The sequence below is a fragment of the Zobellia uliginosa genome, from assembly GCF_900156625.1.
Classification (GTDB): domain Bacteria; phylum Bacteroidota; class Bacteroidia; order Flavobacteriales; family Flavobacteriaceae; genus Zobellia; species Zobellia uliginosa.
The window spans coordinates 1-115,343 of record NZ_FTOB01000005.1; the positions used below are offsets into that span (position 1 = coordinate 1).

Here is a 115,343-nt window from a genome sequence, read left to right on the forward strand (position 1 = left end):
CAATTCAGAGGTGTTAGAAACGTAGAGTTCTTCTTATTTAGGTTAACTAATATTTTTGCCTAAAGATAAAATCCCACAACTTTATGACTTGATCCCATTTTGTGTTTGGCTATAAGAAATACCTTTTATTTTTAACCTGACTAAGCTCATAGAATCATTAAATGGAAAAAGCTGTTTAAAGATGGGCGTACCATGCATTTAAACAGCCCTTTAATGAGCGCAAATTAACAAAAATTAAGCGTTTTGCGCCTTAAATTCCTTTAATTTTTCAATCAGTTTCGGTACTACTTCAAAGGCATCGCCTACGATTCCGTAATCTGCGGCTTTGAAAAATGGTGCCTCAGGGTCTGAGTTGATGACTACTTTGGTTTTGGAAGCACTCACTCCCGCCAAGTGTTGAATGGCGCCAGAGATGCCTATGGCGATGTATAGGTTCGAGGCTACGGGCTTACCGGTTTGGCCAACGTGCTCGCCATGGGGTCTCCATCCCATATCCGAAACAGGTTTCGAACATGCGGTAGCAGCGCCGAGTACTCCGGCAAGTTCTTCGATCATTCCCCAGTTTTCAGGACCTTTTAGGCCTCTTCCTCCGGAAACTACGATTTCTGCGTCGGCTATGGTCACTTGACCGGCAACCTTATCGATTTCTGTTGATTTAACGGCAAAGTCCCCATCGCCAAGATCGGCATTAAAAGCTTCGACCGATGCAGTGGTCTGGTTTTCCTTTAAGCCGAATGAGTTGTTCGATACCCCAATGATTTTTACTTCGGTGGCGATTTCGGTATGGGCAAAGCCTTTGTTACTGAAAACGGTACGTTTAACGATAAAGGGAGCTGTGCTATCTGGGGCGGCCACTACGTTGGGAACATAACCGGCCTTGAGTTTGGCCGTAAGGATTGGGGCCAAAAATTTACTGTTGGTACTTGAGCTTACTATAATTACTTGGGCACCCTCTTTGGTGGCGGCCTGTGCAATGCTATTGGCATAGGCTTGCGCGTTAAAGGTGGCCAGCTTGTCGTCCGATACGTTCAATACTTTGGAAACGCCAAATGCACCAAGACTTTCGTTGTCTTCGGTATTGAATGAAATTGCCGTTACCGACGAGCCTAATTGGTCTGCCACGGCCTTGGCGTAAGAGGCGACTTCAAAGGCGCTTTTTTTAAATTTTCCGTTTTCGGATTCTGTATATACTAATACTGACATGGTGTATATTTTTTAATTTTTTAGAGACAAAATTTTGAGATGGCTACCCCTTCAATCTGGTGTAAAATCCAAAGAAGGTTTCTTAGATTACCTTGGCTTCGTTGTGTAACAAATTTACAAGCTCGTCTACCGAGTCGACCAGTTTTACGGCGCCTTTTGCCGCAGGTTTGTCGAATTTGGTATCCTTGGTAGCTTTGACAGCCTCAATGGGCTCTACCACCGTAAGTGTCTTTTTTCTGGCCATCATGATACCTCTCATATTCGGTATTTTGAGGTCACTTTCCTCAACAAGTCCCTTTTGTCCGCCAATAATCAGGGGCAATGTAGTCTGTAGGGTTTCCTTTCCGCCATCGATTTCACGTACTGCGGTAGCTGTGTTTCCGTCCACTTCAAGGTTGATACACGAGTTTACGAAGTTCATTCCTAGAAGGGTGGCTAAAATTCCGGGTACCATACCGCCGTTGTAGTCGATAGATTCCCTACCTGCAATAACAAGGTCGTAGGCGCCATCCTTAATAATATGGGCCAGTTGTTCGGCTACAAAAAACCCGTCGGTAGGTAGGGCGTTGACGCGAATGGCCTCGTCGGCACCTATGGCTAGGGCCTTTCGCATGGTCGGCTCTACCGATGCTTCGCCAACTGTGGCTATATGTACGGTGGCACCTTGCTTCTCTTTGAACCACATGGCACGGGTCAAACCGAATTCGTCATTGGGGTTTATTACGAACTGTACACCGTTAGTATCGAATTTGGTATCGCCTTCGGTGAAGTTGATTTTAGACGTCGTGTCGGGAACATTACTTATGCAAACTAATATTTTCATGTCTATAAAGCTGTTTTTAATCTACACGAAGATATGTAATCTTTTTCGAAAATACTATGCATGCATAGTATTTTTTGTAACTTTTTTTGATTCTGAGAGCCTATGTTTTGATATATAATTTCCTATTTTTGCTTGCGTTTTTAACGTTCATAACAAAAAGATACTCCATATAATATGAAGACATTACAATTTAGGGAAGCCATTGTCGAGGCGATGTCGGAAGAAATGCGAAGAGATGAGTCCGTTTATCTGATGGGCGAAGAGGTTGCCGAATACAATGGTGCCTACAAGGCATCAAAGGGAATGCTCGATGAATTCGGACCCAAACGCGTGATAGATACGCCGATAGCCGAGTTAGGCTTTGCTGGTATAGGCGTCGGTTCAACCATGACGGGTTGTCGGCCTATAATCGAGTTTATGACTTTTAATTTTGCCTTGGTGGGTATCGACCAGATTATCAACAACGCTGCCAAGATTCGTCAAATGTCGGGTGGTCAGTTTCCTTGCCCCATCGTTTTTAGGGGGCCAACGGCTTCCGCAGGCCAATTGGCCGCAACGCACTCCCAGGCTTTTGAGAGTTGGTATGCCAATTGCCCAGGTCTAAAAGTGGTCGTGCCTTCAAACCCTGCCGATGCAAAAGGTTTGTTGAAATCGGCTATTCGCGATGATGATCCCGTAATTTTTATGGAGTCGGAACAGATGTACGGAGATAAAGGTGAGGTGCCCGAAGGTGACTACACCATTCCCTTGGGTGTTGCCGATATCAGAAGGGAAGGTAACGATGTTACCATTGTCTCTTTCGGAAAGATTATAAAAGAAGCCGATAAAGCGGCCGATGAACTTCAAAAGGAAGGTATCAGCTGTGAGATCATAGATTTGCGTACAGTGAAGCCTTTAGATTATGACGCGGTCTTGAAATCGGTGAAAAAAACCAATAGATTGGTGATTTTAGAAGAAGCTTGGCCCTTCGGTAACGTAGCTACTGAACTTACCTACCATATTCAGGCCAATGCATTCGATTACTTAGATGCACCTATTCAAAAAATTAATACAGCAGATACACCGGCCCCGTATTCACCGGTACTTTTGGCCGAATGGCTTCCGAACCATGAAGATGTGGTCAATTCTGTTAAGAAAGTGTTATACAAGTAAGTATAACAATTCAGTAAGGGTACTTTTGCTTCGCCGACATCGTGTTGGCGAAGTTTTTTTTTAAGGAGTTTTGTTGAAGATGCCCTTTGTTGTTCAATCGTCCCCCTAGGTCAGCTTTTTCACTGAAAAAAAATGGGTAAAACGAACGGGTTTTGCTAATATATTCTTTTCTGGTACGTTATTTGTCTATATAGTACCGAGAACAACATTGTAAATGAAAAACATTCTTTTAGCCATACTGTTGCTTGTTACTTCTGTTGCCAGTGCACAGACCAAGGTAGGAGGCATTGTTGTAGATGAAGATGATCGACCGGTCGCCTTTGCCAATCTTCTCTTTAAAGACTCTTACGAAGGAACGATTACTGATGATAACGGCCATTTCTATATGGAATCGGACGGTAGTCATAAGACCCTCGTGGTTTCCTTTATAGGTTATGAAAACGTGGAAATTCCCTTGACTTCGAAGGTGACCTATAACATGAAGGTCAAACTCAAGGAAGCTGCCCAACAGTTGAATGAAATCGTACTTGTTGGCGGAAAACAGCCGAAGAAAAACAATCCCGCGGTGGAAATTCTTAAGAAAATATGGGCTAAGAAACGTGAGAACGGACTTCGAAAGTTCAAACAGTACGCTTTTAAGAAATATGAGAAAGTAGAGTTCGACCTCAATACCATTGATAGTGCCTTGATGAAGAAAAAGATCTTTAAAGGACTTGAATTTGTGTTTGATGACCTCGATACTTCGCGTATAACGGGTAAAACTTATTTGCCGATCTTCTTGAACGAGACCTTTAGTAAGGTCTATGGCGATAATCTTCTAGATGAGGAAAAAGAGGATATTTTAGGAAACAAAAACTCCGGATTTGATAATAATCAAGCGATAATTGCCTTTGTGGCCGACCTCTATCAAGAATATGATATTTACGATAACTACCTGAAGTTTTTCGATAAGAGCTTTACCAGTCCGCTATCGAGAACCGGGATAGATACGTATAATTATGCCCTACGTGATAGTGCATTTATCGATAACAAATGGTGTTACAATATCGTGTATTATCCAAGGCGTAAGAACGAGCTTACCTTTAAGGGAGACTTTTGGGTGAACGATACTACCTATGCCATCAAAAACATCAATCTTGAGGTTACCAAAAGTGCCAATATCAACTGGGTGAAGGAGATATATATAGAGCAAGATTTTGAGGTGGTCAACGATTCCGTTTTTCTCTTGAAGCGCGATTATATGATGAGCGACTTCAGTTTTCAGAAAAAGGAAGAATCGCGGGGCATGTACGGAAAACGTACGACGGTCTTTGACGACTACGTCTTTGATCAAGAAAAGCCGAAGGAATTTTACAAGCAAGAGAGCAATCCGTACGATCCCGTGGTCTTGAATCGCGATTCTACCTTTTGGAAGAACAACCGCTTGGAGACCTTGAACAAAGATGAAAAAGGGATCTATCAATTGCTCGACACCCTAAAGACCGTACCTAAATTTAAGTCGTACTATAATTTGGTCAGTATTTTGGGCAGTGGCTATGTAGAGATCGATAAATGGAATATGGATATTGGCTCGGTCTACGATGTATTTGGGTACAACCAGGCCGAAGGACCCCGTTTGCGTATCGGTGCCCGTTCTTATTTTGGCGAGAACGATCTTTGGCGGGTAGAGGGCTATACGGCCTATGGTTTCACCGACCAAAAGTTTAAACACGGTGTTTCGGGGAAAATATTGCTCGATAGAAAGAACAGGCTTATCGTCTCGGGCGGTAATCGGCGCGACATTGAACAGCTAGGGGTGAGCTTGACCGCAACGAACGATGTACTCGGGCGTAGTATCGCCTCGTCCTCATTGGTGACCGTAGGGGCCAATAACCGCTTGACCAATATTAATTTGAGTAAGTTCAATATAGAGATGGAACCTATTACCAACGTAAGGTTTGGAATAGGGGGGACTTTTCGTACCCTAAGTTCGGCCCTGCCCGATGATTTTAGTCTAGACTATATAGATCCCGACTCATCGACCGGGGTGTCCTCAGAGATACGACAGTTCGATTTTAATGCATTGATGATCTATACACCTGGTAAACGAACTATTGGATATGGGGTGGAGCGGAAAGGTATGAACGATGATTACAGTACTTTGCTGTTGAGCTATACCAAGGGTGTAGATGTCGTTTTTGATAGTGATTTTAGCTATAGTAAATTGCAGTTCTCTTATAGCCAACCTTGGCAAATTGGAGGCTTTGGCCGCTTGTTCTCGACTTTGGAAATGGGTAAGACGTTCAATACGGTGCCTTTGGGACTGCTAAATGTGGTGCCTGGGAACCAGACTTTTTTCTCGAACTATGGTACCTTCCCTAACCTCGATTTTTACGAGTTCGTAACCGATACCTATGTGGCCTTGCATCTGCAGCACAATTTCAACGGGCGCCTCTTTTCAAGGGTGCCGCTATTGCGAAAATTGAATTTGCGCGAAATTATCGGTCTTAGGGGCGTTTGGGGCGATTTGTCAGATGAGAACATCGCCTTGAGTATGCCGGCTACGATAAATACCCCGCTGCGGGCACCGTCGGAGAAAATCTATTACGAGTATTCTTTTGGGATAGGAAACATATTCAAGATCCTAAGGATAGATTTTAATTTTAGGGGCAATTATCTAGACGCCCCCGATGCCCGTCCTTTTAGTATCACCGGAACGTTTGGCTTTGATTTCTAAGTAAGCTTCCCAATACGGTAGGTTTTCTGTAGTTTGTTCATTTCGAATTGCTTAGGGTTTGGTGTCTGTTGGTTCGTATTCGGGAAAGGAAGCGGCCTAGAATTTAAATATTCTAATATTTATAGGAAAACCCGATGTTTTTTCAATATTTCAAGGGTGGCACGTGAGCATTTTTGTACCTTCGTAGCTGTAAAATAAACCAAAAAAATGGGAAAAAAAGCTGATATAACTTTTGATGTTTTAATAGAGATTCCAAAAGGAAGTAGAAACAAATACGAGTACGATTTTGCATTGCATAAGATACGTTTTGACCGTATGCTTTTCTCATCTATGATGTATCCTGGAGATTATGGTTTCATCCCAGAGACTTTAGCATTGGATAAAGATCCACTAGATGTTTTGGTCATGGGTGCCGAACCTACCTATCCTATGGTGGTTATGGAGGTAAGGCCGATCGGTGTTTTTCATATGACCGATGAAAAGGGGCCGGATGAAAAAATTATCTGTGTACCTGTTTCTGACCCTATATGGAGTAATAATCATGATATCAGTGATTTGAACCCACACCGTTTAAAGGAAATCGAGCATTTCTTTAAGGTGTATAAAGATTTGGAAAAGAAGAAAGTCGATACCGGTGGATGGGGCGATGCCGAAGAGGCCGTCAAAATCTACCACGAATGTGTGCAGCGTTATGATGAGAGTGATTTAAAGAAGAAACGCACTTTTACGATATAAATAATTATCACGATTTAAAAAGCCTTTTTTAGCAATAAAAAAGGCTTTTTTTTATAAGATCAATTTCATTACTTTAGTAGACATTAGAAATTTTAAATAGCATCTCGAATGGATTTAGTAGTGAAATTTTTGCCTGTATTTGGAATACTGGCGCTAGTGTTCGTTTTTGTCAAGAATTTATGGGTAGGCAAACAAGACGTGGGTGACGCCAAGATGGCGCGCATTGCGAAGAATATTGCTGACGGAGCCATGTCTTTCTTGAAGGCCGAATACAAGATTCTAGCAATTTTTGTGTTGGCCGTAGCGGTACTCCTCTATTTTAAAGGGAGTAACGAAGAAGGTTCCAATGGTATGGTGGCCGTATCGTTTATTGTTGGGGCCATTTGTTCGGCCTTGGCTGGCTTTATAGGCATGAAAGTTGCTACTAAGGCCAATGTAAGAACTACACAGGCCGCACGTACATCTTTAGGTAAGGCGCTAGAGGTAGCCTTCGCCGGAGGGGCCGTAATGGGGCTTGGCGTTGTGGGTCTTGGGGTCTTGGGGCTCAGTGGTCTTTTTATGATATATCAAAGCATTTGGCCCGGGGCCGATAATTTGGGCTTGGTACTGAACGTGCTCTCCGGATTTTCCCTAGGGGCTTCTTCCATTGCCCTTTTTGCCCGTGTGGGCGGAGGTATTTATACCAAGGCTGCAGATGTTGGAGCCGATTTGGTAGGTAAGGTAGAGGCAGGTATTCCTGAAGATCACCCGTTGAATCCGGCGACCATTGCGGATAATGTCGGTGACAACGTTGGTGACGTCGCCGGTATGGGGGCCGATTTATTTGAATCTTATGTTGGGTCCATTATCGGAACCATGGTTTTGGGTGCCTTTATAATTACGCCCGATTTTATGGGCTTGGGTGCAGTATACTTGCCATTGGTTCTTGCGGCTGTCGGTATTATCATGTCTATTATCGGAACCTTTTTTGTAAGGGTGAAAGATGGTGGAAACCCACAGACCGCTTTAAATATAGGTGAATTTGGCTCTGCCGGTCTTATGGTGGTGGCCTCATATTTTATTATAAACACTTTGATTCCTGAGAGTGTAGAGGGACTTCCAAGTGGAGCCATGGGGATTTTCTGGGCCACTTTGGCCGGTCTTGTGGCCGGTTTGGGGGTTGGAAAGATCACGGAATACTATACGGGAACCGGAACAAAACCAGTGAATTCCATCGTTAGACAGTCGGAGACCGGGGCGGCAACGAACATTATTGCGGGTCTTGGTGTAGGAATGATGTCTACCATGATTCCTATTTTATTGATTGCTATAGCTATTATAGTATCCTTCCATTTTGCCGGATTATACGGTATTGCCATTGCGGCAGTAGGTATGTTGGCCAATACGGGTATTCAGTTGGCGGTCGATGCCTACGGACCTATTTCCGATAATGCCGGCGGTATTGCCGAGATGGCTGAATTGCCTTCGGAAGTTCGTGAGCGTACCGATAAATTAGATGCCGTTGGTAACACTACTGCGGCCATAGGTAAGGGCTTTGCCATTGCTTCTGCGGCCTTGACCGCCTTGGCTTTGTTTTCGGCCTTTATGAAGGTGGCCAATGTATCCGCTATCGACGTATCAAAACCGACCGTTATGGCCGGTCTATTGGTCGGGGGGATGCTACCCTTCGTTTTTTCGGCCTTGTCGATGAATGCGGTGGGGCGTGCGGCCATGGCCATGATCGAAGAGGTAAGACGTCAGTTTAGGGATATTCCACAGTTGAAGGCGGCCTTACAGGTCATGAGGGAAGTCGATTCCGATATGTCAAAGGCAACTCCTGAGCAAAGGGCCATATTTGATGCTGCAGATGGTTATGCGGAATATGATAAATGTGTGGATATTTCTACTAAGGCATCGATAAAGGAAATGGTACTGCCGGGCTTGTTGGCCATTGCGGTTCCTGTAGCCGTTGGTTTTATTGGTGGAGCGGAAATGCTAGGAGGTCTTTTGGCCGGTGTAACTACCTGTGGGGTGCTTATGGCCATCTTTCAGTCGAATGCCGGTGGTGCATGGGACAACGCCAAGAAAATGATAGAATCGGAAGGCCGCAAAGGTACCGATGCACATAAGGCAGCGGTTGTAGGTGATACTGTCGGTGATCCCTTTAAAGATACTTCGGGACCGTCGTTGAACATTCTCTTAAAGTTAATGTCGGTGGTGGCCTTGGTCATCGCTCCGAGTATTGCTATAAGTTCTACGGGAGTGGCCATGCTTGATCAAGAAAAGGAAATCAAGATCGAGATGAGTGCCCTTGATATGGATACGGCTGAAGCAACAATAGCTTATACTACGGTGGTAAACGGTGAAAAACTCTTGCAAGAGGAAGTTTTTACCGGTACTCAATCCGCTGTTAAAAATCAATTGATCGCTTTTGAAAAGAAGGTGGAATTGAGCAAGGGAAAAGAAAAGGAAATCACCATAGAAAAGGTCGATATCCGAAAGTAACCAAACCCATTTGAATGAAAAGGGACCTTTTTTATGGGTCCCTTTTTTTTGGTTTTTACTGTAGCTTGAAAACGATAGGGATACTGAAGGGTACCCTGACCGGTGTGCCACGTTGTTTTCCGGGCTCCATACGGGGTAGTTTGTCGATAATTCTCTTCGCTTCCTTTTCAAGGCTTTTGTCGGGTCCCCGCAACTGTATGTTGTCGATGCTGCCGTCTTTTTGAATTACGAACATAATATTTACCTTGCCTTGTATGCCCATTTCTTGGGCGGACTCCGGATACCTGAAATTCTTGGAGATATGCTTGTTCATCATGGTTTGAAAGCAGGCGCGTTTGTCTTTTTCTTTTTCGCATCCGGGAAAAACGGGAACGTCTTCGATGACCATAAATGAAAATTCCTCGGGCTCGTCCGTCTCCAGTACCTCTATATCCGATACTTCCAATATCTTTTCTTCTTGGTCCGTTTCGGTAGATTCGATTACGTCTTCTATGTCCTCCTCGTCATCATCGATTATCTCGATAATCGGCGGGGCTTGAATTTGCTTGGGAGGGGGCGGCGTTTTAAACTCGACCAAAATTGGCAGTTCTTCTGTGAGTTCGTCCTCAATATTCATCGAAGTGTCGTAGTCGTAGGTGCGGTCGTAGGTCTTCCATTCAAATGCGGCTAGGGTCAACATAAGTGCGAACAGTAGTCCGAACAAAAAGTAAATAGGTCGTTTTCCGTTAAGGTCCTTTTGTGGGTTTTTCTTGGGTTTCATAGGGTATGGGTTTTATGCCTTTCAACGAAGGGCAGGTTGAACATACCCAAACCTACATCGCGATACCTATAGTAAAAACCGAAAATGAGTGAAGTCCGTTTTCCAATGCGTGAACGCTACTTTTGGGTGCGGGGCGATTCGTTCGGAGGGCAGTTGAACTACTATATTTAAGTATATTTGACCCTATGGGTTTATTCGGGAAGAAAGACAAGTTACAGATCATCGCTTTTCAGGGTTATGGTGCCGATTCGCATTTTTATGCGCGTGGTCGGGCCTTGGAGGATGAAGAGATAGATTTGTCAAAAAAGGGCTTTTTCAATTTGATTTGGAACAGCTACAAGCGGTTTGAAACCGATGAAATCAAAAACACCACAGTGAGGGTGAAGCTTTCGGATGGTAGGGTGCTTGTTGGAAAAACCGATGCAAGGGGCTATTACCTCTTTGACGAGTCCATTGAAAATTTACGCCCACTTACCAATGGGGAAGGATGGTTGCAGTACGAGGTTTCGTATGATGACCGTGCCCTTCGAAGGGAAATCCTTCACCAAAACCGCTTTCCTGGTGAATTATTGATTCCTTCGGCCACCGCCGAGTTTGGGGTGATCAGTGATATTGACGATACCATTTTACATACGGGAGTGGTGTCTTCATTAAAGTGGAAGGTCGTGGTCAATACCCTTTTTAAACGCCCGGGTAAGCGTACACCCCTCAAGGGGGCTTCCGAATTGTATAATCTTTTGCATAGGGGAAGCTCGGGCACGGCGGCCAATCCTATTTTTTACGTGAGCCATAGTCCATGGAACCTGTATCGCTATCTTGAGCTTTTTCTTCAAAAGAACAATTTTCCCAAGGGGCCGATTCTCTTGCGAAACTTTCCGAAGTTGGAAAGTCTTCGGTCAGTGGGTGAAAAACCCCAAAAACAAAAGGAAATCCTCAATATCCTTAAGACTTATCCCAAACTCAAGTTTATCCTTATAGGCGATAGTGGTGAGCACGATGCCGATATCTATAAGGAAATTGCGGAGCTATATCCTGAACAGATAGGCGCAATCTACCTAAGGAGCGTAGCCCATAAGGGAAAAATGGAAAGGGTAAGGGGATTGTTCAAAGCCTATGAGACCACTCCCGTATTGCTGGTCGAAAACAGTGAAAGCGCCATTGCCCATGCCAGGGAAAACGGTTTTATAAAGTGATATTGCCCTAAAACAAGCCGTTGATCTCTGCGTCGATCATATTAAGGATCGTACCTAGATCTTCCGGTTGGTCTACAAAATCTAAATTGTCGACATCGACTATTAGCAGGTTGCCCTTTTTGTAGCCATGGATCCAAGCTTCGTACCGTTCGTTGAGGCGGCTTAGGTAGTCTATGGAAATACTGTTCTCGTATTCACGCCCTCTCTTATGGATCTGTTTTACCAAATTGGGAATAGAGCTTCTCAAATAGATAAGAAGGTCTGGAGGCTGAACCAAGCTTTCCATCAATTCAAAGAGACTTTGGTAATTTTCAAAATCCCTATTGGTCATAAGGCCCATAGCGTGCAAGTTAGGGGCAAAAATATAGGCATCTTCGTAAATGGTCCGATCTTGAATGATTTCTTTGCCACTTTCCCTGATTTGAAGAATTTGACGATATCTCGTGTTCAAAAAATAAATCTGAAGGTTAAAACTCCAACGCTCCATTTGATTGTAAAAATCGTCTAGATACGGGTTGTCTACAACATCTTCGAAATTGGCTTCCCAGTTGTAATGTTTTGCAAGTAACCTAGTTAGTGTCGTTTTTCCTGCACCGATGTTTCCGGCAACTGCTATGTGCATAGAGATAAATGAATTAATGGTTGTGTTGTCGTTTTTACTAAAATTAGAAGGTACAAGATACAAGATAAGTATATGAAGTAAAAACATATTTTGAAGTACAGTGGAAAAAAGTTGTATAACAAATCTCTTTTCTTTTGAAAGTCAGATTAAACCATATGTGCCAATAATAGTCTTAAAAGTGTTCTAACAAGTTATTATGATGAAATATACATGGTCAATAGCAATGTTTCTTGCCTTTTTTTGCGCAAGTGCATACGCACAGGATTTTCAGGGAAAAGCAACATATTTGAGCAAAACCCAGGTAAATATGGATTTCGGCAACCGAAAAATACCGGAAGACCGTAAGAAGGAAATCTTGGAGCGGATGAAAAGAGCCAATGAAAAAACATACGAGCTCAATTTCAATCAGACAGAATCTATTTATAAGGAAGAAGAGCAGCTAGAGCAACCTGGAGGTAGGGAAGGCGGAAGGGGGCCACGTTTTGGCGCTTTTTCCAGTTCTGGCGGTGACCTGTACAAAAATATAAAGGAAGAACGCTACCTGGTAAAAAACGATTTGTTCGGAAAGATATTCTTGATCGACGATACACTCGAGAAACTCGATTGGAAATTGGGAAGCGAAACCAAGCAAATAGGAAACTATACGGCATTTAAGGCAACAGCTTTAAAAACCATAAAACGCCCCAATATGAGGGCTGTTTTCCGCCGCCCGAACGATGGTAAGGAGGGAGACAAAAAAGATGGGGGCGAAAAGAATGAGGAGTTTGTAGAAAAGGAAGTCGAAATCGTAGCTTGGTATACCCCTGAAATACCGGTCAATCAAGGTCCTTCTTCGTATTGGGGGCTTCCGGGGCTTATCTTGGCCGTGAGCGATGACATTACCACTATAGTTTGTTCGCAGATTACCTTGAATCCTTCGGAGAAAGTCAATATAAAGGCCCCGACCAAAGGCAAAAAAGTAACCCAAGAGGAATACGACGAAATCTCAAGGAAGAAAATGAAAGAGATGCGTGAAAACTTCAGAAACAGAAGGGGTGGAGGACGAAACGGCCGGTCGTAATGGTGGCCTCCCTTTGTAATTTTAGAAATACTTGTTGCATCTAATTCAATGATAATGAAGAATGTATTGTTGTTTGTGGTATTCCTTAGCTTGGCAACCGCTAGCTGGGCCCAAGAAATTGCCCTTACCGGTATGGTTAAGGATAGTTTGGGTACTGGTGTCGATATGGCCAATGTTATTGCTATTAATACCGAAACCAAGGGCTTGGAGTCTTACGGTATTACCAATCATGCGGGACTGTATAAGTTGAAGTTGAAATCCGGACATCAATATACCGTAAAAGTTAGTTATTTAGGGTTTAAGACGGAGTCGTTTACGTTTACTGCCAGTGAGGTCGATGCGGTAAAAGACATTGTCATGTACGAACAGGCCAATCAATTGGATGAGGTTGAGGTAACCTATGAAATGCCGGTATCGGTCAAAGGCGATACTATTGTATATGATACCGATTCCTTTGTTTCGGGAACCGAGAAAAAGTTGAAAGATGTACTTGAAAACCTTCCGGGTATCGAGATTAACGATGATGGGCAGATAGAGGTAGAGGGGAAGACCGTAAGCAAGGTGATGGTAGAAGGGAAGGATTTTTTTGATGGAGACTCTAAATTGGCCGTTGAGAATATTCCGGCAAATGCCCTTAGCAAGGTTGAGGTACTGCGAAATTTCAACGAGGTGTCGCAAATGAAGGGGCTTACCAATGACGATGATAACGTGGCCTTGAACATAAGGTTGAAAGAGGGCAAAAAGAATTTTTGGTTTGGCGAACTAACCGCAGGCTATGGGCCTGATGATAGATATTTGGCCCACCCGAAGTTGTTCTATTATAGTCCTAAATACAGCATCAATATTATTACCGACTTGAATAACTTGGGGGAAGTTCCGTTTACACGAAACGACTATAGGAATTTTACCGGCGGCTTTAGGAACATAAATGCCAGGGGAGGCAGTTCGATTGCCACAGGCGCCGATGGGCTCGGTCTTTCTACGGCCCAAAACAATAGGGCCAACGATATAGATACCAAGTTTGCCGCGGCCAATTTTAGCTATTCCCCAACGGAGAGCTTAGATTTGAGCGGTTTCGGAATTTACTCGTATACCGGAACCTTGATGAAGTCGCAACGAAATACGGCCTATATAGCCAGTAACGATGTAGAAAATGCAAGCACCCATACGGATCAGACCGTACATCTAGGTTTGGCAAAATTCAGTGCCCGATATAAGCCCAATGCCGATTTTCAGTTCGATTACGATGTCCTTTTAAAACAATCGGATGATAATGAAAAGGTAGATGTGCTTTCGGTATCCGATATCACCGATGAGATTTCAGAGGTGAAAAAACAAAAGCCTTTAGCCGTAAACCAAAACCTCAATCTCTATTACACGCTGAACGAAAAGAATATTTTTGCCGTAGAGGCACAGCATATGTACCAAGACGAGGATCCCTTTTACGAGGCCATCCGAAATGAATTTGCCTACGTGGATATATTTCCGGTAGATGAGGGACAAGAGGGGTACAATATAAATCAGGCCAAAAATGTGGTGACGAATAAAGTAGATGCCAAGCTTGATTATTACTATGTACTCGGCACTAAAAGCAATCTGAATTTAACCATGGGAACTACGCAAAGCCATCAAAATTTTAACTCGGGAATCTTTCAGATTTTAGATAATGAGGAAAGCTTGGACATGAGCGGAGCGGAGTTTGGGAACGATGTTACCTTTAATGTTTCCGATCTGTACCTAGGGTTTCACTATAAGGTGATTTCTGGAATTTTCACCTTTAATCCAGGGGTGACCTTGCATCAGTTTAATGTGAAAAATGAGCAATTGAGCACCGTGGTGGAAGACAACCTTACGTCATTATTGCCCGATGTGTATATCAACGCCCAATTGAAGAAGTCTGAAAATATCCGGTTCAACTACCGGGTTACCCGATCTTTTACCGATGTGAGCAAATTTGCCCAAGGCTATGTGCTCAATAACTACAACTCGCTTTACAGTGGTAATAGGGATTTGGAGAGTGCCCTCAACCATAACCTTTCGCTAAATTTCTTTAGCTTCAATATGTTCAATTTTACCAATATTTTCGCGAACATAGCCTATACAAAACGAATAGATGCCCTAAAGAGTAGTGCCGATATTATCGGGATCAACAGGGTGAGTACTACGATCAATTCCAATTTTGAAGACGAGTCATTGTCCGCCAGCGGAAATTATGAGCGTACCTTCGGGAAGATAAAAGCTTCGGTAAGGGGTAATGTGGCGTGGTCGACTACCTATAACTTGGTGAGCAATGAGCAACGTATGTCCAACGCCTTCACCCAGAACTATAGGGGGGGCTTATCTACCAATTTTAAGAATGCCCCCAATTTGGAAGTAGGATACAGGTACACCGTAAACAATTATGAAAACGGTGATTTGGAGACAACCTATTTTACGAGCAGGCCCTATGCCCGTTTCGACGCCACTTTTTTAAAGAACTTTATCTTTAACGTAGACTATGATTACTACAATTACACGGATAAGGAAAATACCATTGAAAACCAATATAGTTTTTTGGAGGCCAACTTGACCTATCAGAAAAGGGATAGCCGATGGGAATATGGTATTAAAGGTACCAACCTGTTAAATACCACTACGCTGAACCGAGACAGTACCAATGATCTGTTCTTTACGACACAGGCCTATTTTGTACAACCGCGTTACTTGCTTTTCTCCATAAAATACGATCTGTAATTAGGTCGAATGGCATGTCGTGAAAACCTAAATATTCAATTTAGGGAAATAATTAACCTGATAATTATATTTTGAACTGAACATTTTTTATACTTTTGCGTCCTAATTAAATTAAAGAGGAGGGATTTGACTGATTGCAACCTCTGTTTTAAGCCCGAATAGGGTGATAAAACAAAAAAAATGCTAAAGCAGTTGATGTTGATTCGATTCGCATCATCTTCTTCCGGCATTCCTTTCAGATCCTTTTACGAAAAAATAAAAGTTTGTTATGCCGTATTTATTTACCTCCGAATCCGTTAGCGAAGGACACCCTGATAAAGTTGCCGATCAAATAAGCGATGCCTTGTTGGATCACTTTTTGGCGTTTGACCCAGAGAGCAAGGTGGCTTGTGAAACTTTGGTTACCACAGGTCAGGTCGTATTGGCCGGAGAGGTTAAGAGCGATACTTATCTCGATGTTCAGACCATTGCTAGGGATGTGATCAATTCCATAGGTTACACCAAGGGCGAATACCAGTTTAGTGGAGATTCTTGTGGGGTCATTTCCTTGATCCATGAGCAATCGCAAGACATTAGTCAGGGGGTAGACCGTGGTCAAAAAGAGCAACAAGGAGCAGGGGACCAAGGTATGATGTTCGGCTATGCGACTAAAGAAACCGAAAATTACATGCCGTTGGCTTTGGATATATCGCATAAGATTCTCCAAAACTTGGCAGAGTTGCGCAGGGAAGGTAAGATCATAGATTACCTTAGGCCCGATTCCAAGTCGCAGGTAACCATAGAGTATTCCGACGACAATGTACCCCAAAGGATCGATACCATTGTAATATCTACACAGCACGACGCTTTTGATATCGACGATGCCAAAATGTTGGCCAAGATCAAAAAAGACCTTGTAGAGATTTTGATACCTAGGGTCGTAGAGCAATTGCCCGAAGCGATTCAGAACTTGTTCGACGATAAGATCAAATACCATATCAACCCTACCGGGAAATTCGTTATCGGGGGGCCACATGGTGATACGGGACTTACGGGAAGGAAGATAATTGTTGATACCTACGGAGGTAAAGGTGCCCACGGTGGTGGGGCTTTTAGTGGAAAAGACCCAAGTAAGGTAGACCGAAGCGCCGCATATGCCGCACGACATATCGCCAAGAATTTAGTGGCGGCCGGAGTGGCCGATGAAATTTTGGTGCAGGTGAGTTATGCCATTGGGGTGGTTGAGCCTACTTCCATTTATATCGATACATACGGAACGTCTAATGTAGACCTTACCGATGGCGAGATTGCCAACAAGACAAAAGACTTGTTCGACATGCGTCCCTTTGCCATTGAAGAACGACTAAAGTTGCGTAACCCTATTTATTTGGAAACGGCAGCTTACGGACATATGGGCAAAACGCCTAAAATGATCAAAAAGGTTTTTGAATCGCCCTACAACGGTCGTATCGAAAAAGAAGTCGAATTGTTTACCTGGGAGAAATTAGATCGGGTAGATGAGGTAAAAAAGGCGTTTAATTTATAAATTTTTCAAAAATGTTGGTGAATTTAAATTCGCCGACCATATATTTGTATTTCCAAAAGTTCAAACACGTATTGATCAGTTATCAAGAAAGGTGGAGGGAATAGACCCTTTGAAACCTTAGCAACCCTTTGTTCCTTATGCAGAGAAGGTGCTACATTCTATCCTGAAATAATTATTAGGACAGATAACGAAATAGATTACTCATCCTAATCTTTTACTTTCTTATAACTTTTTTGATATTATACCTAACTACAAGACCGTAGTCTATGGTTGGGCTTTTAATTATTTTAAATAACAATTAAAAATCTAGAATTATGAGTGATCTTAAACTTGCTACCAATGCACTACATGCTGGACACGACCCGGCGCAAACCGCTGGAACACGTGCAGTCCCTATCTACCAGACTTCATCCTACGTTTTTAACGATACCGACCATGCGGCCAACCTTTTCTCTTTGGCCGAACTCGGATTTATCTATACCCGTCTGAACAACCCTACCAATCAAATTTTACAAGAGCGATTGGCGGCCGTTGAAGGAGGTATTGGCGCTGTAGTTTTTGCTTCAGGTGCTTCCGCGATTTCTACCGGATTAATGACGCTCCTAAAAGCAGGAGATCATATTGTAGCTTCTAGTAGCCTGTATGGGGGAACTTTCAATTTGTTGAACGTTACCTTGCCAAGAATGGGAATCACTACTACTTTCGTAGATGCCTCGGATCCTGAAAATTTTGGTAAGGCGGTGCAAGACAATACAAGGGCTTTCTTTGTAGAGTCTTTGGGCAACCCTAAACTAGACGTGCTTGACCTAAAAGCAATCTCAAAACAGGCCAAGGCGGCTCAGGTTCCTTTTATAGTTGATAATACGGTAGCTTCACCGGCCCTTTTGAACCCTATTGAGCATGGGGCCAACTTGGTGATTCATTCCTTAACTAAATATATCGGAGGTCAAGGTACTTCTTTAGGTGGTGCTATAATCGATGCGGGAACGTTCGATTGGACCAACGGAAAATTCCCTGAATTTACCGAGCCTTCTGCAGGCTACCATGGTTTAGTGTATAGCGAAGCCCTAGGTGCTGCGGCCTTTACCTTTAAATTGATTTTGGAAGGATTACGCGATTTTGGAGGGGCTTTGAGTCCGTTTAACGCATTCCAGATCATACAAGGCTTGGAAACTTTGAACGTTCGTATCAAACAACACAGTGCCAATGCTTTGGAATTGGCGACCTGGTTGGAAGGAAGGGACGAAGTGGCATGGGTAAATTACCCCGGTCTTAAGAGTAGTAAATACTACGATCTAGCCCAAGAATATTTGCCTAAAGGACAAAGTGGTTTGGTGACTTTTGGAATAAAGGGTGGTTTTGAGGCCGCTAAAAAAGTGACCGATGCTACCAAAATTTTCTCCCTATTGGCCAATATTGGCGATACAAAATCATTGATCATCCACCCTGCCAGTACTACGCACCAGCAGTTGAACGCCGAGCAGCAGGAAGCCGCCGGTGTGGGGCAAGATTTGATTCGTCTGTCAGTGGGGCTAGAGGATATTGAAGATCTGAAAGCCGATTTGGCAAACGCATTCGCAGCGCTTTAACCGATACTATTTTAGAAATTAATAAGACCTGGCCGGTACAACGCCGGTGAGGTCTAATATATGCCGTATGCTTCACCATTTAAAATTATCGAACTATACTACGATCAGTGGGGTAACTCAAGATATTGAGCTTTCCTATCAGTTGTTCGGGAAAGAATTGCACACTGCGCCCATAGTGCAGGTCAACCATGCCTTGACCGGTAACTCCAATGTTACGGGCGATGATGGTTGGTGGTCCGCCCTTATTGGCGAAGGCAAGTGTATCGATACCAATAAGTACACCATTCTATCCTTTAATATTCCCGGTAACGGATACGATAAATTCGTTATCGATAATTATAAGGATTTCGTGGCAGGCGATATCGCAAGAATCTTCTTGTTGGGCCTCCAAAAACTTGAGATCAATAAATTGTTCGCCCTTATCGGCGGCTCTTTGGGAGGGGGTATAGCCTGGGAAATGGCAGCGCTTAACCCGAAGATCATGGAGCATCTGATTCCCGTTGCATCGGACTGGAAATCTACGGATTGGTTGATCGGTAATTGCCAGATCCAGGAACAGTTTTTGGTCAATAGCAAAAAGCCCGTTCACGATGCGCGTATGCACGCCATGCTTTGTTATCGCACGCCCGAGTCTTTTAAAGAGCGTTTTAAGCGGAGTACCAATGAGGAACTTCAGGTTTTTAACGTAGAGAGTTGGTTGATGCATCACGGGGAAAAGTTACAGGAACGATTTCAACTTTCGGCCTATAAGCTTATGAACCAGTTGCTCAAGACCATAGATGTTATGAGGAACGGGGAGCAGAATTTTATCGACCTTCAGAACAGCGATGTGAATATCCATATCATCGGGGTTGATTCCGATTTGTTCTTTACGGCCAAGGAAAACAAGGAGACCTTTAAACGTTTGGCCCAGGCCAATGGTAATGTAACTTACGGTGAGGTACACTCCCTTCACGGCCACGATGCCTTTTTGATCGAATTTGAGCAGATGGAACAACTGCTGGAACCTGTGTTCAGTAGAAATGGAAAGTCAAAACATATCAAGGTCTTGAAATTTGGAGGAAAATCGCTGGCCAATGGCGAGGGATTGGAACGTGTTTTGGGTATTGTTTCAAAAAAGGTAGAAGAGGGCGAGAATATTGCCGTGGTACTTTCTGCCCGTGAAAAGGCTACCGACCAATTGGAAGCTATATTGGAAAAGGCGGCAAAGGGCGAAAACTACTATGAAGATTTTGAGGCTTTTGAAAAGTATCAGAAGAATGCCTTTAAGAATGTCAACCTTTCGGCGGAGTTCAAAGATTTGGCAAAATTACTCGAAGGGGTCTCGCTTTTGGGCGATTACAGCTTAAAGATAAAAGACCAGTTATTGGCCTTTGGGGAGCTTATTTCGGCAAAATTGGTCACCAAACTCCTTATAGGAAAAGGCATCAATGCGGTAATGCTCGATTCTAGGGAATTGATAAAGACCGATTCTAATTTTGGCGATGCCACGGTCAAAGAAGCGCTTTCAAAAGAAAACGTTTTACGCCGTTTTGCCAAGCTTGATGCCGATGCGGTACCGATTATTACAGGTTTTATCGCTTCTGATGAAAATGGGGAAACTACCACCTTGGGGCGTAATGGCAGTAATTATTCGGCGGCACTATTCGCTAATTTCTTGAATGCGGAAGAGCTTCAGAACTTTACGCATGTTGACGGTATATATACGGCTAATCCCGATTTGGTATCCGATGCCAAGCGCATTTCCCACCTTTCCTATGGGGAGGCGAACGAACTGGCAAATTTCGGGGCGACCATTTTGCACGCCAAGACCATTATTCCGTTAATAGAAAAAAACATACCCCTTCGTATTTTAAATACCTTCAATAACGATAATGAGGGAACCTTGATCAGCGCCAAGACCGAAGAAGGCGGTATTAAGTCTTTGTCGGTCATTGAAAACGTGTCCTTGATCAATGTAGAGGGTAGGGGACTCCTAGGAAAAGTTGGGGTCGATGCACGTATTTTTAGTGCGCTTCAAAAAAGCAATATTAGTGTAAGTATCATTTCCCAAGGCTCTTCGGAGCGGGGCATTGGTTTGGTCGTAAATGCCGACCGGGCCCTAGAGGCCAAGAGGGCTTTGGACAGGGAATTCGAAAGCGATTACCAGTCGAAGGATATTAATATGATTACCGTGCTTGATGAGGTCTCGGTCATTTCTATCGTAGGTCAAGATTTGAGTACCTTCCATAGACCGTACAATGCCTTGATCAAGAATCAGATCGCCCCCTTGCTCTTTAATAATACGGTATCGGGCAGAAATGTAAGTTTGGTACTTAGAAAATCGGACCTGAACAAGGCATTGAACGTAATGCACGGACAGATTTTCGGAATTAGTAAAAAGGTCAACTTGGTGATTTTTGGACATGGAAATGTTGGCGGAACGCTTATTGACCAAATCTTGAAATCTACCAAGACCATACAGAAACGAAAAGGGATAGACCTTAACGTCTTTGCCGTGGCCAATTCTAGGAAAATCCTATTGAATAAAAAGGGAATCCCTAAAAACTGGAAAACGGCCATAGAAGAAAAGGGTACGCCATATAAGGTAGGCGATGTTATCGCATATGCGAAGGAAAACCATCTAGAGAACCTCATTTTGGTCGATAATACCGCTAATAGCGATTTTGTGGCCCATTACTTTGAGTTTGTAGAGAACGGTTTCGATATCGTGTCGTCCAACAAAATAGCCAATACGCTCGGTTTCGATTACTACCAGTTGTTGCGCGATGAATTGGATAAGCACCAAAAGCAATATTTGTACGAAACCAATGTAGGGGCGGGACTTCCTTTGATAGATACCATACGTTTGTTACATCTTTCGGGTGAAAACATTACCGGTATCAAAGGGGTGTTCTCAGGTTCCTTGAGTTATATCTTCAATACCTTTTCAGAAAGCGATGAACCCTTTTCCAATATTTTAAGGGCGGCAATGAAAAGCGGATTTACCGAGCCGGATCCCCGCGAAGACCTATCGGGTAACGATGTGGGTCGAAAATTGTTGATTCTTGCCAGGGAACTCGACCTGCGAAACGAGTTTTCCGATGTGAACATTGAAAACTTGATACCCGAGGAGTTGAGGGATGGCGATGTAAAGCATTTCTTGGACCACCTGGACTTGGTAGATGCCAAGTTCAACGAAATTAAAAAGAACCAAAAGCCCGGCCATGTACTGCGGTATGTGGGCGATTTGCACGGTAACCTTCAGGAAGAGAAAGGTATTTTGGACGTAAAACTCATATCGGTGCCCAAAGAAAGTGCCTTGGGACAGGTAAAAGGGTCCGATTCCATCATAGAGATCTATACCGAGTCATATGGCGAAAATCCATTAGTGATTCAAGGGGCAGGTGCGGGCGCAGCCGTTACGGCAAGGGGTGTTTTTGGCGATATTTTACGAATAGCAGAAAAAGGATATAAATAATAGAGAAAGTCCGCTTTCAGCAAATTATATGCATATGGAAAATAAATTTGAAACGAACGCTATCAGAACGCAATTGGAACGCACTAAAAATTTAGAGCATTCAGTGCCGATGTACATGACTTCGAGTTTTGTATTTGAAGATGCGGAAGATATGCGCGCTTCGTTTGCCGAAGAAAAAGAACGGAATGTTTATTCGCGCTATTCCAATCCGAATACCTCTGAGTTTATAGAGAAGGTATGTCAGATGGAAGGTGCAGAAAGTGGTTTTGCTTTTGCTTCGGGTATGGCAGCGGTATTCTCTACTTTGGCAGCCCTTTTGGATAGCGGTGACCATGTATTGTCGGCGCGGAGTATTTTTGGGTCGACACATTCCTTGTTCACCAACTTTTTCCCCAAATGGAATATTGATCATAGCTATTTTAAGATTGATGATTTAGATGGGATGGAGGCTTTGATTACGCCAAAGACGAAAATTATCTATGCGGAATCCCCGACCAATCCAGGGGTAGACATCCTCGACTTGGAAGCTTTAGGGAAGATTGCCAAAAAGCATAATCTCATTTTGGTGATCGACAACTGTTTTGCTTCGCCCTATTTGCAACAGCCGATCAAGTTCGGTGCCGATTTGGTCATCCATTCCGGTACGAAATTAATGGACGGACAAGGTCGTGTATTGGCCGGCGTTACCGTAGGAAAGAAGGAGTTGGTCGATAAGGTCTACCGTTTTTCAAGAATTACAGGTCCGGCCCTATCTCCCTTCAATGCCTGGGTACTTTCCAAAAGCTTGGAAACCTTGGCCGTAAGGGTAGATCGCCATTGTGAAAATGCACTGAAGTTGGCCGAGTTTTTAGAAGGCAACGAAAAGGTCAACTGGGTGAAATATCCGTTTTTGAAGTCGCATCCCAAATATGAGATTGCCAAGAAGCAGATGAAGGCCGGTGGCTGTGTCGTTGCTTTTGAGGTAAAAGGTGGATTGGAAGCCGGCCAGAAGTTTTTCGACTCTATAAAAATGTTATCGCTTTCGGCCAACTTGGGTGATGCACGTAGTATCGTAACACATCCTGCTTCTACCACCCATAGTAAGCTTTCCGTAGAAGAGCGGGCGGAAACAGGTGTTACGGACGGAATGGTACGCGTTTCTGTAGGACTGGAGCATATAGATGATATCATCGCCGATATTTCGCAGGCACTGGCCTAAGGGCGAATGAGATTTCTGTAAATAAAAAAACCAAAGCTTTTGACTTTGGTTTTTTTATGCCTTGGATAGGGCTTATTGGGTTTTGAACTCAAAGACCGGCGATTGGGAACTGGAACCATTTTCGTCGGTAGTGACTACCCTCCAGTAGTAAACAGTGGCAGGATTCAGTGCAATGTCATCTATTTTTGAATCGGCGGTGCTTGCATGTAAGGTAGTCGGCGGATTGTCGGTACTTAGGTATATATCGTAGGAGGCGATATCATTGTCAACATCACTCCCTTTCCAACTTAGGCTTAGGGGTTGGCTCACACTGGCCCCCATCGTCGGGGCTACGGCCTCCGCCGGAAAAGGGGCATAATTTTCATTTCCTTCGCCGGCATTGTAAAACTTCCAGGTTTCGCTAGTAGCGGTCGTGGCCGTTTCGTCAGATTTTGAAATAATGTTCCAAGAATAGGGTGTATTTCTCAAAATGCTTAGGGCAAGCGAATTGGTCGAAGTATCGTTTTCGCTCGTTTCGTTGGTTTCTAGGTTTTTTAGCACCAAGGTATAGCTGTCCGTATGGTCGGAAGCCTTCCATTTAAACGTTACTTTGCTTTGGGTGGCGGAGATGATGTCGCCTTGGTTGCATTCTTCATCTTTCTTCGGAAAAACCAAAACCGAGGCTTCGGGCGGTAGGCTTTCTTCGGGCGTAGGGTCTTTGGCTCCGTCATCGCTACTGCTACAACTGCAAAAGGCGATAAGAAGAAGGAATAGGCTTGATCGGATATAGGTGTTGGATATCATTGTTTGATAATTTTGGCTTGGGATTTGATATTTGTAGCTGTGATGTTCAAGAAATAAATGCCCGAACTTAGATTAGAGGTATCTATGGTCGTAATCTGGTTCCCGACCGATTCGGTTTTGCTTAGAATGACCTTGCCCGTTGCCGAGATCAATTCAAGGGTGACCAAGGAATCAAGCTTGTGGGAGAAGGCAACGTTCAATTGGTCTTTTACCTTGTTCGGAAACACGGTGACGCCGTCAAAAACGCTGATGATTTCGCTATACTCGCCCTGGCAAAGCTTATCTGCCTTAACGGAAAGTTTGTTCTGGCCTTTCGATAGGTCAAGTGTAATTTCATCTTCGGTAGTATGGGTAACCACCCCGTTTAGGTCAATGCTATAGTTGGTGGCCCCTTTCAAGCTTAGGGTGAGCTGATTTGTGCTATTGTCGACCTTTGATGTTACGGATAGGTCTTCAGGCTCGTCTATCGATATAACAAAGCATTGTTCGAAGTTGGCATCGGAGGGCGTGGTAATGCACAGGGTGTAGTCACCAGCGCCCAATTGCTCGAACAAGGCATCTGAAGTAAAATCCTTTTCTGCCCCCGTTTCCTTTATTTTTCCCTTAAATTGAAGAGAGCTATCTTTTGAATGTATGGAAATCGTTCCATCATTACTACTGCTGCATGATTCATCGGTTCCCTTTACCTTAAAATTATCGGCGGCAAGACTGAATATTTTACAGCCCTTGGTGTTTACGGTACTTCCTAAGGGAGTTTCGGGGCATTCGTCATCGGCATTGGCAACACCGTCATTGTCGTCGTCATTAGGATCGAAGGCGATACAGTCTTCACCGGGTAATCCGTAACAGCCTAGGCCTGCAGCCCCATATAGCGGCTGCCAGGTAATGCCTGCGATCCATTGCTCACCTCCGTTTTCATAGGCCCCAACATCGGGGTGGTCGCCCGTAAAGCCGTCGGTTATGCCCGGAATATCCTTCCCTTGGTCAATGGGTGAAGCACCGCTCTTTAGGTTGAAATCGCCATTGGCTGCGTTTACGAACACTCCGGAAGTGACGGTTAAATTATTCTGTTTGTCCGACTGCGGCTCCCAATTGGTATCGCTTCCTAGATTGTTCCAAACCCGAACGTTTGAGAAGGCAGTTCCATCTTTATGCCATGCTCCCATTACTGCGGAACCGTTCCAAAGGGTATTGTTAAAAATATCGATATCCGTTCCGTTCCAATTGATCTGTACGCTGGTCCATTCGGTATTCCAGACTACGTTATGGTGGACGATAAAGCCCGCCGCATTGTTGTCTAGGTAAATTCCGGCGGCTTTGTATTTTGTGCCACCGGAAGCCGTATCGTGAAACCAGTTATGGTGGATTTCCGTTGTGTATTGTGCTCCTACCGTATAGAAAAGGGCGCAATCATCGGCGATCAAGTTGCTTCGGGAGATGTCGTTATAGGAAAACTCGTTGTCGGAGCCATTGTACTGTACGGCGTCCCGTCCTCCCCTGAATACCGTATTGTTCTTTACTAAAGTGTTCGTTATGCCCCTGATTACCAATGGGCCGTCGTAGGAACCTAGAAAATTACAGTCATGTATATAGTTGTCAATAATTTGTTGGTTGTTTCCCCTTACCACCAATCCGGCCCCTGCGTTAAATGCGATTTCGCATTTTTCAATTCTATTGTTCGAGCCTTGTACATGTACGTTGGCATTGTTGGTACGTGAGCTATCGGTAATTCCTTGGGTGTGGTTGCCGTAAAAGGAAGTTACACCGTAGAGGAGGTTGTTTGTAGTTTTGCTATTGGCGTTCGATGCCCACCAAGTGGAGCTGTCTTCCATATTGATGCTGCCGCCGAATACGGCCAAATTCCGTATTTCGATGTATTTTTTGTCCTTTAGGTTGATGGTTTCCAAACGGCGTCTCATCTTGACCTTGCCATCGACCGGGGCTTCGCCTCCAGGAAGCTGAACGTATAGGGTGCTTGTACTTTCATCGAAATACCACTCATTTTGATAGTCTAGGGCGTCTTTGGCTCCTTCGAGATAAAAATCGCCCAAATCGGCCGGGGCATGAAAGGTTCTTACCCAAGTTTCGTTGTTCGTTGTGGTATGATTAAAATTGACCCTTCCGGCAGAGCTGCCCGTAATTTTCCTTTTCCAGGCGAGCCAACCGCTCCCGCCCTTGTCCCCATAGAACCAAAGTGCGCCACCGGTCCAGTCAATACCTGGAATCGTGGGTTCTGTCAAATAGGCCCCGTTGATGACATCGCCACTGCTTCCTCCTGTATTTCGGATGGTTCCCAAGGCAAAGGGGTCGTCGTCCGTTTTATTTGGCCATCGGGCCAAGTCCAATGCGGTAGCGTCGTTCATGACAAAATTTTCTTGGCCTAGGGAAGGAAAGGGAATGGTGGTTTTGTAAATGGAACCACTGTCTTGCGTCCAACCGGATAAGGCATCCATGGCCGAAATAATGACTTTTTCCCCGGGATACGATTGAAAGACAATGGGCTGACCAGGGCTTCCGGAATTCGATGGGGCCAATGTCTCTTCGTAGGTGCCCGCCCTGATATATACGATGTCGCCTGCAACCGCTTCGCTCGCTGCTTTTGAAATGGTCAAGTACGGACTCTCCAAAGTGCCCGGGTTGGTGTCATCGCCGTTTTTGGCTACGTAGATGTCTCTGGCAAAAGAGTTTATACTTATTAGGAATAAGAATAAAAAGGAGAAAAGATAATTTTGTTTTGTAGACATGTCTAATAGATTTAGGTAGGTTCAACCAATTGGGTGTATTACCAAATCTAATTGAAAGATGGTTGGCTTCAGATAGTAAATGATCAAAACGACAGAACAAATGATTTTTTATGCAGGCGATAACGTATTTGTCAAGTATTTGATGAGTTGGTATTGTCAGGGTTTTTAGCCTTTCGGAGTCAAAAGCTTGAAAATCATGGTTCGTTACGTTTTATAATTTTCGGACGGGCCCATAGCACTGCTTACTCGTCCCAATTTTTGTTATATTTACCCCATGCTCTCAAAAAAGACAAAATATGGCTTAAAGGCCCTGACTTACTTGGCTTCAAAGAAAGACCAACAGCCGGTGCAGATCTCTGAAATTGCCCAGGCCGAGAATATTTCGCAAAAATTCTTGGAGAGCATTCTATTGTCTCTTCGCAAAAGTGGATTTTTGGGCTCGAAAAAGGGTAAGGGGGGAGGGTACTACCTGATCAAAGACCCCCGTGAGGTGTTGATGACCGATGTGATGCGTATTCTTGAGGGTCCCATAGCCATGGTACCTTGTGTAAGCCTTAATTTTTATGAAAAGTGTACCGATTGCCCAGATGAGGCCAGCTGTTCGGTAAATAAGTTGATGCTTATGGTGCGCGATGCCAATCTTGAGGTGTACCGCAGCCATACCTTGGCCGATTTAATAGCCTGATTTCCCGATCTTCTGGAAGAAGTGCTGAAAATTCTGCAATTTTATTTGCGGTTTATTATAAATCTACTAAATCTATAGGGTAAACGTAAATTCTTTTAATTTGTGGCGTCTAACACAATAAAAATATACTACATTTGTTTACTCTATTAGATTGATAGGGTAATTAGATTAACGAGAAAATGATTGTAGATCAATTGATTTTAGATAAAGCAGCTCCCAAAAAAAAGTTTTCAGAAGATCAAAAATCTGAAAGACCTATCCGTAGTATCGCCAAGGCGGTGAGTTGGCGGGTAATCGGTACTTTAGATACCTTATTGGTTTCGTATTTGTTAACTGGTGAGGTGGCCATAGCGGCCTCTATCGCATCCATTGACTTTGTGACCAAGATGTTCTTGTACTTCTTTCACGAGCGTTTGTGGAATAAAATTAACTGGGGTAAATAATTAAGTTATGGGTTTTTCAGAAGAACAGATAAAGAAACTTAATGAGCGGTTTAAGGATGCCGATCCGGCCGTAATTATAGATTGGGCCATCGAAAATGCCGAGAATGCCGTAGTCACTACGAATTTCAGGCCTTATGAAGTGGCTATTTTGCATGCGGTTTCAGATGTAAAGGGCGACATACCTGTAATATGGTGCGATACGGGTTACAATACCCCTAACACCTATAGGCACGCCGAGGACTTGATCGAGCGTTTGAATTTGAACATCGACTTATACGTGCCGAAGCAGACCAGTGCGCACCGCGATAGCGTAATGGGCATACCGCAAATTGATGACCCAAGGCATGCCGAGTTTACCAAGCAGGTGAAATTGGAGCCTTTTAAAAGGGCAATGGCAGCGCATAAACCCGATGTTTGGTTTACCAACCTAAGAAAAGGGCAGACCGCGTTAAGGGATTCTTTAGATATCCTCAGTTTGAGCAAGGACGGAGTACTTAAGGTGAGTCCGTTCTATTATTGGAGCGATGCCCAACTCGATGCCTATTTGGAAGAAAGACAATTGCCTAACGAACATAAATACTTTGATCCGACCAAGGTTCTTGAGAACCGTGAGTGTGGGTTGCATACCTAAACGACATTCCGCTTTAAGCGAAAAAATAATCGAAGCACAGTAGCGAAAAATATATTCAAGAAATTATGAGCCAAGATACATCACACATAAACGCCTTAGAAAACGAGGCCATCTATATTCTTAGGGAAGTAGCGGCACAATTTGAGCGACCCGTACTTTTGTTTTCAGGAGGAAAAGACTCCATTACATTGGTGCGTTTGGCGCAAAAGGCATTTTGGCCTGCCAAGATTCCCTTTCCTTTAATGCATATCGATACCGGACATAACTTTCCAGAAACTATCGAGTTTAGGGATAGGTTGGTCGAAGAGCTGGGTCTGGAACTTATCGTTAGAAATGTTCAAGATTCTATCGACCAGGGTAAGGTTAAGGAAGAGTCGGGGCGGTACTCGAGTCGAAACTCATTACAGACCACTACTTTGTTGGATGCTATTGAGGAATTCAAATTCGACGCCTGTATAGGTGGTGCCCGTAGGGACGAGGAAAAGGCAAGGGCCAAGGAACGAATCTTTTCGGTACGTGACGATTTTGGCCAGTGGGATGAGCGTAACCAGCGCCCTGAGCTTTTTGATATGTTGAACGGTCAGATAGAATTGGGACAAAACGTACGTGTTTTTCCAATCTCAAACTGGACAGAACTTGATGTTTGGTCTTATATCAAAGAGGAAGAAATTGAAATACCTTCCATTTACTTTGCGCACAAGCGTAAAGTATTTTTGCGAGACGGCTTGATCTGGTCACATTCCGATTATGTGTACCAAGAGGAAGATGAAGAGGTTTTAGAGCGTATGGTACGTTTCCGTACCGTAGGGGATATGAGCTGTACCGCGGCCGTTTTTTCCAATGCGACCGATATTGAGTCCGTCGTTGAGGAGATTCGCGATTCCAGTATTTCTGAAAGAGGGGCCCGTATAGACGATAAAAGGTCTGAAGCGGCAATGGAGAAGAGAAAACAACAGGGGTACTTTTAGGATTCTCGTTTAGGGAATTAGTTTAAAAATTTTGATTAAAAATTACAGCCAAAGAAGATGGACGTATTAAAGATAGCAACAGCAGGTAGTGTAGATGACGGAAAAAGTACCTTGATCGGTAGAATTCTGTACGATACAAAATCATTGACCAGCGATAAGTTGGAAGCCATAGAAAAGACCAGTAAGAGCAAGGGGTATGATTACCTCGATTTCTCATTGGCTACGGATGGTCTTGTGGCCGAGCGTGAGCAAGGTATCACTATAGATGTGGCGCATATCTATTTTTCAACAGCAAAGAAAAGTTACATTATAGCCGATACTCCCGGCCATGTAGAATACACGCGTAACATGGTTACGGGAGCTTCTACATCTCAAGCCGCGATTATTTTGATCGATGCGAGAAAAGGGGTTATCGAACAAACCAACCGTCACTTTTTTATCAATAACCTCTTGCGCATTAAAGATGTGGTGGTGGCTATTAATAAAATGGACTTGGTAGATTATTCCGAGGAAACTTATAATGCCATTAAGGCCGATTTCGAGGAATTGATGGCCAAAAGGGATTATCAAGACCAGAAGATCACCTTTATTCCCGTTAGTGCCTTGAAGGGTGATAACGTAGTGAATAAAACGGATAAGACGCCTTGGTATACGGGTCCTACTTTGTTAGAGCATTTTGAAGCCCTAGATCGCAAGGATATTTTCAATGTGGGTACACCGCGTTTTCCCGTGCAGTACGTAATCCGTCCAAAGACAGAGGAGCACCATGACTTTAGGGGCTTTGCCGGTAAGGTTTACGGCGGGGAGCTTAGCGTAGGTGACGAGGTTGTTGCCTTGCCATCGCAAACGCGATCTAAAATCAAGGATATCTATTTTTACGATAAAAAGTACCATACCGCTTCAAGAAGATCTTCGGTAACCATTACTTTGGAAGATGAGATCAATTTGAGTCGAGGTGATATGTTGGTCAGGGCCGAAGATTTGCCTACGATCGATAAGCAGTTTACGGCTACCATCTCTTGGATGGATTCCGATAACCTGACCGCCGGTAAAAAATATGTGGTGCAACACGGTGTGAACAAGGTGTTGGCCAAGGTCGATAACATCCATCACAAAATCAATCCTGACTATTCGGGAATCGATACCAATGTTGACGGTGGCTTGGGTATGAACGATATCGCCCAGGTAACCTTCAAATTGAACAAGCCTATTTTCTACGATAAATTCAAAGATCACCGTACCAACGGTTCGTTTATCTTGATCGATACACAGACCAATAACACGGTCGGCGCGGGTTTTATAAGCTAAGAAGTTCGTAAAAAAAGAACAAGGACCGGGATTTTATTTCAATTATCCCTATAAAACCTATAGGAAAAATATATAATTAACAATCTGCCGTCAAAACGGTGAGAAACTAGAATAGAGATAGCATGCAAAGTTTCAGAACAGAAATAGAAAACCCCGTAGTTGAGAAGGATATTTTGGCCTTAGAGGCTAAAATACGCCAGTTCAAGGAAGGTAATTTAGACGAGGAAAAGTTTCGTAGTTTGCGTTTGGCCAGGGGTATTTACGGTCAACGTCAACCTGGCGTGCAGATGATCCGTATTAAATTGCCCTACGGAAAAGTTACCTCACGGCAACTTAGGCGCATTAGCGACGTTTCCGATGAATATTCTAGAGGTAGATTGCATATTACTACACGTCAAGACATTCAAATCCACTATGTGGATATAGACCGTACGCCCGAACTTTGGTCGGAACTCGAAAAAGATGATGTTACCATTCGCGAAGCTTGTGGTAATACGGTCCGTAACGTAACCGCTAGTGAAACTGCCGGGATAGACGTAGACGAGCCATTTGATGTTTCGCCCTATGCGCACGCACTTTTTCAGTATTTCTTGCGTAACCCTATCAGTCAGGAAATGGGGCGTAAGTTCAAGGTTTCTTTTTCTGCCAGCGATGCCGATACCGGTCTTTCGTATATGCACGACCTTGGTTTTATAGCCAAGATACAAGATGGGGTAAGAGGATTTAAAGTGATGTTGGGCGGTGGTTTGGGTTCTCAGCCACGTCATGCCGATTTGCTTTTCGATTTTCTTGCCGCAGATAAGATCATTCCTTTGATGGATGGTGTGGTTCGTGTCTTTGACCGCTATGGGGAAAGAAAGAGTAGGGCCAAGGCAAGAATGAAATTCTTGTTGAAAGACTTGGGGCTTGACGGATTCAAAGCCTTGTTGGCCGAAGAGCAAAAGGCTGTTCCTTACGAAACCTATCCTATCGATGCCGAGGCATATCCTAAGGTTGAGGTAGCCAAAGTTGAGGCGCCGCAAGTAGAAATAGAGGATACCGAAGCTTTTGAAATCTGGAAATCTACCAACCTAATACCTCAAAAGCAGGAAGGCTATACCGCTATCGGTATTAAAGTACTCCTAGGGGATTTCTATACGGATAAGGCTAGGTTGTTGGCCGATTTAGTGGATCAATACGCCGCGGGTGAACTAAGGTTGAGCCTTCGTCAGAATATTTTGATTCCCTATGTGGCCAATGAACTGATTCCCTTCTTTTATACGGAACTGAAAAAACTTGGTTTTGTAGAGGCGGGTTATAACAGGGCGGTAGATATTACGGCTTGTCCGGGTACCGATACCTGTAATTTGGGTATTGCCAGTAGTACCGGTATTGCCGAAGAATTGGAACGCATTATAAAAACGGAGTACCCACAGTACATCAGCAATCCGGATGTGGCCATTAAGATCAGTGGGTGTATGAATGCCTGTGGTCAACACAACATGGCCAATATCGGTTTTCAGGGGATGAGTATCAGAACCAAGGATAAATTGGTGGCGCCAGCGCTTCAAGTTTTGTTGGGCGGTGGTACCGATGGTGATGGAAACGGAAGATTTGCCGATAAAGTAGTGAAGGTTCCTTCCAAGAGAGGTCCTCAGGCCTTACGGTTGATTTTAGACGATTACGATAAAAACGGCAATGGAAAGTCGTATGCCGATTATTACGAAGAAAAGGGGCAAATGTATTTCTACGATTTTCTAACTCCTTTATCCGATATAGAAAACCTTACGCCGGACGATTTTATCGACTGGGGAAATACGGAGCGCTATGAGAAGGCTATCGGTGTCGGTGAATGTGCCGGTGTAGTGATAGACCTTATTGCCACCTTGCTCTTTGAAAGCGAAGAAAAAATACAGAACGCACAAGAGTCTTTCGATGAAAAGAAATGGGCGGCCAGTATCTATCACTCCTATTCTTCCATGGTAAATTCGGCCAAGGCCTTATTGACCTCGGAAAAAGCGAAAGTGAACACCCATGCTACCATTATCAAGGATTTTGATCAAAAATTCGTAGCCTCGGGCAGGATAGATTTCGGAAGGGGTTTTGAAGAACTCGTACTACAATTGAACAAAAACGAGCCAACGGAAGCTTTTGCAAAAAGCTATTTGGAAGATGCCAAGGCATTTTTGAAAGCGGTGGAAACATTTAGAAAACAAGAATTGGCAGAGGTTTAACCATGGAATACTCCAACGAAGGACATAACAATTTATCCCATTCGGGTGGTCGACTTACGGTTGTAGGCGCCGGTCCCGGTGATGTAGAACTCATCACCCTCAAGGCCATAAAGACACTTGCTGACGCCGATGTGGTGTTGTACGATGCGTTGGTGTCCGTTGAATTGTTAGACTATGCGCCCACGGCCGAACATATATTTGTAGGCAAGCGAAAAGGTTGTTATGCCTATCAGCAGGAACAGATCAATGAATTGATCGTAAGCCGGGCCAAGGCCAATGCCCATGTGGTACGTTTGAAAGGCGGGGATCCCTTTGTGTTCGGCCGTGGTGCCGAAGAAATGGAGTACGCTGCGTCTCACGGGGTGCAAGTAGCTATGGTGCCGGGTATATCGTCTTGTTTGTCGGTACCGGCCTCTCAGAACATTCCGGTGACCAAAAGGGGGGCTACCGAAAGTTTTTGGGTGATTACCGGAACAACCAAGGCACACAAGCTGTCAAGTGATGTGGCTTTGGCCGCAAAGAGTAATGCTACGGTGGTTATTTTGATGGGAATGTCGAAACTGGCGCAAATAGCGGAACTGTTCAAGGCAGAGGGTAAATCTGAAACCCCGGTGGCCATTGTGCAAAACGGGACGAGAACGGATGAAAAAGTTGCCATTGGCACTATCGCTTCCATAGAAGGGGAAGTAGAAAAACAAGAGTTGGCCAATCCGGCAATAATTATAATAGGTGAAGTAGTAAAACACAGGGCGAGCATTCTATCCATTGCCCAGAATCAAGAATTACAGTTAAGTAAATAGTTATGATAAAAACAGATATTCTCATCATTGGCGCAGGCCCAACAGGTCTTTTTACGGTATTTGAAGCAGGTTTGCTGAAGTTGAAATGCCATTTGATAGATGCCTTGCCACAACCAGGTGGTCAGTGTTCGGAAATTTATCCAAAGAAACCGATTTATGATATTCCCGCCTTTCCGGAAATTCTAGCAGGAGATTTGGTGACCAACCTTATGGAGCAAATAAAGCCTTTTGAAGCAGGTTTTACCCTGGGTGAGCGTGCCGAAACATTAGACAGGCAAGAAGACGGCTCTTTTATAGTAACGACCAATAAAGGTACAAAACACCACGCCCCGGTAGTGGTTATTGCGGGTGGACTGGGGTCTTTTGAGCCTAGAAAGCCACCTATTGAGAATATTGCCGACTTTGAAGATAAAGGGGTGGCCTACATGGTTAAAGATCCCGAAGTGTACCGCGATAAAAAAGTGGTGATAGCCGGTGGTGGCGATTCTGCTTTGGACTGGGCGATTTTCTTGGCCGATGTGGCTTCTGAAGTATCCTTGGTACACCGTAGGAACGAGTTCAGGGGCGCTTTGGATTCCGTAGAAAAAGCAGCGGAATTGGCAAAGGCTGGAAAAATAAAACTGTTTACCGAGGCCGAAGTGAAAAAACTTTACGGCGATGATCATTTGGAAGCAGTGGTTATAAAGCACAACGATGCCGAAAAAGGGGAAACCTATGTTGAGGTTGATAACTTTATTCCCTTGTTCGGTCTTTCCCCGAAATTGGGTCCGATCGGTGATTGGGGGCTTGAAATAGAGCGAAACGCCATTAAGGTAAACAACGCCAAAGATTATCAGACCAACATACCTGGTGTTTTTGCGATCGGCGATGTAAATACCTATGAAGGTAAATTGAAATTGATTTTATCGGGCTTCCATGAGGCAGCCGTAATGTGTCAGTTCGCCTATCAATTGATAAACCCAGGTAAAAGATACGTTATGAAATACACCACTGTAGGTGGGGTAGAAGGTTTTGACGGAAGTAAAAAAGAGGCCAAAAAAGAGGTCGTTCAAAGTATTGTTTAATTAGCTATTAGTGTATATATCGATAAGGGCCTTCTGTTGTAGTATTTGAACAGAAGGCTTTTATTAAATGCAAGAAGCCAAAAACCAGAGGGTTTCTTTGGTTTTGAACCATATGTGGCGTTACTTTGCAAATCGTTCATTAAAATAACAAGACTGTTATCAAGAAAGGTGGAGGGAATAGACCCAGTGAAACCTTGGCAACCCTTTTCTTATAAAGAAGGTGCTACATTCTATCCTAGTATTTGTGGGACAGATAACAAAGAGAGGCGAGATTGTCTGTCCTTATTCCTTTGCTTGATAGTTGTTTGTAGATTGGCCTAAGAAGGGCCGTTGTGCATGAACGTGCGACATAAGAGGAGGTAAGGAAATGAAAAAAATTCAAGAGGTATTAAAGGAACGCATTTTAGTATTGGACGGTGCCATGGGTACCATGCTCCAACGCTATAAGTTTACCGAGGAAGATTTCCGCGGTGAGCGTTTTAAAGATTGGGAACACCCCTTGCAGGGGAACAATGATCTATTGTCGCTGACCCAACCCGAAGCCATTGCCGAGGTGCATCGTAAATACTTCGCCGCAGGCGCCGATATTGTCGAGACCAATACCTTTTCGGGTACCACCATCGCCATGGCCGATTACCATATGGAAGATTTGGTGTACGAACTCAATTATGAGTCCGCACGCATTGCCAAGGAGGTGGCCGATGAGTTTACCGCCAAAGAGCCCAATAAGCCAAGGTTTGTAGCTGGGAGTATAGGGCCGACGAACAAAACGGCCAGTATGTCTCCCGATGTAAACGATCCAGGCTATAGGGCCGTTTCTTTCGATGAGTTGCGAATTGCCTATAAACAACAGGTGGAAGCCTTGTTAGATGGTGGGGCCGACATTCTTTTGGTCGAGACCATTTTTGACACGCTTAATGCCAAAGCCGCCCTTTTTGCCATAGAAGAGGTAAAGGAGGAACGGAATATAGAAGTGCCCATTATGGTGAGCGGTACCATTACCGATGCCTCGGGAAGAACCTTGTCGGGACAAACGGCAGAGGCATTTTTGATTTCCATTTCACACATTCCGATCTTTTCCGTAGGGTTCAACTGTGCCCTTGGGGCCAATCAGTTGGTGCCCCACTTGGAGGTTTTGTCGACCAGAACGGAGCATGCCGTTTCGGCCCACCCGAACGCGGGCTTGCCCAATGCCTTTGGGGAATACGATGAAACTCCCGAGCAAATGGCCGAGCAGATAAAGGAATATGTGGAAAAAGGCCTGGTCAATATTGTTGGCGGGTGCTGTGGTACAACGCCTGAGCACATTACGGCCATTGCGGATCTAGTGAGAGAATACGACCCACGGAAGATAGCCGTGGAATCTTGATGGGAATGCAGATGCATCAAGTATAAAAAAATGATGGAGATATTATGAGTAACGACTCGAACATACCGATAACCGATACCCGACCCTCGGCCGCCCGCTACCTAAAACTATCGGGTTTGGAACCCTTGGTGATCACCCCCGAAAGTAATTTCGTAAATGTGGGCGAACGTACCAATGTGGCCGGGTCTAAACGTTTTTTACGCCTGATCAAGGAGCGTAAGTTCGAAGAGGCCTTAGACGTTGCAAGAGATCAGGTTGAAGGTGGGGCCCAGATTATCGATATTAATATGGATGACGGTCTGATCGATGGAAAAGAGGCCATGGTCAAATTCTTGAACCTGGTTATTGCCGAACCTGATATTGCCAAGGTACCCATAATGATCGATAGCTCTAAATGGGATATTATCGAGGCAGGCTTGCAGGTCGTTCAAGGTAAATGCGTGGTAAACTCCATCAGTTTAAAGGAAGGTGAGGAAGAATTTATCAATCACGCCAAATTAATTAAAAGATATGGCGCGGCCGTTATCGTAATGGCCTTTGACGAGGTAGGTCAGGCCGACAATTATGATAGGCGCATAGAAATTTCAAAAAGATCCTATGATATTTTGGTGGACCAAGTAGGTTTTCCACCGGAAGATATCATTTTCGACCTTAATATTTTCCCCGTTGCCACGGGTATGGACGAGCACAAGCTCAATGCCCTGGATTTTATTAAGGCTACTAAATGGGTTCGTGAGAATCTGCCCTATGCCAGTGTGAGCGGAGGGGTGAGTAATGTTTCCTTTTCGTTCAGGGGGAACAACCCCGTGCGTGAGGCCATGCACTCGGTTTTTCTGTACCATGCCATCAAAGCGGGTATGAACATGGGGATCGTAAACCCGACCATGTTGGAGATTTATGACGACATTCCTAAAGATTTATTAGAGCATGTAGAAGATGTTATTCTCAACCGCAGGGATGACGCGACCGAACGGTTGTTGGATTTTGCCGAATCGGTAGTAGGTAAGGCCAAGGAAAGTAAAATAGACCTTTCGTGGCGTGAAGAACCCTTGCAGGACAGGATCACGAGGGCCTTGGTCAAGGGAATAGATCAGTATATAGTAGAAGATGTAGAGGAGGCCCGTATGGCCGCCGATAAGCCTATTGAGGTAATCGAAGGCCACCTTATGATAGGTATGAACGTGGTGGGCGACCTGTTCGGTAGTGGAAAAATGTTTCTGCCCCAGGTAGTGAAGTCGGCCCGTGTCATGAAAAAGGCCGTGGCGTATTTGTTGCCCTATATTGAAGAGGAAAAATTGAAGAATCCGCAAGTCGGGGATGATAAGGGCAATGGGAAAATCTTAATGGCCACCGTTAAGGGCGATGTGCATGACATCGGAAAAAACATTGTAAGTGTAGTCTTGGCCTGTAACAATTACGAGATTGTCGATTTGGGGGTCATGGTTCCGCCCGAAAAGATAATTGCCGAGGCCATAGCCCACAATGTAGACGTTATCGGGTTGAGCGGACTCATTACGCCTTCGCTTGACGAGATGGTACACTTGGCCAAGGAAATGGAACGCAAGAACTTTAAAGTGCCCTTGCTCATAGGAGGGGCAACGACGAGTAAGGCGCATACGGCCGTAAAAATAGACCCGCAATACAGTGAGGCCGTGGTGCACGTAAACGATGCGTCAAGGGCCGTTACCGTAGTGGGCGACCTGTTGCAGAAAGATACTTCGGAGAAATATAAGAAGACGATCAAGGAAGATTATGACGTTTTCAGGGAAAAGTTCTTGAGCCGTACCAAAAAGAAGGAATACAAAAGCCTTGCTGCCGCTAGGGAAAACCGATTTAAGATCGACTGGGAAGACAGCCCGATCGTAAAGCCCCGTCAGCTTGGTATTCAGGTAATCGAAGACGTAGATCTTGAAAAACTGGTGCCTTTTATCGACTGGACGCCCTTTTTTAGAAGTTGGGAGCTGCACGGAAAATACCCTGATATTCTAACCGACGAGATCGTTGGTGAACAGGCCACGGAGCTTTTTGCCGATGCACAAAAAATGTTGCAGTCTATCTTAAAGGATAAAAAGTTGACGGGTAAAGGGATTTTCGGGCTCTTTCCGGCCAATACCTTGGAGAACCACGACGATATTGAGGTAGAGGTGAACGACGGTCAAGAGGATAAAACATATGTCTTTAGAACCTTGCGGCAGCAATTGAAACGTCGCGAGGGCGTGCCAGATTACGCACTGGCCGATTTTGTGGCGCCAAAAGAAACGGGCAAGCAAGATTATGTAGGGTGCTTTTGTGTGACTACAGGTTTCGGTACCGATGAACTGGCGGATGCCTACCGTAAGAACCTAGACGATTACAACTCCATTTTGGTAAAGGCGTTGAGCGACCGTTTGGCCGAAGCTTTTGCCGAATACTTACACCTAGAGGTGCGAAGGGAGCATTGGGGCTATGCCGCCGATGAGCATTTGAAAAACGACGAGTTGATCGATGAGAAATATAAGGGGATCCGTCCCGCGCCAGGATATCCGGCCTGTCCCGACCACCTTGAAAAGCTGACCCTTTGGGACATGCTCAAGGTAGAGGAGCGAATCGGTGTGAAACTTACCGACAGTCTGGCCATGTGGCCGGCGTCATCGGTTTCGGGCTATTATTTTGGGAATGCCGAGGCCCGGTATTTCGGGTTGGGAAAAATAAAGGAAGACCAAGTGGCCGATTTTGCCGAACGGAAGGGGATTCCCCTGGAAGAGGCGACCAAGTGGTTGGCGCCGAATATAGCGGACGATTGATATAGAACACCTATGCCGAGGTATAGCGGATGCTTTTAACGGTGTAGTCGATTGAAATAACAGAAATAATGCGTTAGGGATAGGAGCGGTATCTTTTTAAAGTCCGACAGGCTTTAAAAAATTTAGCGGATAGCCCGCCCGAACGCCATAGAAGAGCATAAACATTAAATTTCCCGGTCAAAGGGGCAGTATACATGAAAATAACGGACCATATAAAGAATGCAAAGGGCAAAACTTTATTTTCCTTTGAAATTATACCTCCTGTAAAAGGACATCAGATTCAGCAACTTTACGATAATATCGATCCCTTGATGGATTTTAAGCCTCCGTTCATTGATGTGACCACGTCGCGGGAGGAGTATGTCTATATTGATCGTGACGGTCTGTTGGATAAGAAGCTGACCCGTATGCGTCCTGGTACCGTTGGTATTTGTGCATCTATAAAGCACAAGTACAACGTAGATACCGTACCCCATGTGCTTTGCGGTGGATTTACGAGGGAAGAGACCGAGTATCTGTTGGTCGATTGCCATTATTTGGGCATTGACAATATTATGGCCCTTCGTGGCGATGCCATGAAAGACGAAAAATATTTTCAGCCGACCAAGGGAGGGCATGCCTATGCCGTTGATTTGGTGAAGCAGGTACATGAGCTGAATTGCGGTAATTATTTGCACGATACGGTAGAGACCGATAATTGTGCCGATTTCTGTATCGGTGTGGCCGGATATCCTGAAAAACACTTGGAGGCGCCTTCTTTGAAATCGGACTTAAAACGATTGAAGGAAAAGGTAGATGCCGGCGCCGATTATGTGGTGACCCAGATGTTTTTTGATAATAAAAAGTATTTTGAGTTTGTAGAGGAAGCCAAAAAAATGGGTATAAACATTCCGATTATTCCGGGGATCAAGCCTATTGCGGTCAAAAGACACTTGCAGTTGCTGCCCCAGGTATTTCGGATAGATTTGCCGCAAGACCTGATCGATGCCGTTGACGATTGTGCCTCGAACAAAGAGGTGCGTCAGGTGGGTATTGAGTGGGCCATTCAGCAATCAAAGGAGTTGAAGGCGGCCGGAGTACCCGTACTGCACTATTACTCAATGGGGAAATCCGATAACATCAAGGCCATTGCCGAGAAGATTTTTTAAATCAGTGGCTTTGTAAGAAAATAAAGGCGAACCTTGGGCTTAAAATAACGAATAATATTATTTTTGCGCTCCATGAGCCCAAGGGTGTTTTTATTTTTTCTGATGTGTGCCGGATATTGTTTTTCACAAGAGTCCGAAAGAGCCCATACTTATACGTTTGAAGCGAACCAGTTTTACGGTTCCATTATACTGCACAATCCTGATATTTCGCATTTGATTACGGATCACCCTGCGGGTGTTGTTCTGGCGTACAATCGAAAGACCTTTGGTTTAAAGGAATGGGAGGAGTGGTACAACTATCCTGATTTGGGGGGCTCGTTTATCTATCACAACACGAACAGTTCGGTTTTGGGTGAGGCCTATGCTGTGTATGCCCATTTCAACTTTTACTTTTTAAAGCGCAACCTTCAGTTTCGGGTGGCCCAGGGACTGGCCTATATGACCAACCCTTACGATCGGGAGACCAATTTTAGGAACAATGCCTACGGTACTCGATTGTTGAGCTCTAACTATGCCATGATAAATTACCATAAAGAGAATATTTATAAAGGCTTGGGCTTTAAGGCGGGTATTTCTATCACGCATTTCTCCAATGCCAATGTAAAGGCGCCCAATACCTCTACCAATACCTTCGCCTTTAATATGGGGCTAACATATACCTTGGAAGGTAAGGACACGGAATATATTCGACGGGAAAAGGTAAGGCTTACAGAGTCTATCAAATACAACCTGGTTTTTAGGGGAGGTATCAACGAGAGCGACAATATTGGCCACGGCCAGTATCCCTTCTATATTTTTTCGGCTTATGCCGATAAACGCCTAGGACGGAAAAGTGCCGTTCAATTGGGAGCGGATGTGTTTTTTAGCAATTTCTTGAAGGAATTGATAAGGTACCAGTCGATTTCATTTCCTGAAAATGACATAGATCCCGATACCGATTTTAAGCGGGTGGGGGTTTTTGTGGGACATGAACTTTTTATCAATAAGCTTTCCATAGAAACGCAGCTCGGGTATTATGTGTATTATCCGTTTGATTTTGAGGGAAAGGTGTATAACCGCCTTAGTCTCAAACGCTATTTTGGCGATAAGGTATTTGGGGTGGTAAGCTTGAAATCGCATGCCGCCGCCGCCGAAGCCGTGGAATTCGGTGTAGGGATACGATTGTAATGAAAGAGGTATAGAATATGGCAATAGGGTTAAAAGATAGGGATAGTGAAACCGTGCCTTTGGGTAGTGGTAGAGTGGTGCGCCGGTCTCGTTTTTTTGCGATGCTTTGTTGTATCGTTGTGCTTGTTTCCTGTAATGGTGAAAATGCTTCCGACTGTTTTCAGGGTACCGGTGATATCGTGCGTGAAGAGGTAGTGGTTGATAATTTTACCCAGATTACGGTTTACGAGAATGTAAGCTTGGTTGTAAAGCAAGGTCCTGTTCAAAAGGTAGAGATTGAAACGGGAAGTGTATTGCGGAACGAGGTTACGGCCGAGGTGGTAGATGGGCGGCTTATCTTACGCGATACGAATGATTGTAATTATTTTAGGGATTATGGCGTTACGAAAATTTACGTGACCGCACCCGATATTACCGAGATACGAAGCAGCACCGGCTGGCCTATTTCAAGCGATGGCGTTTTGGCGTATTCGAGATTGAACCTGTTGTCGGAAAGTTTTGCCGACCCCGAAGCACAAACCACCGATGGTGAGTTTGATTTGGAGGTGGCCGGTAATGACCTGAACGTGGTAGTAAACGGAATCGCTTATTTTAAGTTGAAAGGCACGGTCGATAATTTAAGTTTGACCATTGCTGCGGGCGATTCGCGCATAGAGGCCGCGGACCTGGTCGCCCAAAGCGTGACCTTAAACCATAGGGGGTCGAACGATATGTACGTGAATCCGCAAGAGTCCATTAAAGGGGTGATTCGCGGGGTTGGAGATGTCTTTAGTTCAAACCGGCCGACAGCGGTAGATGTGGAAGAATTATACAAAGGGCGCCTCATTTTTGAGTAGTTTCCGGGGTTAAGGTTCAACTTCTGCCCATAAGAGCGGTACGGGCACAAATGCAATCTGTAACTTTGTGCCGACCGAAACCCGATATGAATCCGATTCTCAAGTATATAGAAAACCTGTTCGCTAAGAAGCGTGTGTTGGGCAATGATCCATTGTTGAACGGATTGGTGGAGGCCGATCGCCTGTTGTTAGATCTGGTGTCGGAAGAGAAGATCCCCGGTCTCGCCATTACGGTACTCAAGCAGGGGGAATCCTTTTTTCAAAAGGGGTACGGCCTTTACGATAGGGAAAGGAAGCTTCCGGTAGATCCCCAAAGTTCCGTGTTTCGCATTGCCAGTGTTTCAAAGCCTATTGCCGCTACGGCCTTGGCTTATATGGTGGGCGATAACTTGATCGATTTAGATGCTTCCTTTTACGCTTATGTACCTTATTTTCCGAAGAAAAAATACGATTTTACCATTCGTCAATTGGCGAGTCATACCGCCGGTATAAGAGGGTATAGGGGTATTGAGTACGGTCTGAACAAGCCTTATACCATCAAGGAGGGTATAGAAATTTTTAAAGACGATGAATTGCTCTTTAAGCCCGGAACCGATTACCTCTATAATAGTTTTGATTGGGTGTTGATATCCTTGGCCATGCAAGAGGTCAGTGGGATGCCGTTCGAGACCTATGTACAAGAGAGGGTTTTGGCCCCCTTGGGGATGGACCGTACGTCATGGCCCGACTTAGGGCATACCCAAGTGGAACCATGTTTCTACTCTAAAAACAAAAGGGGCTTTCGTAAGGCCATTCCCGTAAACAACCATTATAAAATGGCGGGCGGTGGTTTTCTTTCTACAACGCCCGATATTGCCAAGTTCGGGCAGGCCTATCTTGAGGGCCGGGTATTGACTCCTAGCCTTCGAAACGAGTTTCTCAGGGCTCAAAAGGTCGATGGTAGCTCTATTTATTACGGTTTGGGATGGCAGGTAAGCCAAGATGCCCAAGGAAGGCCCTATTATGGCCATGTGGGCAATGGTGTGGGCGGATATTCCAATTTCTTTGTCTACCCCGAAGAGGAAATGGTATTTTCCATATTGATCAATTGTACCGACCCCAAGGTACAACCGGAACTGGATGTGGTCATCGATTGCCTGATACGGTCTAAGGAAGGGCGGTCCGCTTTATTGTAGCGGGTTTTGATCCAAATGCTTAAATAGTTAATGCATAAGCTTTTTGAAGGGGTATAAGCTTGTCTCTTGCCTTGAAATCGTTTAGCTTTAGATAAAAAGCTATGAAAAATCTAAAATCAATTATTTTGACCCTCGGATGCGGGCTCTTTGCATTCACCTTAAGTGCCCAAGAGATAACTTCTTTTTCGGGCATGTGGGGACCTGAATTTTATCAAGATCGACAAAAGTTGACGTGGAAGGAAATCGATAAGATCATGTCGGAAAGTCAAGTGGCCCAAATGAACTGGGAAAAATCGAAAAAACAAATGATGGGAGGTATGATTGCCGGGGCCGCCAATTTTGGTACGGCCATTTGGTTTTTGGTGAACGAGAACGATGACAGAAGTGTTACGGCACCTGCCATCGCTTTTGCAGGAACCGGGATCATTGGCTCTATTTTCTTTCACCACGCCATGAAAAACAAAAAGGAGGCCATACTTAATTATAACGATAGTTTGGGTAATGGAACGTCCTTCCGTATGGTGCCCGCCGTTAATGAAAACGGAGTAGGCTTGGCCCTGAAGTTTTGATTCGGACTACTGTAACCATATCCGGAATTCCATATAGGGCTTCCGGATTTTTTTTAGTCGGAAGTAAGTTCGGTGAACAGGCTTTCGAGGTTTTTGTTCTTGCGGCTCAGTTGCAAGGTCTTCAGTTGGTTGTCGTGGGCAAAATCGAAAACGGCCGGGCGCATATCTTTGGAGGTGCTGAACGTGATTTCATAGACAAAGCCGCCAGTGTTTTTTACATGGCTTACGTTGGGCAACTTGTTCAAGAAAGCCTCTTCTACCCGGTAATCGAACTCCACCTCAATGATCTGTTCTTCGGCATCGCGCAGTTCGCTAAGTTTCTTGTCGGCTACAAGTACTCCTTTGTTAATGATCAGAACGCGGTCGCAAACGGCCTCTACCTCTTTCATGATATGGGTCGAGAGCAGTATGGTCTTTTCCTTTCCGATCTCTTTGATGAGTTTTCTGATTTCCAATAGTTGGTTGGGGTCGAGTCCGGTTGTAGGTTCGTCCAAGATCAGTACTTCGGGATCGTGCAATAGGGCGGCGGCAAGTCCGACACGTTGGCGGTAGCCCTTAGAGAGTTGCCCTATTTTTTTATGGGCTTCGGGTGAAAGTCCGGTTTGATCGATGACCTCGGGTATCCTAGCTTTGTCCGTTTTGTAGACATCGGCATTAAAGGCAAGGTATTCCTTTACGTACATGTCTAGGTACAGGGGGTTATGCTCGGGTAGGTAGCCGATACTTTCCCGAACCTTTTTCTTTTCCGTCAGAACGTCAAAGGAGTTGACCGAAGCCTCACCTTTGTCGGGCGAATAATAGGTGGTCAGTATCTTCATCATGGTTGACTTTCCGGCGCCGTTAGGCCCTAAAAAACCAACGATTTCCCCTTTTTGAAGTTTAAAGCTGATGTTCTTCAAAGCTTTTTGGCTTCCGAAAGTTTTGCTGATTTTGTAGACGCTTATAGACATATAGGGACAAATGAAAGTTAGATGATTGTTCTGAATGTAGATTTTAACGATGTACTTTTTTAGGGTACGTTCGGTTCATCCATCAAAAATAAACAATTAAGTAATATCGTATTTTTTAAAAAGGCGCCCGTGAACTATGAAATGTAAAAATAGACCAATGCCTGAGTGCGAGATACATATAAATTGGAAAAAAATGTGTTCTACCCGTTTATTTTTAAATTTAATTGTTACTTTAGCCAAAGTTTAAGTGTGTTATGACAAAGCGATTCTTTTTCAACGGTTTTTATTTTTACTTCTTTTTTGAGAGAGGTACGGGACTGTTGTAAAATATTGCATGATATAAACCAATTGAAGTCCCGTGAAAAACGGGACTTTTTTTGTTCAATACCTATTGGGAATTATCGTTTAAAAGTGTTTCCCATAAGGCAGAAAGCCAGTTATGAAGCTAAAAATAGCCATTCAGGGCATTAAGGGGTCTAACCACCACCAAGTAGCCCGAGAGTATTTTGATGATAATGTAGATTTGGTAGAATGTATGTCGTTCGATTTCTTGGTAGATCAATTACTGCAAAAGACCGCTGACATGGGGGTAATGGCCATTGAGAATTCAATTGCTGGCTCGATCATACCGAACTATGCCCTGGTTTACCATAAGGATTTGCATATTATAGGAGAGCATTACCTTAATATCCATCACCATTTAATGGCCTTAAAGGGACAGGAAATAGCCGATATTGAAGAAGTGAGGTCGCACCCTATGGCCCTGTTGCAGTGCAAGGAATTTTTTGGCGATTACCCACACATTAAAATGGTGGAAGATGTTGATACGGCCGAAACGGCAAAACGGATTCAAGAGCAACAGTTAAGGCATATTGCGGCCATAGCTCCGGAAGTTGCCGCCGATTTATACGATTTGAACATCGTAGCACGGGACATACAGACCATTCAAAACAATGCAACCCGCTTTATTATTGTAAAGACAAAAAATAAAGTGCTTCCGAAGGAAGAGATCAACAAGGCCTCGGTACGTTTTGTTACCGACCATAAACGCGGAAGTCTTGCGGCTGTGCTTAATGTTATGAGCGATTGCAATTTGAACTTGACCAAAATACAGTCGCTGCCCATAATTGAAACGCCATGGAAATACGCCTTTTTTGTTGACGTGACTTTTGATGGTTATGATTGTTTCGACAAAGCAAAATCACTGTTGAACATCATGTCCGAAGACTTTAAGGTGTTGGGTGAATATAAAAATGCGAGAATATGATACGAACGGCAAATCGTTTACATACAGTTGAAGAATATTACTTCTCGAAAAAGTTGCGAGAGGTAAGAGGTTTGATCGCCGAAGGAAGGCCCGTAATCAATATGGGGATCGGAAGTCCCGATCTGGCTCCCTCCGAAGCGATCATAAAAAGTATTCAAGATGCGGTCTTGGAAGAAGGCGCGCACCAATACCAGAGTTATCAGGGTTTACCCGAACTGCGTCAGGGTGTAGCGGATTTTTATAGTGAAAAATTCGGCGTCACGGTAGATCCATTGACCGAGATCTTGCCCTTGATGGGTTCAAAGGAAGGTATTATGCACATTAGCATGGCCTTTTTGAACGAGGGCGATGTAGCCTTGATACCCAATCCGGGCTATCCTACCTATACCTCGGTCACGAAGTTGGTAGGGGCGGAGGCAAAATATTATAACCTAAGTGCCGAAAGCGGATGGTTTCCCGATTTGGAAGAATTGCAGGAACACGATTTGTCAAAGGTAAAGATCATGTGGACAAGTTACCCCCATATGCCGACCGGGGCAACGGCCACAAAGGCACAGTTTGAAAAATTGGTCGAATTTGCCCAAAAGAACGATATCCTTTTGGTGAACGACAACCCCTATAGTTTCGTGCTTAACGATGCGCCTGTAAGTATTTTGGCCGTCGATGGGGCAAAAGAGGTGGCCTTGGAACTAAACTCCTTGAGCAAGACCTTTAATATGGCCGGTTGGCGTGTAGGAATGGTATTGGGCGGGGCCGAACATATCAATGCCGTGCTGAAGGTAAAAAGTAATATGGATTCGGGGATGTTCTACGGAATTCAGAAAGGAGCCATAGAGGCCTTAAAAAGCGATCAAGATTGGTTCGACAGGCTGAATGAGGTATATCGCTCTAGAAAGGCGCTTATGTGTCAATTGGCCGATAAATTGAACTGTACCTATGATACCGATGCGGTGGGAATGTTCCTTTGGGCAAAGTTGCCGGAAGGAAGTAAATCTGCCGAAGAGTTTATAGATGGGGTACTGTACGAAAAGAACCTTTTTATTACCCCAGGAACCATTTTTGGAAGCAAGGGCGAGGGGTATATACGGTTTTCCTTATGTGTGCCCGAAGAAAAGATCAAAGAGGCGATAAGCCGTTTTTAGAATGACGAACAAGAGTTGATAAAATGAATGTTTTTATAGTTGGTGTCGGGTTGATAGGAGGTTCCTTTGCAAAGGATATCAAACGCCTGCGCCCAGAGTGCAAGATTTACGGTATAGATACGGATGTTTCGCATTTGCGCGAAGCCTTGGACCTGGGGATTATCGATGTTGAGTCGAGTTACGATGATCTAGGGGTGGCCGATATGGTCATTGTTAGCATTCCCGTAGATGTTATGGTTACCGAGCTTCCTAAAATATTGGATGCGGTTAACGATGATTGTGTGGTCTTTGATGGCGGGTCTACAAAAAGTTTGATCTGTAAAACCTTAGATTCGCACCCTAAGCGAAGAAATTACCTGGCGGCACACCCCATTGCGGGTACCGAGCATTCGGGACCGTCGGCGGCCATTGAAAATTTATACGTGGGTAAAACGAATATTATCTGTGAGATAGAGAAAACCGCTTTCAAGCTACAGGAAAAGGCCTTGGAACTTTTTCAGCAGATAGGAATGCGTATTCGGTACATGAACCCCGATGCCCATGACAAGCACATTGCCTATGTGTCGCATTTGTCACATATCAGCTCTTTTATGTTGGGAAAGACCGTAATCGATAAAGAGAAAAATGAACGTGATATTTTTGACATGGCGGGCAGTGGTTTCGAGAGTACGGTAAGGTTGGCCAAGAGTTCGCCGGCCATGTGGACGCCAATTTTTAAACAGAACAAAGACAATGTGGTCGAAACTTTGACCGAATATATACAGAACCTCCAAGAGTTTAAACAGCTATTGGAAAAAGGAGATTACACGGGAATTTTTAACGAAATGAACGATACTAATAAAATAAAGGAAATTTTAAACGGAATACCACTAAACAAGAAGTAATGGAGAATTCAAAAGAAATGAGAACATGGTTGGATGATATGGGTTTAGACCATCCACTAGTAATAGCAGGGCCATGTAGTGCTGAAACCGAAGAACAAGTGTTGCGTATTGCTCACGAGTTAAAAGATACCGACGTAAACTACTACCGTGCGGGTATCTGGAAACCAAGAACACGACCAGGAAACTTTGAAGGTGTTGGCGCACTTGGTTTGAAGTGGTTACAAAAGGTTAAGGAAGAAACCGGATTAAAAACGGCCACAGAGGTCGCCAATCGAGCCCATGTTGAATTGGCATTGGAGTACGATGTAGACCTATTGTGGATCGGGGCACGCTCGACCGTGAGCCCGTTTATCATGCAAGAATTGGCAGATGCCTTGGAAGGTACTGATAAGATCGTATTGGTGAAGAACCCTGTAAACCCTGATTTGGCTTTATGGTTGGGAGGTATCGAACGTTTGCATACCGCCGGAATCAGAAAGTTAGGGGCCATCCACAGAGGATTCTCTACTTATGAGAAAACGAAGTACAGGAACATTCCCGAATGGCAATTGGCCATCGAGTTCCAGAACAAGTTTCCTGATTTGCCTTTGATCAATGACCCATCGCATATTACCGGTAAGCGTGATATGATCTTTGATGTTTCGCAAACGGCACTTGATTTGAACTTTGACGGATTGATGATCGAGACCCATTTTGATCCCGACAACGCTTGGAGTGATGCCGCTCAGCAGGTTACTCCGGAGAAGTTGGTGCAGATCATGAGAGATTTGCGTATTAGGAAAGAGACCGACAGCGAAGCCGAATACAATGCTAAATTGAGCAATCTTAGGGCGCAAATAGATATTCTCGACAACCAGTTGATCGATACTATGGGCAAGCGTATGAAGGTGTCGGATAGTATTGGTGAGCTTAAAAAGCAGAAGAATGTAGCCGTTCTACAGTCGAACCGTTGGAACCAGATTTTGGGAGCTATGATATTGGAAGGCGAATCTCGCGGATTGAGTGAAGAATTTGTCCTTAAAATGTTCAAGGCCATTCACCAAGAGTCGATCAATCATCAAGAGAAGATTGTAAACGGATAGTGGTAACTATTCGATGTATTATAAAAACGGCTTGTCGAAAGACAAGCCGTTTTATTTGTTTTTAGTCCCTTCTAAAAACATATCGCGTAATAAAAATTCCCTGGGCATCGTTGTCGCCAGCATCGGCTTCTACGCCACTGGTTACAAAGATCAATTCCCATCCCTCTTGAAGCATATTCGTAAGTTTCGAGGAGATAACGGCATCGTTTGCGGCAATATTTTGAAAGCGGATACCGGCAATATTGTAAAAGTTGAGGAGTTTGGTTTCCTCAAAATTCTTTACTCTGATCGTGCCCCTTTTAGATTTGTTCCGGGTATTGTCTTCCTCGGTCTGTTCAGAAGTATATTCCTCAAAATCCTTTTCCTCTTGGGCATCAATGATTCTTGATCGCCCTAATCCGCTGGGGACAATAGATTCGACACTGGTAATTATTTTTATTTCTTGGGCATTTACACTGAGGGTTGTGGCAATTAAAACAAAGGCTAATACGGCTATCTTTTTCATCGTTTAAAATTTAAATTAGGTTTAATAAAGACAAAAGTGAAGTCTAAAAGGTTGCATTTGTAGTAAAAAAAATATAGGGAAATTAGAGTCTTTTTTTGTTGGAACAAGCTTTAAGACAGTCTGTTTTACGCTGATAGTATAAAGTAAAGTTGTTTCTTTGTAATGAAATTGAAAATAATGAAAGGAACTGTATATAAATCTACCGGAAGTTGGTATACCGTAAAAACGCAAGATGGCGAATTTTACGAATGCCGTATTAAGGGTAAGTTTAGGATTCAGGGGATAAAAAGTACGAACCCCATTGCCGTGGGGGATGAGGTGGCGTTCAAAATTGAACAATTGGGCGATGACACCGTAGGCACCATTTACGGTATTGATGATCGTAAGAACTACATTATTCGAAAATCGGTAAACCTTTCAAAACAAACGCATATTATTGCGGCCAATTTAGATCAGGTGTTTCTATTGGTCACTTTAAACAATCCGACCACCTATACGATTTTTATAGACCGTTTTCTAGCTACTGCCGAAGCCTATGATATTCCTACCGTTCTACTTTTTAATAAAGTGGATAGCTATACTATTGAAGAACTGGCGGAAATTAAATATCTGGCCGAGCTTTATAGAAATGTGGGATATACCTGTATCGGTATTTCGGCTAAGTCCGGTAAAAATGTAGATAAGGTAAAGGAAATGATGGTCGGTAAGACCAGTATGTTTGCAGGGCATTCCGGTGCAGGAAAGTCTACCTTGGTAAACGCCTTGGAGCCAAAACTCAATTTGAAAACTACGGAAATCTCGGGGCAACATCTACAAGGGCAACATACCACTACATTTGCCGAAATGTTCGACTTGGATTTTGGGGCGCGTATTATCGATACACCGGGTATTAAGGGTTTTGGTATCGTGGATATGGAAAAGGAGGAAATAGGGGATTATTTTCCGGAATTTTTCAAACTCAAGGGGAATTGCAAATTTAACAATTGCCTACATCTCGATGAACCAAAGTGTGCCGTGAAGGAAGCCTTGGAAAACGAGGAAGTCGCATGGAGCCGTTATAGGAGCTATGTGCAAATGGTAACCGGTGAAGAGGAAAATTATAGGGTCGATATCCACGACGTAAAAAAGTAGCTCTTGGTATAGAATCAGAAAATAAGAAATCAGTTTAAGAACGATGCGAGCCATTATTCAAAGAGTGTCAAGGGCCAGTGTAAGGGTAGACGGCCGAATAATATCAGAAATACGGAACGGACTTTTAATCTTACTGGGCATTGAAGATGCCGACGGGCAAGAGGATATTGAATGGTTGTCACGTAAAATCGTGAACCTTAGAATTTTTAACGATGCCAATGGGGTTATGAACGAGTCGCTCAAAGCTGTGGGGGGCGATGCCATTGTGGTCAGCCAGTTTACCTTGCATGCCGCTACTAAAAAAGGCAATAGGCCATCTTATATCAAAGCTTCCAAACCCGATGTGGCAATCCCCTTATACGAAAAGTTCGTACAGCAAATGGAGGTCGATTTGGGCAAAAAAATAGGTACGGGAATTTTTGGCGCCGATATGAAGGTCGACTTGCTCAATGATGGTCCGGTTACCATTGCAATAGATACGAAAAACAAGGAATAAGCGCTTTTTGTCGATTTTTTTCTTCGCTATGTAAGAAAAATGTATGTTTTGTGTCGAATTTCAATGCCAAACCTAAGCAATGCGATTACCGCTTTTATTTCCATTACTTTTCATAAGTATCTTTTTAAGTGCCCAAGACTCAAACTATCCAGCTCTTTTTCTAAACGAAGATTTGACCCATATGGCCAATGCAGTGGTACGCTTGGATAGGACGGATATTCACATTTTTTCTTCAAAAAAAATGACGGTTAAGAGCAAACAAGTGGTTACCGTTCTGAACCGGGCAGGAGACCAACACGCTAGGACCGCCTTGGGGTATGATAGTTCAAAAAACATAAAGCATCTGAATGTTGTTGTTTATGATGCGGCAGGGAGGCAAATAGAAAAAATTAAAAAGAAGAATTTTAGGGATGTAAACGTAGTGGATGGTTTTTCGCTTTATAACGATTACCGTAAGCTGTACTACAATTATACCCCTATTAAATATCCTTACACGGTTGAGTTTAACTATGAATATGAAACATCTGATACCGGAGCAATCCCTTCTTGGTATTTTTTGGGAGGATTCTTTGCAAGTGTAGAGAAGAGCTTTTATTCCATTACCTATGCCGAGCCAAGTCTAAGGCCGATAATCCACGAGAAAAATTTGGAGAATTTCAAATTTGAAAAAAATGAAACAAACCACTCAATAAGCTACTTGGCGAATAATATCCCTGCTGTAAAGAGGGAAAGTATGAGTCCTTCGTTCAAAAGAATCACTCCGAGGTTGATGACTAGAATCAAGAATTTTCATTATAAAGGATTTGATGGTTCTGTAGACAATTGGGCCGAACTTGGTTCTTGGGTAGGCAATAAACTTTTATCGGGGAGAGATGAGCTAAGCCCGGAAACTATCGCAAAAGCCGAAGCTTTAGTGGCGGGGGTAGAAGATGATCTTGAAAAAGCAAAGATTATTTATAAATACGTTCAGGAAAATACGAGGTACGTTAGTGTACAAATAGGTATTGGTGGACTGCAGCCTATTGCGGCCATAGAGGTAGACCGTGTAAAGTATGGTGATTGTAAAGGTCTTTCGAACTATACAGGGGCATTGTTAAAAGCAGTAGGGGTAACAGCTTACTATGCCGTGGTTGAGGCCGGAAACGATAAAGTTGATTTTGAAGATGACTTCGCCGATTTGGCACAGGGGAACCATGTTATTCTATGCATACCCTATAACGACAAGTATTATTGGCTGGATTGTACGTCTCAAATTCTTCCGTTTGGGTATATCGGTAGTTTTACGGATGATAGAAAAGTTATGGTCATAAAGCCGGATGGAGGTGAAATTGTGACTACAACGGCCTATGTAAATGAAGATAATTACCAATCTACTATAGCGACATATGAATTAAAACCCGATGGTAGTATATCTGGGCAAACCGAGGTTGTGACCAAGGGAAGCAAATACAATAGTCATTTTAGATTAGAGGAAGAAACCGAAGAGGAAGTTATAAGACAAATTAAAAATAGGTGGAGTTCCATAAATAACCTTACTGTTGCCAATTATTATTTTGAAAACAATAAAAAGGATGTGGTCTTTAATGAGAACATATCTTTTAGTGCAACAAATTATGCTTCTACAAGTGGGGATAGATTTTTTTTTAGAGCTAATGCTTTCAATAATAGAAATATTATTCCAGACCGCTATCGGAACAGAAAATTGCCTTTTGAAATTCAGCGTGGATATTTAGAGGAGGATGATTCAACAATCAGCCTTCCGGAAGGATATGCGGTGGAGACGCTGCCAAGTACAAAGAAAATTGAAAATGAATTTGGGGTCTATACCGTAAATTTTGAATACAATGAAGAAAGTAATACCGTCAATTATGAACGACGCTTTTTTTTGAAAAAAGGTTTTTACCCTAAGGAAAAATATAAAGCTTATCGTGATTTTAGAAAGGAAGTAGCGAGTATAGATAACGCGCCAATCGTACTTCTTAAAGAATAGCAAACCACTTTTACATAAAACCAATAACATGATACAGACTAGAACAACTCTTTTGTGGGTGCTTTTGACCGTGGTGTTTTCGGTAAATGCCCAAAATTTTAAATTCGGAAAAGTTTCTGAGGAAGAGTTAAAAGAAACCTTTAATCCCAATGATTCCACTGCTGCTGCCACGGTTTTGTACAGGAGTAGGAACATCAGGTTCGATTATACTAAAGGCATCGGATTTAAAGTAATAACCGATGTCTTTGAACGCATTAAAATATATAATAAGGCGGGATTTGATTACGCCACCATTTCACAAACGCTGTATAAGGACGATAGTGATGTGGAGTCCATTTCTGGGTTAAAGGCATATACCTATAATTTGGTGAACGGTAAGGTTGAAAAAAGTAAAATGGAAAAATCCGCCGTGTTTACGACTGAACTAAGTAAGTATCGAAATGAAGGGAAATTCACACTTCCGAATATAAAGGAAGGTTCTGTTATCGAATATCAATATAAGATTACGTCTCCATTTTTCTATTCTGTAGATGAAATCGTATTACAATATGATATTCCGATAAAAAGACAAGAAATAAGTTTTGCCACACCGGAATATTTCAATTTTAAACCCTTTATCAAAGGGTATTTAACCGTAGCTCCCAAGTACAGCTCAAAATCTGGCAGTATTAATTTAACGGGTTCAATAAGATCTACCCCAGGAGGGGTTGCTCCGACTACTACAAAATACATAAATCAAAATATTGATTATAAGATAAACAGTACGGATTACAATATGAGCGACGTGCCGGCTTTAAAGGAAGAGCCTTTCGTAAACGATATGAATAATTATAGAAGTGTCGTTAAATATGAGCTTCAGTATATAAAGTTTCCAGAGCAAATGCAGGAAAATTACACGACTACTTGGGGGGATGTAGTTAAAAATATATATAAGAGTAGTGATTTTGGCGGGCAACTAACCTCAAATAAATATTTTGATGAGGATCTGGTAGTCTTAAAGAAAAGTACATCATCTTCAATTGATTTGATGGCAGCTATATTCTTCCATGTACAAAACCGCATGACTTGGAACAATATTTATGGTTACTCCGTAGATAAGGGGGTGAAAAGAGCCTATAAAGAACGTTCTGGTAATATAGCCGATATCAATCTTATGTTAACGGCTATGCTGCAAGGGGCCGGCTTGAATGCCAAGCCTGTTTTGGTGAGTACAAGAGGGCATGGTATTCCATTATTTCCGACTATGGAAGGATTCAATTATGTGATAGCTTCTGTTGAAATTGATGGAGAAATGATATTGCTAGATGCCACCAATAAATATTCCAGTCCTAATTTATTGCCGACGAGGGCGTTGAATTGGTTTGGTAAGAAAATCGAAAAAGATGGCTCTTCGGTTTCAATAAATCTTTTGCCTAGTCAACTTTCACTAGAGAACGTGCAAATGAACGTTAAGCTAGATGAAAATGGCGAGGTGAAAGGTAAATTTAGGAGTACGGGTCATTACTATAACGCTTATTTGTTTAGGAATAAGTTCGGCAATAGCAACGAAGACGACTATCTGGAAAAACTGGAAAACCGAAACAACGGTATTGAAATTTCAAACTATCTAATTAAAAATAAGAAAGGTAATGGTAAGCCTGTACAAGAGAGCTATGAGTTTGTTTTGGATAAACAGGCAGATGTAGTTGGGGATAAGATTTATTTTTCCCCCTTGTTTCACTTGGTAGAGGCTGAAAATCCTTTTAAACTGGAAGAGAGAAAATACCCTATAGACCTGATGTTTCCCAAGAGAGAGAAATATTTAGTGATTATTTCTATTCCAGATGATTATGAAGTAATATCAAAACCAGCAGACATGAATATTGGTATGATAGATAATATGGGAACCTTTCAATATAAAATTTTGAGCAGTGGCCGGCAGTTGCAACTCATGTTAGATCTCAAATTAAATCAAGCGGTTATAGGGGCTGAACACTATTCTTCTTTAAAAGAATTCTTTAAAAATGTTGTTGAAAAACAAACAGAAAAAGTAGTTTTATCCAAAATTACTGCCAATGGAACTTCAGACAGCACAGGAAAGAGTAGATAAGTGGATCAAAGAACACGGGGTGCGTTATTTTAACGAATTGACCAATATGGCACAGCTTACCGAGGAGGTAGGCGAGGTGGCCCGTATTATTGCCCGTAGGTATGGTGAACAAAGTGAAAAAGAGTCGGACAAGAACAAAGACCTTGGTGAAGAATTGGCCGACGTTCTTTTTGTGACCCTCTGTTTGGCCAATCAAACCGGGGTAGATCTTCAAAAGGCTTTTGATAAAAAACTCGATTTGAAAACAAAACGAGATCATGACCGTCATCACAACAATGAAAAGCTCAAATAGTATTATATTTGGCAACTTAAATTATACCCTATCAACATAGGGCAAACGTATAGGTCGCCAAGTGATCTGTCCGGTTTAAGAACCTATTAAAGAGAACAACTTTTGAAACTACACCTATCTGCTCCGTCAAACCAATTATTGCGTAATAATATACAGATTACAGGCTCAAAAAGTGAGTCGAATCGGTCTTTGTTGCTACAGGCCTTGTACCCGAATATCAGTATTGACAATCTCTCGAACTCAGATGATGCAGAGGTAATGCAAAAGGGATTAAAAATAGGTAATGGGGTAGTAGATATTCATCATGCGGGTACCGCTATGCGTTTTCTTACCGGATTTTTTGCCTCACAAGAGGGCAAACAGGTTACGCTCACCGGCTCAAAACGTATGACAGAAAGACCGGTCAAGGTGCTTGTTGAGGCCTTACGGCATTTAGGTGCGGAGATTTCATATGAGAAAAACGAGGGTTACCCCCCGATCTTGATCAAGGGAAAGAAACTGGAGAAAAGTCAAGTGAGCCTTCCTGCCAATATCAGTAGCCAGTATATTTCTTCCTTGTTGTTAATTGCGCCTAGTCTTGAAAACGGACTCGAATTGGAGTTGGTCGGTAAGATTACTTCGGTACCCTATATAAAAATGACCTTGGCCCTTTTGTCTCAGATAGGGGTAGAAAACTCTTTCGAGGGCAATACTATAAAAGTGTCGCCCAAAGTAAAGGTAGATCCTGTTAATTTGGTGGTCGAATCCGATTGGAGCTCTGCCTCTTACTATTATAGCATTGTTGCCTTGAGCGAGATGGGTAGTGAAATCAGCTTGTCCGCCTATAAAGATAATAGTTTGCAGGGAGATAGTGTTCTTCAGGAATTGTATACCGAATTTGGTGTGGAAACCCGTTTTGAAGGGAACACCCTTGTCTTAAGGAAAGTTGGGGTCCCAAAGGGACAAACGGTACAGTTTGATTTGGGCAACGCACCCGATATAGCGCAAACCATTGCCGTTACGTGTTTCGGACTCGGAATGGGCTGTCATTTGACCGGCTTACATACCTTAAAGATCAAGGAGACCGATCGCTTGGAAGCCTTGCATACCGAACTGTCGAAACTGGGTGCCGATATTTCCGTAACGGAAAAGGACTTGACCCTGGGGCTCTCGGGAACCATGAAGGCTGAAGTGGCCATAGATACATATAATGACCATAGAATGGCCATGGCTTTTGCTCCCTTGGCCATGAAAATACCGCTGTATGTGAACGACGCCGAGGTAGTTTCAAAATCATACCCTGATTTTTGGAAAGATCTTGAAAAATTGACTTTCTTGATTGATGAGGTGTAAAAACCTGTCCTTTAGTGTATTGTAAAAATGTTTTGTGTTTTTTGGAGGAAATGTGTCGGATGGTGATGCCGTGCAATGCAATAAGAATCAATATAATCGGTGTTTTACTTGACAACCCCTATGCACACATCGTATATTTGCAACCGCAAAACTCTTAACTAAATTTCATAAATGAAACTATCGCACTTCCATTTTGAATTACCTGATAATTTATTGGCCGAATACCCAGCTGAGAATAGGGATGAGTCCAAGTTAATGGTCATTCACCGTGAAACCGGAAAAATAGAACATAAAATGTTCAAAGACCTTATCAATTATTTTGATGAAGGCGATGTAATGGTTTTGAACAATACTAAGGTTTTTCCTGCCCGTTTATACGGTAATAAGGAAAAGACCGGGGCTAGGATCGAAGTTTTTTTATTGAGGGAATTAAATGAGGAACAACGCCTTTGGGATGTTCTTGTTGATCCCGCACGTAAAATACGTATCGGAAACAAATTGTATTTTGGTGAAGACGAAACCTTGGTAGCGGAAGTGATAGATAACACCACTTCAAGAGGAAGAACCCTGCGTTTTCTTTACGATGGTTCATATATCGATTTTAGAAGAAAACTTCGTGAGCTTGGTCAAACACCATTGCCAAAATATATAAAAAGAGACGTAGAGCCAGAAGATGAGGAGCGTTACCAAACCATTTATGCAAAGCATGAAGGAGCGGTAGCGGCACCAACTGCTGGGCTTCACTTTTCAAAACATTTGTTGAAACGCCTTGAGATCAAAGGGGTTGATTTTGCTGAGGTGACCTTACATGTAGGTTTGGGTACCTTCAACCCTGTTGAGGTAGAAGATTTGTCCAAGCATAAAATGGACAGTGAAGAACTGGTTATCGATGAAAGGGCTACGGAAATTGTCAACAACGCCAAGTTGAAGAAAAAACGCATCTGTGCCGTAGGTACTACCGTTATGCGCGGACTTGAAAGTGCCGTTTCTTCTGAGCATACCCTGAATACTTTTGATGGATGGACGAATAAATTCATCTTCCCTCCTTACGATTTCAGTATTGCCAACTGTATGGTGACCAATTTTCACCTACCGAAATCAACTTTGTTGATGATGGTGTCTGCCTTTATCGGTCATGATTTGATGAAAAAAGCATATAAGGAAGCCATTTTAGAGCAGTATAAGTTCTATTCATATGGAGATGCCATGCTAATAATCTAATTTTTGCCAAGCTGGCAAAAGCATAAATTTTCAAGCCCTTCTTTATTTGTATTTTAAGTAAAGAAGGGTTTTTAGCTTCTAAAACGTGAAGGCACAAAAAAAAGACATACGGGCATTGACCAAAGAGCAATTGCGGGATTTCTTTGTCTCCCAGGGGGATAAGGCTTTTCGGGGCAATCAGGTCTACGAATGGCTATGGCAAAAGGCGGCCCACTCTTTTGAGGGTATGACCAATATCTCAAAGGAAACCAGGGATATGCTCGAGGCCAATTTTGTGATCAACCATATAAAGGTAGATCAAATGCAGCGTAGCAATGACGGTACGATCAAGAATGCCGTTCGTTTGCACGATGATTTGGTGGTTGAATCGGTGCTTATTCCCACAAATACCAGAACTACGGCCTGTGTTTCGAGTCAAGTAGGGTGTAGTCTCGATTGCCGGTTTTGTGCTACGGCACGTTTAAAGCGTATGCGAAACCTTAATCCTGATGAGATTTATGATCAGGTGGTGGCAATCGATAATGAGAGTCGCCTGTATTTTGACAGACCTTTGAGCAATATTGTTTTTATGGGTATGGGGGAGCCTCTCATGAACTATAACAACGTATTGAAGGCCATAGATAAAATCACTTCCCCAGAAGGTTTGGGTATGTCGCCAAAGCGCATTACGGTTTCCACCTCAGGTGTACCGAAGATGATACGAAAAATGGCCGATGATGAGGTGAAGTTTAAATTGGCGGTATCCTTGCACTCCGCTATTGATGATATCCGTACCTCTATAATGCCCTTTAATGCTACCTTTACCCTGGCCGACCTTCGTGAGGCCTTGGAGTATTGGTATGCGAAGACGAAAAGTAGAATAACCTATGAATATGTCGTTTGGCAGGGCATAAACGATTCGCAGACCGATGTAGATGCCTTGGTTGATTTCTGCAAGTTTGCCCCTTCAAAGGTGAACCTTATTGAGTATAACCCCATAGATGACGGTGAATTTCAACAGGCTGCGAACGGTGCCATAGACATGTACGTGAATACCTTGGAAAGAAAGGGTATTGTAGTTACGGTGAGAAGGTCGCGGGGCAAGGATATCGATGCCGCCTGTGGTCAGTTAGCCAATAAACAATAGGAAATTCGCGTATTTTAGATTTGGAACGAGTATTTAAAGCATCTATTTTTTATAGGGTAAATCGTACAATCAGACTATCTTTTATGCTTTTTGCGATTACTGGTCAAAGCATACGATGTACTCATTTCTTTTTCCTTAAATTTATGCGCTTAAGTAGGTAACCAGCTAAACCGATTTTTTTTGAAAATAGTAGCGCAAATAAAAGAGCCAGTAAACCAAGAGATGGAGCTTTTTGAGACGAAGTTCCGAGAGGCCATGTCTTCTAAAGTGGCGCTGCTGAACCGTATTACCTATTACATCGTTAATCGTAAGGGAAAGCAAATGCGGCCTATGTTCGTATTTCTTACGGCCAAGATGCTCAATAATGGGGTGGTAAACGAGCGTACCTACCGTGGGGCATCGGTAATCGAATTGATACATACCGCCACGTTGGTCCACGACGACGTGGTTGATGAAAGTAATAAGCGCAGGGGTTTTTTCTCCATAAACGCCCTATGGAAGAATAAGATTGCCGTATTGGTTGGTGACTATCTTCTGTCAAAGGGCTTATTACTCTCCATAGATAACGAAGATTTTGATCTATTAAAAATTATTTCGGTAGCGGTACGTGAAATGAGCGAGGGAGAACTATTGCAAATAGAAAAAGCGCGTCGCCTAGATATTACCGAAGAGGTGTATTACAATATTATCCGACAGAAAACGGCAACCCTGATTGCGGCCTGTTGTAGTTTGGGGGCTTGTTCGGTACAGCCGGATTCACCTGATGTAGAGACCTTCCGTAGGTTTGGGGAGCTTTGTGGTATGGCCTTTCAAATAAAGGACGACCTTTTTGATTATGGGGAGGATAAGATAGGAAAGCCTACAGGGATCGATATCAAGGAGCAAAAAATGACCCTGCCGCTGATCCATACGCTTAACACTTGTTCCAAGGCCGAAAAAAAATGGTTGATCAATTCCGTAAAGAATCACAACAAGGATAAGAAACGGGTCAAGGAGGTGATCGCCTTCGTGAAAAATAACGGGGGATTGGATTACGCCGTACAACGAATGCTTTTCTTTAAGGAAGAGGCCTTAAAAATTCTTGCTAGCTATCCGCCGTCAAGTTATAGGGATTCCCTTGAGTTGATGGTCAACTACGTCGTCGACCGAAAAAAGTAGGTGGATCAAACTTTTACGGGAAGCCTTTCCATAAAAAAACTCCGCAACTTATCTTAAGTGGATAAGCTGGGGAGTTGTCAATAGTCTTTAGTGTAAGTGTTATAGGAGTTCGAACGATACGGAGATCGCATACAACCTCTTCTCGTCGGTATGGCCGTAATACAAAGATTCTGAAATCTTGCTAGGGTTGGTATCGCTAATGTACAAGGCCTTGCCTATTTTTCGCCCTATTTTTTCGGCAATCGATGCAGCCTTGCTCTTGGCGTCTTCATAGGCATGTTTTGCATAATCGGCCATTTCGTCTTCGCTTAGCTCTACTTCAAAATTCGTATCGGAACGAGTAACGCCAATCGATTTTACATGAAGGAATTTTTGCATTTCGTCGAGGGACTTGGTCCTGAACTCGATTACGGTACCTTCTTTTTCATAGCCCAATAGCTCGTAATACAGGGCCGATTCTTTAAGTTGCTCTTTTTTGATACCGGCTTTTGTCAGTTTTTCAAAGTATCCCGATTTTACCTCTTCAAGGCTCATGGTTTGTGAATCGTAATACACATTGTTTAGGCTTACGACCATTCTACAGCTGTATTCCGGTGTTATACTGTATTCGTAAGTACCGTTGACGTTAATACTGTTCGGATGGCTGTTTTGTGCAAATGTCATAAATGAGATAAAAATTAAGGTTAAACTTGTTATTGCTTTTTTCATGGAATCGACTTTTGGGTAATGTTAAAAAGTATGTATTTTTTGAATAAACGTTTGAGGTGTCTTAAACTTATGCAACGGAGTATAAAAATGAGGCGAGGATCATCCAACTGCCTATGAATATGCCCAATATCCCCAATTTGCCTTGTTTCGGTGCAATCTTTTGGCGTAGCTCTTCGGCTTTCGCACGTGCATCTTGCTGGTTTGATAGAAATAGTTTGTTAATGAGTCCTGAGCCCAACATAAAACCAAGTCCTGCCGAAACAATGTTTCCCGCTAGAAAGGTAATCCACCAGATGGGAGCGGAGGTCAGCCATCCTAGGTTTAAGATGGCGGTAATAATGCCCCACACGCCCCAGAAGCAAAATACAATACCGATCCATCCTTGATAGGGCTCTATTTTTTCCAAGAGTTCTTCGGCGTTCGGTTTTTTTGATAGCAGTAATGATGGTACGGCTACGATACTCAATAAAATTAATGTAATTCCCCAGATCATAATGTTGTTTTTTTAGGTTTGTAATAGGGTTAAAAATCTATGGGGCAAAGTTGAGACAATGGTTGAGTGTAAAATACCCTTTTGCTAGCTAAAATGATATCCCTGAAAATAGGGGGGAGTACTTTTCTTTTTATCTTTGTGAGATTCGTTTTCATATAAAAATCACCAAAATTGATTTCTAAAACCACAATTGACCAAGTATACGAAACCGCCCGTTTAGAAGAGGTTATCGGAGATTTTGTGCAATTGAAAAAGTCGGGTTCTAACTTTAAGGGGCTCAGCCCTTTTTCCGACGAGCGGACACCTAGTTTTATGGTGTCTCCCGTAAAACAGATCTGGAAGGATTTTAGTAGCGGAAAGGGTGGAAATGTGGTAGCTTTTTTAATGGAGCACGAACATTTTACCTATCCGGAAGCCATAAAATACTTGGCGAAAAAATACAATATAGAGGTAGAGGAGACAGAACGTACCGATGAGCAACGGCAAGAGGCCGATGAGCGTGAGAGTATGTACCTGGTTTCTGAATATGCACAGAAGCACTTCGCCCAAATGTTATGGGAGAGTGAGCTGGGCAAGGCCATTGGATTGAGTTATTTTAAGGAAAGGGGCTTTGCCGAAGACACCATAAAAAAATTCAATCTTGGCTATTGCCTCGATCAGTGGGACGGTTTTACCAAGGCTGCCCTAGAGGAAGGTTACAAGCTGAACTACCTTGAAAAAACAGGACTTACCATTGTAAAACACGAGGGTCAAAACCCGAATAACCCAAAAACCTTTGATCGGTTTAAAGGACGGGTAATGTTTCCGATACATTCCATGAGCGGTAGGGTCTTAGGATTTGGAGGGCGTATTCTTGGTAATGATAAAAAGGCCGCCAAATACCTTAATTCCCCCGAAAGCGATATCTATCATAAGAGCAAGGTGCTTTACGGGATCTATTATGCCAAACAGTCTATAGCCAAAGAAGATAATTGTTATTTGGTAGAAGGGTATACCGATGTGATACAGTTCTATCAAAGGGGAATTCACAACGTGGTATCTTCTAGTGGTACGGCCCTAACGCCTGAGCAGATACGGCTGATCAATAGGTTGACGAAGAACATTACGGTTCTTTTTGATGGCGATGCTGCCGGCTTACGTGCGTCTTTGCGCGGTATCGACTTAATTTTGGAACAGGGCATGAACGTCAAGGTCTGTACTTTTCCGGAAGGGGAAGATCCAGATAGTTTTGCCAAGAATAACGCCCTTGAAGATGTACAGCGTTATCTCGAGGAAAAATCGCAAGACTTTATACAGTTCAAGGCCGGCCTACTGGCCCAAGAAGCTGCCAACGATCCCATAAAGCGGGCCGATACGGTTCGTGATATCGTACAGAGTATCTCTAAAATACCCGATGCGATCAAGCGTGAGATATACGTTCAGGAATGTGCCAACATCATGAAGGTATCCGAAGGGGTGCTGTTCAGTACTTTGGCCCAAATGGGTAAGAAGGTAGCCTCCGATACCGCAAAAAAACAACAACCACCGCAGACGGCGTTCGATGTTGTAAAGAACGAAGCGCCCCAAGAGAAGGTCGATGTGCAATATTTGCTCGAGCGTAAGATTATTGAACTGTTGTTGCTTTATGGGGAAGAAAAACAAGAGTTTGAAGATTTGGTGCTCAAAGAAAACGAGAAGGGTGATCTGATACTTGAGCCAGAGTCGATAGAGGCCAAGGTATACGAAAAAATTTATTTGGACCTGCAAGATGATGAAATCGAATTGGCGAACGAGCAGTTTCGAAATATTTATTATAAACTCATTGAAGCATTGAATCAAGATACCAACTTTACGATAAATACTTTTTTAAGTGGCTTGGATCAGTCGTTAGTATCGGAAATTTCCTCTATATTGATGGAAGAGGAAAAGTATGTGCTTCACAGTTGGGAAAGAAAGGATATTTATCCGAAAGAGAAGAAAAAGGGGGTGGCCCAGTTGGTAAGTGAGACCATTTTGACCTTGCGTTGTTTTCTTATAAAAAAGCGTATGATATCCCTGCAAGAGCATACGAAGGAAAGTCAACAAGACCATAGGGAAACCCTAGAGGAGATTATGAACTACCTCCAGCTCAATAAATTGTTGAACAAGAAGCTGAACCGGGTGCTTTCTTGATCGGTTAAGGTGAAAACAAAATATTGGGGCATAAAAAAACCCTAATGAAATCATCAGGGTCTGTACGTCTTACGAAGGGTCTTGTTAGTACAATTCTAACGCTTTTGCCTGTTGCAAAAGATCCACCATATTGTCTACGTTTAATTTTTTCATCAAACGCGCCTTATAGGTGCTGACCGTTTTTTCGTTTAAGTTCAAACCGATGGCAACATCTTTGTTTCGCTTCCCGCTAGCTAGTAATTTCAGTACTTCCACCTCACGTGTAGAAAGTTTTCTAAAGAACCTTCTTGGTTTTTGTGTACCTTCATCGAAAGCCAATCGTTGGGCGAGTTCGTTCGTGATGAACATGTTACCTTCGCTTACTTTTTTTACTGCAGTGATAATGTAATCGATGTCAGAAGCTTTCGAAAGATATCCAAAGGCACCGGCACGAATTGTACTTAATGCATACACGTCTTCTGATTGACCGCTGTACATTAATACTTTTACGTTAGGGTGTTCTTTTTTGATTTTTCTTAGCGTGGCTATTCCATTGATTTCAGGAATGTCCATTTCCAGCATTACGACATCGGGACTTGTACTTTCCAATTTTTTGAAAAGTTCCGAAGTCGTTGATACTGCACCTACCATTTCAAACCCATTTGCAGATTCAAGAACATTAGTCACACCCATTCTAATAATGGGATGGTTGTCCGCAATTAATACTTTTATCATGTTGATAGTTTTAATCTAGATCAATAAACGCTTGTTAGCCCGTCTAAAAATACTGACATGCAATGTAAGGCTTAAAAATCTAATTCTTTAAACAAATTTGCTATTTTTTTCATAAAAAACGGGCTTTTTATGAATTTATTCGATTAGACTACCGCCTTTTAGGTCAAGTTGCTATATTAAGCTGTGTGGTATTTCGCATACGGGTATCGGAATCATCTTGTGGCGGTTAGCGGAATTAAACTTCGTATAGATTAGAAAGACTTCCTTGTCACGACCAGTAAAATCATCGGCGCTCTTACCTTCTTCCTTCATTTTCATCGCCCATTCCAGTTCAGGATAGCTTGCGCCTATCTGATCTTCGTCGGTACGGTCATCGCCCCACAGGCCGTCTGTTGGCGCCGCTTTTTGAATATCGTCGTTAACCCCTAGAACACGGGCTATTTCGTATACTTGGGTCTTTAATAGGTCGGCAATCGGGCTAAGGTCGACACCACCGTCTCCGTACTTGGTGTAAAATCCTACACCGAAATCTTCTACCTTGTTTCCCGTTCCGGCAACTAAGTAGCCATCAAGGGCCGCAAAATAATAAAGTGAGCTCATGCGCAAACGTGCCCTGGTGTTGGCCAAGGCCATAAAACGCTCCTCTTCGTTTTCAACGGGTGGGAGTGCGGCAACAAGGCTGTCAAATACCGGTGTTAGGTTTACGGCCTGCCGTTTTACATTTTTAAAGTTGTGCTGTAGCCACTCAATATGTCGGGAAGCCCTGGTAACCTGATTTTCGGCCTGATGTATCGGCATTTCGAGACATAAAAGCTCAAGGCCTGTTTTGGCACAGAGCGTAGAAGTTACCGCAGAGTCGATTCCTCCTGAAATGCCGATGACAAATCCTTTCATTTTTGCGTTTACGGCATATTCTTTTAACCAGTCAACAATATAATCTATTACCTTTTCTGTCTGCATAGGATGTTCATTTTGTCGGAATCGACTAACTTTGTGCCCTAAAATTAATGTCTTGAGGTTAAATATTGAAATCAATCGGAAATTACTTTCTAAACTGGCGACGTTTTTTGTCATTTTTATAATTTCTACCTCATTTATCGGGTGTAAAGAAAGTGTAAAGCTGTCTGAAGATGTCAAGAAGATAAAATTAGATGTGCAAATCGATAGGTTCGATAAGGAATTTGCAGCGGCCCGACCCGAAGATTTGCCGGTATTGAAGAAAAAGTACCCCTATCTGTTCCCGAAACAGTATTCAGATAGCGTTTGGGTAGCCAAAATGCAGGATACGATTCAGGTGGAGCTTTTAGACGAGGTGGAAAAGGCCTTTTCCGATTTTTCGGAAGAGGAGCAGTCGCTCGAGCTTTTGTTCAAGCATATCAAATATTATTTCCCACAATTCGATGCGCCAAAGGTCGTAACGGTTACTTCCGATGTCGATTATAGTAACCGTGTTATTTTGACCGATACACTATTGCTTATAGGCCTTGATAACTACTTGGGTCCCGACCATAGGTTTTACGTCGATATTCAAAAGTACATCAGGGCAGATCTAGACAAACGCTATTTAACGGTTGATGTGGCCAGTGCCTTTGCCAAAAAAGTGGTGCCCGCCCCAAATGACCGAAGCTTTTTGGCGCAAATGATCTACTACGGCAAAGAACTCTACCTTAAGGATAGATTGTTGCCCTTGGTAACGGAAGCCCAGCGGATCAATTATTCCGAAGAACAATTGGCCTGGGCCATAGCCAATGAAGAGCCGATATGGCGGAATTTTATCGAAAGGGAATATTTATATAGTACCGATAATAAGTTAGGGCCGCGCTTTCTTGACCTGGCTCCTTTTTCGAAGTTCGGACTGGAGCTCGATAATGAGTCGCCGGGACGTATTGGCCGGTTTATAGGTTGGCAGATCGTAAGGGCGTTTATGGATAGGAACGAGTTAAGCTTGCAGCAAATGCTCAATTTGCCGGCAGAGGAAATATTTAAAAAATCAAATTACAAACCGAAGAAATAATATGGCAAAGTTGCACACTTCAGAAATAACGTTGAAAGTTGGTTTAGACGAAAACCGCGTACCCGAAGAACTTACATGGTCGGCTCAAGACGGGGGAATAGACAACGAAGAGGCCAAAGCCATGCTTTTATCGGTTTGGGACAGTAAGTCGAAAGAATCGCTCAAGATAGACTTATGGACAAAAGATATGCCCGTTGATGAAATGAAAATATTCTTCCATCAGACTTTGGTTTCTTTGTCCGATACCTTTATGAAAGCTACCCAAGACGAGAAAATGACCGCAACGATGAAGGATTTTTGTGATTATTTTGCGGAAAAATTGGACTTGAAATAAGGGGCTTGCCTAATTGGCCATTGGGACTTCCATTAAAAGGATTTTTGAATTTTCAAGATAGGAGAGGTCTATACGTTCGACTTCCTCTATTCCCAATCCGTCCCTTTTGTCCAAGGCAATACCGTTGGCTGTACATTTTCCTTCCAAAAGAAAAATATAGACGCCGTTTGAAGGGTCTTTAAGTTCGTAGGTGGTCTTTTGGCCTTTGTCAAAATCGCCTAGGTGAAACCATGCATTTTGATAGATCCAAATGCCGTCGTCATCGGCATGGGGCGAAACTATCTGTTGTAGATTGTTCTTAAGGCTGTCGGGCTTTAGGCTGATTTGGTCGTAACGCGGACTCACGTTGACCTTGTTGGGGAGTACCCATATTTGCAGGAATTTTACCTGCCGGTCGCGACTTTTGTTCTTTTCACTATGTTGTATTCCTGTTCCGGCACTCATGGCCTGTATGTCGCCTTGACGTATGGTTGTGGTGTTGCCCATATCGTCTTTGTGTTCCAAGTCGCCCTCTAGGGGAATGGAGATGATTTCCATATTCTTGTGGGTGTGGGTGTTAAAACCCATTCCGGCGGCTACTTGGTCGTCGTTGAGCACTCTCAATACACCAAAATTCATGCGCTCGAGGTCATGGTAGTTGGCGAAGCTGAAGGTGTGGTAGCTGTTTAGCCAGCCGTGGTTGGCGTGGCCTCTCGTATCTGCTTTGTGTATTGTGGTGCGCATAGTGTTAGGCTTTTGAATATTGTATTGGGTTATTGTGCCGTACTAAAAAGGGAAATGGTATAATCCAGTAATTCGATGCTTCCGTATTCCCCGTGCCCGGGAATGGCCGTTTTAAGGTCGGGGTAGCTTGCTTTTATCTTTTTGATGGTAGTGCTCCATTCGTTGGTGTTCGCATCACCTAGGTATCCTTTGGTGGCATTGAGCGATTTGAGGGCGCATCCCCCGAAAAGGAGGTGTTCGCTAGGGATATAACTTACAATGTTGTCTTTGGTGTGGGCCTCGCCAAAATGACGGTTAACTATTTTTTGCTTCCCAATGGTGAGTTCGTTGGTGGTGTCAAAACCAATTTGTGGAACTGGGTTTCCTTCCTTTTTTGCGAGTTCTATGGTTGTGTTGCTTGCATAGGAGGGAATGTTCAGTTCGTGAAAGGCCTCGATCCCGCCAAGGCAGTCGTCGTGAAAGTGGTTGATGACCACGGCCTTGATCTGTTGTTTTTTGGTTTCGGTTATCCAGCGGATGAGTTCTTCGGAAGTTTCGTTGTCGGTGGGTGTATCGAAAACAACGGCCTGGCCATGGTTTATGTAGATAAGTCCGTTACAGGCTACTTTTCCGAAGTCTTCGGTCGATAGGTAAGAGATATGGATAAAGCTGTTTTTGGAAAGTGGGATGATTTTTAAGTCCTCGCTACTGTAAGTTAAGGCGTGTTGTTGTGACTTACAGGAAAAGAAAGCTGTTATCAAGAACAAAAGTACTACGGTCGATTTGTGGGGCATGGCTTTGTTCTTTTAGGTACATAAATATATAGTTTTACATTGCATTATGAAAGATTCCGATATTGAAAAACTCGTTTTTATCTACAACGCCGATTCTGGTTTGAAAAACGCATTGTTAGATAGTGCCCACAAAATTTTAAACCCCAGTACCTATAATTGCAATTTATGCGATATTACTTTTGGGGTATTTACCGAGAATAAAATTTGGAAGCGATTTCGGGAGGAAACCGATTTGGAAATGGAGTTTTTGCACAAAGATGAATACAAGAAGCAATACGCTTCCAAGTTTGGCAATAAGTTTAGCTTTCCGATTATATTGGCACAGAGCAATGGAGAGCTTCAGGTATTTGTTTCTACGGAGGAAATGAATACCATTGAAGATGCACGATCGTTAATACGACTTATCGAAAAAAGGATCAGGGCTTAAGCTTTTGTAGCCTTAAAAAAGTCGGCATTGATGTTGTCTATAAAATTGAGTACGTCATCGCGGCCATAGCCCTTTGACGAGGAAGTGATAAAATAGGAGGGGGCTTCTTCCCATACCCCGTTCAGTAATTCCGAGATATAATTGTTTACGTTTTCTTCTATGGCCTTGGCCTTTAGTTTGTCGGCTTTGGTAAAGATAATACAAAACGGAATGTTGTTCTCGCCCAGCCATTCCATGAATTCCATGTCTATTTTTTGCGGCTCGTGGCGAATATCGACCAGAACAAAGGCGCAGACCAGCTGCTCGCGTTTTATAAAGTAGTCGGTAATATATTTTTGAAAAGTTTTCTTGCTTTTTTTTGATACTCGGGCGTAGCCATAACCGGGTAAATCGACCAAAAACCAATTGCCGTTGATCTTAAAGTGGTTGATCAATTGGGTCTTGCCCGGTCGGCCCGATGTTTTGGCCAGGCTTTTTCGCTCGGTAAGGCTGTTGATCAAAGATGATTTGCCAACGTTTGATCTTCCGATAAAGGCGTACTCGGGCAAGGGTTCGTTGGGGCACTTGGCCACATCGGTATTGCTGATTACGAAATTTGCCGATTTAATATTCACCTTTAAGCTTGTTTAAGAGAAGAGTAGGGTTGTTAAAAATTGCGTTTGGTCAGCCAGCTGTCAAGGATCTCGTTGAACTTGTCAGGATGCTCCATCATAGGGGCGTGACCACACTTTTCGATCCAGTAAAGATCGGAGTCGGGTAGCAGCTCGTGAAAGAGGTTGGCTACGTCGGGTGGCGTTACACTGTCGTTCTCTCCCCAAATAATACATATAGGGGTGTTCATTTTAGGAAGGTCGTCGGCCATATTGTGGCGGATGGCACTTTTGGCAATCGCCAAGGTCTTTATGATCTTTTTGCGGTCGTTGACGGTGGCAAACACCTCGTCTACGATTTCTTTGGTGGCAATCTCGGGGTCGTAAAATACATCTTGGGCCTTTTTCTTTATGAACTCATAATCGCCTCGTCTTGGATATCCATCGCCCATAGCGCTCTCGTACAATCCGGAACTTCCGGTTATAATGAGGGCCTTTACCATTTTTGGATAGAGTTTCGTGTGCAGGAGGCCGATATGTCCTCCGAGGGAATTGCCTAGTAGTATAACGTTGTCAAGTTGCTTGAACTCAATGAATTTGGCCAAGAACTTGGCAAATTGCTTTACATTGGTCTTAAGCATTGGCATGTCGTAAATAGGTAGCTCGGGTATGAGCACCTTATACCCCTTTTTGGGAAAGTATTCGGTAACACCTTGAAAGTTGCTTAGTCCTCCCATAAGACCGTGTAAAATAATGATTGGCGTTCCTTCGCCTATCTCTATATACCGGAATTTTCCTTCCTTAATTAAATTTTTTTCCATTCAAGATACTTCTTGGTCTGTTGGTCAAAGATAGGCATAATCCTATTATGACTTGGTTACAAGTATAGTTCAATAAAGCGAGAATTGGCCATTATTTTTCATTCAGCGGTCAAAAACGCCATTTTTTTCCAAGCAAATTTAACCACAAGTTATGCCGAAAACCCACTATTTATTAACAAAGTGGTAATTAGTGGTAAAATGTGGTAATAAAATTTGTAGTTTTGAGTTATAGTATTGTAAAACAGCTTTTTTAAGTGATCAATTTCATTGGGACATACGATTGTAAGGCCGATGCCAAAGGTAGGGTAATGATTCCGGTTGCCCTAAAAAATCAGATGTCACCGATTTTAAACCAAGGCTTTGTGATCAAAAGATCTGTTTTTCAACCTTGTCTGGAATTGTATCCTATGGAGGAGTGGAACCTTCTGATGCAGAAGATGAACAAGAAAAACCGCTTCAAGAAGAAAAACAATGATTTCATCCGTCGTTTTTCGGCCGGAGTGAAAGTCATTGAGATCGATGGTACGGGGCGAATGTTGATACCGAAAAACCTAGTGGAGTTTGCCAATATCTCCAAAGAGGTGGTTTTGAGTTCGGCCATTAACATTATAGAGATCTGGGACAAGGATAGCTATGAGAAAGTATTGGAGGAAACCGCTGAGGATTTTGCCGATTTGGCGGAAGAGGTAATGGGTGATGACGGAGATGACGAAAGCTATGTATCATAATCCTGTATTGTTACAAGAGTCCGTTGACGGACTCAATATAAAAGAGAACGGTGTGTATGTCGATGTCACCTTTGGTGGCGGCGGACACTCGAGAAAGATATTGGAGTACTTGGGAAGCGAAGGAAAGTTGTTCGCTTTCGATCAAGATGAAGATGCGCTTGCAAATGCCATTGACGACACGCGTTTTACGCTGATCAATGAAAATTTCAGGTTCATCCGGCAGTTTTTGAAGTTCTATGGTATTCGAAAAGTAGATGGAATTTTAGCTGATTTTGGTGTTTCCTCACATCAGTTCGACAAAGCTGAACGTGGGTTCTCTACCCGGTTCGAGGCCGATCTTGATATGCGGATGAGCAAAAGGAACCTCCTGTCGGCTTATGAAGTGGTCAATAACTATGATTACGACGATTTAAGAAGGGTTCTTTTTCAGTATGGGGATTTAAGAAATGCCAATGCAATGGCCAAGACCATTTTGGCGAAACGGGAAGAGGCGCCGATCAAGACTACCGAAATGTTGAAAGAGGTGCTGCAGAAGTTCTTGCCGAAAGCCAAAGAGCATAAGATATTGGCCCAGATCTATCAGGCCATTCGCATAGAAGTGAACCAAGAGATCGCGGTAATCGAGGAGTTTTTATTGCAGACTCCGGAGTTGTTGGGTGAAGGCGGAAGGCTAAGTGTTATAAGTTATCATTCCTTGGAAGACCGGTTGGTAAAGCGATTTATACGTGAAGGACAATTTCAAGGTGAGGCGCCGAAGGATTTTTATGGAAATGTTGATGTTCCGTTCAAAAAAGTAGGGTCGCTTATAGTTCCTTCCAAAGAGGAAATAGCAAAGAACAATCGTGCTCGCAGTGCCAAACTGAGAATTGCGGAGCGCATAATTAAATAAGGTAAAAAGAATAAAGAAGGCGAAACAATGAAAAAAGGATTGTTGAACATATTAAAAGGTAGGTTTTTGGTGAGCGGCGACGCTCCTAAAAATTGGCTGTTCATCATTTTTACCTCTTTTCTGGCCACCGTTATGATCGGTAGTTCGCATAGTGCCGATAAAAAGGTGCATCAGATAGCGGCATTGAACGAAGAGGTAAAGGAGCTTCGGAACGAATTTGTAGATGTGCGGTCAGACGTACAACAGTTAAAGTTGGAATCTACGGTGATGCAGATCGTGGCGGAAAAAGGCTTGTACCCATCAGAGGTGCCGCCAAAACAAATAAAGGTTAAATCAAACAATAAGAAGGAAGAATAGTGGCCGTAACCGAAAAAAGCATATTGACCCGGTTGTACGTTGTAACGGCGTTCATGTTCTTGTTCGCTATTGCCGTGCTTTTCAAGTTGGTGAATATCCAGTTTGTGCAAGGAGATAAGTACAAGGCCTTGGCTATGGAGCGCACTGAAAAGATGTTCACCATAGCGCCCAATCGCGGTAATCTATATTCTGACGATGGTAGTCTGTTGGCTACTTCCGTATCGCGCTACACCATCCGTTTTGATGCCGTTACCGTAAGTGAGGAAGACTTTAGGAGGAATATCGTTCCCTTGTCCAATGCGCTTTCTAAAATGTTGGGTAAATCGTCGTCACATTATCAGCAAGTGTTGAGGAAGGCCAAGGTGAACAAGAACAGATATGCCCTTATAGCCAGAAACCTTGATTACTCCGAATACATAGCGGTCAAAGATTTTCCGCTATTCAATAAGGGGCCGTATAAAGGTGGTTTGATCATAGAGCAGAAAACGGTTAGGGAGCATCCGCTGGGTAAGATCGCGGAGCGCAGTGTGGGTTATGAGAACGTAGATGAAAACGGCTACTATTCGGGAGTGGGGCTTGAAAGGGCCTACGGTGAATATCTAAGAGGTGTTCAGGGAAAACGTTTAAAGCAAAAAATTGCCAAAGGCCAGTGGAAGCCGATCGGGTGGGAGAATATCGTTGAGCCTAAAGATGGGTATGATTTGGTGTCTACCATCGATATTAATATTCAGGATATCGCCCACCACGCTTTGCTGGGGCAATTAGAGCATTATAAGGCCGACCATGGTTGTGTCATCGTTATGGAAACCGAAACGGGTGAAGTGAAGGCCATATCGAATTTGGGACGTACCGAAGCCGGTAAATACTATGAGCGCTTGAATTACGCCATAGGGGAATCGCACGAACCGGGCTCTACCTTTAAGTTGATGTCGCTTGTGGCCGCCCTTGAGGATAAGGTGATAGATACCAGTACGGTACTCGATACCGAAAACGGAAGATGGAAAATTTACGATAGAACGGTAAGGGATTCGAAGTGGGGCGGATATGGCAAGATTTCGGCAGGGCATGCTTTTGAGGTTTCCTCTAACACGGCTTTTGCAAAAATGATCCACAATAATTACAAGAACGATCCCGAGAAATTCGTCAATCGTTTGATGCGCATGAACCTCCATAAAAAATTGGACCTTCCTATAAAAGGGGAAGGGGAACCGGTTATCAGGTTTCCTGGTGACAAGGGTTGGTCGGGTATTTCATTGGCGTGGATGTCCCATGGTTACGAGGTGTCCATGACGCCTTTGCAGGTGCTTACTTTTTATAATGCCATCGCCAATGATGGGGAAATGGTAAAGCCTCGATTGATCAAGGAAGTAAAGGAGTGGGACCGCACCGTTCAAAAGTTCGACAAAGAGGTGATCAGTGAGGCGATCTGTTCAAAGGAAACCGCTTCCAAGGTGCAGGAGCTACTGAAAAATGTAGTCGAAAAGAAATACGGTACGGGGCATCGGCTGTACTCGCCCAATTTTTCCATGGCGGGAAAAACGGGGACCGCACAAAAAAATTACGTTTCGAAAGATCCTGACAAACTAAAGTACATATCGACTTTTGCGGGGTACTTCCCTGCTGAAAACCCAAAGTACTCCTGCATCGTGGTTATCCATGAGCCGGATAAAAGTGTGGGGTACTACGGTGCCGATGTTTCGGGGCCCGTATTCAAGTCCATAGCGCAGAAAGTATATGCGACCTCTCCCTTGGTAGACGAGGTGGATATGGAAAAGATGGAAGATCCGCGATTGGAAAAATCGTATCAAAAATATTATGCCGAAGCCCAAAAACATTACAAGCAAGTGCCCAATGTGAAGGGTATGAGCGGTATGGATGCGGTTTCGATCCTTGAAAACCTTGGGATAGAAGTAGAGGTAAAGGGCAATGGAAAAGTAAAAAGGCAGTCCGTTTCCCAGGGAACGAACATTAAGGAAGCTAAAAAAATTACACTAGAACTATCGTGAGATTATTAAAGGACATATTGTTCGGGGCAAGCCTGACCGATGTAATCGGTTCTACCAATGTATTGGTAAACAACATCCGTTTTGATTCTAGAAAGGTCGAAATGGACGATGTTTTTGTGGCTATCAAGGGAACCTTGACCGATGGCCATTTGTTCATAGGCAAGGCCATTGACCTTGGGGCAAAGGCTGTTGTGTGCGAAACCTTGCCGGAACGGATCATTGATGGTGTGACCTATGTTGAGGTAAAGGATGGGAATACGGCCTTGGCCATGATGGCATCCAATTTTTACGGCAATCCGTCCAAGAATTTAAAATTGGTAGGGGTTACCGGAACCAACGGAAAGACTACCATATCGAGTCTGTTGTACCAATTGTTCAAGAAGGCAGGGTATAAGGTAGGGCTTTTGTCTACCATAAAAATAATGGTAGATGATCAAGTGTACGCCACCAGTCATACCACGCCCGATGCATTGACGATCAATGCGCATTTGCACCTTATGAACGAGGCAGGGGTAGAGTTCTGTTTTATGGAAGTGAGTTCGCATGGTATCCATCAAAAAAGAACCCAAGGCTTGACCTTTGAGGGGGCTATTTTTACCAATTTATCGCATGACCACTTAGATTACCATAAGACTTTTGCCGACTATAGGGATACCAAAAAAATACTCTTCGATCAGTTGCCTAAAACTGCTTTTGCCCTTTCGAATATCGATGATAAGAATGGGGCGGTAATGTTGCAGAATACCAAGGCCAAAAAGTATACATATGCCCTTAGGACCTATGCCAATTATCGGGCACAGGTACTTGAGAGCCAGTTTAGCGGTACGCTGCTCAAAATAAACGAACATGAACTTTGGTCGAGGCTTATAGGGCATTTCAATGCCTATAATATGTTGGCCATTTTTGCCACGGCCGACCTGTTGGGTTTGGAAACCTTGGAAACCTTGCGATTGTTGAGCGAACTGGAGAACGTAGACGGCCGCTTTCAATATTTTATATCGAGTAAAAAAATTACGGCTATAGTTGACTATGCCCATACGCCGGATGCGCTAAAAAACGTACTGGAAACGATCAGTACACTGAGAACTGGAAATGAAAACGTTATCACCGTTGTGGGGTGTGGTGGCGATAGAGACAGCTCTAAGCGTCCGGTTATGGGTCATATTGCTTCGCAGTTGAGCGATAAGGCCATTTTTACCTCCGACAACCCCAGAGGGGAGTCTCCTCTAGCCATTATAGATGCTATGGAAAAAGGGGTTGAGCCACAGAACGTAAAGAAAATCCTATCCATAGAAAATAGGGAACAGGCTATAAAAACGGCATGCCAGTTGGCCAATGCCGAAGATATCATACTCATTGCCGGAAAAGGGCATGAGACCTACCAGGAAACGAATGGAAAGCGCATTCACTTTGACGATTTTGAAACGGTGAAAGACGTGCTTAAGCGTTTGGATAAATAACGAAGACCAAAGAAAATATAAAGACTAGAAGCTTAAAAGATGCTATACTACCTATTCGAATATTTAGAAAATGAATACCAGTTGCCGGGGGCGAGCTTATTTCAGTTCACCACCTTTAGGGCGGCCATGGCCATTCTGCTTTCGTTGATGATAGCAACGGTATACGGTAAGCGGGTTATTCTTTTTCTTCAACGACAACAAATAGGTGAGAGTGTGCGCGACCTTGGTCTTGAAGGACAAAAGCAAAAGGCGGGTACGCCGACCATGGGCGGACTCATTATTATCATGTCTACTTTGATTCCGGTGCTTTTGTTGGCAAAACTTGATAACATCTATATCATTTTGTTGATCGTCACTACGCTTTGGATGGGCTTTATTGGTTTTGCCGATGATTATATCAAGGTATTTAAAAAAGACAAACAAGGTCTGAAAGGTAGGTTTAAGGTATTGGGCCAAGTGGTTCTAGGTCTTGGGGTTGGGGCAACCTTGTACTTTCATCCCGGCGTGACCATGAGGGACGATTCCAGTACCATCATTACCGAGCAATTGACCGTACGTGATGTTATTGGCAAGGAGATCAAATCGGTGCGCACCACGGTTCCTTTTTTTAAGAACAACGAGTTGGATTATAGCGATTTTATCGGTTGGGCGGGAGAAGGTGCCCGTGACTACGCTTGGTTGATATTCATACCGATCGTCATACTGATCGTAACGGCGGTTTCCAACGGGGCCAACCTTACCGATGGTATCGATGGGCTTGCGGCGGGTACGTCGGCCATTATAGTTTTTACACTGGGGGTTTTTGCTTGGGTGTCGGGTAACGTCATCTTTTCAAATTACCTGGATATTATGTTTATCCCCAATTCGGGTGAATTGGTGGTCTTTATAACGGCATTTGTGGGAGCATTGGTGGGCTTTCTTTGGTACAACGCCTTTCCTGCCCAGGTTTTTATGGGAGACACCGGTAGTTTGACGATTGGGGGCATCATTGCCGTAATCGCCATTATTATCAGAAAAGAATTGTTGATTCCCGTGTTGTGCGGAATCTTCTTTGCCGAGTCGCTATCGGTCATGATACAGGTAGGCTATTTTAAGTATACCAAAAGGAAATTTGGGGAAGGCAGACGTGTTTTTTTAATGTCGCCCATCCATCATCATTATCAGGTAAAAGGATATCACGAAAGTAAGATCGTTACCCGGTTTTGGATCATCGCCATCCTTTTGGCGGTCATAACCGTGGTTACCTTGAAAGTAAGATAAGATGAAAAGATTGGTGGTTTTAGGGGGAGGCGAAAGCGGTGTTGGTACGGCCATCTTGGGAAAACAACAGGGGTTCGAGGTTTTTGTATCGGACCGAGGAAAGATAAAAGGGAAATATAGAGACGTTCTTGAACATTTTGATATTGATTGGGAAGCCGAAAAGCACACGGAAGCAAAGATCCTGAATGCGGATTTGGTCATGAAAAGTCCGGGTATACCCGATTCGGTTCCATTGGTGAAGGCATTGCACGATAAGGGCATTCCTGTTATTTCGGAGATTGAGTTCGCATCGCGATATACCGATGCTACTTTGATCGGTATAACCGGAAGTAACGGAAAGACCACCACTACTATGTTGACCAACCACTTGTTAAAAGAAGGTGGGTTGAACGTAGGGATGGCGGGGAATATCGGTGATAGCTACGCTAAAATGGTCGCGGAAAACAATTATGATTTCTACGTTTTGGAAATCAGCAGTTTTCAGTTGGACGGCATTGTGGATTTTAAACCGCACATCGCCATCCTAACGAACATTACGCCGGATCATTTAGACCGATATGATTTCAAGTTTGAAAATTATGTCGCTTCAAAATTCCGAATAGCACAGAACCAGACCGAAGACGACTTTTTAATTTATGACGCAGACGATCCGGTGATTGTTGCCTGGCTTGAAAAGCATCCCGTTAAATCAAAATTACTCCCATTTTCCATAGAACAGGAACTGGGGGAAGGAGCATATCTAAAGAACAAAAACATAATACTGAACATAACTAACGAGACATTGGAAATGACAAAAGACGCCTTAGCACTTGAAGGAAAACACAATTTAAAAAATTCTATGGCTGCAATGACAGCGGCAAAATTGGTGAGCATACGAAAAGCATCGATACGTGATAGTATCGCTAATTTTCAAGGAGCCCCCCATCGCCTTGAAAACGTATTGAAAATACACCATGTACAGTATATAAACGATTCTAAAGCTACCAACGTAAACTCCGTATTCTATGCTTTGGATAGTGTGAAAACACCTATTGTATGGATTGTCGGAGGACAGGACAAGGGTAACGATTACAGGGAGCTGATGCCTTTGGTCCGTGAAAAGGTAAAGGCTATCGTTTGTTTGGGATTGGACAATGAAAAGATAAAGGATGCCTTTGGCAATGTAGTGGATCTAATGGTGGAAACCTTTGCCATGGATGAGGCGGTTAAAGTGGCCTATAAGATTGCCGAGAGGGGAGACACGGTTCTGTTATCTCCGGCATGTGCCAGTTTTGATTTGTTTCAGAACTATGAAGACCGCGGAAACCAATTTAAGGCGGCAGTAAAAAACTTGTAAAAACAGTACGCAGTGAACGCATTTTTTGAAAATATCAAAGGAGATAAAGCTATTTGGGCCATTGCGGCCCTCTTGGGCTTGTTTTCGTTCTTGCCGGTATATAGTGCCAGTAGTAATCTGGTCTATGTAGTGGGCAACGGAACCACGTTTGGGTATTTGGTAAAACATGCATTGCTATTGTTTTTGGGCTTTGGTATCATTTATGGTGTTCATCGTATTCCCTCACATTTTTTTAAGGGCTTGTCTTTGATCGCCATGCCTTTGGTGCTGGTACTATTGGTGTTCACCCTGGCCCAGGGTACTACTATAGGCGGGGCCAATGCCAGCCGATGGATCAGTGTCCCCATAGTTGGTATCTCGTTCCAGACATCGAACCTGGCCGCAGTGGTGCTAATGATCTATGTGGCGCGCTACCTGAGTAAGGTAAGGCATAAAGAGATTACCTTTAAGCGAAGTATATTGCCTTTGTGGCTTCCCGTTTTTCTAACGGTGGCCCTAATTTTGCCCGCGAACTTTTCAACGGCGGCCATTATATTTTCAATGGTACTCCTGCTTTGCTTTTTAGGGGGGTATCCGTTAAAATATTTGTTCGGTATCATTGGGGCAAGTGTATTGGGCTTGGCGTTCTTTATACTTACGGCAAAGGCTATTCCGGGGCTGTTCCCGAACCGCGTCGATACGTGGATCAGTAGGGTAGAGAATTTTGCCGATTCGGAAGATACCGAGGCCGATTACCAGATTGAGCGGGCCAAGATAGCCATTGCTACGGGAGGTATTGTCGGTAAAGGTGCGGGAAAAAGCATTCAGAAAAACTTTCTGCCGCAGAGCTCATCGGATTTTATTTATGCCATTATCGTGGAGGAGTATGGACTGGTGGGTGGTTTCGCCCTTATGTTCTTTTATATGTTCTTGCTGTTCCGGATCGTGGTCGTGGCCAATGGAAGTGCTACCATTTTCGGTAAGCTGGCAGCGCTTGGGGTAGGGCTTCCCATAGTCTTTCAGGCGTTGATCAATATGGCTGTGGCGGTCGAGCTTTTTCCGGTAACGGGGCAGACCTTGCCGCTGATCAGTAGCGGTGGTACCAGTAGCTGGATGACCTGTTTGGCCATCGGTGTTATTTTGAGTGTGAGCAATAAGGAGGCTAAAGTAGAAAAGCCGTCCGAAGAAATAGATGAAACGAACCCTTTAGAAGTGTTGAGTGGGCAATTATAGATTCATACTTTCCGGTGGTGGAACGGGCGGGCATATTTACCCGGCGATCGCCATTGCGAACGAATTGAAAAGACGGCATCCTGACGCGCAATTTTTATTTGTGGGCGCCAAGGATAGAATGGAGATGGAAAAGGTGCCTCAAGCAGGTTATGAGATTGAGGGATTGTGGATTAGCGGGTTGCAACGGAAACTGACCCTTAAAAATTTAATGTTTCCTTTTAAAGTAATAAGTAGTTTGATACAGGCCGGAAAAATAGTACGCAAATTTAAACCGCATGCCGTCATAGGCACTGGGGGATTTGCCAGTGGGCCTATGTTGAAGGTCGCTTCCGGAAAAGGGGTGCCCTGCGTATTGCAAGAGCAGAATTCGTATGCGGGTATTACCAATAAACTACTGAAAGATAAAGTGGCTAAAATTTGTGTGGCCTATGATGAAATGGATCGGTTTTTTCCTAAGGATAAGATCGTAAAAACAGGTAACCCGGTTAGGGGAGACCTGGTTGAAATGACGGCCGATAAAAACGAGGCCTTGCAGTTCTTCGGGTTGAAACCCGATGTGCCTACCCTTTTGATTTTGGGAGGAAGCCTTGGTGCCCGACGAATTAACCAATTGGTGGCAAAGAACCTCGTTCTTTTTGAGCAAAGCGGGGTACAGCTTATATGGCAATGTGGAAAGCTCTATATTGATGAATATGCGAAATACAATTCCGATTCGGTAAAGGTGCTCGATTTTTTAAATCGGATGGATTATGCCTATGCCGCTTCCGATATCATCATATCGCGTGCGGGTGCAGGTTCGGTCTCTGAATTGTGCATTGTAGGAAAGCCCGTGATATTTGTTCCTTCGCCCAATGTGGCGGAAGACCATCAGACGAAGAACGCCCGGGCATTGGCAAACGATAATGCGGCATTGTTGTTGAAGGAAAGTGAGTTGGATGCCAAGTTTGAAGCGGTGTTTACGGGACTTTTTAATGATAAGGGGCAACAAGAACGTTTGTCGGCGAACATTAAAAAATTGGCCTTACCGAACGCGACAAAAGATATAGTGGACGAAATTGAAAAATTAATTGGGAATGCCACCCATAAATAAAGGCATGGGAAGAAGTGGAAATGGACTTAAAACGCATACATAACGTATATTTTATTGGCATCGGAGGCATTGGTATGTCTGCTTTGGCACGTTATTTTAAGTTCGTTGGTAAGCAAGTGGCAGGTTATGATAAGACCGAAACACCACTTACCGAAGAACTTTCCGGCTTGGGTATCGCCATTCATTACGATGATGATATTACAGCGGTAGGGGAAGGTTTTAAAAATCAGGAAAACACCCTGGTGGTCTATACACCGGCAGTGCCTTTGGAGCATTCGGAATATCAATATTTTTTGGCCCAGGGTTTTGAAATCAAAAAACGCTCCGAAGTTTTGGGGCTTATTACCAAAGACAGCTTTTGTTTGGCTGTTGCGGGTACCCATGGCAAAACGACTACCACAAGTATTTTGGCACATCTGCTCAAAGAGTCCGGTGCTGCCTTTACGGGGTTTTTAGGAGGAATATCGGAAGATTTCAATAGTAACTTTGTGTTTGAGGGTACCGACTTTTCGGTGGTCGAGGCAGATGAGTTCGATCGTTCCTTCCTGAGGTTGTTTCCCGATGTGGCCTGTGTCACGTCTATGGATGCCGACCATTTGGATATATACGGTAATCCGGAAGAGTTACAGAGGTCATTTTTAGAGTTTGCCGATAAGATTCCTTCGGATGGAGCCCTTTTTGTACGAAAAGGTCTTCCCTTGGAAGGTATAACCTATGGTATAGAAGACGGGGCGGATTATTGTATAACGCACCTAAGGATAGAAAACGGTACGTATGTTTTTGATTTGGTGACGCCGGAAAGCGTTTTGACCAATGTAATGTTCAATAAGCCGGGCCGGCACAATCTTTTAAACGGATTGGTGGCTTTTGCCATGGCTACGCGTACGGGCTTGCCCCTCGAAAAATTGGCAAGTGCACTGGCGACCTTCAAAGGGGTGCAAAGGCGGTTTTCCTATAAGATAAAGACGGAGAAGTTGGTTTTTATCGACGATTATGCCCATCATCCTACCGAGATAAATGCGGTGTACGATGCGGTTACCGAAATGCATCCGGGCAAAAAAACATTGGCGGTCTTTCAGCCCCACCTGTTTTCGAGAACCAGGGATTTTGCCGATGCCTTTGCCCAAAGCCTTTCAAGGTTTGATAGTGTGCTGTTGTTGGATATCTATCCCGCGCGCGAAAAACCGATAAAAGGGGTAACGGCGGAATGGTTGATGGGGAAAATTACAAATCCGAAAAGAAAAATAATCGAGAAATCCAAATTGCTAAATGAGATAAAGCGGCAAAATCCAGAGGTACTTATTACTATGGGGGCCGGAGATATAGGATTGGAAGTAAGTAAAATCACAAAAGAATTACAAGATGCGTATTAATTATAACTACATAAAGCTATTGGTCTTGGTCGTTGTAATAACAGGGCTTTACGCATTTTCTAACCAAAGAAGTGCGAAAAGAGGTATAAACGGCATTGCTATTGATTTTGTGGAAAATCAAAATTTGTTCATTACGGAAGGCGCGGTTAATAAATTGTTAATACAAAAATTCGGCAGTCTTGAAAACGTGCCCAAAGAAAAATTAGTTTTGAATACTATAGAGAAGGCCATTGAGGCCAACAAAATGGTGAAAAGTGCCCAAGTTTATCTTACTGTAAACGGTAAGTTGGCGTCGAAAATCATTCAACGCACACCAATCGGACGTATAGAAGGGGATTCAAAATTTTACCTTGACGAAGACGGAAAGCGGATGCCGCTGTCAACGAGTTATTCTGCACGCGTACCCATAATCACGGGCCGCATCACGGAAAAAGGCTTGGCAGATGTGTATAAAATTTTGAACTATGTCAATACGGACGAGTTTCTGAAGAAAAACATCATTGGGCTACATATCGAGAATGAAGATGAATATCAGCTTCGTTTTCGTACGGAAGAGTTTGTTGTCGATTTAGGAGACGTAGAAAGACTGGAAGAAAAGTTTAGTAATTTCAAGGCATTTTACGCCAAGGCAAATAAAGACAAAACTCTGCAAAACTATGATGTTGTTAGTTTGGAGTTTGACAATCAAGTAGTGTGCACCAAAATTTAAGTTATGGAAGTAGGTAATTATTCGGTAGGATTGGACATTGGAACAACCAAGATCGTAGCCATAATCGGTAAGAAAAACGAGTATGGTAAAATTGAGGTTCTGGGCATCGGTAAATCTAAGAGTTTAGGGGTGCACCGAGGTGTTGTAAACAATATTACGCAAACCATTCAATCGATACAGCAGGCTGTGGAAGAGGCGGAAGCCAATTCCGGTTTGAAGATTGGGTCGGTTGTGGTCGGTATTGCCGGGCAGCATATAAGAAGTCTGCACCATAGCGATTATATCACCAGGCCCGATTCAGAGGAGGTCATCAATGATGATGATCTGGATAAGCTTTGTAACCAGGTTTACAAGTTGGTAATGCTTCCGGGTGAAGAGATCATTCACGTACTTCCGCAAGAGTATAAAGTGGACGGACAGGCCGAGATCAAAGAGCCGATTGGCATGTATGGTGGCCGTCTTGAAGCTAATTTCCATGTGGTGGTAGGCCAGGTTTCTTCCATCAAGAATGTAGGCAGGTGTATCAAGAGTGCCGGACTCGATCTAGGGAACATCACCCTTGAGCCCTTGGCGTCTTCCGATGCGGTTTTGAGCAAGGAAGAAAAAGAAGCTGGTGTGGCATTGATCGATATAGGGGGCGGTACTACCGACTTGGCCATTTTTAAGGATGGTATCATACGGCATACGGCCGTAATTCCATTTGGTGGCGGTGTAATCACCGAAGACATCAAGGAAGGTTGCTCCATTATTGAAAAGCAGGCAGAACTTTTAAAGATAAGGTTCGGTTCGGCTTGGCCAGGTGAAAACAAGGATAATGAAATTGTTTCCATACCCGGTCTTCGTGGTAGGGAACCTAAGGAAATTACCCTTAAGAACCTTTCGAAAATCATTCATGCACGCGTTGTTGAGATCGTAGAGCAAGTCTATACGGAAATCAAGAATTACGGCCATGAAGAACAGAAAAAGAAACTGATTGCAGGTATAGTGCTTACAGGTGGCGGTAGCCAGTTGAAGCATTTAAAGCAATTGGTTGAATATATTACGGGTATGGATACACGTATCGGATACCCTAATGAACATTTGGCGGGCGATTCAGATGCCGAAATCGCCAGTCCCCTCTACGCTACCGCCGTTGGTCTTTTGATGAACGCCGTAGCCAATGAGAAAAAAATCAAAACGGCAGAAACCAAAGAAACGATCGTAGACGAAGGAGAGCTCGTTATGGCGGGACACGAAGAGGAAGCGCCGCAATCAAATGGGCCTAAGGTCAAGAAAGAGCGCAAATCGGTATTTGATAAATGGTCGGAAAAGTTGAAGGACTTTTTGGATAATGCCGAGTAAAGACAGAAACACACATTAACCAGTAATAAAAGACACTATGAACAACAACACGGAATTTGATGGAATTTCATTTGATCTTCCGAAGAATCAAAGCAATGTAATTAAAGTAATCGGCGTAGGGGGCGGTGGTAGCAACGCAATCAACCACATGTTTCAGTCGGGTATCAATGGCGTAGATTTCGTCATTTGTAATACCGATTCACAGGCCTTAAATAATAGTCCTGTACCTACCAAAATACAATTGGGTGTTTCATTGACCGAAGGTTTGGGTGCTGGTGCCAACCCTGAGGTAGGTGAACAGGCCGCTTTGGAAAGTATGGAGGAGATCAAACAGATGTTGGCCACTACTACCAAAATGATATTTATTACCGCTGGTATGGGTGGTGGTACCGGTACAGGTGCCGCACCGGTAATAGCCAAACAAGCAAAAGAATTGGACGTGCTTACCGTGGGCATCGTTACCATGCCTTTTGAGTTTGAAGGTAAAATGCGTTGCGAACAGGCAAGGATTGGTATTGAAAAACTACGTTCCAATGTAGATTCCTTGATCGTTATCAATAATAACAAACTACGTGAAGTCTACGGAAACTTAGGTTTCAAGGCAGGTTTCTCTAAAGCGGATGAAGTATTATCGACCGCGGCAAGAGGTATAGCCGAGGTTATTACCCACCACTATACCCAGAATATTGACCTTAGGGATGCCAAGACGGTACTTTCTAATAGTGGTACCGCCATTATGGGTTCGGCCCAGGCAACCGGTTCCGCAAGGGCGCACGAGGCTATCACAAAAGCCTTGGATTCTCCCCTGCTTAATGATAACAAGATCAGTGGGGCCAAGAACGTACTTTTGCTTATCGTTTCAGGTTCTCAAGAAATTACTATCGATGAAATCGGTGAGATCAACGATTATATTCAGGTCGAGGCCGGCCATGGTGCCAACATCATCATGGGTGTCGGTGAAGACGAAGATTTAGGGGAAGCGATTGCCGTAACCGTTATTGCTACGGGTTTCGATGTTGATCAGCAGAACGATATCGTAAATACCGAGGCCAAAAAAATCATCCATACTTTGGAAGATGAGCAACGTGCCCAACACGATTTGACGGCTAGAAAGAATATCGTTCATCAAATGCCGATCGAAACAGTAAAGGAAGAAGCGCCGGTGATCAAACACACTCTTGAGGAAGATGTGAAAGAGGAGCCGGGTATGGATTTAGTGGAAACCACAAGCTATATCAAAAACTTCAACGTTTTTTATGAAGAGGTGTTAGAGGAAGTGGCCGAAGTCGATACTTCAGAAGACGATTTTGTAATCGTAAATGCTCAAGATTCAATAAACGATATGGAGGTGGTCGATCCCATGACCGTTCCTTACGACAATCTAAAGGAAGAGCAGATCACTATGAGCTTTGATATGCCCTTGACGCAAAAAGACGAGGTGGATGAAGAGGAGCAAGAGAACGTTATTACTTTTAGCCTAGACGATGATGTAAAGGATATTGAGGTAAAAAGCCATGTAGAGGTCATTCCTGTTATAGAACACAACGACCAAGGTGAAAAGCGCTATAGCTTAGATGACTATATGGAAATAGAGGATAAGCTGAACAGGGCGAAACCGGTTCAAAAGCAAGCGCCAAAACCACAACAGGTGGTAAAGGAAGAGCCTAGAATAGAGGTGAAGGCGGTTGAAAGAAGGGTGGAAACACAAGAACAGCCTCCTGTTGAAGTCGATCCGATGAACAGTCCTATCGAAGACCTTTTAAGGGAAAGGGCCGATGAGCGAAGAAGAAAGTTGAAAGATTTCAACTATAAGTTCCAGAACAGTGTTAGCAGTATAGATGAAATTGAAAAAGAACCGGCCTACAGACGTCAGGGAATCGATTTAAACGATGTCAGAAGAGATGAAACCAGGGTTTCAAGAACGACGTTAAGTGAGGATAGTAACGATGAGATTAGGTTGCGCTCCAACAATTCTTTTCTACACGATAATGTAGATTAAGGATTTCAAAATAAACTTAACTAACTCAAGCTTAAACCCGAAAAAATTAGTTTTTTTTCGGGTTTATTTTTTATCTTCGCATTCCTAAATAAAAAGCATGGGCTTACAACAAAAGGTAATGGAACAGATGAAAGCGGCAATGAGGGCAAAGGATGCCGTTGCGCTAGAATCGCTCCGTGCCATTAAGTCGGCTTTGCTTTTGGCCCAGACCAGTGGAACGGGTGGTGAAATGACCGAGGAGGAAGAAGTGAAACTGGTTCAAAAACTAGTGAAGCAAAGAAAGGATAGTGCCGCCATTTTTAAGGAACAAGGTAGGGAAGACCTAGCGGAACCCGAACTGGCACAGGTAGCCGTAATCGAGCAATTTTTGCCGGAACAGCTTACCGAAGAAGAAATAGAAAAAGTAGTGGTTCAGACCATAGACGCCACAGGAGCGTCTGGTATGAAAGATATGGGCAAGGTTATGGGCATGGTGTCCAAGGAATTGGCCGGTCAGGCCGATGGTAAGACCATTTCGGCCATAGTAAAACAGAAATTAGCATAAAATTGGCCCCGTGGCGCAACTGAATAGCGCATCAGATTTCGGCTCTGAGGGTTGCAGGTTTGAATCCTGCCGGGGTCACAATTTTATCGAAAGCTCTTTAGACTCAAGGTTTAAAGGGCTTTTTTTTATGGCGATGGTACTTTTTAACTCGAGAAGCGAAATGAGGACAGTCGCTTTGAAAGGTATTGTCACTATCGCGAAACAGTTCGTTTTTGTGCCGCTATGATTTCCCCTACGGCCTGTCTGTACTTTACAGGATTCCCCGCTTTTTTTATGGCCTTGTAGACTTTTTGAGGGTGGTGGGTAGATTGGGAAAAAAACTCCCAGAAACCAAGCATTTTCATCTTTATAGGGGTCGGGCCCGAAAGCATGGCGTCGTACTGTGTGTAGATGGTATCGTGAAATTCCCTGAAAATATCCCAGCGATCGACAGGGTAGTCCGTAGTGTCCGCTTTGATCATGCTGGGTAAAAACGGATCGGCGATAAGGCCCCTGCCTATCATAAAATGGTTTATGGATGGGAAGCGTTCCCTCAAGGTCTTGAACTGTGCTACGCTAGTGATATCGCCGTTGTAGTACAAGGTGTGTTTTGCTACATCCACGCATTTTTGAAAGGCTTCTAGGTCTACGCCTCCTTTGTATAATTGTTTCCCCAGTCGGGCATGGATGGCCACGTTTTTAAGAGGGTACTTTTCCAGTATGGGAAAGGCCTCTAATATTTCATTGCTGTTCTCGTAGCCGAGACGCATTTTCATCGAAATGGTAATATCGGTCTCGCTATGTGCACGATCTAATATATGGTCTATTTTTTCGGTATTGCAAATAAGGCCCGAACCCATTCCGCTATTGGTGACCATAGGATAGGGGCAACCCAGATTCCAGTTCAGTTCCGTATATCCTAAAGACTGAATATATTTTATTACAAATAAAAAATGTTCGACGTCTGCCGTCATTACTTGTGGAATGAGTTCCAGGGAAGTATTTACCTCAGGGTTCAAATCGCGCTGGTACGAGCCCTTGATGATCATCTTTCGGTTAAACCGGATGTATGGGGCGTAATAGGTGTCTATTCCTCCAAAAAACTTCTGCTGTGCATTGCGAAAAACAAAATCGGTAAAGCCTTGTAAAGGGGAAGATAATAGTGTGTAAGACATCAACGGGTTTTGAGGGTACAAAGATAAGGCAATATCACGATATTTCGATATGGGGCCTTAGGAGCTTTATTCTGGTTGTTTTTAAAAGGGGCGGATGTAAAATCTTTAAGTGACGGGGAGAAGTGACTTGATCTCATAAAAACATACAGGCCGATTTACATCGTATTCTTAGATGATGTCAATGACCTCCTCGCATATATAATGCGTTGTGCCAACGATAAGGGCCAAGATCAAAATGACCAGAAGACGGATCAAGCTTCGGTTTGCATTGGTTGCGAAGCTTTTTTTGAGATAAAAGTGATTGATTATAATGAATAGAAAGGCTATTATGCTTCCAATGACCAATCCTACATGAAATAGGCTGACACCGTAAACCCAGTCAAACATTTTTAAAATACCGGAGGAAGGCTTCGGTTTTGGGCCTAAAATTATTCGCATGTATGCGATTCCGGCTAGTAGTGATATGAATATCCAGACGAAGTAGCCTAGGGCTTGTTGTATTCTATGCATGATGACGGGTAGAACGGTAAATTTAAGCGTATGGTTTTTTTTTGCATCGTTTTAAACCGTGATTTTTGTGCCCATCTCTTCATAATGGTCAACCTTGACCCCGAATTTTTTACCGGTAGTTATCATATAATCGACCAAATTGGCTTTTTCGGTATTTTTATTCTTGCTTTTAACGTCTAGTTGAAGGGAGGTTTTTGATTGATAGGGAAAATTTGAGAGCATCGCCAATGCCTCATTGATATCCTTATCGCTTAAGGTGATGTTAAAGTGCTTCGCCAGTTCTTTGACTTCCTTCATCATTTTTTCAAGTTTGGCCATGTGTGTTGGGTTTTCGGCCAACTCCCCAAGTGTAATGTCGAGCGCCGCGGTCATTGCGGCCAGGGGAGAAACAAAAAGGTATTTTTTCCATAGTATGGTTTTGATATCCTTGGTGTAACTTGCATTTAGGCCCCCTTTTACCAATAGTTCCTCTAACCATTTGAAATCTTGGGAATCACTATTTCCAAAGAAAATTTTTCCTGGGCCTCCGAGGTGTTTTACTACTCCCGGTTGTTCTATGTTTGAAACGATGTAGATACAGGCTTCGAGTATTTTTAAACTGTCGTGGTCAATGCTGTTTTCGATTAGGTTTTTTGAGTCTACCCCATTCTGTAAAGGAAGAATTATTGTTTCCTTCTTCAGGCAATCTTGATATTGGCCAATGGCATTGCCGAGTGAAAACGATTTGGTCGATACGATCAATAGGTCGAGCAAACCTATTTCCTTGCTGTCATCCGATACCAAATAGGGTTTGCATGTAATGGTTTTGCCTTCTGTGGTCAATGATAGGCCATTGGTGGTAATGCTTTCCTTGGTTTTGTTTCGGCAAATAAAAATGATCTGGGTATCTGGATCGTCTTTGTAATTTTCGGTAAGTTTTGCCCCGACGAAACTCCCGACTCCACCCATTCCTAAAATTCCTATTTTCATATGTTTTATTTATTTGTCAAAAGTCTTGGCAACCATTGGAACTAGAGTCGATTCGACGGTTGTGTTATATGTGGATTGTATAAAAATAGGCAAACCTTTTGATTAAGCCTCGGCTCTGTATGACTAATATCCTGTATGCCAATCCGTATGTTTTGTCGTAATTCCCTATAGGTCTTAATATGAGCGGATACGGATCAGGTGATGCTGTAAACCTCCATTTATAAGCAAAAACCTGCATCTTATACATTTTTGTGCGCAGCACATAAGAACTTTATGAAATAACTTACATTTTGCTTTACCTTAATCCTACTTAAGGCGCATTGTTGTTTCTTATAAACGTATTAAACTATTAATTTTCGAGTATTAGTGGCATGATTAAAACCACCTATAACAGAATTAAATCAATAGACATGTTAAGAGGTTTGGTCATGGTGATTATGGCCTTAGACCATGTACGTGATTATTTTCACTACGATGCCTTTCTTTTTGATCCTACCGATTTAACGCAAACCAACGCCCCCTTGTTCTTTACGCGATTTATTACCCATTATTGCGCGCCCGTATTTGTGTTTTTAGCGGGAACATCCGCTTTTTTTGTCGGCCAGCGGAAAGGTTTGAAGTACTTGTCTAAATGGCTCCTTAAACGTGGCTTTTGGTTAATTTTCTTAGAACTTACCGTTGTAAAATTCGCATGGCTTTTTAAATTCGATTTGTCCTATGTTATGTTGCAGGTAATCTGGATTCTTGGTCTGGCGATGATTTTCTTGGCAGGATTGATCCATCTGCCCAAGAGGGTGGTCTTGATACTTTCCGCTTTGGTCATAGGCGGACATAACCTATTCGATTTTTTCGAATCGGACGGAAGCCTGAATTCCGGTCTTTGGTCGTTTCTCCATCAATTTAAATTGTTGACTTATGGCGATATTCGGATCTTTGTTGCCTATCCTATTTTACCTTGGGTTTTTGTGATGCCTTTAGGGTATTACTTTGGAACCTTCTATAAACAGATTTTTGATAGTAAGACCAGGGCGAAAATACTCTTGCAAATGGGGGCTGGGATTACCGTGGCATTTTTGATACTTCGGGTTATGAATTATTATGGGGATCCGTATTTGTGGACTTTACAAGGTTCGTGGGGGTATACGTTGATGTCCTTTTTTAATGTGACCAAATATCCGCCTTCACTGTTATTTCTGCTAATTACGATAGGCCCATCCATTATGCTTCTGGCCTTTGCCGAAAAATGGAAGGGATGGGTGTTTGATAAATTGGTAATCATAGGTCGTGTGCCCATGTTCTTTTATATAATCCATATTTATGTAATTCACTTACTGGCACTATTTGCAGCGGTCTTAACAGGCTTTAAGGCATCGGATATGTATGTGGACCTATGGGTTACAATGCAGCCCGGTCTAAAAGGCTACGGTTTTGGTCTAGGGGTGGTGTACCTAATTTGGGCGGTACTTGTTGTTGCCCTATATCCTTTATGCGCATGGTTTGACCGGTATAAAAGCAACCATAGGGAGAAGTGGTGGTTGCGTTATCTCTAGCTTCTACGGCTTGGGCCCAATGTCGGTTATGGGGCGCATAGGTGATGGTGTAGGGCTAAAATATCTTGTCTGGAGGTTTGTGTGAATTGTTTTGGTGTGAATTAGTGCGTTGGGGAACAATCACCATTTAAAATCTTTATATCTTTACCGCGTGAAACTATTGACCCTCATATTGTCCATTTACTTTCTGGCACTCAATGTGGTACCCTGTAGCGATACGGAACCGGTTGCCGACGGTCAAGTTTCTGTAGTTGCGGATAAGGGTGATGATCACGGGCATGCCCTAAACGATTTGTGCTCTCCATTCTGCCACTGCCATTGCTGCCATACACATACGGTCAGTTTTGAAATTTTTTCGTTTGAACCTTTTCAGCCCTCAATTCCACAAGAAGAATTAGCCCATTTCGATAGTTTGGGCAAAGATATTCCTCTTGACCTCTTACAACCTCCCAGGGCATAATTCAGTTTTTTTAGGGGATACCTATATCCCGTTGTAGTGAATCCATTGCCGATTTCATTACCCTAATTTTTGACATTAATATTTCTCGACAGAAATAGACATTTTCTAACTGAATTATAGCAATCCATATGATTAATAGAATCATTGATTTTTCAATCCGTAATAAATTTATTGTGGGGCTCTTCACGCTAGCACTTATTGGTGCTGGTATTTGGAGCATGACCCAAGTTCCTATAGATGCCGTGCCTGATATCACGAACAATCAGGTGCAGGTCATTACCCAGTCGCCCAACCTGGGCACTGAGGATATAGAGCAATTCGTGACTTATCCTGTAGAGGTGGTCATGAGCAATTTGCCCAATGTAGAAGAAATACGTTCGGTTTCACGCTTTGGGCTGTCCGTCGTGACCATCGTTTTTAACGATGAGGTAGGCACGTATTTACCTAGGCAGCTGGTAGCCGAAAAATTACCCGAAGTACAAGAGCAGATTCCCGAAGGATTTGGAGAACCCTTTATGGGCCCCATTTCTACAGGTCTTGGCGAAATTTATCAATATGTACTGGAGGTAGAAGATGAATATAAAGATAAATATTCCATAACGGATTTGCGTACGTTTCAAGATTGGATCATCCGTAGGCAAATGGCCATGGTTCCCGGTGTAGTGGAGGTCAATGCCTTTGGAGGGAATCAAAAACAATATGAGGTTGCTGTTGATCCAGATGAATTGAGAGCCATAGGCGTTACCATAGCGGAGGTCTTTAGCGCATTGGAGCAAAACAACCAAAATACTGGGGGCGCCTATATAGAACGTAATCATCAGGCCAACTTCATCAGGGGTGAAGGTCTGGCCAGAACCGTTTCCGATATCGAAAATATGGTGGTAAGAACAACTGGGGACGTTCCGATTAAGATCAAGGACATAGGAGAAGTCCGCATGGGGCAATCGGTGCGTTATGGGGCACTTACAAAAGATGGGCAGGGCGAAGCCGTAGGGGGAATGATCCTGATGCTGAAAGGGGCCAATTCCAATGCGGTTATCAAGAATGTTATCCAGCGGATGGAACAGATCCAGCATTCATTGCCCGAGGGCATTAAGGTAAAACCCTTTCTCAATCGTAGTGATTTGATTTCCGAAACCACGGGAACCGTAAAGGGTAATCTTTTGGAAGGTGGTCTGATCGTCATCTTTGTTTTGGTACTATTATTGGGTAACTGGCGTGGGGGACTCATAGTAGCCTCGACCATTCCTTTGTCGCTTTTGTTCGCCTTTATCTTAATGAATGTCTTTGATGTTTGGGCGAATCTCATGAGTTTGGGGGCCATAGATTTCGGTATTATCGTAGACGGTGCGGTCATTATTGTAGAAGGCACGGTCTTTCTCATGTATTCCTATGTGGTAAAGAAGAAAACGGTTACGGCCGGAATGCGCGATGAAATTTCGGCAAGGGCTTCAAAGAAGATGATGAATGCCGCTTTTTTTGGGCAACTGATCATTCTTATTGTTTTTCTCCCTATTCTCGCCCTAGAAGGGGTAGAGGGAAAGATGTTCCGCCCCATGGCCCTTACCTTCATTTTTGCCATGATCGGCGCGATGCTTTTGTGTCTTACTTATGTGCCTATGATTTCGGCGTTAGTTTTAAGGGTTCCAAAATCAGAAAAGCAATCGTTTGGAGACCGTTTTGTGCATAGGGTAGAAAGGGCTTACGAACCTTTTCTGTTGAAATCGCTGGCAAAATCAAAACGGATTATAGGAGGCGCACTCGTGTTTTTTCTGCTGGCCCTATTCGCTTTTACCCGAATGGGAGGGGAGTTTATTCCGCAATTAGACGAAGGCGATGTTGCCTTTCACGCCATTTTAAAACCGGGCAGTTCCCTAACGGAAACTATCGCGACGACAACCAAGGTTGAACAGATTGTAAAGACAAAGTTTCCCGAAGTGGAGACGGTCATAAGTAGAATTGGTGTGGCCGATGTTCCAACGGATCCCATGCCTATGGATATAGCGGATATTTTCGCTATTCTAAAACCGCAGGAGGAATGGGGGTCGGGCCGTAGCAAAGAAGAACTGGTAAACGAGATCAAAGAAGCCATTAGTATTTTGCCGGGAATCAATTATGAATTTACCCAACCTATAGAAATGCGTTTTAACGAACTGATTACAGGGGTTCGTGAAGATGTGGCTATCAAGATTTTTGGTGAGGATATGGAGGTGTTGGCTAGTAAGGCCGATGAAATGGGGCAACTTATTGCGAACATTCCGGGGGTGGCGGATATGAAAGTCGAAGCTACAAGCGGCCTTCCGCAAATTACCATTCATTATAACCGAAGCAAACTGGCCCAATATGGGGTTGGTGTCAACCAATTGAATAGTTTAATTCAGGCCGCCTTCGCTGGAAGTAAGGCAGGGGTAATCTTTGAAGGCGAGAAGCGCTTCGATCTAGTGGTGCGCTTACAGGAAGAAAACCGAAATAGTATTGAAGATGTACAAAACCTATTCGTAAGTCTTGATGACGGTTCCCAAGTCCCACTTCGTGAATTGGCAAGTGTCAGTTACGAACCCGGACCCATGCAGATAAGCAGGGATAACACCAATCGTAGAACCTATGTAGGAATCAACATTCGAGATCGTGATGTAAAGTCGGTTGTGGAAGATATACAAGAGAAACTTGATGCGGAATTCAAATTGCCTCCCGGGTATTTTATCCGTTATGGAGGTGCTTTTGAAAACTTGGAAAGGGCAAGTGCCAAATTACAAACCGTAGTACCTATTGCGCTGTTGCTCATTTTTGTCCTGATTTATTTCGCATTAAAATCCCTTCCGCAGACCCTTATGATCTACTTGGCCATTCCTATGGCGACCATTGGGGGCGTATTTGCGCTCTGGCTCCGAGATATGCCCTTTAGTATTTCGGCAGGGGTTGGTTTTATCGTGCTTTTTGGAGTAGCGGTTCTAAATGGATTGGTCATGATAAGCGGATTGAACGAATTAAAAGAAGAAGGAGTATCGAATTTAAACGATCGAATCATAGAGGGAACAAAGCGCCGTATTCGCCCCATTATGCTAACGGCCTTTACCGATATTTTAGGATTTCTGCCCATGGCCATTTCGGCTTCGGCAGGGGCGGAAGTGCAGCGGCCTTTGGCAACGGTGGTTATTGGCGGACTGTTGACTTCAACTTTGTTGACACTTTTTATACTTCCTATTTTTTATCAGTGGGTAGAAAATAGGGGAGAACGAAAATGGAAATGGAAATGGAAACCAGGGTTAAAAACGGCACTTCTTGTGGTCGGCTTTATAGCGATGGGGTTCAAGGGGGGTGCCCAAGAAATGGAAACTTCACTGCCTATGATCTCTTTGAATAAAGCAGTGATAACGGCCAAAGAAAATTACCCCTTGCTAAAATCGGCCCAGTTAGAGGTCCAAAAGCAATCGACCCTTAAGGCGTCTGCTTATAATTTTGGGAATACCCGGCTTTTTACCGGGGGCGAGGAAATTAACGATAATCAAGGAATTTATACCCTGGCCGGCGTGAGCCAACAGAATATAGACCTCTTCGGTATCGCACCCAAAAAACGATTGTACGATCAGCGTGTCGTATTGGCGGAAGTCGCATACGACCTGTCTGAACTGCAGGTAGAACAAGAAGTAAAAATCGCTTGGGCAAAGGCATTTCGGGCAAAGAAAGTCTTCCTTCTCTATCGTAGGTTAGATTCGGTCTATACCCACTTCGAACAGGCTATTGAGCTCAATTTTGAGGTCGAAGCTATTTCCCGCTTAGAATATACCTCGGCTATGAACCAAGCCTTACAGGTCAAGAACAAATACCAACAGGCAAAAGGCGATTACGATATTGCTCTGCAAAGGTTGAACCTGTGGTTGGCTTCCGAGACTTATTATTCGGTTTCGGATGTGTTGGACGACAAGGTCGATGGGGTGTTCGAACTTCTTCTTGATTTAAAGGACCATCCAGAATATCAATTGTCACAAAAACGCATCGATGAAGTGGAGGCAGATTACAAAGTCGCCCAGGCCGAATTGCTGCCCAAATTTAATTTGCAAGGGGGACTTCAAAAGGTAAATGGGGAGGATGGTTTTTATAGCTACCAAGCGGGGATATCCGTTCCGTTCTTTTCGGGTGCTGCTCGTAGTCGAAAGCAATCGGCCAAGATCAATAAGGAGATGGTAAAAACGAAAGCCGAATTTGAGCGAAAACAACTATCATCTGAATACCATCAGGCATTGACTGCTTATGAAAAGTGGAAAACCTCTTGGTTTTTTTATAGGGATAAGGCGCTTCCCCTAGCAAGGGAACAACATCAAGGAGCACTTTTGGCCTATAAGGAAGGAGCCGTAGATTATGTGGGCTTTACCCAAATTATCAGGGATGCCATTCAAACGGAAATGGAAGCCCTCGATGCCCTCGACAATTACTTAAAATCATTATTCAAACTACAATATTTCAATCAATAGAAACATGAAAAATCCATTCAAATATACAATAGCCGCACTTTTACTTTTTGTGCTCTTATTCAGTTCATGCGTGGAGAACAAGGTAAACGATGCCAATGGGGGCAACCATGCCCATAAAGAGGCCGAAGGGCATAACGAAGGGGAAGGAGTGATGCTTTCCCAACAGCAATTTGATGCCTTGCAAATGAAGGTAGATACCTTACAATTACGCAATATGAGCGGGTATGTAGAGGTTAACGGGCAATTGGAAGTTCCTCCACAAAATGAGGCGAGCATCACTTCCGTGATCGGGGCAAATGTGGTGTCAATTGAGGTCATAGAGGGCGATAAAGTCAAAAAAGGGCAAACGGTAGCCTATTTGTCCCATCCGAACATCATACAAAAACAGACCGACTACCTTGATGCGTATAGCAATAGGGAGTTTCTGAAGAAAGAGTATGAGCGCCAACAAAAACTGTACGATGCCGGTGTTGGTAGCGGAAGTAATTTTCAGAAGGCCGAAGCCGAGTATCGGGCCTCTCGGGCTAAGGTAAACGGTTTGGCGGCACAATTGCTGCAATTGAACATAAATGCGGAGGGCATCAAAAACGGAACCTTTTACCAGCGGGTGGCCTTACGTAGTCCGATTGAGGGCTCCGTACAAAAAGTGAGGATAAAGACAGGGCAATACGTAGCCCCGAAGACCAACCTTTTTGAAGTGGTCGATACCCACCACGTACATGCCGATTTGATGGTGTTCGAAAAAGATGTGTATAAGATCAAAGAGGGGCAGATGGTAAAGTTTAGCGTACAATCCTTAAAAAATAAAGAATTGACGGCCGAAATTTACTCGATCGGAAAAACCTTTGAGCAGAACCCGAAAGCCTTGCACGTACATGCTGAAATAGAAAACAAAGAGGGAAACCTGATTCCTGGGATGTATATAAAAGGTCGTATTCAGGTAGAGAACAATAAGGTAAAAGCCCTTCCCGTAAGCGCTATTGCCAAAGAGGGCGCAAAAAGCTTTGTATTTGCCGTAGGGAATGAAGGAGATGCTTACCGTTTTGTTCCGCATGAGGTTACGCTAGGGGCGAAAGATGGCGATTGGGCAGCTGTTCATTTTTTACGGCCCTTGGAAGCAGATGTACCATTTGCGTTCAACAACGCCTACTATTTGATGGCGGAAATGAAAAAGGGAGAAGCGGAACATAGCCATTGATGGAAATACCGCTCATTTTATGCAATATTTTTTGCATTTAAGACCCTTGTTTTCATTAGGATGCCGTTACTTTAGATAGCTTTAACGGTATACCCTTTGAAACAGGGGGGTGAATTGATAATTTTGAATAATGATAAAAAAAAAGAAAATCGTTCTTCGTGATACTGGAGCCCATGAACATTCCGCAGGGGATGGGCATGACCAAGGGGGCAGTTGCTGTGATAGCCAAAAGAATACCAAGTCGAGCCGTATCAAACAATACACACCTGCGATCATAAGTTTTGTATTGTTGATGTCGGGCATTCTACTCGATTTTTTAAATGTGGGTTTTTTTAAGGACTGGCTCCGAATCGTTTGGTATGCAGTGGCCTATATTCCGGTAGGGTTTCCGGTCATGAAGCAAGGCTGGGAGAGTATATTAAAAGGTGATTTTTTTACGGAATTTTTCCTGATGTCGATTGCTACGGTCGGGGCATTCGCCATTGGCGAGTACCCCGAGGGGGTAGCGGTAATGCTTTTTTATACCGTGGGTGAATTGTTTCAACATTCGGCCGTAACAAAGGCAAGGGGAAATATAAAGGCTCTCTTGGATGTTAGGCCCAAATCGGCTACCGTTCTCCGTGATGGCAATCCGGTTTCCGTAGCGCCCGAATCGGTAAAAATAGGGGAGCGTATTCAGGTACGGCTTGGTGAAAAAGTGCCCTTGGATGGAAAATTGGTATCGGAAAAAGCCAGCTTGAATACGGCGGCTATTTCCGGGGAAAGCAAACCCTCGACCATTCTTCAGGGTGAAGAGGTATATGCGGGAAGTATCAATCTTGACGGTGTTGTTGAAATTGTGACGACCAAGGAATTTAAGGATAGTTCCATTGCCCGTATACTTGACATGGTACAGAATGCTACGGCCCGTAAGTCGAAAACGGAACTGTTTATCCGAAAGTTTGCCAAGATATATACGCCGATCGTGGTATTCTTGGCCATTGGCCTGACCTTGTTCCCTTACTTTTTTGTACAAGATTATATATTTAGCGAATGGCTGTACCGTGCGTTGATCTTCTTGGTAATCTCGTGTCCTTGCGCCTTGGTGATCTCCATTCCCTTGGGCTATTTTGGAGGGTTGGGGGCGGCCTCGCGCAACGGTATTCTGTTCAAGGGGGCTTCCTTTTTAGATACTATAACCAAAATCAACACTTTGGCCATCGACAAAACGGGTACTATGACCAAGGGGGTGTTCAAGATAAAGGATGTCGTAGTGTATTCCGAGGGCGGACCGACCAATGCCCCCGTGGCCGAACAGGATTTTATGCATTATCTCATGGCCATAGAGGCCCAATCCACCCATCCGATAGCCAAGGCTATCTTGGCCTATAAAAACGAAGGGGAAGGGCATAAGGCCCAAGATGTTTTTGAAGTTGCGGGTAAGGGGCTGATAGGTACCGTTGACGGGAAATCGGTATTGGCAGGAAACGAGGCCCTAATGCTCGTTAATGGAATTGTCGTTCCGGAAGCAGTGCGTAACGTCGTTGAAAGTACGGTTATGGTGGCTATTGAAGGAAAGTTTGCAGGCTATGTCGTGATTGCCGATGAGTTAAAGGAAGGAGCTATGGGGGCGGTCGAAAGCATTCGGAAGATGGGCATTTCAAAAATTGTGATGCTGTCGGGCGATAAAGAGGCCATTACGCAAAAAGTAGCGGGAGAACTACATGTCGATTCGGCCATGGGCGGACTCCTGCCCGAAGATAAGCTTAAGGAAGTAGAACGATTAAAGGGCGTTGCCGGGGCAAAAGTGGCCTTTATCGGTGACGGTATCAACGATGCCCCGGTCTTGGCGGCCAGTGATCTGGGAATCGCCATGGGCGGTTTGGGCAGCGATGTGGCCATCGAGACCGCCGATGTGATCATACAAACGGACCAACCGGAAAAAGTGGTCCAAGCCGTTGCCATAGGAAGGTCTACACGCCGTATCGTTTGGCAAAATATCGGTTTGGCATTTGGGGTAAAGGCCTTTGTCTTGATTTTGGGGGCAGGGGGCGTCGCTACCATGTGGGAGGCGGTCTTTGCCGATGTGGGTGTTGCCTTATTAGCTGTTTTAAATGCCGTTCGATTGCAAAATATGAAATGGTAAAAGAGGGGGAAGGTTCCTGTTTTGAGGGGGACTGATTTCTCAGGTGAAGGGAATATTGTTAAAATTGATAGATAGCCTAGTTAGGATTCTGTTAATGTAGTTTTTTTACGCATTTTTATAATCCAAACAACTAGTACCATGCATTTAAAATTTACCAGCACGTTTTACGTGCTTCTTTTTGTATTGATGATTACGGAATTGGGGCTGGCCCAAGGTGGTGAAATCGAGATTACCGGTACGGTAGTCGAAAAGGGCGGCGGGCAACCGATAGCTTTTGCTACGGTCCTAGTAGGTGATAAGGCCACCCAAAAGGGTATCACGGGTACCACGACCCTTGATGACGGTTCGTTTAGCCTCAAGACCGAGGCCCGTAATTTTTTCATTGAAGTCAGTTTTATAGGTTTTGAGAAAAAAAAATTTGACGACCTCGTGCCCGCAAACGGTAAAATCGCTTTAGGACGGGTAGAACTCGGGCAAGATGCCCAACAGTTATCCGAAGTCGTGGTGGCAGGTGAGGTTTCACGAACCCAGTTCAAGTTAGATAAACGGGTATTCAATGTGGGCAAGGATATCAGTAGCACAGGTGCGAGTGCCCTTGAGGTGTTAAATAACGTGCCATCGGTGAACGTGAATATTGAAGGGCAGATAAGCTTACGCGGAAGCCAAGGCGTGCAAGTCTTGATAAATGGAAAACCTTCAATCCTTACCGGAGAGGGAGGAAATGCCTTGGGGACGATTACTTCCGATATGATCGAAAGGGTGGAGGTCATTACCAACCCTTCGGCAAAATACGATGCGGAGGGAACTTCGGGAATTATCAATATCGTTATAAAAAAGGAGGAACGTGAGGGACTTAATGGCTCTATTAGTTTAAATACGGGCTCTCCCGACAACCATAGTTTCGGCCTTAGCCTTAACCGCCGAACCGAACGCTTTAACCTTTTTAGTCAGTTAGGGGCCGGTTATAGGGAACTCCCCAGTGATGTAGAGAATATTAATAGAGATTTGACCGATGGTTCTTCCATCTCTTCTGTGGGCGAAGAGTTCAGGAATGAGGAATTTTACAATGTTATCCTAGGAACGGATTACTATATCAACGAGAATAACGTGCTGACCTTGTCGGGAAATTTTGCCTACGAAATTGAAGATCAGCCCTCAAGCACCAATTTTAAGGCTTGGGATACGAATGACGAGTTGGTCTCTGAATGGGAACGTACCGAAACGACCGAGGCTACGAATCCGAAATACCAATATGAACTGCAATACAAAAGTGATTTTAAAGATCACGAAGATCACGATCTTTTGTTCAGTGCCTTGGGGAATTTCTTTGGGAAGGACCAATCTTCCGATTTTGAAGACCTGACCGTTTTCGGGGAAGATCGTGATGGTGTGCAACGAACAAGAACCGAGTTTAAGGAAGCGGAGTATACTTTTAAGTTAGATTATACCCGGCCATTTAATGAAGAGTGGACCATGGAAACCGGGGGGCAATATGTCATGAACGATGTCAGCAACGATTATGAGGTAGAAGATTTTGTGTTGGGGGAGTATCAATCCAATCCAAACTTGACCAATGTTTTTGAGTACGATCAAAAGGTTATGGCCTTTTACGGTACAGCGGCATATGAAGGTAATAAATGGGGGGTAAAGGCCGGTGTACGAGCGGAACAGACCCATCTCAATACCTTGTTGAAGAATACCGATGAAAAGAATGGGCAGAAGTATACCAATATTTTCCCGAGTGCCCATACGTCCTATAAATTCACTGATCAGGTCTCCATGCAGGCAGGGTATTCCCGTAGGGTGTACAGACCCGATTTATGGGATTTGAACCCCTTTTTTAATATCAGGAACAACTTTAATATCCGTAAAGGTAATCCCGGTTTGCAGCCCGAATTCACCGATTCATACGAGATAACGAGCATTTATGTTTTGGGTAAGGCATCCCTCAACTTTAGTGTTTATCACCGTTATACTACCGAAGTAATCGAATCTATTTATACTTTTGATGATGACGTGAAAATTAGTAGTTCCGAAAATATTGGAACGAACAAGGCCACAGGGGTGGAGTTTAATGGAAAATACAGTCCGGTAAAATGGTTTACCGCCACTACCGATTTAAACTATAATAGGTTTGTAAGGGATGGAAGCCTAGGTGAGCAAGTGTTCGACTTTACCGCTGACCGATGGTCGGGCAAGCTCATGGCCAAGATCAAGATGCCGGCCGATATTGATTTTGAGGCAACCGGAAATTATCAGAGTGGTTATGAAACCATTCAGGGCAGAACCAGTGAAAACCTATTTTTAGACCTCGGTGCCCGTAAAAAAATATTGAAGGGCAAGGGCGTAGTGAATATAGGGGTGAGGGATGCCTTTGCTTCTCGGGTAAACGAAACGGAAACTATACAGGAAGATTTTTCAAGTTATAGCCGAAGACAACGTGGTAGGTTTATTACTTTTGGCTTCAGTTACGGTTTCGGTAAAGGCGAGGCCATGGAATATTCCGGTAGAAGAAGATAAATCAACCAATTAAAGACTAAAAATGGGAAGAAAAACGGAAGAAAAAATGCGCACCTATCACCGTTACCTCGGCTTTTTCTTGGCCGGTATAATGGCCATGTACGCCATAAGTGGTATTATCTTGATTTTCAGGGATACCGATTTTCTCAAGAAAGAGGTTGCCGTTGAAAAAACGATACAACCCAATGTTAAGGCTGACGACCTGGGCAAGATGCTCAAAATAAAACACTTTAAGTTACAAAAGGAAGAGAATGGTATCGTACACTTTGAAGGCGGTTCTTATGACAGTAAAACGGGCTTGGCCTCGTATACCCTTAAAACATTGCCTTTCGTTTTGGACAAAATGACCAAGGTACATAAGGCAACCTCTAGCCAACCCTTGTTTTTTCTGAATATTTTCTTTGGGGCTTCCTTGCTTTTCTTTGTGATATCGGCCTTTTGGATGTTCAGGCCCAGTGCCCCGATTTTTAAAAAAGGGCTCTATTTTGCCTTGGGCGGCCTACTTCTTACCTTGATCTTGCTTTTTGTCTGATCAAGAATCGAGAAGTCCGATTTTAATGGCATGCTTGGTCAGACCGGCCAGGTTTTTTACCTGCAGTTTTGAGATGAGGTTCTTGCGGTAGCTTTCTATGGTATGTTTGCTTAAATAGAGCTTATCGGCAATTTCTTGGGTGGTGTATTCGTCGGCAATGAGCTTTAAGACTTCCTTTTCACGGTCGGTAAGATGCACTTCGTCTTGCTTCTTGTTTTCGAACATGGCATCGGTATAGGCTTGTTTGATTTCCTGTGAGAAATACTTTTCGCCCTTGACAATGGTGCGCATGGCGGTTAAGAGTTCGTCTTTTTCGGCGTTTTTGGGTACATAGCCGTCTACATTGTTTTGGATCAGTTTTTCGATCATACTTCCGTCAATATGCATACTTACTACCAAGGTCTTTAGGCTTGGGTGCTTTTCCTTCACCGCGCGGTTTAAGGCTATGCCGTCCATTTCGGGCATACTGAGGTCGGTTATCAATAAATGGAGGTCGTCGGTGCCATTGATCTCTAGGTATTTGACGACTTGTTTTCCGTTTTTGGCCGTGGTCCTTACCGAAAATTCAGGTGCATCGTTCAAGATGCTTAGGAGACCGTCAATGAACATTTTGTGGTCATCTGCTATGATGAGGTTATATTTCATGTGAAGTGGATTTTATGGGAATTTCTATGGAAATAACAGTGCCCCTGTTTTGTAATGAGTCGATGTGAAACGTACCGTTCATATGGCTTATCCTGCTTCGTATATTCTCAAAACCGATACCTTCTTTTACTTCATGTGGGGCAAATCCTTTTCCGTCGTCTTCAAAGAGAAGTGATAATTCCTTTTCCAGCAGGTTCAAGTGGATGTCGACCCGATTTGCTTCGGCATGTTTGAGGGTATTGGTCATCAATTCTTGAATGACCTTGAACAGTTCCATTTGGGTCATGTCATCAATGCCGTTGATATCCGCTTCGGGATGGGGGTGAAAACCGATTTCAAGTTTTCCGCTACGGGAAATGGAGCCAATGTATTCCCTGATAAGCTCTGAAAAAGCATGTTGCTTGAATTTTTTGGGGATAAGCGTATGCGATATATCGCGCACCAGTTGGTAGGTTTCGTCCAACTGATGGTTAATTTCCTTCCACTTGGAAGATTCCTTGGTCAGGGAAGCTACCTGCAGCTTGATTCCGGCTAGGTTTCCGCCTATACTATCATGTAATTCTTGGGCGATTCTTTTGCGCTCCTCGTCTTGGCCTTCTATAGCGGCCTTGATCAGGTTGAGCTCTTGCTCTTGTTTTAGGGCCGTAACCTTTTGCTGGTTTATGACTTCTTGTTTTTTCGTCAGTTCGCTTTGGGCCTGAATTTTTTGATAGTAAACATAAAGTAAGGCAATAATGGGGATCAATATGATTAAAAAGCCGATAAGAAATGCGTTCTTAATCGTTTTTTGCCTTTCCAATTCAGCGTTTTTGGCGATTTGCTCCTCTTCAAGACTTGAAATCGTTTTTTCTTTTTCCAGGGTTTCGTATTGAATTTCGAGCTCTTTAATGATCTCCCGTTGTTGTTTGGCCGTGATCTTATTGTTGACACGGAACAATTGGGTCATTGCCGCATAAGCGTTTTTGTAGTCTTCCAATTGCGAAAAACTCCTGGCCTGCATCGTTAAGGTCTCCTTTTGGAACTGTAAGTTTTCGCGGTCTATGGCATTGATATAGGCAATGCTTAGGGCTATGTTCGCGGTTTCGTACATCCCTTCCAGGTAATAGAGCTTGGCCAATAGTAGCGAACCTTCAAAATATATGGCGGTAAGGTCGTTTGCCAAAGCTTGGTTTCGAACGGATTCATACTCTTGAAATGCCTTTTCGATATCTCCTGTTGCTTGGGCCAGTTTGGCCTGTTCAAGTTTAGCTGCAAGTTCCTTTTCAAAATCCTTAAAGTCGGTGGCCATACGCAAGGCCTCGTCATATTGTGTTTTGGCCAACTCGTATTCTTGTTTCATCAAATGGGCATTGCCCATAAATATTTGGGCCTGTATGGTCAGTTCCGGAAACATGGTGCCAAAATCCATAATGGCCTTTGTCAGGGTTTCAAGGGCTTTATCGCTTTCCGAGTTTTGTATGTAGCTATGGGCCAGGCCGATTTTGTTCTTGTATTGTAACTCTTCCGAATGGGCAGCTTCGGCATCTTTTAGGCCTTTGATGTGCCACTCTACCGATTTGTCCAAGAGACCGTTGATATGACTTCCGATACCCAAAAAGTAATGCGCTTTGGCATAGTGCAATCGCTTAGAGGCATCCGGTTTGTCCCAATTACCGAGTTCCTTGATGTACAGGTTACCGTAGTGTAGGATCGAATCGGTATTTCCCCTTTTGATATGTTGTTCTGCCAATTGCTCAAAAACGGAAAAGCGCTGGCTCCCGTAATCGGCATTGTTTAGGGCCTCGTAGTATGAGGTTAGTGATTCTTCCTTGTTGTTCGGAATGGTAGAGAAGGTATTTATTTGGACCTTGTCCGTGTTTGTGGAATCACGATCGGCTTCTTGGGCCTTCACGGGCGATATTCCCAAGAAGAAAATCAGGGCGGTAATCGCGAGTAGGCGAATGCTAGGGGCGATATGTAGGCTGTATTTTGTTTTCAGTGCTTCGGTTTTATCCTGGGAGGTACGTACGTTTTAAATGGTTCCCTTCCAATTCAACAACTTTTTTCTCGATATATTTTAACAATTCGGGGCAATCACTTTGGTAATCGTCGCAAATTACGGTTTTTGACTTTTTACCCGTGCGCAAGGTGACAATTAGTTGACTGGTACAAGAGGTGTCGGTACCGTAGTACGATTCTAAGTCCCAGAATCCGCTGGCCTCTAATTTCTTAAAAAAACCTATGGTCTGTAAGCTGTCTAAAAAGGTTTGGCTGTTATTGTTATGGGTTGAGGTCTCAAAATTGGAGGCGATGCCCGGAATGTGGGAAATTTTGTTCCGGGTAAGTTTGAACGAATCGAAATGAAAGGCGCCCCGCTGGACCAATAGGGTATACTGTTCGGGTTTTCCAAAATGGCCCGAATCATGTGCTTTGTTCGATTTGTTGTTGTAGTACGCGGCCACGGCCAGACAAATGCATAAAAGTGTTGGGTAGATGTATTTCATTGTTCAGGTTCTTGATGGTACAAATGTCATATTTTGTACCACCCCGGTAAATACCTGTAACCGTGAAATCATACCCCCTGAAAACGGGGGGCTGTAAATTTTAGGTTTTGCTGATTTCCTCTTCCTTAAGGATAGATGCAATGATGAGTTTGGCGTGTATCCTAGAATTTTCTATAAACCACTTGTGGGTTTCCATGCCTCCGCAGATAACCCCTGCCAAATAAATTCCGGAGACATTGGTCTCCATGGTCTCGGGATCGTATTGGGGCAATTTTTTTTCGTCATCTGAAAGTTTGACTCCCATACGTGTCAAGAAATCAAAATTCGGCTTGTAACCTGTCAAGGCCAATACAAAGTCGTTTTCTAAAATGATAGTACCCTCAGGGGTATCGACAACGATTTCATTTGGGCGAACTTCTTTGAGCACCGAATTGTAATACGCCTTGATACTGCCCTCTTCGATACGGTTGATGATATCGGGACGTACCCAATATTTTACGCGTTGGCCCACTTCGTTTCCCCTTATGATCAGTGACACTTCGGCCCCCTTGCGCCAACATTCCAAAGCTGCGTCGATGGCGGAATTGCTAGCGCCCACAACGGCTAGTTTTTGATGGGCGTAATAATGCGGGTCATTGTAGTAATGGGCAATTTTAGGCAGATCTTCTCCCGGTATGTTCAGTGTATTGGGCAGGTCGTAAAACCCTGTGGCCACAATAACCTTGTCGGCGGTATAGCTTTGTTTGCTAGTAGCGATGCTAAAACTTCTGTTGGTCTTTTCAACTTTTTCAACTTTTTCGAACAGGCGTATGTTCAGCTTGTTGGAACTAACGATTCTTCGATAGTACTCTAGGGCCTCATTTCGCTTGGGTTTCGCCTCTTTACTGATGAAAGGTATTTCATCGATTTCAAGCTTTTCCGAAGAAGAAAAAAACTGCATGTTCTGTGGGTAGTTGAACAAGGAGTTTACAATAGGACCTTTTTCAAGGATAACGTAATCCAGTCCTTTTTTTTTGGCTTCAAGTCCGCATGCGATTCCTATAGGTCCACCTCCTATAATTACAACTCGAAAATGCTCCATCTATCGGTTGATTTTTTAAGTTCTGAAATCGTCTTTTTTGGGTCTTCGGTATTAAAGATAAAGCTTCCTGCTACCAGGGCATCGGCACCGGCTTTGATCAGGGCTTTTGCATTTTTTGAATTAACGCCGCCATCGACCTCTATTAGGGTTGGGGCATCCGATTCTTTGATCAGTTCTTTGAGGTTGTGTATCTTTTCATAGGTGTTTTCAATAAAACTTTGTCCCCCAAACCCAGGATTAACGCTCATGATAAGCGCAATGTCTAAATCTTTTATCACGTTTTTGAGCAGGTTGACATTGGTATGCGGGTTTAGGGCAACCCCGGCCTTCATGCCTTCTGCCTTTATAGCTTGTATCGTTCGGTGTAAATGTGTACAGGCTTCGTAGTGAACGGTCAGATGGGTAGCGCCCAGCTCTGCAAAAGTTTTGATATAACGGTCAGGATCTACAATCATCAAGTGCACGTCTAAGGGCTTTGTAGCATGCTTGGCGATGGTTTTTACAACGGGCATACCGTAGGAGATGTTGGGAACGAATACCCCGTCCATAATGTCGATATGGTGCCAGTCCGCATCACTTTCGTTTACCATTTCTATATCGCGCTGCAAGTTGCCGAAATCGGCCGCCAGAAGGGAAGGTGCAATTTTTGTCTTGCTCATTTTGTGTCTGTTCAAAAAGATTTGTACAAAAGTAGTGAATTGTGTTTTTACGTTTTATCCCATGCCGACAAAAGAATGGTATTTCTGCCGTTTTGGTCAGTGTTTTTGAAGGTAGCCTTCAATTTCGTCTATGTACTTTTGTTTTTCGTCGTTATTCAGCCAACTCGCCTTAAATCCGTTTTTGGCCAGCGTCGCTATTTGAGGTTTTGAAAGGTTCAAGGCTTGGGCTAGGCCCCAGTAATTTTCGTTCATATAGCCGCCAAAATAAGCGGGGTCGTCAGAGTTGATGGTCACCAATAGGTTATGGGCCATCATAGTGGGCAAGGGATGTTCCTTTAGATCGCGAACCACCTTTAATTCAAGGTTCGATAGGGGGCATAGGGTAAGTGGAATTTGTTGTTCGGCTAGCCGCTTTACCAGTTTCGGGTCGTCGAGACAGCGGTTACCATGGTCTATTCGGGTGACCATGAGCAGGTCTAAAGCCTCCCAGATATATTCCGGCGGACCTTCTTCGCCGGCATGGGCTACCGTCAAGAAGCCTTCTTCCAAGGCTTTTTTAAAGACGTTTTTGAACTTTGATGGAGGGTTGCCCACTTCAGAGGAATCAAGTCCTACGGCAAGGATCTTGTCTTTGTGGGGCAATGCCTGCTCCAATGTTTTAAAGGCCGATGCCTCGTCAAGATGCCTTAAAAAGCACATGATCAGTTTAAAGCTGACGCCTAATTGTTCTTGGCCATCTTTCAAGGCCTTGTAGATTCCGTATAAGACGGTCTCAAAGGGTACACCGCGGTCGGTATGGGTCTGTGGGTCGAAGAATATTTCTACGTGTTTGACATTTTGCCCGCTTACCTTGGTCAGGTAGGCCCAGGTGAGATCGTAAAAGTCCACTTCCTTGATAAGGACCGAGGCTCCGGCATAGTAAATGTCTAGGAATTCTTGAAGGTTGTTAAAGCTATAGGCCCGTTTTAAGGCCTCAACATCGGCATAATCAATTTTAAGATGGTTCCGTTTTGCAATTTTGAACATTAACTCAGGTTCAAACGTTCCTTCAATATGCAGGTGGAGTTCGGTCTTGGGTAAGCCTTCGATAAAAGTTTGAATGGAAGTGTCTTTCATAGGGAAGTGCATTTGGTTAAGAAAATGAGAGGTTTACCACTCAATTGAAGCATTTTTTTACAAAGCTCGTCGCTTTTTACGATTGTAGGTCCTTAAAATGTATACGGTCTTGTTTAAGGGGCTTTCTGTTTATATGTGCTTCAGGCCTTCATAAACCGCAATGCCCACGGCATTGGCCAGATTTAGGCTTCGAACGTGCTCACTGTAAAGGGGGATTTTATATAGGTGGTCTTCGTACCTCGAAAGTAGGGAAGGGGGAAGGCCCACCGATTCTTTGCCGAATACAAGAAATTGTTCGTCTTCAAAGGGAATGGACCAATGATTTTTTGAAGCATGGCTGGAAAAGAGTATGAGGCTCTTGTCGCCGTGTTGTTCCAGAAAGTCGTCTAAGCTGTCGTATAGGTGCAAATCGAGATGGGGCCAATAGTCAAGTCCCGCCCGTTTAAGGCGTTTGTCATCCAATTCAAAGCCAAAGGGTTTTATAAGGTGCAGCTTGGCGCCAGAGGCCAGTGCCAGTCTACCAATATTTCCGGTATTGTTGGGTATTTCTGGTTCTACAAGTACAATATTGAACGACATGGGCTATTTTTTGTGAAACGATTTTAGATATAACTGTTCTACCTTGGTTCGGGCCCATGGTGTTCGCCTGAGGAACTTAAGCGAGGATTTTACGGTAGGATTGCTTTTAAAACAGTTGATATTTATGCGCTCGGCCAGTTCTTCCCAAGTGTATTTTTCCGTAAGCTTTTCTAAGATATCGGCCAGTTTTACCCCATGTAAGGGGTTGTTCGGCTGGGTTTTCGGTGTTTTGTTTTCAGATTCCATAGGTGTTGGAGGTATAGTCTTTTTGGTCTTGAAGCATAACTACATTCTGTATATACACTCTTATAGTGCGGGTGTAATATAAATGTTATAAATGAAAAAACTCCGGTAATCAGCCGGAGTTTATTCATCAATCAAAAAACGAACAGTCATGATAAACTGTTGTTGCTTTTAAAATTACAATATATATGCCAAATATCCAATTTAAGGATTATTTAACGTGTAATTTTCTTGGGCGATCAACCCAAATAGGTTTTTAGGATCTTACTTCTAGAAGTGTGTTTCAACCTTCTGATCGCTTTTTCCTTAATCTGACGAACCCTTTCCCTTGTCAGGTCAAAAGTCTCGCCAATTTCCTCGAGGGTCATTGAATGCTGTCCGGCCAAACCGAAGTACAAACGGATAACATCGGCCTCCCTAGGGGTCAAGGTTTCCAAAGCGCGTTCAATTTCGGTGCGCAAAGATTCATGCAACAATTCTTTGTCGGGGTTTGGCGATTCACCACTACGAAGTACATCGTATAGGTTAGAATCTTCACCGTCGATCAAAGGAGCGTCCATAGATACGTGACGACCTGAGTTCTTAAGTGATTGCTTCACATCCTCCACTGTCATATCTAGCTCTTTTGCAATTTCTTCCGCAGATGGCATACGCTCATGTGCTTGCTCAAGAAAAGCAAAGGTCTTGTTGATTTTGTTGATCGAACCAATTTTGTTCAATGGCAAACGTACAATACGTGATTGTTCGGCCAAAGCTTGTAAAATCGATTGACGAATCCACCATACAGCATAGGAAATAAATTTAAATCCCCTCGTTTCGTCAAAACGTTGTGCGGCCTTAATAAGGCCAAGGTTACCCTCGTTGATCAAATCGGGTAAAGTAAGTCCCTGGTTTTGGTACTGCTTGGCAACCGATACAACGAATCGAAGATTGGCCTTTGTGAGTTTTTCAAGAGCGACCTGGTCGCCTGCCTTGATACGTTGTGCCAATTCTACTTCTTCATCTGCTGTAATCAAGTCTACTTTGCCTATTTCTTGCAAGTACTTGTCCAAAGATGCGGTCTCCCTATTGGTGACCTGTTTTGTTATTTTAAGCTGTCTCATGTAAATAAATTAGGTTCAGTTTGCATAGACTGCATATACTTATACGTAATAAAGCCAGAAATGTTACAAACAGGTGAAAAAAAGTTCATTTTTTAGATAAGTCGCATAAAAAAGCCCCAACTTAACGAGTTGGGGCTTAAATTATGTTAAACTTTTAGAGAATTTAGTCTCTTCTAGGTTTGCGATCACGTCCGCCCCCTCGTCTATCATCTCTACCGCGACCACGATCCTTGTCGTTACGTGGTGGTCTTTCTACAAAACCTTCGGGTTTAGGTAACAAGGCTTTTCTAGAAACCTTTTCTTTACGGGTTCTAGGATCGGTACCCATGTATTTTACGTCAAAAACATCGCCCATGTTTACAACATCGGAAACATTTTCGGTACGTTCCCATGCCAATTCCGACACGTGCAACAATACTTCATTGCCCGGAGCGTCTAAATATTCCACTACGGCACCGAAATCTAACATTTTAATGACCTTGACCTCGTAAACACTGCCTACTTCAGGTTTGAACATTAAAGAGTCGATTTTGGCCAATACCGCGTCGATACCGTTTTGGTCCGTACCTAATATTTCAACAATACCTTCTTCGGTAACGGGATCTTCATTGATAACAATGGTAGTTCCGGTTTCTTTCTGAAGTTCTTGGATCACTTTTCCACCAGGTCCGATAAGTGCACCGATGAATTCGTTAGGAATTACACGGGTTACCATCTTCGGAGAGTGAGGTTTCACGTCTGGGTTCGGAGCGGCGATAGTATCGGTCAGTTTTTTAAGGATATGTAAGCGACCATCTTTGGCTTGCTTCAAGGCATTTACCAAAATTTCGTAAGAAAGGCCTTTTACCTTAATGTCCATTTGGCAAGCGGTAATACCATCGGCGGTACCGGTTACTTTAAAGTCCATATCACCCAAGTGGTCTTCATCACCTAAAATATCTGAAAGTACGGCGTATTTACCACTTTCTGTATCTGTGATCAAGCCCATGGCGATACCTGAGACCGGTTTTTTCAATTGAACACCGGCGTCCATCAATGCCATAGTACCCGAACATACCGTTGCCATAGAAGAAGAACCGTTAGATTCCAATACTTCAGAAACAACACGTACGGTATAAGGGCAATCATCGGGAACCATTCCTTTCAAGGCACGTTGTGCCAAGTTACCATGTCCTACTTCCCTACGTGAGGTACCACGGATAGGTCTTGCCTCACCTGTTGAGAAAGGAGGGAAGTTATAATGTAGATAGAAACGCTCTTCGCCTTCGTGCGATGGCATGTCTATTTGGTTAGAATCCCTAGAAGTACCTAAGGTTACGGTTGCAAGGGCTTGGGTTTCACCTCGGGTGAAAATAGCTGAACCGTGTGTAGATGGCAAGTAATCGACTTCACACCAGATAGGTCTGATTTCATCGGTCTTACGCCCGTCTAAACGTAGCCCCTCGTTTAAGGTAAGGTCACGAACAGCGGCTTTTTCGGCCTTGTAGAAATATTTAGAGATCAAGGAGCCGTATTCTTCTTGCTCTTCTTCAGTGAAAGTAGCTATTACTTCTTCTTTGATAGCATCGAATGCGGCAGTTCTCTCGTGTTTTGCCGAACCGGCTTTTGCCACGGCGTATACTTTGTCATAAGAAAGGTCGTGAACTTTTTTGGCCAATTCTTCGTCTTCTCTTTCCGGTTCGTACTCGCGAACTTCTTTCTTGCCGAAAGCTTCGGCAAGTCTTAATTGGGCGGCACATTGTTCTTTGATTGCCTCGTGTGCGAACTTGATGGCTTCTGTCATTTCCTCTTCGGAAATCTCATCCATCTCACCTTCTACCATCATAACGGAATCGGCAGAGGCACCGATCATCATATCGATGTCGGACTCTTCTAATTGCGCTCTGGTAGGGTTGATGATGAACTCACCATTAACACGACCAACACGTGCTTCTGAAATCGCACATTCAAATGGGAAATCGGATAATTGAATGGCGGCAGATGCAGCCAAACCGGCCATTGCATCTGGCATTACATTTTCGTCATGCGACATGAGTTGGATCATCACCTGGGTTTCAGAGTGGTAATCTTTTGGGAAAAGTGGGCGTAGTACACGGTCCACCAAACGCATGGTCAATACTTCCCCATCACTTGGTCTGGCTTCTCTTTTGAAGAAACCGCCTGGGTAACGGCCCGCTGCTGCAAATTTTTCGCGGTAGTCTACCGTAAGTGGAAGAAAGTCAACATCACTTTGTTTGTAATTGGAAACAACGGTACACAACAGCATACATTTTCCTGATTGTACAACAACAGAACCATGGGCCTGTTTTGCCAATTTTCCGGTTTCGATAGAAATTTCCCTACCGTCCCCGAGGTCGATGACCTCTTTAAATACTTTTGGAATCATAAATTTTAATTAAATACGTCTTTCGACGAATCGTTAAACAATGGTCTTATCGACTTGTTGAAGGTCGAAGTTGTTGTGTTGTGTTGACCAATGAAAAACTGGGTGCAGCTTTTTGTAAAAAAAATCCTAATACACAGGATGACTAAAATAGATAAAAAAAATAAGGGCCGAAAATTTCAGCCCTTATGATATACTTATTTTCTAATACCTAGTTCCTTGATAAGCTCACGATATTTTACAATATCTTTCTTTTTCAAGTAATCGAGTAGACTTCTTCTCTTACCTACCAAACGTACTAACGAACGCTCAGTGTTGAAATCTTTGTGGTTTCTTTTTAAGTGGCCGGTCAAATGATTGATACGGTGTGTAAACAATGCGATTTGTCCTTCGGTAGAACCAGTGTTCTCCTCTTTTCCGCCGTGTTTCTTAAAGATTTCGGCTTTTACTTCTTTTGTTAGATACATGCCAATATTGTTTTAAATGATTTTTATGTATATGTCCGATTTTCGGTCAAGCGGCAAAGATACAATTAAAATTGATATTTTAAAGGGAGCCCCCCTTAATATGTGGACTAAAATTCGCATCCTGATGGAAGCGGATCTACTTTTTCCAGGTCATTGGCGAATTGGGTATCCAAGATCGTGGGTATAAAACCGCTTTCTACGGAGCCTTTTTGCCCCTTGGTAGAATATCCGGTGGCCTTCATATGGGCGCGAACGTATACTTGGGTATTCTTTTTTAATGGGATGTTTGTACCCGTACGTGAAAAAGGTTGTTCGTCAACATGGCTGTGGGTAAGGATCCTTCGATAGATAAGGTGTCCGTCAAGGTCGACGATTTCCCACCAATCGGCGTATTGATCGCAACCGGTATCTGCGCTTTCAATGGTGACCTCAAAAGAATAGGCGTTCTCATTTCCGGTAGTCTTTACTGCGATTACCCTGGCCCCATCTTTTAAAGAGCTTGCCGCATCTTCAGCGGCAAGCTCTTTTTCTTTATCGGTAGAACAACAGCTCAACCCCAGTGAAATGAAAATAAGAAGAACTATAGGTTTCATGCTGAAATTTCCTCAGACCTAACCGGGTTGTTCTGGATCAAATCAATATAAAGATTGATTTTCTTTTTCAAATCCCTTCTATGGGAGATAAAATCGAGAAAACCGTGTTCTTTTACAAATTCCGCTGTTTGGAAACCATCGGGAAGTTCTTTTCCTGTAGCTTCCTTTACCACCCTTGGCCCGGCAAAACCGATCAAGGCACCAGGTTCGGAGATGTTAATATCGCCCAACATGGCGTATGAAGCCGTTGTACCCCCTGTAGTCGGGTCGGTACAAAGCGATATGTACGGTAATTTAGCCTCTGCCAATTGAGCCAGTTTGGCCGAGGTCTTGGCCAATTGCATCAATGAAAGGGCAGCTTCCATCATACGGGCCCCACCTGATTTTGAAATCATAACAAAAGGCACCTTCTTCTTTATGGCATAATCTATGGCCCGTGCGATTTTTTCGCCTACCACACTACCCATTGAGCCGCCTATGAAATTAAAATCCATACAGGCTATGACAATGTCTTTGCCCATAGACTTTCCGAAGCCGGTTCTAACGGCATCTTTGAGTCCTGTTTTCTTCTGAGCGGCCTTTAAACGTTCTGAATATTTTTTGGTATCCTCGAATTTTAAAGGGTCTTTAGAAGTCAATTTGGCATCCAGTTCCCTGAATTTGTTGTCGTCAAAAAGTATTTCAAAATACTCTTTGCTCCCGATGCGAACGTGATAGTCGTCTTCAGGGCTTACATAAAAGTTTTTGGCGAGTACCTCAGACTCAACGATCTTTCCCGTTGGAGATTTGTACCACAACCCTTTTGGGGTGTCTTTTTTCTCTTCGGTCGCCGTTTGTATTCCCTTTTCCTTTCTTCTGAACCAAGCCGTCATATCTTCCATAAATTAGTTTGGGGATGTATTTCTACCTTATAGGGTGTTAACGTTGTTTAGGTCTTCAAAGGCTTTCTTCAATCTTTCGATAAAGGATTTTTCTCCTTCACGTAGCCAAACTCTTGGGTCGTAATATTTCTTGTTAGGTTCGTCGGCACCTTTTGGGTTTCCGATTTGTGATTGTAGGTAGTCTTTGTTGTCTTGGACATAATCACGTACCCCGGCTAAAAATGCATACTGCAAATCGGTGTCGATATTCATTTTTATAACCCCGTAGCCAATAGCTTCCCTGATCTCTTCAACGGTAGAGCCCGATCCCCCGTGAAAAACAAAATCAATATGGTTATGCTCTACACCGTATTTTTCGGAAATGTATTCTTGTGAGTTCTTAAGGATTTTTGGGGTCAACTTAACGTTACCTGGTTTATATACACCATGCACGTTACCAAAAGCGGCCGCAATAGTGAATTTCGGACTTACTTTAGAAAGTTCTTCGTAAGCATAAGCAACTTCTTCGGGCTGGGTGTACAATTTAGAATCGTCAACATCTGAGTTGTCAACACCATCTTCCTCACCACCTGTGATACCAAGTTCGATCTCTAAGGTCATGTTCATCTTGCTCATACGCTCTAAGTAGCCTTTGCAGATTTCAATGTTCTCTTCAAGAGGCTCCTCGGAAAGGTCGATCATGTGCGAGCTGAAAAGAGATTTTCCGGTTTCGGCGAAATGCTTTTCACTGGCATCTAAAAGTCCGTCTATCCAAGGCAATAATTTTTTGGCACAGTGGTCGGTGTGAAGAATAACGGTAGCACCGTAGGCCTCTGCCAATTGGTGAACATGTTTTGCTCCGGCAACGGCGCCAAGAATGGCGGCCTTTTGACCATCGTTAGATAGACCTTTACCGGCGTTGAATTGAGCACCGCCGTTGGAAAATTGGATGATTACGGGGGCATTTAAGCTTGCTGCTGTTTCT

General features: G+C 43.6%; 97 protein-coding genes, 1 tRNA gene and 2 riboswitches (1 of these 100 running past the window's edge). Of the genes, 65 read left to right on the forward strand and 33 right to left on the reverse strand.

Annotated elements, in window-relative coordinates; all coding sequences use genetic code 11:
• Window positions 1-234: 234 nt before the first annotated feature.
• Window positions 235-1,203 (reverse strand): electron transfer flavoprotein subunit alpha/FixB family protein, encoded by a 969-nt coding sequence (locus BW980_RS16490; protein WP_076456309.1) that lies wholly within the window; start codon window positions 1,201-1,203, stop codon window positions 235-237.
• Between the two features lie 82 nt (window positions 1,204-1,285).
• Window positions 1,286-2,026, reverse strand: a complete 741-nt coding sequence (locus tag BW980_RS16495; protein WP_076456310.1) for an electron transfer flavoprotein subunit beta/FixA family protein — start codon at window positions 2,024-2,026, stop codon at window positions 1,286-1,288.
• Window positions 2,027-2,200: 174 nt separating this feature from the next.
• On the opposite strand from BW980_RS16495, the gene BW980_RS16500 reads away from it, so the two are divergent.
• The 4 genes from BW980_RS16500 to BW980_RS16515 all read left to right on the forward strand — a co-directional run bounded on the left by BW980_RS16500 (window position 2,201) and on the right by BW980_RS16515 (window position 9,113).
• Window positions 2,201-3,178, forward strand: a complete 978-nt coding sequence (locus tag BW980_RS16500; RefSeq protein WP_076456311.1) for a pyruvate dehydrogenase complex E1 component subunit beta — start codon at window positions 2,201-2,203, stop codon at window positions 3,176-3,178.
• A gap of 214 nt (window positions 3,179-3,392) precedes the next feature.
• Complete coding sequence (locus BW980_RS16505; protein ID WP_076456312.1) at window positions 3,393-5,894, forward strand: DUF5686 family protein; 2,502 nt, start codon at window positions 3,393-3,395, stop codon at window positions 5,892-5,894.
• Between the two features lie 207 nt (window positions 5,895-6,101).
• Window positions 6,102-6,629, forward strand: a complete 528-nt coding sequence (locus tag BW980_RS16510; RefSeq protein ID WP_013992240.1) for an inorganic diphosphatase — start codon at window positions 6,102-6,104, stop codon at window positions 6,627-6,629.
• A gap of 108 nt (window positions 6,630-6,737) precedes the next feature.
• The gene (locus tag BW980_RS16515) at window positions 6,738-9,113 is read left to right on the forward strand and encodes a sodium-translocating pyrophosphatase (protein WP_076456313.1); all 2,376 of its coding nucleotides are present in this window, start codon (window positions 6,738-6,740) and stop codon (window positions 9,111-9,113) included.
• Between the two features lie 55 nt (window positions 9,114-9,168).
• On the opposite strand, the gene BW980_RS16520 is transcribed toward BW980_RS16515, so the two are convergent.
• Window positions 9,169-9,873, reverse strand: a complete 705-nt coding sequence (locus tag BW980_RS16520) for an energy transducer TonB (protein WP_076456314.1) — start codon at window positions 9,871-9,873, stop codon at window positions 9,169-9,171.
• Between the two features lie 185 nt (window positions 9,874-10,058).
• Between BW980_RS16520 and BW980_RS16525 the strand changes: the two genes are divergently transcribed.
• Window positions 10,059-11,066: an App1 family protein gene (locus BW980_RS16525; RefSeq protein WP_076456315.1), complete on the forward strand. Its 1,008-nt coding sequence runs from the start codon at window positions 10,059-10,061 to the stop codon at window positions 11,064-11,066.
• 7 nt (window positions 11,067-11,073) lie between these two features.
• On the opposite strand, the gene BW980_RS16530 is transcribed toward BW980_RS16525, so the two are convergent.
• On the reverse strand, window positions 11,074-11,688 hold the full coding sequence (locus BW980_RS16530; RefSeq protein ID WP_046287740.1) for a deoxynucleoside kinase: 615 nt from the start codon (window positions 11,686-11,688) through the stop codon (window positions 11,074-11,076).
• 223 nt (window positions 11,689-11,911) lie between these two features.
• Here BW980_RS16530 and BW980_RS16535 point away from each other — a divergent pair, with 223 nt between their 5' ends.
• The 6 genes from BW980_RS16535 (at window position 11,912) to BW980_RS16560 (ending at window position 23,253) form a co-directional block, all read left to right on the forward strand.
• The gene (locus BW980_RS16535; RefSeq protein ID WP_317042203.1) at window positions 11,912-12,748 is read left to right on the forward strand and encodes a GLPGLI family protein; all 837 of its coding nucleotides are present in this window, start codon (window positions 11,912-11,914) and stop codon (window positions 12,746-12,748) included.
• A gap of 54 nt (window positions 12,749-12,802) precedes the next feature.
• Window positions 12,803-15,481, forward strand: coding sequence for a carboxypeptidase-like regulatory domain-containing protein (locus tag BW980_RS16540; protein ID WP_076456479.1), 2,679 nt, complete (start codon window positions 12,803-12,805; stop codon window positions 15,479-15,481).
• 268 nt (window positions 15,482-15,749) lie between these two features.
• Entirely contained in the window at window positions 15,750-17,006 is a 1,257-nt protein-coding gene (metK, locus tag BW980_RS16545) for a methionine adenosyltransferase (protein WP_076456317.1), read from the forward strand.
• Between the two features lie 76 nt (window positions 17,007-17,082).
• Window positions 17,083-17,197, forward strand: a riboswitch (SAM riboswitch).
• A gap of 123 nt (window positions 17,198-17,320) precedes the next feature.
• Window positions 17,321-18,595, forward strand: coding sequence for an O-acetylhomoserine aminocarboxypropyltransferase/cysteine synthase family protein (locus tag BW980_RS16550; RefSeq protein WP_013992232.1), 1,275 nt, complete (start codon window positions 17,321-17,323; stop codon window positions 18,593-18,595).
• 67 nt (window positions 18,596-18,662) lie between these two features.
• Window positions 18,663-22,055: a bifunctional aspartate kinase/homoserine dehydrogenase I gene (gene thrA / locus BW980_RS16555; protein ID WP_076456318.1), complete on the forward strand. Its 3,393-nt coding sequence runs from the start codon at window positions 18,663-18,665 to the stop codon at window positions 22,053-22,055.
• Between the two features lie 34 nt (window positions 22,056-22,089).
• Entirely contained in the window at window positions 22,090-23,253 is a 1,164-nt protein-coding gene (locus tag BW980_RS16560) for a trans-sulfuration enzyme family protein (protein ID WP_076456319.1), read from the forward strand.
• A 72-nt stretch (window positions 23,254-23,325) separates the two neighbouring features.
• Here the strand turns inward: BW980_RS16560 and BW980_RS16565 are convergent, their stop codons facing one another.
• The gene (locus BW980_RS16565) at window positions 23,326-24,036 is read right to left on the reverse strand and encodes a hypothetical protein (RefSeq protein ID WP_076456320.1); all 711 of its coding nucleotides are present in this window, start codon (window positions 24,034-24,036) and stop codon (window positions 23,326-23,328) included.
• Window positions 24,033-26,780 (reverse strand): T9SS type A sorting domain-containing protein, encoded by a 2,748-nt coding sequence (locus tag BW980_RS16570; RefSeq protein ID WP_076456321.1) that lies wholly within the window; start codon window positions 26,778-26,780, stop codon window positions 24,033-24,035. The genes BW980_RS16565 and BW980_RS16570 overlap by 4 nt, the downstream gene beginning before the upstream one ends.
• Window positions 26,781-27,054: 274 nt before the next feature.
• Here BW980_RS16570 and BW980_RS16575 point away from each other — a divergent pair, with 274 nt between their 5' ends.
• The 15 genes from BW980_RS16575 (at window position 27,055) to BW980_RS16645 (ending at window position 43,939) form a co-directional block, all read left to right on the forward strand.
• The gene (locus tag BW980_RS16575) at window positions 27,055-27,465 is read left to right on the forward strand and encodes an RrF2 family transcriptional regulator (RefSeq protein WP_076456322.1); all 411 of its coding nucleotides are present in this window, start codon (window positions 27,055-27,057) and stop codon (window positions 27,463-27,465) included.
• Window positions 27,466-27,644: 179 nt separating this feature from the next.
• Window positions 27,645-27,908 carry a DUF2061 domain-containing protein gene (locus tag BW980_RS16580; RefSeq protein WP_013992222.1) on the forward strand — a complete coding sequence of 88 codons (264 nt, stop codon included), beginning with the start codon at window positions 27,645-27,647 and terminating at the stop codon, window positions 27,906-27,908.
• A gap of 7 nt (window positions 27,909-27,915) precedes the next feature.
• A complete protein-coding gene (locus BW980_RS16585) occupies window positions 27,916-28,539 on the forward strand; it encodes a phosphoadenosine phosphosulfate reductase domain-containing protein (protein ID WP_076456323.1) in 624 nt (207 codons plus the stop codon).
• A gap of 53 nt (window positions 28,540-28,592) precedes the next feature.
• Entirely contained in the window at window positions 28,593-29,507 is a 915-nt protein-coding gene (gene cysD / locus BW980_RS16590) for a sulfate adenylyltransferase subunit CysD (RefSeq protein WP_316932907.1), read from the forward strand.
• Window positions 29,508-29,564: 57 nt separating this feature from the next.
• Complete coding sequence (locus BW980_RS16595) at window positions 29,565-30,815, forward strand: sulfate adenylyltransferase subunit 1 (protein WP_076456324.1); 1,251 nt, start codon at window positions 29,565-29,567, stop codon at window positions 30,813-30,815.
• Window positions 30,816-30,937: 122 nt separating this feature from the next.
• A complete protein-coding gene (locus BW980_RS16600; RefSeq protein ID WP_076456325.1) occupies window positions 30,938-33,028 on the forward strand; it encodes a HEPN domain-containing protein in 2,091 nt (696 codons plus the stop codon).
• 2 nt (window positions 33,029-33,030) lie between these two features.
• Window positions 33,031-33,828 (forward strand): uroporphyrinogen-III C-methyltransferase, encoded by a 798-nt coding sequence (gene cobA, locus BW980_RS16605; RefSeq protein WP_076456326.1) that lies wholly within the window; start codon window positions 33,031-33,033, stop codon window positions 33,826-33,828.
• A gap of 2 nt (window positions 33,829-33,830) precedes the next feature.
• A complete protein-coding gene (locus tag BW980_RS16610) occupies window positions 33,831-34,892 on the forward strand; it encodes an NAD(P)/FAD-dependent oxidoreductase (protein WP_076456327.1) in 1,062 nt (353 codons plus the stop codon).
• A 153-nt stretch (window positions 34,893-35,045) separates the two neighbouring features.
• A riboswitch (SAM riboswitch) is annotated at window positions 35,046-35,152 on the forward strand.
• Window positions 35,153-35,259: 107 nt separating this feature from the next.
• Window positions 35,260-36,261: a homocysteine S-methyltransferase family protein gene (locus tag BW980_RS16615; RefSeq protein ID WP_076456328.1), complete on the forward strand. Its 1,002-nt coding sequence runs from the start codon at window positions 35,260-35,262 to the stop codon at window positions 36,259-36,261.
• A gap of 44 nt (window positions 36,262-36,305) precedes the next feature.
• Entirely contained in the window at window positions 36,306-39,044 is a 2,739-nt protein-coding gene (metH, locus tag BW980_RS16620; RefSeq protein WP_076456329.1) for a methionine synthase, read from the forward strand.
• 194 nt (window positions 39,045-39,238) lie between these two features.
• Window positions 39,239-40,192 (forward strand): methylenetetrahydrofolate reductase [NAD(P)H], encoded by a 954-nt coding sequence (metF, locus tag BW980_RS16625; protein WP_076456330.1) that lies wholly within the window; start codon window positions 39,239-39,241, stop codon window positions 40,190-40,192.
• Window positions 40,193-40,264: 72 nt separating this feature from the next.
• Window positions 40,265-41,359, forward strand: coding sequence for an acyloxyacyl hydrolase (locus BW980_RS16630; protein WP_076456331.1), 1,095 nt, complete (start codon window positions 40,265-40,267; stop codon window positions 41,357-41,359).
• A 17-nt stretch (window positions 41,360-41,376) separates the two neighbouring features.
• Window positions 41,377-42,195 (forward strand): head GIN domain-containing protein, encoded by an 819-nt coding sequence (locus BW980_RS16635; RefSeq protein ID WP_245800090.1) that lies wholly within the window; start codon window positions 41,377-41,379, stop codon window positions 42,193-42,195.
• A gap of 86 nt (window positions 42,196-42,281) precedes the next feature.
• Window positions 42,282-43,370 (forward strand): serine hydrolase domain-containing protein, encoded by a 1,089-nt coding sequence (locus BW980_RS16640; protein WP_076456333.1) that lies wholly within the window; start codon window positions 42,282-42,284, stop codon window positions 43,368-43,370.
• 101 nt (window positions 43,371-43,471) lie between these two features.
• A complete protein-coding gene (locus BW980_RS16645; protein WP_139327719.1) occupies window positions 43,472-43,939 on the forward strand; it encodes a hypothetical protein in 468 nt (155 codons plus the stop codon).
• Window positions 43,940-43,992: 53 nt separating this feature from the next.
• On the opposite strand, the gene gldA is transcribed toward BW980_RS16645, so the two are convergent.
• Window positions 43,993-44,889, reverse strand: coding sequence for a gliding motility-associated ABC transporter ATP-binding subunit GldA (gene gldA / locus BW980_RS16650; RefSeq protein ID WP_076456335.1), 897 nt, complete (start codon window positions 44,887-44,889; stop codon window positions 43,993-43,995).
• 439 nt (window positions 44,890-45,328) lie between these two features.
• On the opposite strand from gldA, the gene BW980_RS16655 reads away from it, so the two are divergent.
• Genes BW980_RS16655 through BW980_RS16670 form a run of 4 tightly spaced genes read left to right on the forward strand, consistent with a single transcriptional unit; the run spans window position 45,329 to window position 49,264 of the window.
• A complete protein-coding gene (locus BW980_RS16655) occupies window positions 45,329-46,156 on the forward strand; it encodes a prephenate dehydratase (RefSeq protein ID WP_076456336.1) in 828 nt (275 codons plus the stop codon).
• The gene (locus BW980_RS16660; protein WP_076456337.1) at window positions 46,153-47,298 is read left to right on the forward strand and encodes a pyridoxal phosphate-dependent aminotransferase; all 1,146 of its coding nucleotides are present in this window, start codon (window positions 46,153-46,155) and stop codon (window positions 47,296-47,298) included. The genes BW980_RS16655 and BW980_RS16660 overlap by 4 nt, the downstream gene beginning before the upstream one ends.
• Before the next feature lie 23 nt (window positions 47,299-47,321).
• On the forward strand, window positions 47,322-48,182 hold the full coding sequence (locus BW980_RS16665; RefSeq protein WP_076456338.1) for a prephenate dehydrogenase: 861 nt from the start codon (window positions 47,322-47,324) through the stop codon (window positions 48,180-48,182).
• Window positions 48,182-49,264, forward strand: coding sequence for a bifunctional 3-deoxy-7-phosphoheptulonate synthase/chorismate mutase type II (locus BW980_RS16670; RefSeq protein ID WP_013992203.1), 1,083 nt, complete (start codon window positions 48,182-48,184; stop codon window positions 49,262-49,264). Before BW980_RS16665 ends, BW980_RS16670 begins: the two co-directional genes overlap by 1 nt.
• A gap of 61 nt (window positions 49,265-49,325) precedes the next feature.
• On the opposite strand, the gene BW980_RS16675 is transcribed toward BW980_RS16670, so the two are convergent.
• Window positions 49,326-49,769 carry a hypothetical protein gene (locus tag BW980_RS16675; protein ID WP_076456339.1) on the reverse strand — a complete coding sequence of 148 codons (444 nt, stop codon included), beginning with the start codon at window positions 49,767-49,769 and terminating at the stop codon, window positions 49,326-49,328.
• 177 nt (window positions 49,770-49,946) lie between these two features.
• Between BW980_RS16675 and rsgA the strand changes: the two genes are divergently transcribed.
• The 9 genes from rsgA to BW980_RS16720 all read left to right on the forward strand — a co-directional run bounded on the left by rsgA (window position 49,947) and on the right by BW980_RS16720 (window position 60,604).
• The gene (gene rsgA, locus BW980_RS16680) at window positions 49,947-50,900 is read left to right on the forward strand and encodes a ribosome small subunit-dependent GTPase A (RefSeq protein WP_076456480.1); all 954 of its coding nucleotides are present in this window, start codon (window positions 49,947-49,949) and stop codon (window positions 50,898-50,900) included.
• 43 nt (window positions 50,901-50,943) lie between these two features.
• Entirely contained in the window at window positions 50,944-51,396 is a 453-nt protein-coding gene (gene dtd / locus BW980_RS16685; RefSeq protein WP_076456340.1) for a D-aminoacyl-tRNA deacylase, read from the forward strand.
• A gap of 79 nt (window positions 51,397-51,475) precedes the next feature.
• Window positions 51,476-53,386, forward strand: a complete 1,911-nt coding sequence (locus BW980_RS16690) for a DUF3857 domain-containing protein (RefSeq protein ID WP_076456341.1) — start codon at window positions 51,476-51,478, stop codon at window positions 53,384-53,386.
• A gap of 28 nt (window positions 53,387-53,414) precedes the next feature.
• Entirely contained in the window at window positions 53,415-55,475 is a 2,061-nt protein-coding gene (locus BW980_RS16695; RefSeq protein ID WP_076456342.1) for a DUF3857 domain-containing protein, read from the forward strand.
• Window positions 55,441-55,767, forward strand: coding sequence for a nucleotide pyrophosphohydrolase (locus BW980_RS16700; RefSeq protein WP_013992197.1), 327 nt, complete (start codon window positions 55,441-55,443; stop codon window positions 55,765-55,767). The genes BW980_RS16695 and BW980_RS16700 overlap by 35 nt, the downstream gene beginning before the upstream one ends.
• A 102-nt stretch (window positions 55,768-55,869) precedes the next feature.
• Window positions 55,870-57,099, forward strand: a complete 1,230-nt coding sequence (locus BW980_RS16705) for a 3-phosphoshikimate 1-carboxyvinyltransferase (protein WP_076456343.1) — start codon at window positions 55,870-55,872, stop codon at window positions 57,097-57,099.
• Window positions 57,100-57,270: 171 nt separating this feature from the next.
• Window positions 57,271-58,320, forward strand: coding sequence for a tRNA preQ1(34) S-adenosylmethionine ribosyltransferase-isomerase QueA (gene queA, locus BW980_RS16710; protein ID WP_076456344.1), 1,050 nt, complete (start codon window positions 57,271-57,273; stop codon window positions 58,318-58,320).
• An 85-nt stretch (window positions 58,321-58,405) separates the two neighbouring features.
• A complete protein-coding gene (gene rlmN, locus BW980_RS16715) occupies window positions 58,406-59,446 on the forward strand; it encodes a dual-specificity RNA methyltransferase RlmN (protein ID WP_076456345.1) in 1,041 nt (346 codons plus the stop codon).
• 180 nt (window positions 59,447-59,626) lie between these two features.
• On the forward strand, window positions 59,627-60,604 hold the full coding sequence (locus tag BW980_RS16720; protein ID WP_076456346.1) for a polyprenyl synthetase family protein: 978 nt from the start codon (window positions 59,627-59,629) through the stop codon (window positions 60,602-60,604).
• Between the two features lie 99 nt (window positions 60,605-60,703).
• On the opposite strand, the gene BW980_RS16725 is transcribed toward BW980_RS16720, so the two are convergent.
• Window positions 60,704-61,312: an SIMPL domain-containing protein gene (locus BW980_RS16725; RefSeq protein ID WP_076456347.1), complete on the reverse strand. Its 609-nt coding sequence runs from the start codon at window positions 61,310-61,312 to the stop codon at window positions 60,704-60,706.
• A 67-nt stretch (window positions 61,313-61,379) separates the two neighbouring features.
• Window positions 61,380-61,805: a hypothetical protein gene (locus tag BW980_RS16730; protein ID WP_076456348.1), complete on the reverse strand. Its 426-nt coding sequence runs from the start codon at window positions 61,803-61,805 to the stop codon at window positions 61,380-61,382.
• A 171-nt stretch (window positions 61,806-61,976) separates the two neighbouring features.
• Here BW980_RS16730 and dnaG point away from each other — a divergent pair, with 171 nt between their 5' ends.
• On the forward strand, window positions 61,977-63,956 hold the full coding sequence (gene dnaG, locus BW980_RS16735; protein ID WP_076456349.1) for a DNA primase: 1,980 nt from the start codon (window positions 61,977-61,979) through the stop codon (window positions 63,954-63,956).
• 84 nt (window positions 63,957-64,040) lie between these two features.
• On the opposite strand, the gene BW980_RS16740 is transcribed toward dnaG, so the two are convergent.
• The gene (locus tag BW980_RS16740) at window positions 64,041-64,670 is read right to left on the reverse strand and encodes a response regulator (RefSeq protein ID WP_013992188.1); all 630 of its coding nucleotides are present in this window, start codon (window positions 64,668-64,670) and stop codon (window positions 64,041-64,043) included.
• Window positions 64,671-64,841: 171 nt separating this feature from the next.
• Complete coding sequence (nadE, locus tag BW980_RS16745; protein WP_076456350.1) at window positions 64,842-65,630, reverse strand: NAD(+) synthase; 789 nt, start codon at window positions 65,628-65,630, stop codon at window positions 64,842-64,844.
• A 136-nt stretch (window positions 65,631-65,766) separates the two neighbouring features.
• On the opposite strand from nadE, the gene gldB reads away from it, so the two are divergent.
• Window positions 65,767-66,684 (forward strand): gliding motility lipoprotein GldB, encoded by a 918-nt coding sequence (gene gldB, locus BW980_RS16750; RefSeq protein WP_449489472.1) that lies wholly within the window; start codon window positions 65,767-65,769, stop codon window positions 66,682-66,684.
• Window position 66,685: 1 nt separating this feature from the next.
• A complete protein-coding gene (gene gldC / locus BW980_RS16755) occupies window positions 66,686-67,018 on the forward strand; it encodes a gliding motility protein GldC (RefSeq protein WP_013992185.1) in 333 nt (110 codons plus the stop codon).
• Window positions 67,019-67,027: 9 nt separating this feature from the next.
• Here the strand turns inward: gldC and BW980_RS16760 are convergent, their stop codons facing one another.
• Together BW980_RS16760 and bla are read right to left on the reverse strand one after the other, a co-directional pair.
• Window positions 67,028-67,741 carry a pirin family protein gene (locus BW980_RS16760; RefSeq protein WP_076456351.1) on the reverse strand — a complete coding sequence of 238 codons (714 nt, stop codon included), beginning with the start codon at window positions 67,739-67,741 and terminating at the stop codon, window positions 67,028-67,030.
• A gap of 29 nt (window positions 67,742-67,770) precedes the next feature.
• Window positions 67,771-68,514: a subclass B1 metallo-beta-lactamase gene (bla, locus tag BW980_RS16765; RefSeq protein ID WP_076456352.1), complete on the reverse strand. Its 744-nt coding sequence runs from the start codon at window positions 68,512-68,514 to the stop codon at window positions 67,771-67,773.
• 46 nt (window positions 68,515-68,560) lie between these two features.
• On the opposite strand from bla, the gene BW980_RS16770 reads away from it, so the two are divergent.
• Window positions 68,561-68,941, forward strand: a complete 381-nt coding sequence (locus BW980_RS16770; RefSeq protein ID WP_076456353.1) for a GTPase — start codon at window positions 68,561-68,563, stop codon at window positions 68,939-68,941.
• On the opposite strand, the gene yihA is transcribed toward BW980_RS16770, so the two are convergent.
• Window positions 68,938-69,555 (reverse strand): ribosome biogenesis GTP-binding protein YihA/YsxC, encoded by a 618-nt coding sequence (gene yihA, locus BW980_RS16775; RefSeq protein WP_076456354.1) that lies wholly within the window; start codon window positions 69,553-69,555, stop codon window positions 68,938-68,940. The two genes, BW980_RS16770 and yihA, sit on opposite strands and share 4 nt — an antisense overlap.
• Window positions 69,556-69,587: 32 nt before the next feature.
• Entirely contained in the window at window positions 69,588-70,352 is a 765-nt protein-coding gene (locus BW980_RS16780) for an alpha/beta fold hydrolase (protein ID WP_076456355.1), read from the reverse strand.
• A gap of 254 nt (window positions 70,353-70,606) precedes the next feature.
• Here BW980_RS16780 and mraZ point away from each other — a divergent pair, with 254 nt between their 5' ends.
• From mraZ to BW980_RS16855, 15 genes are all read left to right on the forward strand, one after another.
• The gene (gene mraZ / locus BW980_RS16785) at window positions 70,607-71,080 is read left to right on the forward strand and encodes a division/cell wall cluster transcriptional repressor MraZ (protein ID WP_013992179.1); all 474 of its coding nucleotides are present in this window, start codon (window positions 70,607-70,609) and stop codon (window positions 71,078-71,080) included.
• Window positions 71,070-71,969, forward strand: a complete 900-nt coding sequence (rsmH, locus tag BW980_RS16790; RefSeq protein WP_076456482.1) for a 16S rRNA (cytosine(1402)-N(4))-methyltransferase RsmH — start codon at window positions 71,070-71,072, stop codon at window positions 71,967-71,969. Before mraZ ends, rsmH begins: the two co-directional genes overlap by 11 nt.
• Window positions 71,970-71,996: 27 nt before the next feature.
• A complete protein-coding gene (locus tag BW980_RS16795) occupies window positions 71,997-72,326 on the forward strand; it encodes an FtsL-like putative cell division protein (RefSeq protein WP_013992177.1) in 330 nt (109 codons plus the stop codon).
• Window positions 72,326-74,332, forward strand: a complete 2,007-nt coding sequence (locus tag BW980_RS16800) for a penicillin-binding protein (RefSeq protein ID WP_076456356.1) — start codon at window positions 72,326-72,328, stop codon at window positions 74,330-74,332. The genes BW980_RS16795 and BW980_RS16800 overlap by 1 nt, the downstream gene beginning before the upstream one ends.
• Complete coding sequence (locus BW980_RS16805) at window positions 74,329-75,792, forward strand: UDP-N-acetylmuramoyl-L-alanyl-D-glutamate--2,6-diaminopimelate ligase (protein ID WP_076456357.1); 1,464 nt, start codon at window positions 74,329-74,331, stop codon at window positions 75,790-75,792. The genes BW980_RS16800 and BW980_RS16805 overlap by 4 nt, the downstream gene beginning before the upstream one ends.
• A gap of 39 nt (window positions 75,793-75,831) precedes the next feature.
• Window positions 75,832-77,052, forward strand: a complete 1,221-nt coding sequence (gene mraY / locus BW980_RS16810; protein WP_076456358.1) for a phospho-N-acetylmuramoyl-pentapeptide-transferase — start codon at window positions 75,832-75,834, stop codon at window positions 77,050-77,052.
• Window position 77,053: 1 nt separating this feature from the next.
• Complete coding sequence (murD, locus tag BW980_RS16815) at window positions 77,054-78,388, forward strand: UDP-N-acetylmuramoyl-L-alanine--D-glutamate ligase (RefSeq protein WP_076456359.1); 1,335 nt, start codon at window positions 77,054-77,056, stop codon at window positions 78,386-78,388.
• Between the two features lie 12 nt (window positions 78,389-78,400).
• A complete protein-coding gene (locus BW980_RS16820; protein WP_076456360.1) occupies window positions 78,401-79,600 on the forward strand; it encodes an FtsW/RodA/SpoVE family cell cycle protein in 1,200 nt (399 codons plus the stop codon).
• Window positions 79,587-80,690, forward strand: coding sequence for an undecaprenyldiphospho-muramoylpentapeptide beta-N-acetylglucosaminyltransferase (gene murG / locus BW980_RS16825; protein WP_076456361.1), 1,104 nt, complete (start codon window positions 79,587-79,589; stop codon window positions 80,688-80,690). Before BW980_RS16820 ends, murG begins: the two co-directional genes overlap by 14 nt.
• Window positions 80,691-80,710: 20 nt before the next feature.
• On the forward strand, window positions 80,711-82,063 hold the full coding sequence (murC, locus tag BW980_RS16830) for a UDP-N-acetylmuramate--L-alanine ligase (protein ID WP_076456483.1): 1,353 nt from the start codon (window positions 80,711-80,713) through the stop codon (window positions 82,061-82,063).
• On the forward strand, window positions 82,053-82,772 hold the full coding sequence (locus BW980_RS16835) for a cell division protein FtsQ/DivIB (protein WP_076456362.1): 720 nt from the start codon (window positions 82,053-82,055) through the stop codon (window positions 82,770-82,772). The genes murC and BW980_RS16835 overlap by 11 nt, the downstream gene beginning before the upstream one ends.
• Before the next feature lie 3 nt (window positions 82,773-82,775).
• Window positions 82,776-84,113 carry a cell division protein FtsA gene (ftsA, locus tag BW980_RS16840; RefSeq protein ID WP_076456363.1) on the forward strand — a complete coding sequence of 446 codons (1,338 nt, stop codon included), beginning with the start codon at window positions 82,776-82,778 and terminating at the stop codon, window positions 84,111-84,113.
• 37 nt (window positions 84,114-84,150) lie between these two features.
• A complete protein-coding gene (ftsZ, locus tag BW980_RS16845) occupies window positions 84,151-86,112 on the forward strand; it encodes a cell division protein FtsZ (RefSeq protein ID WP_076456364.1) in 1,962 nt (653 codons plus the stop codon).
• Between the two features lie 97 nt (window positions 86,113-86,209).
• The gene (locus BW980_RS16850; RefSeq protein WP_013992166.1) at window positions 86,210-86,656 is read left to right on the forward strand and encodes a GatB/YqeY domain-containing protein; all 447 of its coding nucleotides are present in this window, start codon (window positions 86,210-86,212) and stop codon (window positions 86,654-86,656) included.
• A gap of 4 nt (window positions 86,657-86,660) precedes the next feature.
• A tRNA-Arg gene (locus BW980_RS16855) sits at window positions 86,661-86,734 on the forward strand.
• 113 nt (window positions 86,735-86,847) lie between these two features.
• On the opposite strand, the gene BW980_RS16860 is transcribed toward BW980_RS16855, so the two are convergent.
• The 3 genes from BW980_RS16860 to BW980_RS16870 form a co-directional block, all read right to left on the reverse strand.
• A complete protein-coding gene (locus BW980_RS16860) occupies window positions 86,848-87,810 on the reverse strand; it encodes a tRNA dihydrouridine synthase (protein WP_076456365.1) in 963 nt (320 codons plus the stop codon).
• A 168-nt stretch (window positions 87,811-87,978) separates the two neighbouring features.
• Window positions 87,979-88,248, reverse strand: coding sequence for a hypothetical protein (locus BW980_RS16865; protein ID WP_139327720.1), 270 nt, complete (start codon window positions 88,246-88,248; stop codon window positions 87,979-87,981).
• 123 nt (window positions 88,249-88,371) lie between these two features.
• Window positions 88,372-89,289, reverse strand: coding sequence for a ketopantoate reductase family protein (locus BW980_RS16870; protein ID WP_076456367.1), 918 nt, complete (start codon window positions 89,287-89,289; stop codon window positions 88,372-88,374).
• Between the two features lie 371 nt (window positions 89,290-89,660).
• Here BW980_RS16870 and BW980_RS16875 point away from each other — a divergent pair, with 371 nt between their 5' ends.
• The 7 genes from BW980_RS16875 to BW980_RS16905 all read left to right on the forward strand — a co-directional run bounded on the left by BW980_RS16875 (window position 89,661) and on the right by BW980_RS16905 (window position 102,146).
• Window positions 89,661-90,839: an acetyltransferase domain-containing protein gene (locus tag BW980_RS16875; RefSeq protein ID WP_076456368.1), complete on the forward strand. Its 1,179-nt coding sequence runs from the start codon at window positions 89,661-89,663 to the stop codon at window positions 90,837-90,839.
• 151 nt (window positions 90,840-90,990) lie between these two features.
• Entirely contained in the window at window positions 90,991-91,299 is a 309-nt protein-coding gene (locus BW980_RS16880; protein WP_076456369.1) for a DUF6660 family protein, read from the forward strand.
• Between the two features lie 128 nt (window positions 91,300-91,427).
• Entirely contained in the window at window positions 91,428-95,771 is a 4,344-nt protein-coding gene (locus BW980_RS16885) for a CusA/CzcA family heavy metal efflux RND transporter (RefSeq protein WP_076456370.1), read from the forward strand.
• A 4-nt stretch (window positions 95,772-95,775) separates the two neighbouring features.
• Complete coding sequence (locus tag BW980_RS16890; protein ID WP_076456371.1) at window positions 95,776-96,969, forward strand: efflux RND transporter periplasmic adaptor subunit; 1,194 nt, start codon at window positions 95,776-95,778, stop codon at window positions 96,967-96,969.
• Window positions 96,970-97,099: 130 nt separating this feature from the next.
• The gene (locus BW980_RS16895) at window positions 97,100-99,094 is read left to right on the forward strand and encodes a heavy metal translocating P-type ATPase (protein ID WP_139327721.1); all 1,995 of its coding nucleotides are present in this window, start codon (window positions 97,100-97,102) and stop codon (window positions 99,092-99,094) included.
• 138 nt (window positions 99,095-99,232) lie between these two features.
• Window positions 99,233-101,614 carry a TonB-dependent receptor gene (locus BW980_RS16900; RefSeq protein ID WP_076456372.1) on the forward strand — a complete coding sequence of 794 codons (2,382 nt, stop codon included), beginning with the start codon at window positions 99,233-99,235 and terminating at the stop codon, window positions 101,612-101,614.
• Window positions 101,615-101,636: 22 nt separating this feature from the next.
• Window positions 101,637-102,146, forward strand: coding sequence for a hypothetical protein (locus BW980_RS16905; RefSeq protein ID WP_076456373.1), 510 nt, complete (start codon window positions 101,637-101,639; stop codon window positions 102,144-102,146).
• On the opposite strand, the gene BW980_RS16910 is transcribed toward BW980_RS16905, so the two are convergent.
• From BW980_RS16910 to fbaA, 14 genes are all read right to left on the reverse strand, one after another.
• Window positions 102,147-102,791: a response regulator gene (locus tag BW980_RS16910; protein ID WP_076456374.1), complete on the reverse strand. Its 645-nt coding sequence runs from the start codon at window positions 102,789-102,791 to the stop codon at window positions 102,147-102,149. It lies immediately after the preceding gene.
• Entirely contained in the window at window positions 102,781-104,697 is a 1,917-nt protein-coding gene (locus BW980_RS16915; protein ID WP_245800092.1) for a tetratricopeptide repeat-containing sensor histidine kinase, read from the reverse strand. The genes BW980_RS16910 and BW980_RS16915 overlap by 11 nt, the downstream gene beginning before the upstream one ends.
• An 82-nt stretch (window positions 104,698-104,779) precedes the next feature.
• The gene (locus BW980_RS16920) at window positions 104,780-105,274 is read right to left on the reverse strand and encodes a hypothetical protein (protein WP_076456376.1); all 495 of its coding nucleotides are present in this window, start codon (window positions 105,272-105,274) and stop codon (window positions 104,780-104,782) included.
• A 100-nt stretch (window positions 105,275-105,374) separates the two neighbouring features.
• The gene (locus BW980_RS16925) at window positions 105,375-106,355 is read right to left on the reverse strand and encodes a YpdA family putative bacillithiol disulfide reductase (RefSeq protein ID WP_076456377.1); all 981 of its coding nucleotides are present in this window, start codon (window positions 106,353-106,355) and stop codon (window positions 105,375-105,377) included.
• Window positions 106,334-107,014, reverse strand: a complete 681-nt coding sequence (gene rpe, locus BW980_RS16930; protein ID WP_076456378.1) for a ribulose-phosphate 3-epimerase — start codon at window positions 107,012-107,014, stop codon at window positions 106,334-106,336. The genes BW980_RS16925 and rpe overlap by 22 nt, the downstream gene beginning before the upstream one ends.
• Before the next feature lie 96 nt (window positions 107,015-107,110).
• Window positions 107,111-108,130, reverse strand: coding sequence for an adenosine deaminase (locus BW980_RS16935; RefSeq protein ID WP_076456379.1), 1,020 nt, complete (start codon window positions 108,128-108,130; stop codon window positions 107,111-107,113).
• A gap of 129 nt (window positions 108,131-108,259) precedes the next feature.
• Window positions 108,260-108,709 carry a tRNA (cytidine(34)-2'-O)-methyltransferase gene (locus BW980_RS16940; RefSeq protein ID WP_076456380.1) on the reverse strand — a complete coding sequence of 150 codons (450 nt, stop codon included), beginning with the start codon at window positions 108,707-108,709 and terminating at the stop codon, window positions 108,260-108,262.
• A 3-nt stretch (window positions 108,710-108,712) separates the two neighbouring features.
• Window positions 108,713-108,955: a VF530 family protein gene (locus BW980_RS16945; protein ID WP_076456381.1), complete on the reverse strand. Its 243-nt coding sequence runs from the start codon at window positions 108,953-108,955 to the stop codon at window positions 108,713-108,715.
• 236 nt (window positions 108,956-109,191) lie between these two features.
• On the reverse strand, window positions 109,192-110,055 hold the full coding sequence (locus BW980_RS16950; protein ID WP_013992147.1) for a sigma-70 family RNA polymerase sigma factor: 864 nt from the start codon (window positions 110,053-110,055) through the stop codon (window positions 109,192-109,194).
• 163 nt (window positions 110,056-110,218) lie between these two features.
• Window positions 110,219-112,441: a polyribonucleotide nucleotidyltransferase gene (locus BW980_RS16955; protein WP_076456382.1), complete on the reverse strand. Its 2,223-nt coding sequence runs from the start codon at window positions 112,439-112,441 to the stop codon at window positions 110,219-110,221.
• A 194-nt stretch (window positions 112,442-112,635) separates the two neighbouring features.
• Window positions 112,636-112,905: a 30S ribosomal protein S15 gene (gene rpsO / locus BW980_RS16960; protein WP_013992145.1), complete on the reverse strand. Its 270-nt coding sequence runs from the start codon at window positions 112,903-112,905 to the stop codon at window positions 112,636-112,638.
• 107 nt (window positions 112,906-113,012) lie between these two features.
• A complete protein-coding gene (locus BW980_RS16965) occupies window positions 113,013-113,498 on the reverse strand; it encodes a hypothetical protein (RefSeq protein WP_076456383.1) in 486 nt (161 codons plus the stop codon).
• Window positions 113,495-114,370: an acetyl-CoA carboxylase, carboxyltransferase subunit beta gene (gene accD / locus BW980_RS16970; protein ID WP_076456384.1), complete on the reverse strand. Its 876-nt coding sequence runs from the start codon at window positions 114,368-114,370 to the stop codon at window positions 113,495-113,497. The genes BW980_RS16965 and accD overlap by 4 nt, the downstream gene beginning before the upstream one ends.
• Window positions 114,371-114,406: 36 nt before the next feature.
• Window positions 114,407-115,343, reverse strand: partial view of a class II fructose-bisphosphate aldolase gene (gene fbaA, locus BW980_RS16975; RefSeq protein WP_013992142.1) — the 3' portion only. 131 nt of this gene lie beyond the right edge of the window; 937 of the gene's 1,068 nt are visible here — the last part of the coding sequence; its start codon lies beyond the right edge, outside the window — the gene reads right to left on this strand; the stop codon is at window positions 114,407-114,409.

Bases quoted from the DNA above. Each gene is read 5' to 3' on its own strand.
- BW980_RS16490 (WP_076456309.1), bottom strand. From the start codon at position 1,203: ATGTCAGTATTAGTATATACAGAATCCGAAAACGGAAAATTTAAAAAA.
- BW980_RS16495 (WP_076456310.1), bottom strand. From the start codon at position 2,026: ATGAAAATATTAGTTTGCATAAGTAATGTTCCCGACACGACGTCTAAA.
- BW980_RS16500 (WP_076456311.1), top strand. From the start codon at position 2,201: ATGAAGACATTACAATTTAGGGAAGCCATTGTCGAGGCGATGTCGGAA.
- BW980_RS16505 (WP_076456312.1), top strand. From the start codon at position 3,393: ATGAAAAACATTCTTTTAGCCATACTGTTGCTTGTTACTTCTGTTGCC.
- BW980_RS16510 (WP_013992240.1), top strand. From the start codon at position 6,102: ATGGGAAAAAAAGCTGATATAACTTTTGATGTTTTAATAGAGATTCCA.
- BW980_RS16515 (WP_076456313.1), top strand. From the start codon at position 6,738: ATGGATTTAGTAGTGAAATTTTTGCCTGTATTTGGAATACTGGCGCTA.
- BW980_RS16520 (WP_076456314.1), bottom strand. From the start codon at position 9,873: ATGAAACCCAAGAAAAACCCACAAAAGGACCTTAACGGAAAACGACCT.
- BW980_RS16525 (WP_076456315.1), top strand. From the start codon at position 10,059: ATGGGTTTATTCGGGAAGAAAGACAAGTTACAGATCATCGCTTTTCAG.
- BW980_RS16530 (WP_046287740.1), bottom strand. From the start codon at position 11,688: ATGCACATAGCAGTTGCCGGAAACATCGGTGCAGGAAAAACGACACTA.
- BW980_RS16535 (WP_317042203.1), top strand. From the start codon at position 11,912: ATGTTTCTTGCCTTTTTTTGCGCAAGTGCATACGCACAGGATTTTCAG.
- BW980_RS16540 (WP_076456479.1), top strand. From the start codon at position 12,803: ATGAAGAATGTATTGTTGTTTGTGGTATTCCTTAGCTTGGCAACCGCT.
- metK (WP_076456317.1), top strand. From the start codon at position 15,750: ATGCCGTATTTATTTACCTCCGAATCCGTTAGCGAAGGACACCCTGAT.
- BW980_RS16550 (WP_013992232.1), top strand. From the start codon at position 17,321: ATGAGTGATCTTAAACTTGCTACCAATGCACTACATGCTGGACACGAC.
- thrA (WP_076456318.1), top strand. From the start codon at position 18,663: ATGCTTCACCATTTAAAATTATCGAACTATACTACGATCAGTGGGGTA.
- BW980_RS16560 (WP_076456319.1), top strand. From the start codon at position 22,090: ATGGAAAATAAATTTGAAACGAACGCTATCAGAACGCAATTGGAACGC.
- BW980_RS16565 (WP_076456320.1), bottom strand. From the start codon at position 24,036: ATGATATCCAACACCTATATCCGATCAAGCCTATTCCTTCTTCTTATC.
- BW980_RS16570 (WP_076456321.1), bottom strand. From the start codon at position 26,780: ATGTCTACAAAACAAAATTATCTTTTCTCCTTTTTATTCTTATTCCTA.
- BW980_RS16575 (WP_076456322.1), top strand. From the start codon at position 27,055: ATGCTCTCAAAAAAGACAAAATATGGCTTAAAGGCCCTGACTTACTTG.
- BW980_RS16580 (WP_013992222.1), top strand. From the start codon at position 27,645: ATGATTGTAGATCAATTGATTTTAGATAAAGCAGCTCCCAAAAAAAAG.
- BW980_RS16585 (WP_076456323.1), top strand. From the start codon at position 27,916: ATGGGTTTTTCAGAAGAACAGATAAAGAAACTTAATGAGCGGTTTAAG.
- BW980_RS16595 (WP_076456324.1), top strand. From the start codon at position 29,565: ATGGACGTATTAAAGATAGCAACAGCAGGTAGTGTAGATGACGGAAAA.
- BW980_RS16600 (WP_076456325.1), top strand. From the start codon at position 30,938: ATGCAAAGTTTCAGAACAGAAATAGAAAACCCCGTAGTTGAGAAGGAT.
- cobA (WP_076456326.1), top strand. From the start codon at position 33,031: ATGGAATACTCCAACGAAGGACATAACAATTTATCCCATTCGGGTGGT.
- BW980_RS16610 (WP_076456327.1), top strand. From the start codon at position 33,831: ATGATAAAAACAGATATTCTCATCATTGGCGCAGGCCCAACAGGTCTT.
- BW980_RS16615 (WP_076456328.1), top strand. From the start codon at position 35,260: ATGAAAAAAATTCAAGAGGTATTAAAGGAACGCATTTTAGTATTGGAC.
- metH (WP_076456329.1), top strand. From the start codon at position 36,306: ATGAGTAACGACTCGAACATACCGATAACCGATACCCGACCCTCGGCC.
- metF (WP_076456330.1), top strand. From the start codon at position 39,239: ATGAAAATAACGGACCATATAAAGAATGCAAAGGGCAAAACTTTATTT.
- BW980_RS16630 (WP_076456331.1), top strand. From the start codon at position 40,265: ATGAGCCCAAGGGTGTTTTTATTTTTTCTGATGTGTGCCGGATATTGT.
- BW980_RS16635 (WP_245800090.1), top strand. From the start codon at position 41,377: ATGGCAATAGGGTTAAAAGATAGGGATAGTGAAACCGTGCCTTTGGGT.
- BW980_RS16640 (WP_076456333.1), top strand. From the start codon at position 42,282: ATGAATCCGATTCTCAAGTATATAGAAAACCTGTTCGCTAAGAAGCGT.
- BW980_RS16645 (WP_139327719.1), top strand. From the start codon at position 43,472: ATGAAAAATCTAAAATCAATTATTTTGACCCTCGGATGCGGGCTCTTT.
- gldA (WP_076456335.1), bottom strand. From the start codon at position 44,889: ATGTCTATAAGCGTCTACAAAATCAGCAAAACTTTCGGAAGCCAAAAA.
- BW980_RS16655 (WP_076456336.1), top strand. From the start codon at position 45,329: ATGAAGCTAAAAATAGCCATTCAGGGCATTAAGGGGTCTAACCACCAC.
- BW980_RS16660 (WP_076456337.1), top strand. From the start codon at position 46,153: ATGATACGAACGGCAAATCGTTTACATACAGTTGAAGAATATTACTTC.
- BW980_RS16665 (WP_076456338.1), top strand. From the start codon at position 47,322: ATGAATGTTTTTATAGTTGGTGTCGGGTTGATAGGAGGTTCCTTTGCA.
- BW980_RS16670 (WP_013992203.1), top strand. From the start codon at position 48,182: ATGGAGAATTCAAAAGAAATGAGAACATGGTTGGATGATATGGGTTTA.
- BW980_RS16675 (WP_076456339.1), bottom strand. From the start codon at position 49,769: ATGAAAAAGATAGCCGTATTAGCCTTTGTTTTAATTGCCACAACCCTC.
- rsgA (WP_076456480.1), top strand. From the start codon at position 49,947: ATGAAAGGAACTGTATATAAATCTACCGGAAGTTGGTATACCGTAAAA.
- dtd (WP_076456340.1), top strand. From the start codon at position 50,944: ATGCGAGCCATTATTCAAAGAGTGTCAAGGGCCAGTGTAAGGGTAGAC.
- BW980_RS16690 (WP_076456341.1), top strand. From the start codon at position 51,476: ATGCGATTACCGCTTTTATTTCCATTACTTTTCATAAGTATCTTTTTA.
- BW980_RS16695 (WP_076456342.1), top strand. From the start codon at position 53,415: ATGATACAGACTAGAACAACTCTTTTGTGGGTGCTTTTGACCGTGGTG.
- BW980_RS16700 (WP_013992197.1), top strand. From the start codon at position 55,441: ATGGAACTTCAGACAGCACAGGAAAGAGTAGATAAGTGGATCAAAGAA.
- queA (WP_076456344.1), top strand. From the start codon at position 57,271: ATGAAACTATCGCACTTCCATTTTGAATTACCTGATAATTTATTGGCC.
- BW980_RS16725 (WP_076456347.1), bottom strand. From the start codon at position 61,312: ATGAAAAAAGCAATAACAAGTTTAACCTTAATTTTTATCTCATTTATG.
- BW980_RS16730 (WP_076456348.1), bottom strand. From the start codon at position 61,805: ATGATCTGGGGAATTACATTAATTTTATTGAGTATCGTAGCCGTACCA.
- BW980_RS16740 (WP_013992188.1), bottom strand. From the start codon at position 64,670: ATGATAAAAGTATTAATTGCGGACAACCATCCCATTATTAGAATGGGT.
- nadE (WP_076456350.1), bottom strand. From the start codon at position 65,630: ATGCAGACAGAAAAGGTAATAGATTATATTGTTGACTGGTTAAAAGAA.
- gldC (WP_013992185.1), top strand. From the start codon at position 66,686: ATGGCAAAGTTGCACACTTCAGAAATAACGTTGAAAGTTGGTTTAGAC.
- BW980_RS16760 (WP_076456351.1), bottom strand. From the start codon at position 67,741: ATGCGCACCACAATACACAAAGCAGATACGAGAGGCCACGCCAACCAC.
- bla (WP_076456352.1), bottom strand. From the start codon at position 68,514: ATGCCCCACAAATCGACCGTAGTACTTTTGTTCTTGATAACAGCTTTC.
- BW980_RS16770 (WP_076456353.1), top strand. From the start codon at position 68,561: ATGAAAGATTCCGATATTGAAAAACTCGTTTTTATCTACAACGCCGAT.
- BW980_RS16780 (WP_076456355.1), bottom strand. From the start codon at position 70,352: ATGGAAAAAAATTTAATTAAGGAAGGAAAATTCCGGTATATAGAGATA.
- rsmH (WP_076456482.1), top strand. From the start codon at position 71,070: ATGTATCATAATCCTGTATTGTTACAAGAGTCCGTTGACGGACTCAAT.
- BW980_RS16795 (WP_013992177.1), top strand. From the start codon at position 71,997: ATGAAAAAAGGATTGTTGAACATATTAAAAGGTAGGTTTTTGGTGAGC.
- mraY (WP_076456358.1), top strand. From the start codon at position 75,832: ATGCTATACTACCTATTCGAATATTTAGAAAATGAATACCAGTTGCCG.
- murD (WP_076456359.1), top strand. From the start codon at position 77,054: ATGAAAAGATTGGTGGTTTTAGGGGGAGGCGAAAGCGGTGTTGGTACG.
- murC (WP_076456483.1), top strand. From the start codon at position 80,711: ATGGACTTAAAACGCATACATAACGTATATTTTATTGGCATCGGAGGC.
- BW980_RS16835 (WP_076456362.1), top strand. From the start codon at position 82,053: ATGCGTATTAATTATAACTACATAAAGCTATTGGTCTTGGTCGTTGTA.
- ftsA (WP_076456363.1), top strand. From the start codon at position 82,776: ATGGAAGTAGGTAATTATTCGGTAGGATTGGACATTGGAACAACCAAG.
- ftsZ (WP_076456364.1), top strand. From the start codon at position 84,151: ATGAACAACAACACGGAATTTGATGGAATTTCATTTGATCTTCCGAAG.
- BW980_RS16850 (WP_013992166.1), top strand. From the start codon at position 86,210: ATGGGCTTACAACAAAAGGTAATGGAACAGATGAAAGCGGCAATGAGG.
- BW980_RS16860 (WP_076456365.1), bottom strand. From the start codon at position 87,810: ATGTCTTACACACTATTATCTTCCCCTTTACAAGGCTTTACCGATTTT.
- BW980_RS16865 (WP_139327720.1), bottom strand. From the start codon at position 88,248: ATGCGAATAATTTTAGGCCCAAAACCGAAGCCTTCCTCCGGTATTTTA.
- BW980_RS16870 (WP_076456367.1), bottom strand. From the start codon at position 89,289: ATGAAAATAGGAATTTTAGGAATGGGTGGAGTCGGGAGTTTCGTCGGG.
- BW980_RS16875 (WP_076456368.1), top strand. From the start codon at position 89,661: ATGATTAAAACCACCTATAACAGAATTAAATCAATAGACATGTTAAGA.
- BW980_RS16885 (WP_076456370.1), top strand. From the start codon at position 91,428: ATGATTAATAGAATCATTGATTTTTCAATCCGTAATAAATTTATTGTG.
- BW980_RS16890 (WP_076456371.1), top strand. From the start codon at position 95,776: ATGAAAAATCCATTCAAATATACAATAGCCGCACTTTTACTTTTTGTG.
- BW980_RS16895 (WP_139327721.1), top strand. From the start codon at position 97,100: ATGATAAAAAAAAAGAAAATCGTTCTTCGTGATACTGGAGCCCATGAA.
- BW980_RS16900 (WP_076456372.1), top strand. From the start codon at position 99,233: ATGCATTTAAAATTTACCAGCACGTTTTACGTGCTTCTTTTTGTATTG.
- BW980_RS16905 (WP_076456373.1), top strand. From the start codon at position 101,637: ATGGGAAGAAAAACGGAAGAAAAAATGCGCACCTATCACCGTTACCTC.
- BW980_RS16910 (WP_076456374.1), bottom strand. From the start codon at position 102,791: ATGAAATATAACCTCATCATAGCAGATGACCACAAAATGTTCATTGAC.
- BW980_RS16920 (WP_076456376.1), bottom strand. From the start codon at position 105,274: ATGAAATACATCTACCCAACACTTTTATGCATTTGTCTGGCCGTGGCC.
- BW980_RS16925 (WP_076456377.1), bottom strand. From the start codon at position 106,355: ATGGAGCATTTTCGAGTTGTAATTATAGGAGGTGGACCTATAGGAATC.
- rpe (WP_076456378.1), bottom strand. From the start codon at position 107,014: ATGAGCAAGACAAAAATTGCACCTTCCCTTCTGGCGGCCGATTTCGGC.
- BW980_RS16935 (WP_076456379.1), bottom strand. From the start codon at position 108,130: ATGAAAGACACTTCCATTCAAACTTTTATCGAAGGCTTACCCAAGACC.
- BW980_RS16940 (WP_076456380.1), bottom strand. From the start codon at position 108,709: ATGTCGTTCAATATTGTACTTGTAGAACCAGAAATACCCAACAATACC.
- BW980_RS16945 (WP_076456381.1), bottom strand. From the start codon at position 108,955: ATGGAATCTGAAAACAAAACACCGAAAACCCAGCCGAACAACCCCTTA.
- BW980_RS16950 (WP_013992147.1), bottom strand. From the start codon at position 110,055: ATGAGACAGCTTAAAATAACAAAACAGGTCACCAATAGGGAGACCGCA.
- BW980_RS16955 (WP_076456382.1), bottom strand. From the start codon at position 112,441: ATGATTCCAAAAGTATTTAAAGAGGTCATCGACCTCGGGGACGGTAGG.
- rpsO (WP_013992145.1), bottom strand. From the start codon at position 112,905: ATGTATCTAACAAAAGAAGTAAAAGCCGAAATCTTTAAGAAACACGGC.
- BW980_RS16965 (WP_076456383.1), bottom strand. From the start codon at position 113,498: ATGAAACCTATAGTTCTTCTTATTTTCATTTCACTGGGGTTGAGCTGT.
- accD (WP_076456384.1), bottom strand. From the start codon at position 114,370: ATGACGGCTTGGTTCAGAAGAAAGGAAAAGGGAATACAAACGGCGACC.